88 protein-coding genes, 1 pseudogene, 2 riboswitches and 3 other annotated features are annotated in these 91,562 nt (G+C 43.8%); of the genes and pseudogenes, 67 read left to right on the top strand and 22 right to left on the bottom strand.

Annotation, left to right across the window (positions count from 1 at the left end):
* Positions 1-54 precede the first annotated feature (54 nt).
* Positions 55-263: pseudogene (locus tag N693_RS19815) on the top strand (IS5/IS1182 family transposase); the annotation flags it as partial.
* A gap of 521 nt (positions 264-784) precedes the next feature.
* Here the strand turns inward: N693_RS19815 and N693_RS0100815 are convergent.
* Positions 785-3,205, bottom strand: a complete 2,421-nt coding sequence (locus N693_RS0100815) for an EAL domain-containing protein (RefSeq protein ID WP_025782902.1) — start codon at positions 3,203-3,205, stop codon at positions 785-787.
* 352 nt (positions 3,206-3,557) lie between these two features.
* On the opposite strand from N693_RS0100815, the gene N693_RS0100810 reads away from it, so the two are divergent.
* Together N693_RS0100810 and N693_RS0100805 are read left to right on the top strand one after the other, a co-directional pair.
* Positions 3,558-5,078 (top strand): succinate CoA transferase, encoded by a 1,521-nt coding sequence (locus N693_RS0100810; RefSeq protein ID WP_025782901.1) that lies wholly within the window; start codon positions 3,558-3,560, stop codon positions 5,076-5,078.
* Positions 5,075-5,692 (top strand): NAD(P)-dependent oxidoreductase, encoded by a 618-nt coding sequence (locus N693_RS0100805; protein WP_025782900.1) that lies wholly within the window; start codon positions 5,075-5,077, stop codon positions 5,690-5,692. Before N693_RS0100810 ends, N693_RS0100805 begins: the two co-directional genes overlap by 4 nt.
* A 62-nt stretch (positions 5,693-5,754) precedes the next feature.
* On the opposite strand, the gene mgtE is transcribed toward N693_RS0100805, so the two are convergent.
* Positions 5,755-7,137, bottom strand: coding sequence for a magnesium transporter (gene mgtE, locus N693_RS0100800; RefSeq protein WP_025782899.1), 1,383 nt, complete (start codon positions 7,135-7,137; stop codon positions 5,755-5,757).
* Positions 7,138-7,550: 413 nt separating this feature from the next.
* On the opposite strand from mgtE, the gene N693_RS0100795 reads away from it, so the two are divergent.
* Genes N693_RS0100795 through N693_RS0100785 form a run of 3 tightly spaced genes read left to right on the top strand, consistent with a single transcriptional unit; the run spans position 7,551 to position 9,832 of the window.
* Positions 7,551-8,387 (top strand): transporter substrate-binding domain-containing protein, encoded by an 837-nt coding sequence (locus N693_RS0100795; protein ID WP_025782898.1) that lies wholly within the window; start codon positions 7,551-7,553, stop codon positions 8,385-8,387.
* Between the two features lie 39 nt (positions 8,388-8,426).
* Positions 8,427-9,092, top strand: a complete 666-nt coding sequence (locus N693_RS0100790; protein WP_025782897.1) for an amino acid ABC transporter permease — start codon at positions 8,427-8,429, stop codon at positions 9,090-9,092.
* Between the two features lie 14 nt (positions 9,093-9,106).
* Positions 9,107-9,832 carry an amino acid ABC transporter ATP-binding protein gene (locus N693_RS0100785; RefSeq protein ID WP_025782896.1) on the top strand — a complete coding sequence of 242 codons (726 nt, stop codon included), beginning with the start codon at positions 9,107-9,109 and terminating at the stop codon, positions 9,830-9,832.
* 39 nt (positions 9,833-9,871) lie between these two features.
* Here N693_RS0100785 and rluF read toward each other — a convergent pair whose 3' ends face one another.
* Positions 9,872-10,576 carry a 23S rRNA pseudouridine(2604) synthase RluF gene (rluF, locus tag N693_RS0100780; RefSeq protein ID WP_025782895.1) on the bottom strand — a complete coding sequence of 235 codons (705 nt, stop codon included), beginning with the start codon at positions 10,574-10,576 and terminating at the stop codon, positions 9,872-9,874.
* Between the two features lie 214 nt (positions 10,577-10,790).
* Positions 10,791-11,030: a binding site (T-box leader), on the top strand.
* Positions 11,031-11,105: 75 nt separating this feature from the next.
* Here rluF and N693_RS0100775 point away from each other — a divergent pair.
* The 11 genes from N693_RS0100775 to N693_RS0100725 all read left to right on the top strand — a co-directional run bounded on the left by N693_RS0100775 (position 11,106) and on the right by N693_RS0100725 (position 21,658).
* Entirely contained in the window at positions 11,106-12,482 is a 1,377-nt protein-coding gene (locus tag N693_RS0100775) for an anthranilate synthase component I family protein (protein WP_051508658.1), read from the top strand.
* A 54-nt stretch (positions 12,483-12,536) separates the two neighbouring features.
* The gene (gene trpD, locus N693_RS0100770) at positions 12,537-13,568 is read left to right on the top strand and encodes an anthranilate phosphoribosyltransferase (protein WP_025782893.1); all 1,032 of its coding nucleotides are present in this window, start codon (positions 12,537-12,539) and stop codon (positions 13,566-13,568) included.
* Complete coding sequence (gene trpC / locus N693_RS0100765) at positions 13,565-14,356, top strand: indole-3-glycerol phosphate synthase TrpC (protein ID WP_025782892.1); 792 nt, start codon at positions 13,565-13,567, stop codon at positions 14,354-14,356. The genes trpD and trpC overlap by 4 nt, the downstream gene beginning before the upstream one ends.
* Complete coding sequence (locus tag N693_RS0100760) at positions 14,353-14,970, top strand: phosphoribosylanthranilate isomerase (RefSeq protein ID WP_025782891.1); 618 nt, start codon at positions 14,353-14,355, stop codon at positions 14,968-14,970. Before trpC ends, N693_RS0100760 begins: the two co-directional genes overlap by 4 nt.
* A 2-nt stretch (positions 14,971-14,972) precedes the next feature.
* Positions 14,973-16,169 carry a tryptophan synthase subunit beta gene (gene trpB / locus N693_RS0100755; protein ID WP_371257541.1) on the top strand — a complete coding sequence of 399 codons (1,197 nt, stop codon included), beginning with the start codon at positions 14,973-14,975 and terminating at the stop codon, positions 16,167-16,169.
* Positions 16,166-16,948, top strand: coding sequence for a tryptophan synthase subunit alpha (gene trpA, locus N693_RS0100750; RefSeq protein ID WP_025782889.1), 783 nt, complete (start codon positions 16,166-16,168; stop codon positions 16,946-16,948). The genes trpB and trpA overlap by 4 nt, the downstream gene beginning before the upstream one ends.
* Positions 16,949-17,047: 99 nt before the next feature.
* A complete protein-coding gene (locus tag N693_RS0100745) occupies positions 17,048-18,004 on the top strand; it encodes a DUF4003 family protein (protein ID WP_025782888.1) in 957 nt (318 codons plus the stop codon).
* A 142-nt stretch (positions 18,005-18,146) separates the two neighbouring features.
* Positions 18,147-19,067: an LD-carboxypeptidase gene (locus tag N693_RS0100740; RefSeq protein WP_025782887.1), complete on the top strand. Its 921-nt coding sequence runs from the start codon at positions 18,147-18,149 to the stop codon at positions 19,065-19,067.
* Between the two features lie 34 nt (positions 19,068-19,101).
* A complete protein-coding gene (locus tag N693_RS0100735) occupies positions 19,102-20,046 on the top strand; it encodes a C40 family peptidase (RefSeq protein ID WP_025782886.1) in 945 nt (314 codons plus the stop codon).
* Between the two features lie 66 nt (positions 20,047-20,112).
* Complete coding sequence (locus N693_RS0100730; RefSeq protein ID WP_025782885.1) at positions 20,113-20,589, top strand: acyl-CoA thioesterase; 477 nt, start codon at positions 20,113-20,115, stop codon at positions 20,587-20,589.
* A 118-nt stretch (positions 20,590-20,707) separates the two neighbouring features.
* Positions 20,708-21,658 carry a hypothetical protein gene (locus N693_RS0100725; RefSeq protein ID WP_025782884.1) on the top strand — a complete coding sequence of 317 codons (951 nt, stop codon included), beginning with the start codon at positions 20,708-20,710 and terminating at the stop codon, positions 21,656-21,658.
* A 10-nt stretch (positions 21,659-21,668) separates the two neighbouring features.
* Here the strand turns inward: N693_RS0100725 and N693_RS0100720 are convergent, their stop codons facing one another.
* The 4 genes from N693_RS0100720 to N693_RS0100700 form a co-directional block, all read right to left on the bottom strand.
* The gene (locus tag N693_RS0100720) at positions 21,669-22,070 is read right to left on the bottom strand and encodes a VOC family protein (protein WP_371257540.1); all 402 of its coding nucleotides are present in this window, start codon (positions 22,068-22,070) and stop codon (positions 21,669-21,671) included.
* Positions 22,071-22,385: 315 nt separating this feature from the next.
* A complete protein-coding gene (mscL, locus tag N693_RS0100710) occupies positions 22,386-22,814 on the bottom strand; it encodes a large conductance mechanosensitive channel protein MscL (protein WP_025782882.1) in 429 nt (142 codons plus the stop codon).
* 44 nt (positions 22,815-22,858) lie between these two features.
* Complete coding sequence (locus N693_RS0100705; RefSeq protein ID WP_025782881.1) at positions 22,859-23,188, bottom strand: MGMT family protein; 330 nt, start codon at positions 23,186-23,188, stop codon at positions 22,859-22,861.
* Positions 23,189-23,218: 30 nt separating this feature from the next.
* On the bottom strand, positions 23,219-23,878 hold the full coding sequence (locus N693_RS0100700) for a phosphatase PAP2 family protein (protein ID WP_025782880.1): 660 nt from the start codon (positions 23,876-23,878) through the stop codon (positions 23,219-23,221).
* 103 nt (positions 23,879-23,981) lie between these two features.
* On the opposite strand from N693_RS0100700, the gene N693_RS0100695 reads away from it, so the two are divergent.
* The 10 genes from N693_RS0100695 to N693_RS0100650 all read left to right on the top strand — a co-directional run bounded on the left by N693_RS0100695 (position 23,982) and on the right by N693_RS0100650 (position 33,425).
* A complete protein-coding gene (locus N693_RS0100695) occupies positions 23,982-24,548 on the top strand; it encodes a glycerol-3-phosphate acyltransferase (RefSeq protein ID WP_051508657.1) in 567 nt (188 codons plus the stop codon).
* The gene (locus tag N693_RS0100690; protein WP_025782878.1) at positions 24,545-26,155 is read left to right on the top strand and encodes an aminotransferase class V-fold PLP-dependent enzyme; all 1,611 of its coding nucleotides are present in this window, start codon (positions 24,545-24,547) and stop codon (positions 26,153-26,155) included. Before N693_RS0100695 ends, N693_RS0100690 begins: the two co-directional genes overlap by 4 nt.
* Before the next feature lie 15 nt (positions 26,156-26,170).
* On the top strand, positions 26,171-26,497 hold the full coding sequence (gene ytxJ / locus N693_RS0100685) for a bacillithiol system redox-active protein YtxJ (protein WP_037592462.1): 327 nt from the start codon (positions 26,171-26,173) through the stop codon (positions 26,495-26,497).
* Positions 26,498-26,591: 94 nt separating this feature from the next.
* Positions 26,592-27,332 (top strand): 3-oxoacyl-ACP reductase FabG, encoded by a 741-nt coding sequence (gene fabG / locus N693_RS0100680; protein WP_025782876.1) that lies wholly within the window; start codon positions 26,592-26,594, stop codon positions 27,330-27,332.
* A gap of 150 nt (positions 27,333-27,482) precedes the next feature.
* A complete protein-coding gene (locus N693_RS0100675) occupies positions 27,483-28,535 on the top strand; it encodes a fatty acid desaturase (RefSeq protein ID WP_025782875.1) in 1,053 nt (350 codons plus the stop codon).
* Between the two features lie 91 nt (positions 28,536-28,626).
* Complete coding sequence (locus tag N693_RS0100670) at positions 28,627-29,760, top strand: sensor histidine kinase (protein WP_025782874.1); 1,134 nt, start codon at positions 28,627-28,629, stop codon at positions 29,758-29,760.
* 7 nt (positions 29,761-29,767) lie between these two features.
* Positions 29,768-30,385, top strand: coding sequence for a response regulator transcription factor (locus N693_RS0100665; RefSeq protein ID WP_025782873.1), 618 nt, complete (start codon positions 29,768-29,770; stop codon positions 30,383-30,385).
* A 29-nt stretch (positions 30,386-30,414) separates the two neighbouring features.
* The gene (locus N693_RS0100660; RefSeq protein WP_025782872.1) at positions 30,415-31,758 is read left to right on the top strand and encodes a D-serine ammonia-lyase; all 1,344 of its coding nucleotides are present in this window, start codon (positions 30,415-30,417) and stop codon (positions 31,756-31,758) included.
* 209 nt (positions 31,759-31,967) lie between these two features.
* Positions 31,968-32,801: a dimethylarginine dimethylaminohydrolase family protein gene (locus N693_RS0100655; protein ID WP_037592476.1), complete on the top strand. Its 834-nt coding sequence runs from the start codon at positions 31,968-31,970 to the stop codon at positions 32,799-32,801.
* 81 nt (positions 32,802-32,882) lie between these two features.
* The gene (locus N693_RS0100650) at positions 32,883-33,425 is read left to right on the top strand and encodes a histidine phosphatase family protein (RefSeq protein WP_025782870.1); all 543 of its coding nucleotides are present in this window, start codon (positions 32,883-32,885) and stop codon (positions 33,423-33,425) included.
* A 614-nt stretch (positions 33,426-34,039) separates the two neighbouring features.
* On the opposite strand, the gene thiW is transcribed toward N693_RS0100650, so the two are convergent.
* Genes thiW through tenA form a run of 5 tightly spaced genes read right to left on the bottom strand, consistent with a single transcriptional unit; the run spans position 34,040 to position 37,502 of the window.
* Positions 34,040-34,534: an energy coupling factor transporter S component ThiW gene (gene thiW / locus N693_RS0100645; RefSeq protein WP_025782869.1), complete on the bottom strand. Its 495-nt coding sequence runs from the start codon at positions 34,532-34,534 to the stop codon at positions 34,040-34,042.
* Positions 34,534-35,187, bottom strand: coding sequence for a thiamine phosphate synthase (gene thiE / locus N693_RS0100640; RefSeq protein WP_025782868.1), 654 nt, complete (start codon positions 35,185-35,187; stop codon positions 34,534-34,536). Before thiE ends, thiW begins: the two co-directional genes overlap by 1 nt.
* Positions 35,174-36,013 (bottom strand): bifunctional hydroxymethylpyrimidine kinase/phosphomethylpyrimidine kinase, encoded by an 840-nt coding sequence (thiD, locus tag N693_RS0100635; RefSeq protein ID WP_025782867.1) that lies wholly within the window; start codon positions 36,011-36,013, stop codon positions 35,174-35,176. The genes thiE and thiD overlap by 14 nt, the downstream gene beginning before the upstream one ends.
* Positions 36,010-36,816, bottom strand: coding sequence for a hydroxyethylthiazole kinase (gene thiM, locus N693_RS0100630; protein ID WP_025782866.1), 807 nt, complete (start codon positions 36,814-36,816; stop codon positions 36,010-36,012). Before thiM ends, thiD begins: the two co-directional genes overlap by 4 nt.
* The gene (gene tenA / locus N693_RS0100625; protein ID WP_025782865.1) at positions 36,816-37,502 is read right to left on the bottom strand and encodes a thiaminase II; all 687 of its coding nucleotides are present in this window, start codon (positions 37,500-37,502) and stop codon (positions 36,816-36,818) included. The genes thiM and tenA overlap by 1 nt, the downstream gene beginning before the upstream one ends.
* A gap of 117 nt (positions 37,503-37,619) precedes the next feature.
* A riboswitch (TPP riboswitch) is annotated at positions 37,620-37,727 on the bottom strand.
* Between the two features lie 91 nt (positions 37,728-37,818).
* Here tenA and N693_RS0100620 point away from each other — a divergent pair.
* Both N693_RS0100620 and wrbA read left to right on the top strand, forming a co-directional pair.
* A complete protein-coding gene (locus tag N693_RS0100620) occupies positions 37,819-39,018 on the top strand; it encodes a DUF3238 domain-containing protein (protein WP_025782864.1) in 1,200 nt (399 codons plus the stop codon).
* A 66-nt stretch (positions 39,019-39,084) separates the two neighbouring features.
* Positions 39,085-39,696 (top strand): NAD(P)H:quinone oxidoreductase, encoded by a 612-nt coding sequence (wrbA, locus tag N693_RS0100615; RefSeq protein WP_037592459.1) that lies wholly within the window; start codon positions 39,085-39,087, stop codon positions 39,694-39,696.
* A 58-nt stretch (positions 39,697-39,754) separates the two neighbouring features.
* Here wrbA and N693_RS0100610 read toward each other — a convergent pair whose 3' ends face one another.
* The 5 genes from N693_RS0100610 to N693_RS0100590 all read right to left on the bottom strand — a co-directional run bounded on the left by N693_RS0100610 (position 39,755) and on the right by N693_RS0100590 (position 45,151).
* Positions 39,755-40,174, bottom strand: a complete 420-nt coding sequence (locus N693_RS0100610) for a universal stress protein (RefSeq protein WP_025782862.1) — start codon at positions 40,172-40,174, stop codon at positions 39,755-39,757.
* Between the two features lie 26 nt (positions 40,175-40,200).
* Positions 40,201-41,631 carry a SulP family inorganic anion transporter gene (locus tag N693_RS0100605; RefSeq protein ID WP_025782861.1) on the bottom strand — a complete coding sequence of 477 codons (1,431 nt, stop codon included), beginning with the start codon at positions 41,629-41,631 and terminating at the stop codon, positions 40,201-40,203.
* Between the two features lie 136 nt (positions 41,632-41,767).
* Positions 41,768-43,180, bottom strand: a complete 1,413-nt coding sequence (locus N693_RS0100600; protein ID WP_025782860.1) for a cell wall metabolism sensor histidine kinase WalK — start codon at positions 43,178-43,180, stop codon at positions 41,768-41,770.
* Positions 43,177-43,872, bottom strand: coding sequence for a response regulator transcription factor (locus tag N693_RS0100595; protein WP_025782859.1), 696 nt, complete (start codon positions 43,870-43,872; stop codon positions 43,177-43,179). Before N693_RS0100595 ends, N693_RS0100600 begins: the two co-directional genes overlap by 4 nt.
* Before the next feature lie 121 nt (positions 43,873-43,993).
* Positions 43,994-45,151, bottom strand: coding sequence for a S1C family serine protease (locus N693_RS0100590; RefSeq protein ID WP_025782858.1), 1,158 nt, complete (start codon positions 45,149-45,151; stop codon positions 43,994-43,996).
* Positions 45,152-45,445: 294 nt separating this feature from the next.
* Here N693_RS0100590 and adh point away from each other — a divergent pair, with 294 nt between their 5' ends.
* Complete coding sequence (adh, locus tag N693_RS0100585; RefSeq protein WP_025782857.1) at positions 45,446-46,987, top strand: aldehyde dehydrogenase; 1,542 nt, start codon at positions 45,446-45,448, stop codon at positions 46,985-46,987.
* A 24-nt stretch (positions 46,988-47,011) separates the two neighbouring features.
* Positions 47,012-47,368, top strand: a complete 357-nt coding sequence (locus N693_RS0100580) for a DUF779 domain-containing protein (RefSeq protein WP_025782856.1) — start codon at positions 47,012-47,014, stop codon at positions 47,366-47,368.
* Positions 47,369-47,419: 51 nt separating this feature from the next.
* On the opposite strand, the gene N693_RS0100575 is transcribed toward N693_RS0100580, so the two are convergent.
* A complete protein-coding gene (locus N693_RS0100575; protein ID WP_025782855.1) occupies positions 47,420-47,812 on the bottom strand; it encodes a thiol-disulfide oxidoreductase DCC family protein in 393 nt (130 codons plus the stop codon).
* Between the two features lie 220 nt (positions 47,813-48,032).
* Here N693_RS0100575 and N693_RS0100570 point away from each other — a divergent pair, with 220 nt between their 5' ends.
* A complete protein-coding gene (locus N693_RS0100570; RefSeq protein ID WP_025782854.1) occupies positions 48,033-48,212 on the top strand; it encodes a hypothetical protein in 180 nt (59 codons plus the stop codon).
* A 119-nt stretch (positions 48,213-48,331) separates the two neighbouring features.
* Here the strand turns inward: N693_RS0100570 and N693_RS0100565 are convergent, their stop codons facing one another.
* The gene (locus N693_RS0100565) at positions 48,332-49,267 is read right to left on the bottom strand and encodes a nuclease-related domain-containing protein (protein ID WP_025782853.1); all 936 of its coding nucleotides are present in this window, start codon (positions 49,265-49,267) and stop codon (positions 48,332-48,334) included.
* 263 nt (positions 49,268-49,530) lie between these two features.
* Between N693_RS0100565 and N693_RS20090 the strand changes: the two genes are divergently transcribed.
* Positions 49,531-49,704, top strand: coding sequence for a hypothetical protein (locus N693_RS20090; RefSeq protein WP_156028837.1), 174 nt, complete (start codon positions 49,531-49,533; stop codon positions 49,702-49,704).
* Positions 49,705-49,847: 143 nt separating this feature from the next.
* Positions 49,848-50,174 (top strand): hypothetical protein, encoded by a 327-nt coding sequence (locus tag N693_RS0100555; protein ID WP_025782852.1) that lies wholly within the window; start codon positions 49,848-49,850, stop codon positions 50,172-50,174.
* A gap of 64 nt (positions 50,175-50,238) precedes the next feature.
* Here N693_RS0100555 and metH read toward each other — a convergent pair whose 3' ends face one another.
* On the bottom strand, positions 50,239-53,688 hold the full coding sequence (gene metH / locus N693_RS0100550; RefSeq protein ID WP_025782851.1) for a methionine synthase: 3,450 nt from the start codon (positions 53,686-53,688) through the stop codon (positions 50,239-50,241).
* Positions 53,672-55,528, bottom strand: a complete 1,857-nt coding sequence (locus N693_RS0100545; protein WP_025782850.1) for a bifunctional homocysteine S-methyltransferase/methylenetetrahydrofolate reductase — start codon at positions 55,526-55,528, stop codon at positions 53,672-53,674. The genes metH and N693_RS0100545 overlap by 17 nt, the downstream gene beginning before the upstream one ends.
* A gap of 101 nt (positions 55,529-55,629) precedes the next feature.
* Positions 55,630-55,734: riboswitch (SAM riboswitch) on the bottom strand.
* Positions 55,735-55,873: 139 nt separating this feature from the next.
* Between N693_RS0100545 and N693_RS0100540 the strand changes: the two genes are divergently transcribed.
* From N693_RS0100540 to N693_RS0100530, 3 genes are all read left to right on the top strand, one after another.
* Positions 55,874-56,059, top strand: a complete 186-nt coding sequence (locus N693_RS0100540) for a hypothetical protein (RefSeq protein ID WP_025782849.1) — start codon at positions 55,874-55,876, stop codon at positions 56,057-56,059.
* A 124-nt stretch (positions 56,060-56,183) separates the two neighbouring features.
* Positions 56,184-56,792 carry a biotin transporter BioY gene (locus N693_RS0100535; protein ID WP_025782848.1) on the top strand — a complete coding sequence of 203 codons (609 nt, stop codon included), beginning with the start codon at positions 56,184-56,186 and terminating at the stop codon, positions 56,790-56,792.
* Between the two features lie 130 nt (positions 56,793-56,922).
* Entirely contained in the window at positions 56,923-58,611 is a 1,689-nt protein-coding gene (locus N693_RS0100530; RefSeq protein WP_025782847.1) for a hypothetical protein, read from the top strand.
* Between the two features lie 87 nt (positions 58,612-58,698).
* Here N693_RS0100530 and N693_RS0100525 read toward each other — a convergent pair whose 3' ends face one another.
* Positions 58,699-59,286: a GNAT family N-acetyltransferase gene (locus N693_RS0100525; protein WP_025782846.1), complete on the bottom strand. Its 588-nt coding sequence runs from the start codon at positions 59,284-59,286 to the stop codon at positions 58,699-58,701.
* Positions 59,287-59,562: 276 nt separating this feature from the next.
* Between N693_RS0100525 and N693_RS0100520 the strand changes: the two genes are divergently transcribed.
* From N693_RS0100520 to tuf, 30 genes are all read left to right on the top strand, one after another.
* Positions 59,563-60,033: a CtsR family transcriptional regulator gene (locus tag N693_RS0100520; RefSeq protein WP_025782845.1), complete on the top strand. Its 471-nt coding sequence runs from the start codon at positions 59,563-59,565 to the stop codon at positions 60,031-60,033.
* Between the two features lie 30 nt (positions 60,034-60,063).
* The gene (locus tag N693_RS0100515; protein ID WP_025782844.1) at positions 60,064-60,621 is read left to right on the top strand and encodes a UvrB/UvrC motif-containing protein; all 558 of its coding nucleotides are present in this window, start codon (positions 60,064-60,066) and stop codon (positions 60,619-60,621) included.
* Entirely contained in the window at positions 60,611-61,663 is a 1,053-nt protein-coding gene (locus tag N693_RS18730; protein ID WP_037592456.1) for a protein arginine kinase, read from the top strand. Before N693_RS0100515 ends, N693_RS18730 begins: the two co-directional genes overlap by 11 nt.
* 185 nt (positions 61,664-61,848) lie before the next feature.
* Positions 61,849-64,296, top strand: a complete 2,448-nt coding sequence (locus N693_RS0100505) for an ATP-dependent Clp protease ATP-binding subunit (protein WP_025782843.1) — start codon at positions 61,849-61,851, stop codon at positions 64,294-64,296.
* A gap of 82 nt (positions 64,297-64,378) precedes the next feature.
* Positions 64,379-65,752 (top strand): DNA repair protein RadA, encoded by a 1,374-nt coding sequence (gene radA / locus N693_RS0100500; RefSeq protein ID WP_025782842.1) that lies wholly within the window; start codon positions 64,379-64,381, stop codon positions 65,750-65,752.
* 135 nt (positions 65,753-65,887) lie between these two features.
* Positions 65,888-66,988 (top strand): PIN/TRAM domain-containing protein, encoded by a 1,101-nt coding sequence (locus tag N693_RS0100495; protein ID WP_025782841.1) that lies wholly within the window; start codon positions 65,888-65,890, stop codon positions 66,986-66,988.
* A 26-nt stretch (positions 66,989-67,014) separates the two neighbouring features.
* Positions 67,015-67,707 (top strand): 2-C-methyl-D-erythritol 4-phosphate cytidylyltransferase, encoded by a 693-nt coding sequence (gene ispD / locus N693_RS0100490; RefSeq protein WP_025782840.1) that lies wholly within the window; start codon positions 67,015-67,017, stop codon positions 67,705-67,707.
* Positions 67,707-68,183 (top strand): 2-C-methyl-D-erythritol 2,4-cyclodiphosphate synthase, encoded by a 477-nt coding sequence (gene ispF, locus N693_RS0100485; RefSeq protein ID WP_025782839.1) that lies wholly within the window; start codon positions 67,707-67,709, stop codon positions 68,181-68,183. The genes ispD and ispF overlap by 1 nt, the downstream gene beginning before the upstream one ends.
* Positions 68,184-68,248: 65 nt before the next feature.
* A complete protein-coding gene (gene gltX, locus N693_RS0100480) occupies positions 68,249-69,709 on the top strand; it encodes a glutamate--tRNA ligase (protein WP_025782838.1) in 1,461 nt (486 codons plus the stop codon).
* 65 nt (positions 69,710-69,774) lie between these two features.
* Positions 69,775-70,000 (top strand) — a binding site (T-box leader).
* Positions 69,996-70,712, top strand: a complete 717-nt coding sequence (cysE, locus tag N693_RS0100475; RefSeq protein ID WP_253271137.1) for a serine O-acetyltransferase — start codon at positions 69,996-69,998, stop codon at positions 70,710-70,712. Its footprint overlaps the feature before it by 5 nt.
* Positions 70,709-72,109, top strand: coding sequence for a cysteine--tRNA ligase (gene cysS, locus N693_RS0100470; RefSeq protein ID WP_025782836.1), 1,401 nt, complete (start codon positions 70,709-70,711; stop codon positions 72,107-72,109). Before cysE ends, cysS begins: the two co-directional genes overlap by 4 nt.
* Entirely contained in the window at positions 72,106-72,534 is a 429-nt protein-coding gene (locus tag N693_RS0100465; protein ID WP_025782835.1) for a Mini-ribonuclease 3, read from the top strand. The genes cysS and N693_RS0100465 overlap by 4 nt, the downstream gene beginning before the upstream one ends.
* Before the next feature lie 10 nt (positions 72,535-72,544).
* On the top strand, positions 72,545-73,282 hold the full coding sequence (gene rlmB / locus N693_RS0100460) for a 23S rRNA (guanosine(2251)-2'-O)-methyltransferase RlmB (RefSeq protein ID WP_037592465.1): 738 nt from the start codon (positions 72,545-72,547) through the stop codon (positions 73,280-73,282).
* Positions 73,279-73,794: an NYN domain-containing protein gene (locus tag N693_RS0100455; protein ID WP_025782833.1), complete on the top strand. Its 516-nt coding sequence runs from the start codon at positions 73,279-73,281 to the stop codon at positions 73,792-73,794. The genes rlmB and N693_RS0100455 overlap by 4 nt, the downstream gene beginning before the upstream one ends.
* Positions 73,795-73,863: 69 nt before the next feature.
* Positions 73,864-74,514, top strand: a complete 651-nt coding sequence (gene sigH, locus N693_RS0100450; RefSeq protein WP_025782832.1) for an RNA polymerase sporulation sigma factor SigH — start codon at positions 73,864-73,866, stop codon at positions 74,512-74,514.
* A 96-nt stretch (positions 74,515-74,610) separates the two neighbouring features.
* A complete protein-coding gene (gene rpmG / locus N693_RS19810; RefSeq protein ID WP_081759986.1) occupies positions 74,611-74,760 on the top strand; it encodes a 50S ribosomal protein L33 in 150 nt (49 codons plus the stop codon).
* Positions 74,761-74,814: 54 nt separating this feature from the next.
* A complete protein-coding gene (gene secE / locus N693_RS0100445) occupies positions 74,815-75,000 on the top strand; it encodes a preprotein translocase subunit SecE (RefSeq protein ID WP_025782831.1) in 186 nt (61 codons plus the stop codon).
* Positions 75,001-75,109: 109 nt separating this feature from the next.
* Entirely contained in the window at positions 75,110-75,646 is a 537-nt protein-coding gene (nusG, locus tag N693_RS0100440) for a transcription termination/antitermination protein NusG (protein WP_025782830.1), read from the top strand.
* Positions 75,647-75,821: 175 nt separating this feature from the next.
* Positions 75,822-76,247, top strand: a complete 426-nt coding sequence (gene rplK / locus N693_RS0100435) for a 50S ribosomal protein L11 (protein WP_025782829.1) — start codon at positions 75,822-75,824, stop codon at positions 76,245-76,247.
* A gap of 119 nt (positions 76,248-76,366) precedes the next feature.
* Positions 76,367-77,065, top strand: a complete 699-nt coding sequence (rplA, locus tag N693_RS0100430) for a 50S ribosomal protein L1 (protein ID WP_025782828.1) — start codon at positions 76,367-76,369, stop codon at positions 77,063-77,065.
* Positions 77,066-77,107: 42 nt separating this feature from the next.
* Positions 77,108-77,258: a sequence feature (ribosomal protein L10 leader region), on the top strand.
* Between the two features lie 35 nt (positions 77,259-77,293).
* On the top strand, positions 77,294-77,794 hold the full coding sequence (rplJ, locus tag N693_RS0100425) for a 50S ribosomal protein L10 (RefSeq protein ID WP_025782827.1): 501 nt from the start codon (positions 77,294-77,296) through the stop codon (positions 77,792-77,794).
* Positions 77,795-77,855: 61 nt separating this feature from the next.
* Entirely contained in the window at positions 77,856-78,218 is a 363-nt protein-coding gene (gene rplL / locus N693_RS0100420; protein WP_025782826.1) for a 50S ribosomal protein L7/L12, read from the top strand.
* Positions 78,219-78,315: 97 nt separating this feature from the next.
* Positions 78,316-78,918: a class I SAM-dependent methyltransferase gene (locus N693_RS0100415; protein WP_025782825.1), complete on the top strand. Its 603-nt coding sequence runs from the start codon at positions 78,316-78,318 to the stop codon at positions 78,916-78,918.
* Between the two features lie 302 nt (positions 78,919-79,220).
* Entirely contained in the window at positions 79,221-82,763 is a 3,543-nt protein-coding gene (gene rpoB, locus N693_RS0100410; RefSeq protein WP_172643559.1) for a DNA-directed RNA polymerase subunit beta, read from the top strand.
* A 100-nt stretch (positions 82,764-82,863) separates the two neighbouring features.
* On the top strand, positions 82,864-86,463 hold the full coding sequence (gene rpoC / locus N693_RS0100405) for a DNA-directed RNA polymerase subunit beta' (RefSeq protein ID WP_025782823.1): 3,600 nt from the start codon (positions 82,864-82,866) through the stop codon (positions 86,461-86,463).
* 123 nt (positions 86,464-86,586) lie between these two features.
* Entirely contained in the window at positions 86,587-86,835 is a 249-nt protein-coding gene (locus N693_RS0100400) for a ribosomal L7Ae/L30e/S12e/Gadd45 family protein (protein WP_025782822.1), read from the top strand.
* A gap of 100 nt (positions 86,836-86,935) precedes the next feature.
* Entirely contained in the window at positions 86,936-87,355 is a 420-nt protein-coding gene (rpsL, locus tag N693_RS0100395) for a 30S ribosomal protein S12 (RefSeq protein ID WP_025782821.1), read from the top strand.
* A gap of 35 nt (positions 87,356-87,390) precedes the next feature.
* Positions 87,391-87,861: a 30S ribosomal protein S7 gene (gene rpsG, locus N693_RS0100390; RefSeq protein WP_025782820.1), complete on the top strand. Its 471-nt coding sequence runs from the start codon at positions 87,391-87,393 to the stop codon at positions 87,859-87,861.
* Positions 87,862-87,912: 51 nt separating this feature from the next.
* Positions 87,913-89,991, top strand: a complete 2,079-nt coding sequence (gene fusA, locus N693_RS0100385) for an elongation factor G (RefSeq protein ID WP_025782819.1) — start codon at positions 87,913-87,915, stop codon at positions 89,989-89,991.
* Positions 89,992-90,112: 121 nt separating this feature from the next.
* On the top strand, positions 90,113-91,300 hold the full coding sequence (tuf, locus tag N693_RS0100380) for an elongation factor Tu (protein WP_025782818.1): 1,188 nt from the start codon (positions 90,113-90,115) through the stop codon (positions 91,298-91,300).
* Positions 91,301-91,562: the final 262 nt, after the last annotated feature.

Genomic DNA, 91,562 nt, shown 5'->3' with positions numbered 1-91,562 from the left:
CTCTCCGCTACAATCAACAGGTTCTCCCATCTATCAAACAAGACGATGGTAATGATGATGATGGTGAATCAAGGTGATGAACAGGAACAGATGGAAATGCTTACAATCGAACAATTAGTTCCGCAAGACCATATCTGGTCTGAAAATTAGAGACAGCAATTGATTTCTCCTTCATTTATCCTTTGGTTGCAGATCTATATTCCCTATACAAGAGACCCATCATAGATTCTGTTGTACTCAATAAAATGTCAATCATTCAATACCCTAAGCCCTCTTAGGGTTGTCCATCGCACACCATACTTCTCCTTGGCATCGACAAAGAAGGGTTTAACTGCCTTTTTACATTTCCATAGACTTCTTTGATTTCATATCGGTGTCTCAAGTATTATGTTTCATCTGATTAGTGTTGTCGCTGGACATGGATACCCCAATTGCATTCTTTGCTTGAATGATATGAATGTGTCATAGGACATTCAGTTGATTGAAGTGTAGGACGGCGACTCCTGGGGATCAGTGCAGCGCGAAGACCCCACAGGAAAAGCCGTAACGAAGAACGGCTTTTGCGAGCATAAGTGAAACGTTGGGAGCACATCTTTGCTTTCGAAGCGACGAGGAGGCTGAGGGCAAGCCCCCGGAAAGCGCCCGTCCGGAACGGAGATCAACGGCCTGTTATCCTTCATTTTCAGAGTCAACGATGTAAAAAGACAAAAAGGATGGAAATCGATTTGATTTCCATCCCTTTTGTCTACAGTCTGACGCCAGCCCACATGTAGAGGCTGGCTTTTTAAGCAGTGACCTTTTGTAGAAGATCCTCAATTTCAAGCTTCGGTAAAGGTCGGGAATAGAGAAATCCTTGAACCTCATCACAGCGAAGCGTACTTAAAAATGTGGCTTGCTCATCTGTTTCAACGCCTTCAGCGATGACGTCGATGCTTAGATTTTTCGCAAGTTCAATAATGGTTTTAATAATCGCAGTGTTGCTACTGCTGAGATCTTGCAAGAAGATTTGATCGATCTTTAAATGGGTAATTGGAAATTTACTTAAATAACTTAAAGATGAATACCCTGTCCCAAAATCATCAATACTGACATGGATCCCCTCGGTATGCAGCCGCTGCAAAATCTTTTGTGAGTAGTCCACATCCGTTGTCATGCTTTCAGTGATTTCAATGTTCAAATATTTAGGATCCAATCCAGTCTTTTTTAGAACTCTGAGAACATTGTTGATAAAAGTAGGTTGTTTGAACTGGCGAATTGAAACGTTCACACTCATTCGTATGTTTGGGAATCCCTGTTCTTGCCACTGCTTAGCTTGAGCACATGCAGTTTCCAACACCCATAATCCAATAGGTAGAATTAGGCCGCTTTCTTCTGCAATAGGGATGAATTGTCCAGGGGAGATTAATCCTTTCTGGGAGTGATTCCATCGCGCTAACGCTTCAACACCCGTCATGGTTCCCGTTTTCATATCATATTGGGGTTGATAATGGAGTTCCATTTCATTTCGACTGATTGCTTGGCGTAAATCCATCTCAAGTAATGTTTTTTCAATCATGTCATTATTCAATTCTTGGGTAAAAAAACGATGGGTGCTCTTTCCTTGCTCCTTTGCAAGAAATAATGCTGTATCTGCATTTCGCAGTAGAGTGTCATAATCCTCACCGTCAAACGGAAAACGACTAATTCCAATGCTCGGTGTGATGTACACTTCAATCGATTTAAATGTATAGGAATTCGAAATCTCTTCGACGATACGAAGAGAGATCTCGTTGACTAAGTCTTGATCAGTCTCTCTAATCATGAGGACAAATTCATCGCCGGCAAGACGACAGGCTAAGTCATTTGGACCCAGACAAAGGGAAAGTCGTTCGGCAACTGCTTTCAGCACTTCATCACCAATGAAGTGACCTAGGGAATCGTTAATGTTTTTGAAACGATCCAAATCTAAATACAGAATGGAAAAGTCATCATCAGCCACTTTAATGGCTTCGTTGACCTGAGACTTAAACAATCTGCGATTCGGAAGGCCGGTCAAAGCATCGTAGAAAGCCATATGCTCAACAAGTTTCTCCGCTTTTTTCCGCTCTGTAATCTCAACACATGTCCCAACGACTTCGATTACCGCTCCATCTACACGTACGGGAGACAAATAAATGATAAATGAATGGTTTAAGTAATCTAGCTCGAATTGGCAAGGGTTCCCGTTTAGAGCTGCATACGCATAGGGACGAAGTTGTTGAAGTACTTCTTTGCCAAAAGGATTGGATTCGCCTCTAGCATTTATCAAATTGCTCGTTAGCCCTAATTTTTCACAAATTTGTCCTTCCAATAGAGTAATGAAAATCCGGCCATTATCATCAGCTTCATATTTGAAGATTGCATTCTGCAAGTTCTTAACTGTCGTCCGAAAATCATTTTTCAGTGCGGATTCCAGCGCTTGCTCCGCCTCGATCCGCGCAGTGATGTCAGATCGGATAGAGATATATTCATAGGGTTTTCCATTATCGTTTGAAAAAGGAACGATGGTTGTGTTCATCCAGTAAAAGGAACCATCCTTAGCTCTATTTTTTACTTCACCACGCCAAACTTCACCACCTTGAATCGTTTTCCACATGTTTTGAAAGAATTCTTTAGGGTGATAGTCTGAATTAATGATTCGGTGTGTCTTTCCTAACAACTCTTCTTCTGCGTACTTGGAGAGTTCACAAAATTTAGGGTTTACATACTTGATGACACCCGCAGCATCAGTAACAGCAATGACGGAGGCATGATCCAATGCAGACTCTAAATTATGTAACACTTTCAATGTCTCATCATATTTTTGGGAAGTCAGGTGTTCTTCTGTGATGTCCGAATCAATGGAAATATAGTGGGTTGTCACTTGGTCTTCGTTGATGACGGGTACTACTATAGCTCGGATCCAATAAGGAGTTAAGTCCTTTGCAAAACCCTTTACAATCAGCTGCTTAATGAGTTCTTCATCATCTGAACGATTCATCTCTTCAAATACCATTTGAGGATCATGGCTCGGAGAAAGTATCTGATACGTGTTTCCTATTAGCTCCTCTGCACTAAATTGAGTCAGTTCGCAAAAATGTTTGTTGACGTACGTAATTTTACCGTTCGTATCTGTTATGGACACACAGAATCTTTCATCGAGAAGTCGTGTTAGTGAAGGTATATTTTGAGCATCTGTTAACACCATAGTCACGGAATCCTTTCTTGTACTAGGTGAATTTCACTTAGGACGGGTAATGGTTTTTTGATGATTAGCTATATGTTAATAATTGAGTAAAAGTGCCTAGTACTTATGATTCGATTATAACACTGCACCTTTAGACCTTCTAGCCGTTTAAGGATAAACTTGTCTGTTACATTGGAATATACAAATATTTCTCGTTTTTTAGACACATCTTTAGACAGGTTGCAGTGAATTGTTGGCGAAGGTATCATATAAGATGAACAGATATGCAAGGATTATATCGGCTTACATAAAACTATTTACACTGAAAGATCAGAAAATCATTTAAGACTATTACATTAAGGAGCTGTCGGAAATGGATGGACAGTTGGAAAGAATTAGACGTGAATCATTAAAACAGAAAGTGGTATCGGCAGAAGAGGCTGCATCTTGGATTCAGGACGGAATGACACTTGGCCTAAGCGGTTTTACACGTGCAGGCGACGCAAAAGCAATTCCTGAAGCACTCGTAAAGAGAGCTCAAACAGAGACTTTTAAAGTAAATGTATTTACTGGGGCTTCGCTAGGACATGATATCGATAAACTCTTTACAGAAGCGGGAATTGTGAATAAGAGGTTGCCGTTTCAGGCAGATGCTACGATGCGTAAAGGTATTAATAATGGAGATTTGTTATTTGTCGATCATCATTTGTCTAATACGTCTGAACTGATCCGGGGCGGTGTGTTACCTCAAGTAGATATTGCTGTTCTGGAAGCGGTTGCAATTGCGGAGGATGGATCGATTATACCTTCGACTTCTATTGGGAATTCTTTGATTTTTGCAGAACATGCGAAGTCCATAATAGTAGAGATCAACGTTGCCCATTCTGAAGAGTGGGAAGGCGTGCATGACATTTACGATCCAGGTGTATTAGGAGATCGTGAACCGATTCCTTTGACTCATCCAGATGAGCGGATTGGAACTTATGGAATTCCTATTGATCCTGACAAAATAATCGGGATTGTGTTAACGAAAGAATATGATTCGTTTTCGACAATCGATGAACCAGACGAAGAAACAGAAGTGATGGCTGGACATTTGCTTCAATTTTTACGATCTGAGATTGCTGCAGGCAGATTGACGAAAGAATTAGCCCCTTTGCAATCAGGAATTGGTTCGCAAGCGAATGCGGTTCTTCATGGTTTGTTAGATTCTGAATTTGAAAATTTAGAGGTCTATTCCGAGGTACTACAGGACTCTGTGTTTGAACTCATTGATGCGGGAAAAGTGAAATCAGCATCATGCACGTCGATTACTGTAACTGAAGAACGCATGGACATTTTAAGAAATAACCTTCCTTTTTATAAAGAGAAAATTATTATGCGTCCTCAAGAAATTTCGAATCATCCAGAACTTATTCGTCGACTCGGCACGATTTCCATTAACACAGCACTCGAATTCGATATATATGGAAATGTTAACTCTACGCATGTTACAGGGACTAAAATGATGAATGGAATTGGTGGGTCAGGAGATTTTGCTCGTAATGCCCGTTTGGCCATTTTTGTGACAAAGTCTCTTGCTAAAAAGGGCGCGATTTCAAGTTGTGTGCCATTTGTTTCCCATGTCGATCATACGGAGCACGACGTGGATATCCTAGTCACTGAACAAGGGTACGCAGATTTACGAGGACTTGCGCCGAAAGAACGGGTGGAATTGATAATTAACCGATGTGCACACCCTTCGTATCGCGAGGAATTATGGGCGTACTATGAAGAAGCGGCACTTCGTGGTGGACACACCCCTCATATTCTCGAGAAAGCGTTAAGCTGGCACATTCGTTTAGCGGAAACAGGAACTATGCGCGAGTTGAAGGAAGAAGTAAAGCAATCATGAAAATTTCCCTGTTTGGTGGTACTGGACGTGTAGGTTCGCTTTTGCTCCAAAGATTGCTAGAGAACGGACATCACGTAACTGCCCTGGCTCGAAATCCTGAGAAGTTGTCAGCTCATCCTAACCTGACCGTCATTCAAGGAGATGCCAAGGAACAATCTGCTATTGCTATGACGATCCTCGGTAGTGAGGCGGTGGTGAGCGCACTTGGAACAGATAAAACAACGACTTTGAGCGAAGCGACTCCTCACATGATTGAGGCTATGAGAAATGAAGAAATAAAGAGGATTCTAACGATTGGTACAGCTGGCATTTTGCAAAGCCGGATGGACCCCGAGCGACTTCGTTATGAAGCAGGAGATTCCAATCGAAAACTGACAACAGCTGCAGAAGAGCATCATGCTGCGTATCGAGCGCTGTCAGCATCCGACTTGGACTGGACCATCGTTTGCCCAACCTATTTACCAGATGGAGAAATTACAGGAACCTACCGGACGTTAGACAACTGGTTGCCTGTAGATGGGAAACAAATTTCTTCCGGAGACACTGCCCACTTCGCTGAGCATGAGTTGGTTGCATGCAATCATCTTCATGCTCGAGTAGGAATTGCATACTAAGGTTCTTATACAGTCAAAAGCCCGCGTCTCCCATAAATAAGGGGAGGCGCGGGCTTTTGTCGTTAACTCAATTGTGATAGGAACATTGTTGCGATGCCGAAGTAAATAAGTAATGATAATATATCATTTAATGTAGTAATAAGAGGTCCTGATGCGACGGCAGGATCAACATGGAATCTATTAAGAAGGAGTGGAACTATTGTGCCGGCGATGGTCCCGATGATGAGTGTCGAAAGAAGGGAAACACCGACAACAAAACCAAGGACCATACTTCCTTGCCAAAAGAAGGCGATGATTGCAATGAGCAAGCCGCATGTGATCCCGATGACAACTCCTACAACAATTTCCCGCATCACTAACTTAAGTGTTTTTTTCCATGTCATTTCTTCAGATGCCAACCCACGTACGACCACAGCTAACGACTGAGTCCCCGTATTACCCGTCATTCCAGCAATCATAGGCATGAAAAAGGCTAGGGCGACAACTGCATTCAATGTCTCTTCAAACTTCGAAATGATACTGCCAGATACCAGTCCTATGAATAAAAGCAAAATTAGCCATGGCAATCTGCGACGAGCGGCAACAAAGGGTTTCGTACGGAAATCTATGGACTTACCAGAAGCCAGCAGCATTTCAATGTCTTCGTCTGCTTCACGGACAATGATGTCGAGCACTTGATCACCAGAGATGGTTCCAACTAATACATGATCACCTGTTGTAACAGGGATAGCATCGAAATCGTATCTTCCAATCAGTTTGGCAACGTCTTCTTGTTTAGTGAGCACGTCGACTTGGATGGGCTCTGTCCTCATAATATTGGCTATGCACTGATCATCATCAGCAAGCAGTAAATCTCTGAATGTGACTATCCCGATCAGTCGCTGGTCTTCATCCACTACGTATAAGTAATTGATAAAGTGAGCTAGGTTTTCGAACGTTTTAAGTTTTTTCTCAGCATCGATAACAGAGAGTTGCGGAGAGATAGGTATGTAACGGTTAGTCATGACGCGACCAGCCGTTTTAGGTGGATAGTCCATAATTTGGAGAATGGACTCCAATTCTTCGCGCCGCATTTTAGCAATTAAATCATCAATTTTGCCTTTAGATAGCCCAGTCAGTAAAAAGGCTAAATCGTTATTTTGCATCCTATGTAAAATTTCAGTAGAGCGATCAGGTCCAATCCTTTCTAATACAGAGAGTTGTTCATCTTTACTAAGATAGCGTAGCAATTCGGTTAGTTCTTGAATAGAGAGCCATTCCAAAAATAATGATTTTCGTTTCCTAGGAAGTTCCTTATACTGGGAGGCGATTTCGTACTTTTCTAATGCATGAATGATTTCATGAAACGTATCTTTCTTTCCTTCGTTAAGAACCCGGATTATGGCTCTCTCCAATTGTACTTTGTCTATAGTCTCTTTCTTTTTTTCTTTAAGTAACAACGCCACGCCAATCACCTCGTATTTGCTCATTCAATTATTCAGACTTAATAATGCTTATGCCCGTTCTAGGTGAAAAGGAAACAATTAAGCTACTAACTAAACAGTTGTTTATTCAAATTTCAGAATAAATATTCATTTATCAGTCAATTTATGTTTTAATAGAACAACCTACATTTTAAAAGGAGAGGATCATGTAACGTGAATGAGTAATCGATTACTAGATAACTATCACCTCTGTATTTAATTTGTGAATATAAGGAAGGGAGCGGAAAGGAGAGAACCTACGAAATTAGAAACTAATGTTACAGTTTCATTACGGATTTTTCAATTTTCATGTTTAAATGAATTCTACTAGGGAAAGTGCAATAGAGAGCACAAAAAATAGCCAATAGGCTAACACAAAAGGGGAGTTTCATAGAATGGGAAAATTGAAGTTGATGTTCTTGATGCTTGCTGCATCTGTTCTACTGCTTGCAGCCTGTGGTAAAGATGACGATGACAAGTCGTCTGGAAATGCTGGCGGATCTGGGGATGCCGGCTATGATTTAGTTAAAAAGGGGAAATTCACATTTGCAGCAAGCGGTGTATACAAACCGTTTAGTTTTGAGGAAGGTGGAGAACTAACAGGTTTTGATATTGAAATTGGAAATGCACTTGCTGAAAAAATGGAACTTGAACCGAACCCAGTAACAAATCCATTTGAAACAATCTTACAGGGGTTAGTTGGTAAGAAGTTTGATGCAATTATCGGTTCGATGGCATACACGAAAGAACGGGCAAAACAAGCAGATTTTACAGATCCTTACTACTATTCAGGCGGAATGATTTTTGTTGCGAAAGATAATGACGAGGTCAAAGGTCCGGATGATCTTGAGGGTAAGAAAATTGGTGTCGTTGCGCAATCCACGTACGAAGCACCTGCAAAAGAATTATCCGATAACGTTCAGTACTATAGTAGTGACGTAGTAGCGCTTAAGGATTTGACAGTAAAAGGTCGTCTAGATGCTGTTATTACTGCTGATATCGTTGGGTATGAAGCAATCGATAATGGATTTGAAGTGAAGGAAGTCGGAAAACCGATGTGGGTGGAACAACCATCGATTGCTGTAAATAAGGACAATCCTGAATTGACTAAAGCATTGGATGAAGCACTTCAAGCACTTATTGATGATGGAACGTACAAAGAGATTTCAGATAAGTGGTTTGGTCGTGACCTTCTTGACATTGACTTGGAAGGTGTCGAGTTATTAGAATGAGTGAACTCCCCACCTATTTAATGGAAAGTTGGTGTGCCGGTGCCTGAGTTATTCGTAACCTTCTATGAAGTATTCATGCAAACCTATAAAGGTTTTTTAGAAGCAGGGCTTTTGACCATCGAAATTACAGCGATTGCAGTAGTGATAGGAACAATTCTTGGGATCATTTTCGCACTAATGAAGATTTCCCACTCAAAAATATTGCAGACCATCGCAAACTTATATATCACCTTGATTCGAGGAACTCCATTAATTGTACAGATCATGTTCCTCTATTTCGGAATCACCTCAATCATCGTACTGGAAAACTTCTGGGCGGGAGCAATTGCCTTAGGCGTCCATAATGGTGCGTATATTGCGGAAATCTTCCGTGGATCGATTCAAGGGATTGACCGAGGTCAGCGAGAAGCGAGTCTTGCATTAGGGATGAATCGCTCTCAGACAATGAGACGTATTGTATTTCCACAAGCATTGCGACGCGCAATTCCACCACTAGGTAACCAGTTCATCATTACTTTGAAAGACTCTTCGCTAGTCTACGTAATCGGTGTATCTGAATTGTTCGGTGTTGCCAATCGTGTCGCAGCCTCTAACTTCAAGCAATTTGAAACGTTTCTCGTAGTCGGTCTTTACTATCTTATTCTTGTCCTGATTTTCACTGCGTTACTGAAGTGGTATGAGAACAAATTGGATGTGGATAAATAATGGGGGCAGATACGATGATCAAAGCAGAAAACGTGCATAAATCATTTGGAAAACTTGAAGTGCTAAAAGGAATCGATATGGAAGTTCACCCAGGCGAAGTTGTTGTCCTCGTAGGTGTCAGTGGCTCGGGGAAAAGTACATTCCTTCGATGTCTTAATTTCTTGGAATTGACCAATGAAGGCGTCATTACGATTGACGGAAAAAGAGTTAATCAGAAAAAAGATGATCTCGCTAAAGTCCGGGCTGAAGTGGGAATGGTATTTCAGCATTTCAACTTATTCCCTCATAAGACGGTGCTTGAAAATGTGATGGAAGCGCCTATCATGGTCAAAAAGGTAGCCAAATCCACTGCTAAAACAACAGCCCTTGAAATTCTGGGGAAAGTAGGTCTGTCCGATAAGGCAGATGTCTATCCCAATAAGCTATCTGGTGGTCAAAAGCAGCGTGTTGCGATTGCCCGCGCACTCGCAATGGAGCCGAAAGCATTGCTGTTTGACGAGCCGACGTCTGCACTGGACCCTGAGTTGGTAGGGGAAGTCCTGCAAGTAATGAAAGATTTAGCAGATGAAGGAATGACGATGGTTGTCGTTACCCATGAGATGAAGTTCGCCAAAGAAGTTGCAGACCGCGTCATTATGCTGAACGAAGGAATCATCATCGAAGACGCAGACCCTGACACATTCTTCAACCACTCTACAAATGAACGAACTCGACAATTTTTAGAGATGGTAAACGTTTAGTGAAATAAAAACCTCAATCCCGACTGGGATTGAGGTTTTTCATCGTTTGGGGGTATAGTTCAGTTCTTTGAAAAGGTCTTTTCGCTCCGAGTCTGTTAAATCACGCCACTGACCCACTGGCAGATTACCGAGTGTCAGGTTCATAATACGCATTCTACGCAAGCTAACGACATTATAGCCAAGTGCTGTACACATACGGCGAATTTGGCGATTCAACCCTTGCGTGAGCGTAATGTTGAATTTTCGTGACCCGAGTTTCCGTACTTTACAAGGCTTGGTTACTGTATCGAGAATGGGTACTCCTTGTTCCATCTCGCGCATGAATTGATCTGTAATCGGACGATCCACTGTTACGATGTACTCTTTTTCGTGACCGTGTTCTTCACGCAAAATTTCATTCACAATGTCGCCGTCATTCGTAAGGAGCAATAAGCCGTCTGAATCTTTATCTAGCCGGCCAATGTGGAAAATGCGTAAGGGATGGTTTACGAAGTCTACGACATTTCCTTTGACATGCCTTTCCGTGGTACTTGTGATTCCGACAGGCTTGTTCAACATCAGATAGACGAGTTGTTCTTCAACTGATACCGGTTTACCATCTACTTCAACGAGATCTCCGTCCTCGACCTTACTGCCCAGTTCAGCGGTTTTCCCATTAATGACGACACGTCCTGCCTCTATCCATTTGTCAGCACCGCGCCGTGAAGTAATTCCTACTTCACTTAGAAATTTGTTAATACGCATGAGGTCCCACCTTGTCTGATTACTGTTTTTCTTATTGTAGCTCCTTTTCAGTTGCCAATCAAAGCTTCAAAAACAAAATATAGTTTTCAGAAAATATAATGATTGACATAAGGAATGATAGGTTGTAAGATAGGATACAACTTTCAGATGGGTAGTTGGTGTCGGGAGCGACGCCGCCCACGGAGAGATGAGACGAGAAGAGAAGAGCATAGCTGAGAAATCATTGAAATAAGAAGAGTAGCATCACATTAGACAGATTCAGAGAGTTGATGGTTGGTGAGAATCGACCTGTCTTGTGATGTGAATGGACTTATGAGAGCCTATTGAAAAACCTTCTAAAGGTTTTTTCAAGGACGCCATTCCCGCGTTATGGGAAGTGCTGATTAAAGCACACGAAGTGGGGATACATCTGTATTCCAATTGAGGTGGCAACGCGGATTTTTCCGTCCTCTGCAACCGGACTTAACTGTCTGGATGCAGGGGGCTTTTTGTCGTTTTCGAGAACTTATACGAGATGGGAGAGAACCGAATGACAATTGAGAAAATAGGGTTACGAGTAACCGCTAAACGGTTTAATGGAGAAACCTTAACACCTACTTTGCTTTTTCGAAGACTCCGGGGCACACAAAAGTTTTTATTGGAAAGTTCGTCAGGGCATGCACAAAATGGCCGGTATTCCTTCATAGGAGCCAATCCTTTGAAAGCGTACAAAGGACATCGGGACGGTGTAGAAGAAACCAATTATATGGATGGCTCTTCGTTTGTGCATGAAGGAGAGTTGTTTACGCTATTGAAACGGCTAATGCCCAGGATAACGGAGGATAGTGAGTTCCCATTTACAGGCGGAGCGGTAGGCTATTTCGGGTATGACGCGGGAAGCAAAGAGAAGTACGAAACAAGCGGAGAATACCCGAGTGCAACCTTTAATATTTATGACACGATCGTCATATATGACCACCAGACAGAGGAAGTGACACTGCTGCATACAGAAATTCATCCTACTCATCAGGCACCTGATTTGGATGAACTTGCTGCAACGCTATTAACAGGTGTTGCAGATGTTGAAACAGAGGTGACGGTATCCGACTATCGAAGTGCTGTATCTCAACAGTCATTTGAATCGAACGTACAGCAAGTAATCAATGACATACAGGCAGGAAAAGCGGAGCAAGTCGTCCTATCACGAAAATTGGAAGCAGACATTCAGGGCGATCCCTTCCAACTGTATCGTTTGTTAAGGAAACGGAACCCTTCACCATATATGTATTACATGGAATTTGATGATTCGATCGTCATTGGTGCATCTCCAGAGAGTCTCGTACGTGTCCATGAGAATCGTGTCCAAACGAATCCCATTGCAGGAACACGTAAACGCGGGCTTACCGTGAAAGAAGACAATGAACTGGAACAATCATTGCGTGCAGATCCGAAAGAGTTAGCAGAGCATGACATGCTTGTAGAGTTAAGTACAAGTGAAATGAAGCAGTTCTGTATTCCAGCTAGTGTAGAGGTAACTGCGTACCAAGAAACGGTGAGATATGAGCATGTGATGCATCTTGTATCCGAAGTGGCAGGAGATCTTGCGCCAGGGGTGTATGCGCTGGATGCTTTAAGAACGAGTCTGCCAGCGGGAACGGTTACTGGAAGTCCAAAACTAGTAGCGATGAAGATGATTGATGAGATTGAGACAGAGCCAAGAGGGATTTACGGCGGAGCAATTGGATACATCGGCTTGAACGGTAATATCGATTTTGCCCTGACAATCCGTACAATGGTTGTGAAAGATGGTGTTGTAAGTGTCCAGTCAGGTGCAGGGATTGTTGAAGCTTCAACTCCACATGCTGAATTTATGGAAACAGTTAATAAAGCTAAATCGCTGACAGGTCTAATGCAAGAAAAACACTAGAATAGTTAGGTCGAAAAAAGAGACGAGAACAGTAGAGAAGAGGAGAGATTAGTTATGAAGAGCTACATACAAGCCGTTCAAGCAAAGCGCAATTTTACGTTTCAGGAGATGGAAGGTGCGGCGGGTCTGTTGTTTAATGACGGCACAGATGAGAAGGAGATTGCCACTTTTCTTAAATCTCTCGCACAAAAGGGAGAAACTGCAGATGAAGTGGCGGCCTTAGCTTCTGTAATGTCTGTCAATGCAATTCGCCCAGAATTTCCTAATGGCTCATATATTGATAACTGCGGAACAGGAGGAGACGGTTCAAACAGTTTCAATATCAGTACAGCATCAGCGTTCGTCATGGCGGCATCCGGAGTCCGCGTTGCAAAACACGGGAACCGAAAGATCTCCAGTGCTGCTGGAAGCCATGATGTACTTGAAGAGCTGGGAATACGAAATGACCTTACAGTAGGAGAAACAACTGCCATGATGGAGCAGTGTGGCATTGCATTCCTATTCGCGCCGAACGTGCATCCGAAGATGAAACGGATTGGAGAGATACGCAAACAAATTGGCACTCCAACAATCTTTAACCTAGTCGGTCCATTGACAAACCCCATTCCGCTTTATGCACAATACACGGGCATTACTCGTAAGGAATTCGTTATGGAGTATGCATCTGTTCTAAATATGTTGGGGAGGAAGCGGGCTGTAGTTGTTGCGGGTGCAGGAGGTCCTGATGAAGCAACGCTTGCAGGCAGAAATACACTCGTCCTTGCAGATCGCGGCGACCTAATTCCGTTTACGTTAACAGCCGAAGATGTCGGGCTGCAGCCAGCTAGTCTGGAAGTAATCCGGGGTGGCGATGCAACGTGTAATGCTGCGATAATTCGTTCAATTATGGAGGGGCAGCGTGGGCCGCAGTTCGATACGGTTGCCCTCAACGCAGGCATTGGATTATTTACAGAAGGTATCGTTAAAACCGTTCAAGAGGGAGTTCGACTTGCAGAAGATAGCATTCTTACAGGAAGAGCTAAACTTAAATTGGAAGAAGTGGCTGCCTTTTGTGGACAGTGCTCTGATAGGGTGGTGGCGTTATGACCATTTTGGATGATATTTTGCGAAAGAAGGAACAAGAAGTTTCTCGATTGTTAGCAGAACCGATTGTTCGACCAACTCCAACAATCGTAGCTCGACCCTCGTTAATGGATACCATTAAAAACTCGAATCAGTTGCAAGTAATTGCGGAAATAAAACGGGCATCTCCCTCGAAAGGGCTTATTCAAGAAACCGTAAACCCTGTCCAACAAGCCCAGATATATGAGCAAGCAGGCGCTGCATGTGTTTCTGTTTTGACAGATACGCCATATTTCAAAGGGTCATTTGAAGATTTGAAGATGGTGGTGGAAGCAGTTCATATCCCGGTTCTTTGTAAAGATTTCATCATTCATCCCATTCAAATCGATTGTGCGCTAGCTGCAGGGGCATCCGTTATATTGCTAATTGTTGCAGCGCTGCCCGATGCGGAGTTGAAAGCGCTGCATGTCTATGCAACCTCACTTGGATTGGAAGTGTTGGTCGAAGTTCATGATGCAATCGAGTTAAATCGTGCTTTAGAAGCAGGTGCACAGCTGATTGGAGTAAATAATAGAGATTTACGGACGTTTCAAGTTGACCTTGATAAGACTGAGGAAATCGCTTCTCTGTTCCCGTTTGAATCAGGTCGAGTCCTCATCAGTGAAAGTGGAATCGGCGGGATAGCTGATGCAAAACGTGTGTCGAAAGTAGGTGCATCAGCTGTGTTGGTCGGTGAAACCCTTATGAGAAGTGAGTCGCCTGGTCAGGCAATTCGCTCCCTTCAAGTGGATCACGAGGTGAATGGGCAATGACAAAGGTAAAGATATGCGGACTCATGGAAGCGCAACATGTGAGGGTGGCAGTGGATGCAGGTGCTGATGCTATTGGTTTTGTTTTCGCCCCTTCGCGCAGACAAGTATCTATAGACAAGGCTGCAGAACTGGCAATTCACATCCCGCAATCCGTACTGAAAGTAGGCGTGTTTGTCAATGCTGAAAAGTCGGAGATTCAAGCGATTTATGAAGCAGTTCCACTAGACATTGTGCAATACCACGGAGATGAAACGCCGGAATTCATCGAAAAAGTTGGTCTTCCTGCCTTTAAGGCATTTTCAATTAAGGATTTTGACGATGTCCAGAAAGCGTCTGCCTTTAACGTAACTCCATTGTTTGACGCACCTGGCGTAGAATTTAAAGGCGGGAGCGGAAAAACTTTCAACTGGGATATCTTGAGTAAAGCAGGATTTCAGGAGCGTCCATTCATATTAGCGGGAGGCTTGAATGCTGAAAATGTAGGTGAAGCGATTCGGCAAGTAAATCCTGTAATGGTCGATGTTTCGAGTGGTGTTGAGATTGAGAAGAGAAAAGATGAGCAGCTAATCCGAGAATTTATCAAAACGGTTAAGCTGAAAAGTGAGGAGAGATGAGCATGATTCAGACAGTAGAGGGTAAAGGAAGGTATGGAAGATTTGGTGGACAGTACGTGCCTGAGACATTGATGGAAGCGTTGTCTGAACTGGAGGAAGCGCATGATTCTGCACTAGCAGACCCAGAGTTTATAGATCAATTGAATGGTTATTTGAAAGATTTCGTGGGAAGAGAAAATCCACTATATTTTGCTGAACGTCTTACAGAAGCTGCAGGCGGTGCGAAAATTTACTTGAAGCGTGAAGACTTGAACCATACAGGTGCCCATAAGATCAACAACGCACTCGGCCAAGCATTACTTGCGAAACGTATGGGGAAAAGAAAAATTGTGGCAGAGACGGGAGCAGGTCAGCACGGAGTTGCAACCGCTACAGCGTGTGCATTACTCGGATTGGAATGTGTAGTCTTCATGGGTAAAGAAGATATTCGTCGTCAGGAATTGAATGTATTTCGTATGGAGCTGCTCGGTACGCGAGTCGAGTCGGTCGACAAAGGTGCTGGCACGCTGAAAGATGCAGTTAATGAGGCTTTGCGATACTGGGTTGCACATGTGGAAGACACACATTATATTCTCGGCTCTGCACTTGGACCTAATCCATTCCCTAAAATTGTTCGGGATTTTCAGCAAGTGATCGGCCAAGAGACGAAACGTCAGATTGTAGAGAAAGAAGGGCGACTTCCTGATGCAGTTGTTGCCTGTATCGGTGGTGGGAGTAATGCAATCGGGATGTTCCATCCGTTTGTAGAAGATGAGAACGTCGCTTTGTATGGCGTAGAGGCAGCGGGCGGAGGGATTTCGACTGGAAAGCACGCAGCTGCCATTGCTGAAGCGAAAGAAGGTGTGTTGCACGGGGCTTATATGTACGTGCTACAAGATGAGGACGGATTCATCCAAGAAGCACATTCGATTTCTGCAGGGCTCGATTACCCTGCGGTCGGTCCAGAACATTGTCATCTCCATGATATCGGTCGGGTGCACTATACGTCTGCAACAGATGCAGATGCGCTTGAAGGCGTACAGTTGCTTGCTCAAAAAGAGGGGATCATTCCTGCACTCGAAAGTGCACATGCGATTCACTTTGCTTTCGATCTAGCACAAGAGATGCAGCCCGATGAAATTCTTGTTGTTTGTCTGTCAGGTAGAGGAGATAAAGACATGCAGACGGTGCGGGATGCGTTAGGAGGTGGCGTCCAGTGAGTAATTTTTCATTGACGGCGTCAATCCTTAAACGGAATGAAGAAGGTCAGTCGGCGTTCATCCCTTACATGATGGCGGGGGACGGCGGATTGGATGTACTACACGAACGCATTTCTTTCCTCGAAGAAGCAGGAGCCGATGCAATTGAAATCGGCATCCCTTTTTCTGATCCAGTTGCAGATGGAGAAGTGATCCAGGAAGCTGGGAGTCGGGCGATAAAAAGAGGTGTTACGTTACGGAAAGTGATGAGTGAATTGCAAGCACAGTTACATTCGATTCCTCTTGTTGTCATGACATATTTAAATCCGGTTCTAGCATATGGGGTATTAGAATTTGTTGAGGACTGTGATCTAGCAGGGGTTAAAGGATTAATCATCCCGGATCTGCCGCATGAGGAACGTGGATTGCTATCAAACGCACTCATTGGTAAAGATATTGCACTCGTGCCCCTGATTTCGTTGACGAGTTCTCCAGAGCGTATTGAAAAAATTGCACGGAATGCAGAAGGCTTTGTCTATGCGGTGACAGTGAATGGGATTACAGGTGTTAGGAGCAGCTTTCGTTCGGATTTGATGGATCATTTATCGGACTTGAGGAGTGTATCGAATGTGCCTGTGCTTGCTGGTTTTGGAATCTCCACGTCTAAGCAAGTTCGTCATTTCAGTGCGATTACAGATGGTGTGATTGTTGGAAGTGCAATCGTTACGGCGTTTCATGAAGAAAATTTAGAGAAGATACAAACCCTCATAAAAGCGGGTCGAACAGCGGTTAGCCAGTAACATAACCCTGTTACCGCATAAGTAAATTTAGTCAATTGTGCATGAACTTGAAACTTTTTCCTCTAGAAAACGTACAAATGATGAAAGGAGGTATGCGGGATGGATTGGGAAACCGTTAAATCAGAAATGGAATGGACACATAAAAAAGTGACATCTTTAGCAGGTTGGTCTGTGGATGAAAAAACAGTTCTCACGATTGCAGTGTACTATGTGCTCTCGCAAAAAGACTTTAATCCAGAAAGTTTTTTACGCACGATGGATGCATTAAAAAATCGGAGTGGATGGTTATCGCCAGTCAAAGGGGATTTTTTACCGATGCTCACTTCTTTTTTGGACAGTCCCACGCTTTCAGCGGACGACGCAGTACAGCTATTGTTTACGAAGCAACAGACCGTTCGAAAGACGGGGTTTAAAAATACCGTGCATTCCTATTTAGCAGCTATGCTAATGACATCTGATCCCGCAACCTTCAAAGCCGAAGCAAAACAAGCGAAGCGGTTATATGATGCCATGAAAAAACAGCATTTTCTACTGACTTCAGACGAGGATTATTCATATGCGATGCTGTTAGGCAAAGCAAACAACGATCCAGTTGAACAAGCCGCACTCATGCGTCGTTATTTTGACGAATTGAACAAAGTTGGGTTTAAGTCAGGTAATGAACTCCAATGGCTAACCCAAGTATTAACAATGGATTGTTGTTCATATAAAAATGAGAGAGTGATTCGTGCAGAGCAACTGTTGTCCCATATTCGTAAGCGTGTCAATTTAAAACCGATGCACTACCCAGTCATAGGATTTTTAGCCATTCTGGGGTGTGAGGACAACCTAGTTGAAGAGCTGATTGGATTCTCGAACTTCATCGCTAAAGGAGAGTTGTTTAAGTGGCATAAAACGTTGGCATTTTCATTTGCTTCTGGATATTTTTTGCAGCAAGTGATGGAAGATAATGAAGTCCATGGTTTTTCAAAAGAATTGAGTGTTCTTATCCAGCAAGCCATCATGGCTGAAACCATCGCAACGATTGCCTCCAGAACCACATCAGCACTCTCATGATTTACTACATAGCTAACAGACCCAGTAGCTTAATTTACTGGGTTTTTTGCTTACGATTTATGTGGAAATCGGTCTCATACTTCACTCGGTACATTGTGTGATAGACTTAAGGAAATAGCAGAAATTATGAGGAGGAAACCTGTTGAAATTAGCACCTAAACGATTGAAGGTCGGAGATACGATAGGCATCGTTGCACCAGCAAGTCCGCCCAATCAGGAAAGTTTAACCCGTTCATTTGCATTTTTAGAAAGTTTGGGATTGAAATGGAAACTAGGGAGCCGCGTGAAAGACGTCAATGGATATCTTGCAGGAACAGATGACGGCCGTCTGGCGGATTTAGAAGAGATGTTCGCTGATCCGGAAATCGCAGGTATTATCTGTGCAGGTGGAGGCTACGGATCTGCGCGTTTCGCAGATCGAATGGATTACCAACTCATTCAAGAGAATCCTAAAGTGTTTTGGGGTTTCAGCGACATTACCTTCCTTCATACAGCAATCGCAAACTATACGGATCTTATAACGTTTCACGGACCGATGCTTGCCTCATGTGTAGGAAAAGAGACGTTTCACGACCTATCCGCAAAAATGTTCCGACAGCTTTTTGAACCGATGGAATTGCATTACTCTGAAGCGATTAGTCCGCTAGAAACACTGTCTCCTGGTGTTGCATCTGGTGAGTTGACAGGTGGGAACTTATCGTTACTTGCTAGTAGCATAGGAACGAAGTTTGAGATTCATACAAAAGGTAAACTGCTCCTTATTGAAGATGTGGGAGAAGAACCATACCGTGTCGATAACTTGTTGAACCAGCTACGACTTGCGGGTAAGTTTTCGGATGCAGCAGGTATCGTCATTGGAGACTTTGCAAAAGCGGAACCGAAAAAGGAAATCTCTTTAACGCTTGATGAGGTATTACGCCACTATACAGCGGATCTTGGGAAGCCAGTTGTGAGTGGTTTTAAGATTGGACATTGTGAACCGCATTTTGCAGTCCCACTTGGCTCGAACGCCCGACTGGACGCGGATCAGAAAACATTGACGATTTTACCGGGCGTCGAGTGAGAAGCAGTTCAAATAGGAAAGGGGATCGATGACAATGGAGCAGATGCAGTCAATGTATTCATGTGCAGTACCGGTCGCTACAATCTGGACATCGCCTGAATCTTATAGAGAACTGGATGAAGCAGGCATAGCGAATCCGCTAAGTATGAACAGATGGATTGCAGCGATGACGTTAGAAGAACGTTTTGCGTTGTGTAAAGAGAAGCGAATTCAAAGTCAGCTAGTTTACGGAGAGCCGGTGATTGTGGAATCTGTCCGAAACGGCTGGGCTAGCATCATTGCGGTTTGGCAGCGTTCTACGAAAGATGATCGTGGGTATCCGGGGTGGGTTCCACTCGCACAACTGAAGGAATCGCAACCATTGAACGATCCCGAAGGAGTTGTACGGGTGGATATACCAAAATGCCAGCTGTGGCATTTGGATGGTACTCCGGCACAATTAGTAGTCCCGTTCAATGCGATATTACCAATGATCAAGGAAGACGGTGACTGGGTTTTCGTTGAGACTCCTGACGGCGACCGACTTGTGCGGAAGCAAGACGTTTGTGTGGCCACGTCTGTTCATCATTTAAAAAAATACGCGGCAGCATCAGCGGCGGAACGGGCTGTGGAGTTTCTCGATTTGCCGTATTTCTGGGGTGGTATGTCTTCGTATGGGTATGATTGCTCCGGATTGACATATAACATGTTTAAAGCATGCGGGCTGTTCATCCCAAGAGATGCGAGTGATCAAGCGGTTGAAGGGGAAGGAATTCCATTAGGTGACCCGAATGCATGGAAGCGCGGAGACCTATTGTTTTTTGCAGATGAAGAATCGGGCTATGTAGACCACGTTGGATTTTACTATGGAGAGGGACAGATGATTCACGCGACATCGAGCAAAAAGGGTGCCATAGAATTGTGTGTGCTCTCAGAAACGTCCTATGCTAAACGACTATGTGCAGTTCGCCGATATAGTGAAGAATCAGGAATCCTGTGAGTGACCCTGCATACGTGTATAATAAATGCGTACTCACCGACAGCGGTCAAGGAAAGGAAGATAGAAATGATCGAATCACGAAAAATGAGCGAATCGAGAACAATTCAGACAAAGCTGGTACTTCCTCCAGACGCCAATCATATGGAAACAATTTTTGGTGGTAAAGTTCTCGCATATATAGATGAAATCGCAGCAATTTCGGCGATGAAACATTCACAAACGCCAGTCGTAACAGCATCAATAGACTCAGTGGACTTTTTGTCTTCTGCGGTCGTTGGAGATGTATTAGAGCTAGAAGCAAATATCACTTCAACGGGTCGTACGTCAATGGAAGTATTCGTTATGGTGCATTCATCTAACTTATTGACGAACGAACGCAAACTTACAACAGAATCTTTTTTGACAATGGTGGCAATCGGACCTGATAATCGCCCAACACCTGTACCTAGCGTGATTCCAGAAAGCGAAGGTGAAAAACGATTGTTTGAAACTGCTCCAGCACGACGTCTTCACCGAAAACAACGAATTCAAATGACACACTAACGAGTGCGACCGCTATTTTCCAGCGGTCGTTTTTTAATGTCTTCTAATAGGACTCCCATCTCCAATGAAACCTTCTTCCATGAGAATCCGTATATACAGAAAAAGGGGGATTTTGACAATGAAAGAAACGATGCAAGAGCGTCAAATGGCGCTTACCCTATTAAAAAACGAATCGAATCGGATCAGCAGAAGACTGACGGATGCTGAACAACGATTGCGAAAGGCGACTACAGAACGGAATAGACTGGAACAGCAGCTAACAAAAGAGCAGCGGGATGTCATGAGACTTGGCAAGTTTTCGTTTTTAAATAAACTTAAAGAACTAATGGGATCATTGGATCAGCAAATGGAAAAGGAAATTGCAGAGGCTGCAGCAGCAGAAGTGTCTTTTAATGAGGCTCAAAAACATGTAGATGATTTAACAGAGGAAGTGGCTTTGTTGAAAGAAGCATCCCTCAATCCTGATTATGTGCATCTTCAAGAAGATTGGGATGAATTCCTGCAAGAAAAAGAATTGTGGATTCGCCAGAATGACTCTGCATCCCAAGCGACTTTGCAAAAAATTGCAGATGACAGAGTCCGGGTGCGTGCAATGATCCGCGAGGTAAAAGAAGCACGCGAAGCTGGAGAAAAAGCAGTACGTGCACTCGATAAAGCAATCGATAAACTGAACAATGCAGAAGGCCTGTCGATGTGGGATACGTTTCTTGGTGGTGGACTACTCGTCTCTGCTTTAAAGTACTCGGAAGTGAATAGTTCCGATGACCTTGTTCATCAAGCGCAGCGGGCATTGCGTCACTATGAAACAGAACTATCGGACGTCCAAGAAGCGGCGACTGCATCTTTCCAAGTGAATAAAAACGATATCTTCACATTTACAGACCTGTTTTTTGATAATATCTTTTCCGATTTTGCAGTTCATTCACGCATATCAGAAGGAAAAAGCAAGTTGAATGGTGTTCTCCAAGACGTTCGACATACCCAAGCCCAACTGAACCGAAAGCTGGAGGAGGCAGAGGCTGAACTCGATTCCCTTAATGCGGAGGAAAAGAGTATTCTATTGTCGTAAAACAGCTGGACTAGCAAGAAGGTTTCACGTATTCCAGAAATTCAATACGATTGCCAAAAGGATCGTGGGTGAAAAAGCGAGCGCGTCCTGCAATTGGTGGTTCTTCACTAATTAGGTAGCCTGCATCTTCTAACTGCCGTTTTAGAACAATAAGGCTGTCTACCGTAAAACCTGGATGTGCTTTTTTTGCTGGGACGAAATCAGGCTGAATGCCAATATGAACTTCTTGTGCGCCGCATTGAAACCAACACCCACCACGGGCTTTCAAATTTTCTGGTTTCTCAATTTCCTGCATACCTAGCAGCATTCCGTAAAATGCTCGTGCTTGTTCTTCTGAACCTGGTGGTGCTGCAATTTGAATATGGTCGATTCCTTTGAAAAGGGGTTTCATCGTCATCACATCTCCTTTCATTCACTATACCGTCCCGCACACAGGTTGAATAGTTGGATTATTCTATGACTTGTATTCGGTTTATCTAATGACTGAGCTTATATATAAAAAACCACTTCATATAGGAAGTGGTTAGAGAAATTATTAATGATTTTTGTATGATAGCGCTACTCCTGCAACACTTCCAACTAGAACAAACGCAAACAGTGCAAACATAATATAAATGAACCACATGAAGAAGCCCCTCCTTTACCATGTCATGCCATTACTGTACCATGCTAGGTGGTTTCCGGCAATGTCATTTTACCTAGGAAGATGTGGGATTCCTGTTTCATATTACTTAGTGGAATCATCAGGTGGTAAATACTTGTCAACAGTTGCTGATTGCTGAGCCTGTAGTAAATCACGAATCTCTTTCAGCAGTTCCTCTTTTGCATCAATGGATGGTGTTTCTGCAGGTTGTTCGACTTCCTTCTTCTTAAACTTCGCGAGTAATCGAATGACCATGAAGATTGAAAAGGAAATGATTAGGAAGTCGATAATGGATTGGATGAATACTCCATATGTAATGATCGTTTTTGTTCCTGGGACAGGATATGCTTTTTTAGATAAATCGATGCCACCAGAAATTAGTCCGATTAAAGGAGTAATAATGTTTTCGACAAGTGATGTAACAATCTTTCCGAACGCAGCACCAATGACGACTGCTATAGCTAAGTCAAAAATGTTCCCTTTGAACGCAAATTCTTTAAAGTCTTTCCACATAATAGATACACCCTTCTCTATTAAAAATTATAGCTTACGTAATTTTATTCCTCCTCACCATCAAAGCCAAACCACCTATAGACTGCTAAATCGATGGTGCCATTAGCAAGAAAATGAACACCTTCGGACTCCAATAGCTGGCGCTGTCGATTTCCTTTTTCCTCTGCATTAGTAGGAGTCGAAATCCCACCTTTTGCATTGATGACCCGGTGCCATGGAAGGTTATGACTTGCACTCATGGAGTGGAGCACGCGTACAACTTGACGCGCTCCCCGACGATTTCCTGCAGCCGCTGCTACTTGTCCGTATGTCATGACGTAGCCTGGAGGAATGGATTGGATGGCTTGTATCGTTTTTTCAGTGAATGGATTCACGGATTGTCCTCCTTGTATGCATCATGATGATCAGCGAATGGAAAAGTGGGAGTTAGTTCGTCTTTTATTCATAAATATGGCGTAGACACTTGTTGCAATCAGTAACCAAAATGTACTTGCAGAAATTCCACCGACGATATCGCTTGGGAAATGGACACCGAGATATATGCGGCTAATACAAATCATTCCAATCATGAACATGGCACTCATAACGTACAGAATACGACCTGGCTTTCTCGCATTTCTCCAAAGAATGAATGCAAGAATGATATATAAGCTTGTAGCCATCATCGTATGTCCACTAGGGAAAGAGTAGCCGCTGATTTCAATTAGTCGATTCAGGTCTGGACGTGCGCGTTGGAAGAATAGCTTCAGCACCAAGTTCAGAGCAGCCGTCCCCCCAATCACGATTAGAAACAGGATTGTTTGTGCTTTTTGTCGAAAGTAGAGCAATAAACCTAACGTAATAGCAGAGATAGCTATTACAGCTTTTGTTGAGCCGATTGTAGTAAATACTTTCATCACTTCAGTTAGCCAAGGGGCTTCTGCGCCTTGAACGAAATGAATAATTGTTGTATCAAATTGAACAATGCTTCCATTTCCAATGGAAGAAGCAACATATCCAAAAACCACAGCAAGAATGAGACAGGAAACGAGGGCCGTTATCAATCGACCCGATAATTCACGCATTGATTTCAAACCTTTCTATACTAAGTAGACTCTCACCAATTTTCACTAAGCTGATTATGAATTGCAAGCAATATAGTTAAACTTCTAGAAATGGAGTATTGAAATGATTTTTTTACTAACACTGATGTCTTATCTACTAGGGAATTTTCTACCGGCATTGCAAATGGGAAAACGTTCAGGTAAGACCGTTTTAGCTGAAGGGAGTGGAAATCCGGGAGCAAGAAATACAGGGAGGGTATTCGGTAAAAAAGCATTCTTGCTCGTCTTCTTACTTGATGCGGGTAAAGGGGCATTAGCCGTTTTTATAGCATTTTGGATTGATGGTCGCGCTGATATCGAATTGCTGGCTTTAGCGGCTGTTATGCTTGGTCATTGTTATCCAATTGTTCATCGTTTTAAAGGGGGCAAAGGAGCTGCAACGTTCATCGGTGGCCTGCTTGTCTTTAATCCGATATGGATCCTCGCTATTTTGTTAGGTTTCGCTGTTTTGTATCCGGCAATCAAGAAATTTACAGCAGCTAGTGTGCTCGCCACGATAACGATAGTCCCTTATAGCATTTGGGTAAATGACGCGAAGGTAACTCTGCTCGCATTACTCGTAGTTGGACTGTTGCTATGGACACATCGAGCCGATCTTCAAATCTCAATAGGAAGGAATAAAACAAGATGACCTACTTTTACAGATTGGCAAGGACCAAACAGGATGAAGAACAAATCCATAAGCTGAATTATGAAACGTTTGTTGAAGAAATTCCTCAGCATCTTCCAAATGAAGATAGACGATTGACGGATCAATTTCATAACTCAAATACATATTTACTATGCATGAAAGACTCAAAAGTAATTGGAATGATTGCTGTACGCTCAACCCGGCCATTCTCCCTGGACAAGAAAATTGGTCCCGTGGAGGAGAAACTTTCAACCCCCCCTAGATATCCGGTGGAAATCAGATTACTTTCCATAGAAGCACAATATCGAACGGGACGACCTTTCCTTGGCATGTTGCAAGCACTGGTGAATTGGTGTTTAAAAGCAGGGTATGATGCTGCCGTCATTTCTGGAACTGTTCGAGAGTTGAAGTTGTATCAGCAACTTGGGTTTGTGCCATTTGCAGAGCCTACCGGAACGGCAGAGGCAACTTATATTCCTATGATACTCACTCAGGAAACATACGAAACGAGTGTCGCTGGAAGAATTTCAAAGCCGATGCTGAACTTTTTACCAGGGCCAACTACGACGTCAGAAGCTGTACAAAAATCGTTATGTAAGGATTCGATTTCTCACCGTTCGCCGGCATACTCTCGCTTGCTAAAGTCAGTCCAGGAACAGCTGAAGGCACTTACGGCAGCATGCCATGTCCAAATAATACAAGGGACGGGCACACTTGCAAATGACGTGGTTGCTGCCCAGCTCAAGCGTCTCCCTGGAAAAGGGCTCATTCTCAACAACGGGGAATTTGGTGCTCGCCTATGTGATCATGCCTCCCGATTCGGGTTGCAATTCGATTCTATAGTTAGGGCTTGGGGAGATTTGTTCGATCTTGAAGAAATCGAAGCAGTATTAGATTCCAATGCGTATAGCTGGATATGGTTTGTTCACTGTGAGACGTCCACCGGTTTACTAAACGACTTGGAAACCATTCGTGACTTGTGTTTAGCGCGTGGCGTTCGCATTGCAGTCGATTGTGCAAGTTCACTGGGGACTGTTCCAATTAACTTGGAAGGGGTCGATTTTGCGTCATCCGTTAGTGGAAAAGGTCTCGGTAGTTTTTCAGGATTAGCACTTGTATTTCACGAACAGGACATACAACCCGATCCGGAAATACCACGCTACCTGGATCTTGGTAATTATAGCGCTACAGAAGGAATACCTTATACACAATCCTCAAACCTTCTTCATGCGCTTGAGAAAGCCGTTCTCGCTCTAACTAGTGACCAGGAAAACCATTTTGCTACCATTCGTAAACGTTCCGACACTCTTCGAACATCGATTGAACGGATGGGCTACCAAATCCTTGGACAAGGAATGTCTGCTAGCCCAGGAATTTTAACGCTCATCTTAAATGAGGAAGAGACCGCACATCAGTTAGGAGAAGACTTGTTTTTAAATGGCTATAGAACGCACTATGAGAGTAAGTACTTGCGAGAACGAAACTGGCTACAGCTGGCTGCGATGAATGAAATGAGTGACGATGAAATCAACCGATTTTTAGAAGTATTGAAGCGTTTGACGTCGTTTAATCGGGAACAATCAGGGGAATTAAGCATATATAACTAAAAGGAGAGGATCTACATGCAAGAACTTCATACAACCGAAGAATGGAATGGGATAGTAGAACAGTCTAGTAATGCGCCTGTACTTATCGTTAAGCACAGTATGACGTGCCCAATTAGTGCAGCAGGCTATCAGGAGTTTCAAAACTTTGAGACCGAGATTCCAAAATACTGTGTGATTGTTCAAACAAGTAAGGATGTCTCGCGGAAAATTGCGGAGGATACAGGTGTGAAACACGAGTCCCCTCAAGCAATACTCATAAAGAACGGGAAGGCTGTTTGGTATGCATCGCATTATAATATCCAGCAATCGGCTTTGAAAAACGCAGTCCATGCAAATAGATAAAACGAACAGGCACTCGCAAGTAGCGGTGCCTGTTTTGTTCAACTATGGTAAAATGTGAGTAATTAGAGAGTCTAAAAGGAAGAAGGCGTTGTGATTGCGAATATCAGGAAAAACCGCTGTAATCACTGGTGGAGCAAAAGGAATAGGTGCGACAGCCGCTCGCATTTTTTGTGAGCAAGGTGCTCAAGTTATCATCATCGACTTTGATGAACAGGCTGGTGAAGCGATAGCTCAACAGCTTCATGCTGAAGGAAATGATGCAGCTTTTTTTAAGGCGGATGTAGCAAATGAGCAAGAGGTAAATAATGCGGCAGCTGCCATTATCGAGCAGTTCGGAAAGGTCGACATTCTTGTCAACAATGCAGGGATTACAATGGACGCAATGACGTTGAAAATGGAAGCAAGTGCGTTTCGTCGTGTTCTTGACGTGAACGTTACAGGAGTGTTCAATTGTACGAAAGCTTTTTTACCAAGTATGATCGAAGCAGGTACTGGACGCATTATAAGCACGTCATCGATTGCGGGTACGGGTGGAAACGTAGGGCAAGCCAATTATGCTGCATCAAAAGCAGCAATCATCGGAATGACGAAAACTTGGGCTAAAGAATTCGGTCCTAAGGGCATCACTGTGAATGCCGTGGCACCAGGTTTTATTGAGACAGAGATGATAGAAACAATTCCTGAAAAGATTATTGCTCAGATTCGTCAGATGACGCCTTTTCCACGCTTTGGCACATCAGAAGACATAGCGAATGCGTACTTGTTTTTGGCTTCCGATGAAGCATCGTTCATCAACGGAACAGTTCTTGAGGTTGATGGTGGGATGCTTAAATAATTTGTGTATTCTTGTGAAAACATTCACAAAATATGACACTTAACATATGAATACTCATGACATTCATGCCTATTGTAGTGGGATGTTTCCTTGTACGATTAACGTACTAAGTAACGGCCGAGCAATCGGACCGCTTATCGGGAGGCTGTCATGAGTAAAGAAAAAACAAAACAGCTACACAAAAATGTTGCTCCATTTGCAAAGTCAGATTTGAAGAAAAGTATTATTCAACTTGTCAATACCGTACCACCGCTACTTATTCTATGGTTTGCAGCGTATCAAGCGTTGTCTGTATCCATATGGCTAACACTAGCGATTTGTGTGGTAGCATCAGGATTTGTCGTTCGGACATTCATTATTTTCCATGATTGCACACATGGCTCTTTCTTTAAAAACAAAAAAGCAAATGATATTGTAGGAACGATTACAGGAGTTCTCACGTTGTTCGCATATGAAAAGTGGAAACGTGAGCATGCGATACACCATGCAACAAGCTCTAATCTCGACAAGCGCGGCGTGGGTGATATCTGGGTCATGACGATTCAAGAATATCAAGAAGCGTCCTCTTGGCAACGTTTGGCATATCGTTGTTACCGGAATCCACTAGTTATGTTTGGATTTGGACCGTTGTATCTCGTCCTGATTTCCAGCAGATTCAATAGAAAAGATGCTCGTAAAAAAGAACGCATGAACACGTATCTCATCAATGTTTGTCTCGTTGTACTCTATACAGGTATGATTTTACTTGTTGGTTGGAAAGCGTTTGTTATCGTTCAAGGCGCTACAATGTTCACGGCAGGTGCACTTGGCATTTGGTTATTCTACATCCAGCACACGTTTGAAGATTCGTATTTCGAAGAAGAGACTGAATGGGATTATGTGAAAGCAGCAGTTGAAGGTAGCTCGTATTACAAACTACCGAAAGTCCTTCAGTGGGCAACCGGCAACATCGGTTTCCACCACGTGCATCACTTAGCTCCAAGAGTTCCGAACTATAATTTAGAGATGGCTCATGAATTGACGCCACCACTTCAAAAAGCGACGACAATCGATATGAAAAAGAGTTTGGAATCACTGCGTTATAAACTGTATGACCCAGAGCACAAAACATTTGTAACCTTCCGAGGGATTCAAAAAGCAGCGAAATTAAAAAATGTTTCCATTGAGTTGAAACCTAAGAAAACTACGTTTGACACGAAATAATGCAGACCACTGGCCATCTCATCAAGAGATGGCTTTTTTACTTTTTAACCGGTACACTAAAGATAAATGGAATGGAATGGGAGGGATACAGATGAATAGTTGGTATAATTTGTTTCCTCGATATCCATGGTTAAGCATCTACATCTGGGTCATTTTCTGTGTACTGCCCTTTTTCTTTATCTTCAGAACGTCGGAACCCATTAATATTGCAATAGGTATTTCCATGGTGTTTTTATATTTACTATGTTATCGTTTTTCGTTTAAATCTCAGAGCGGACTTGTTTACATGTGGCTTGCGTTTGAAATGGCGATAAACATTGGGCTGACGTTGTTGTTCGGTTACGTGTACCTAGCTTTATTTACAGCTTTTTTCATCGGCAACATCAGACGGCCTGTTGGTTTTTTCATAATGTATGGCATTCATATTGCGCTGACAATCAGTGCAATCGTTGCAGGATTCTTCATCGAGATAGAATTGTTTTTACCGCAAGTCCACTTTCTAATTCTGACGCTAATTGGTGTTGTTCTACTTCCTTTCAACTTGTACAATCGTAACAAGCAAGAGAAATTGGAAGGTCAGTTAGTATATGCACAAGAACGTATATCTGAATTGACTGTGGTAGCAGAGCGACAACGAATTGCACGAGATCTCCATGACACGCTAGGTCAAAAACTATCGCTCATTGGACTTAAAAGTGATTTGGTAGGAAAACTGATTACACGTGATCCTGAACGTGCTGCACGAGAGTTACAGGACATTCGTCAAACTGCGAGTATTGCACTCAATGAGGTACGGGAACTCGTTTCTAATATGCGAGCAGTGCGTCTTTCCGAAGAATTAACTAGAGTTCATCAAGTACTGCGTGCGGCTGAAATTGAACTCACTGTCGTAGGAGAGGCTACCTATCAAGAAATCACCCCGATAGTGGAAAATGTATTAAGTATGTGTTTGAAAGAAGCTGTAACGAATGTAGTCAAACATAGCTTTGCGTCTAGTTGTACGATTACATTTCATCCCGTTGCGGAGGATTTTTCAATTACAGTAGCAGATAATGGAATCGGATTATTAGAAGGCGCAGATGCTCTACCTGGAAACGGTCTAAACGGGATGCGAGAGCGATTGGACTTTGTGAATGGAACGCTTCATATCCAAAAGGAACAAGAAGGTGGAACTGCATTGACGTTCGAGATCCCATCTATTTTAAGACATATCGTAAAGGAGTGAGAGGTACATGATACGGATTGTGTTAGCTGAGGACCAAGGCATGTTACTTGGAGCACTCGGCTCGTTGCTCAGTTTAGAAGATGATATGGAAGTTGTTGGGCAAGCTAGAAACGGAGATGAGGCAGTAAATCTTGTTCAAGAATTACACCCGGATATTTGTATAATGGATATCGAAATGCCGGTGCTAACGGGTCTGGAGGCTGCCGAAAATTTACGTGCTGAACCGTGTAAAATTGTTATTCTGACTACATTTGCTAGAGCTGGCTATTTTGAGAGAGCACGAAAAGCCGGTGTTCGGGGCTATTTACTAAAAGATAGCCCAATAGAAGAACTGGTTAGCTCGATTCGAACAATCATGGCAGGACGTCGCATTTACGCACCTGAACTTGTTGACATTGCCTATGGTGATGATCGAGAAATCGAAAGTCCGTTGACTGAACGAGAAGCAGAAGTACTGGAATTGATAGCTGACGGAAAAACAACGAAACAAATTGCGAATGTCTTACACTTAACGCCGGGTACTGTGAGGAATTACATCTCCATTATTTTAGACAAAATGTCTGCAGGCAGTCGAATTGAAGCTGTAAAGCGTTTCAAAGAAAAAGGTTGGTCCAAAGGACAATAATACACGTAACCATTTATAGGAGGGTTTTCATGCAGGAAATAGAGAGATTGATGACTGATTTTCCACTAATTAGTCAGATGGCAAACAAAGAAGAGGTCCTATGGAAGAATCCTCATCTTACAACTACAGCGGCAGCACTCAAGACCTCGGATTTGACGTCGGCCGATGTGAAAGAGGCATCGAATCGACTGAAACGATTTGCACCATTTTTTGCAGATGTCTTTCCAGAAACGAAAGCCAACGGGGGACTTATTGAATCTCCCTTAACCGAGATTCCAGTCATGAAGGAGCGTCTGATTGGTGAGACTGGCATCCATTTTGGAGGCACCTTACTCATCAAACAAGACAATGCGTTACCTGTATCTGGATCTATTAAAGCACGAGGTGGGTTTCATGAGGTGTTAAAACATGCTGAAAAGTTAGCAGTAGAACACCATCTTCTTAAGACAGAGCAAGATTATCGTCAGTTTTCAGAGCCACAATTCAAAGAGTTGTTCGCTGCCCATAAAATTGCGGTAGGTTCGACGGGTAACCTTGGATTGAGCATTGGGATCTTGAGTGCTGCACTTGGATTCAAAGTGACTGTTCACATGTCAGCTGATGCAAAACTTTGGAAAAAAGAATTACTCAGAAGCAAAGGAGTTACTGTCATTGAATACGAGGATGACTACAGTAAAGCCGTAGAAGAAGGGCGTCGTGAAGCTGAACAGGATCCAATGTGCCATTTTGTAGACGATGAAAATTCACGTGCCCTATTTCTCGGTTATGCAGTTGCAGGTGAACGGATTGCTGCACAGCTTGCAGAACAAGAAATCGTGGTAGATGAGGCGCATCCTCTGTTCGTCTATTTGCCATGTGGCGTAGGTGGTGGACCAGGTGGTGTCGCATTTGGTTTAAAGTTGATGTTTGGAGATGCTGTTCACTGCTATTTTGCAGAGCCTGTCAGCGCACCATGCATGTTACTTGGAATGATGACAGAGTTACACGACAAAATTAGTGTACAAGAAATAGGACTAGACAACAAAACAGTTGCAGATGGACTAGCAGTAGGTAGACCGTCAGGCTTTGTTGGAAATGTCATGAAACCTTTTCTTGAAGGGATTTACACCGTGCAAGACAATACATTATTTGGATTGCTCCGCATGCTTGCAGATGCAGAATCGATTTATGCAGAGCCATCTGCACTTGCAGGAATGATGGGTGCACTTCACACTGTATCTTCAGGTGTAGCGGATGCGAAATCGAGTGGAGCGCGGCATCTTGTCTGGTCTACTGGTGGTGGAATGGTACCTGAAGACGTGATGGAAGATTATTATAAAGAAGGCGGAAATGTCGAATTATTTCCCGGGAAATCGACAAAAAGTGCAGAATAACTCATCGACAGTTAACGTTCAATTGAAACGTTAACTGTTTTTTTATACATCAAAACGGATGGATATTAGAGCCTCATATTCGTTTGAAAGTTCATGCCAAGGGGAATAAATAGTGAAGATACTTAACAATTTTAACTGGAGGATGAACAATTATGAACTCCCCTGTTACTCAAGCGATGGATAACCAAAAAGATCAACCTCATTCTACAATGCCTGCTGCAAAGTGCGTAACAGAATACGATACTTTACGTCGGGTCGTTTTGTGTGAACCTAAATATATGGCGATTAAAGATATTATCAATGATGTGCAAAAGAAATATAAAGATGAAAATATCGATCGTAAGAAAGCGATGCAGCAACATGAAGAGTTTGAAGCAAAGCTGAAAGAGCACAATGTAGAAGTCATTAAACTACCTTCTTCAGAGCGATATCCGGAGCAAGTATTCACCAGGGATATTGGATTTACACTTGGTGATCGGCTATTTCTTGCTGATATGGCAAGTGATATTCGTAAAGGAGAAGAAGCAGCTCTTCAAAATTGGCTTTTACAAGAAAACATTCCTTTCCGAGTTTCAGAAAGCAGGGTGGAAGGCGGAGATGTGATTGTAGACCGCAATCGTGTGTTTGTAGGGATTAGCAGCCGGACGAGTGAAGAGTCTGTGCTGCATTTAGAACAAAGCCTCCCGGATCACGAAGTCATCCGAGTACCGTTCAATGAAAAATATTTGCATCTCGATTGTGTATTTAACGTGATTTCTCCCGAGATCGGACTATACTTTCCCGAAGCATTCGATGTGGAAACGCGCAAGAACCTAGAGTCGATGTACAATCTTATCGAAGTTAACAAAGAAGAACAATTTACGATGGGCACGAATGTATTGTCAATTGGAGGAGGGCGCCTGTTCAGTCTGCCACAGAATCCCCAGGTCAATGAGGCGATGCGTAGTAAAGGTTTCGATGTAATTGAAATCGACTTCTCTGAAATTATTAAATCGGGTGGCTCATTCCGTTGCTGTTCAATGCCAGTAGTACGAAACGATTAATTGGAAAAGCCGTTACTTATTTTTGAGGAGCGGCTTTTTACAATTGTTCCAATTGGGATTCAACGACGAGGAGGGTATTCAATGGAAAAAGTAATTTATCTTGTAAATCATGGAGAGGCAGAAGGAAATACAGCTCAGGATTCATTAACAGCTGAAGGCATTCTACACGTATCTGAACTTGCACAGTTTTTAGAACGTTATCCAATTGAGCGGATTATTACAAGTCCTTTGATGCGGGCAAGGCAGACAGCAAACGAAATTGGAGACAAACTTGGTATTCATACTGAGGAGGATAGCAGATTAGCTGAGCGACAAATGAACTCACAAGTATTTGATGATTGGTTGTTGAGAGTGGAAGATACATTTTTAGATTTGAATCTCTCATATGAAGATGGTGAGACATCGAACGAGGCGATACATCGAGCGTGTGAAGTCATCGACGAACTACCAGACACTAACCATACCGTACTAGTTACGCATAGCTTATTACTTGTGTTGCTCATGCGCTGTTTTAATGAGCGCGTTGGGTTTGAAGAGTGGCAAGCAGTTAAGCATCCAGATGTCTATGAATTGAGATTGACTGAAGCTGGTGCACAGATCACCCATTTGTGGGAACATGTCTGAACAAGAAGAGAGCGTCCAATAATTTTTTTGGATGCTCTCTTCTTGTTTGTTTATATTGGGGGAAGATGCTGTGCATTTTAAATATGTCATTGAAGCAACAGAAGTGCTCATAAAAGTGGGAAAGTGCTCATAAAGCATGGGAAGTGCTCATAAAAGTGGGAAAGCGCTCATAAAGCAAGGGAAGTGCTCATAAAAGTGGGAAAGTGCTCATAAAGCATGAGAGGTGATCATAAAAGTGGGAAAGTGCTCATAAAGCATGGGAAGTGATCATAAAAGTGGAAAAGTGCTCATAAAGCATGGAAAGTGATCATAAAAGTGGGAAAGTGCTCATAAAGCATGGGAAGTGCTCATAAAAGTGGGAAAGCGCTCATAAAAGCATGAGAGGTGCTCATAAAAGTGGGGAAAGTGCTCATAAAGCAAGGGAAGTGATCATAAAAGCAGGGAAAGTGCTCATAAAGCATGAGAGGTGCTCATAAAAGTGGAAAAGTGCTCATAAAGCATGAGAAATGATCATAAACCTAGTCCACATAAACATCCACAAATAAATCACAACCATCTAAAACAAAAAACTGCTGGACAGCAATGCCAATAGCCCACAGTCCAGCAGGATTTAATCACAAATGTTGCAGTCGTCTTCCTATTGGATGATGCAGCAAACGTGCCGCAAGAACCCCTCCAATAATTGCCCCGCTCACGCTGGAAACGAGGAAAGGGGGAAGGAAGAAGAAAGATCCCACGGACGTTCCCATCAAAATAGCAGCATATGGTACTGCAAACAGAGAAGCGATGAGACCGGTTCCGATCATCTCTCCTAGCCCGGCTGTCCAAACTCTACCAGTTTTCTGAAACAGAATGCCGGCAAAGGCTGCACCTATCATCCCGCCTGGAAATGCGAGCAATGATCCTGTTCCTGTTAAAATTCGGATAACCGCAGTCACAAAAGCAATCATAATTGCAGGAACGGGTCCGAGAAATACAGCGGCAGCCACGTTAACGGCATGCTGAATCGGATATGCTCGCGCAATTCCAGCAGGGAAGGAAACAAATACTGAACCTGCAACTGCAATTGAAACGAGTAACCCCATGACTGCTAGTTTCCGTGTACTCATTAGATACTCACCCCGACTTGCTGAACTGCCTCAACGATCGAACGAGCAGCCGCTTCTGGATTCTTTGCATTCGCAATTGCTGAAATGACGGAAACACCCGACGCTCCGCTTTTCATCACAACGTCCAAATTGGTTGGGGTAATTCCACCAATGCCTACAATCGGAAGTTCGGGAAAGATGGCAGCCACTTCTGAAATTCTTGAAGTACCTGCCACTGACTTCGCATCTGATTTAGAAACGGTTTGATAAACGGGCCCCATCCCAATGTAGTCTGCACCAGCAGCAAGAGCGATAGTTGCTTCTACAACGGAATGTACCGAAACCCCTAACAGTTTCCCTTTACCGATTTTACTGCTTACCACAGATGCAGATAAGTCGTCTTGACCGACATGTACACCATCAGCGTCAATCAGAACTGCAAGCTCCACATCATCATTCACAATAAATGGGACGCCAAATGCCTTACATAATTGCTGGCAACTTTTTGCGAATGCCAGTTTTTCAATCCCTTGCAACGCATCCGGCCCTTTTTCGCGTAACTGAAAGCACGTAATCCCTCCGTGCAACGCTTGTTCCAGAACTTTTAAGGGATTCCCATTGGGAACGTTTACCGAACCCATAATAAAATAAACACGTAAGTCAACGTCTCTCAATAAGTTCCACCTCCTTAGTCTTCAACTGACCACTCTTCCGGAATGCTGCGTGGTTGGTAGGTCCATGACCATGACCAATCTCGATTCCATCCTCAATCGCTAGTTGTATGAAGTGCTTAGCTGTCACAACCGCTTCTTCCAATGAATGAGCCTTCGCTAACTCAGCAGTAATCGCCGCTGCAAATGTGCAACCCGTTCCGTGTGTATGCTGCGTCACAATCCGCTTGGATCGTATTAAAAAGTGCTCTCCACTTGCAGTCATGAACAAATCTTCCGCATAAGGAACGTCATCACGATGCCCCCCTTTTAATAGAACTGCAGAAGCGCCCATGGACAATAACGTGTTCGTGGCAATTTCCATATCACCTTCTGAACGAATTGTTTGACCCGTCAATACTTCTGCTTCTGGAATGTTCGGCGTAATGAGTGTTGCTACAGGGAGTAAGTGATTTCTTAATGCTACAACGGCTTCGTTCTGTAACAAAGAAGCTCCGCCTTTTGCGATCATGACAGGGTCGATGACCAAAGGAATTGTTGGATAACCCTTTAATTCACTCGCGATTGTCTCAATAATTTCAGCAGAGAATAACATTCCGGTCTTAATCGCCTTTACCGGAAAATCAGCGAGTACCGCTTGTATTTGAGCTGCAACAATCCCTGCATCAACTGGCTGTACAGCGTGCACACCAAGTGTGTTTTGCGCGGTAATCGCAGTCAGGGCTGACGTACCAAAGACTCCGAGTTCCTGAAATGTTTTCAAATCCGCTTGAACTCCAGCACCGCCACCGCTATCAGAACCGGCAATCGTTAACGCTACTGATATCACGAAATCGCCTCCTGTTCGTACTGGAATTGATCATCCGTAACATCTTGAGATTCTATGGAATGAAGTGTATTTAAGAAATTCATAGCAAAATCGCCAGGGCCAAATGACTGTTCAGCTGCGATTTCTCCAGACTTTTTATAGAACGCAAGACTTTCAGCTACCGTTTGAAGTCCCTCATCACTATTAGTTGCTAAAAATGCTCCAGCCACTGCACTGAGGAGACACCCTGAACCGGTTACAAGCGTCATCAGTTCATGTCCGCCAGATATCCGAATCACTCGTTCTCCGTCAGTAACCAAATCCGTTTCACCTGTGACAGCGACTAAACAGTTATTCTGTCGGGCAACTTGCCTGGCTGCATCTGTAATATCAACGTCACCACTTCCGGCGTCAACGCCTTTGGCATTCCATGCAACACCAGCAATCGCTGCAATTTCGCCTGCATTTCCTCGGATCAGTGTAAAATCCAACGTGTCTAATAAATGCTCCACAGTTTGCTTACGGAACCCAGTGGCACCCGCACCTACAGGGTCAAGAATGAGAGGATGTCCATGTTGTACAGCACTCTTTCCAGCAGCAATCATCGAATCGACAGTTGTCGAATCCAGTGTTCCTATATTCAGTAGGGTACAAGAAGAAACTGCAGCGATATCCGCAGCCTCTTCCATAGAATCCGCCATAATTGGAGAAGCTCCGAGAGCCAACAAGCCATTCGCCTGGAAGTTCGCCACCACAATATTCGTGATGCAGTGTACTAATGGATTGGTCCGTCTCAGGTCTGTGAGAATGGTATGCTGTCGCATCAAAGCTTTACCTCCGTTTTAGAATCGGCTTCCCATTGCTGTTGGGTCCAAGCCATTTCCCAGAATTGCAATTCGTAATGGCTGCTTTTCACGAAGTGTGCTTTTAGTTCTTCACGTTTTTCTAATGAAACAGAATCCGCCAGCTCATTCATTCGGTTAATTTGTTCACGGGTCGCTTGTTCAAACCATTCGGATCCGTATGTCGCGATCCACTTATCGTAAATGGGATGATTGGGCGTAGCGTTTTTCAATCGTTCACCAATTTCGTAATACAACCAATAGCAAGGGAGTAGTGCTGCTAGCGTATCCGCCAGGTTCCCATGCATCGCTGTACGGTATAGATGAGAAGTGTAGGCATAAGCTGTCGGCGCTGCCTCAAAAGAATTGAGGACTTCATCAGTAACGTCGAGTAATTCAAAGAATCCTTCGTGCAGCGAAATCTCAGCCCCGCATGTTTCTTCCGCATGCTGTGCAAAGCGTTGAGTCGTCGCTAAATCCTTTGCTTGCACAGCAGCCAGTGCATGGACTTTTGCAAAATGCTTCAAGTAATACGAATCTTGAAGAACGTAAAATCTGAAAATGTCTTCAGGTAGTGTCCCAGCTGCCAAGTGTTGAACAAACGGATGGTTAAAACTAGCCTCCCAGCTTTCGTTACAAACCGCACGAACCTCTTCACAAAATGTCATTTAAAACCGCCCCTTTCGATGAATGAACCGAAAAAAAGCCGCCCCTATCGACTCATCAGTCGAAGGAACGGCTCGCGTAATAGGAAATTTTAAGGAATCTACAAAGAAATAGACTCGTCCATGTGCGATCCACTTCCCTCCGCTGGTATGAGCCAGATCAGGTTCCAAGGGTCCGCATATCTATACGCGTCTCAGTCTTTTGCAAAGACTCCCCCAGTGGGCAATCGTTTTCAGTTTTCTTCCTCACTATATCATAGTTTTAAAAATTGGCAATAAGGGCAAAATACAACTACTACGTGAAAAGGAGGCCATGTACATGCCGGAACGCTTTGAAATCACATCTGTCACCCATGAAGCTGGTCGAATTGCATTTGAATGGGACGACGCAGGTGGAATGTACCACGTGTATAAAGACGGCGAGCACATTTATGAAGGTACATCCCCTGATTTTCAAGATACTGATCTTTTAGCGGACACGTTTTATAAATATACAATCGAACGATATGTGAATGACGAAGTGAAGGATGTGATCGTCATGCAGACATCCACATTTTCCTTGGAGAAAAACAAAAGCAATCCCCTTCAGTCACTTGTCACGACGACAATCATCGCTAAAACTCAAATCGCGTTGTCGTGGGAACGTTTGAGTGACACAGAGACGTATATCATTTATCGCAATGGGGAACAGCTAGACCAGGTGGATTCTAATCGATTTATCGACAGGGACTTTACGATGGATGAACCAATTACGTACGCAATCTATTGTGAGCGGGCCATTGTTCAATCTGAAGAGACCTTCAACAATGCAAGATCCTTCATCGCCAAAGCCTTCGGATTGTTCTTACCTAAGGACAAGGAAAAACCAGTCTACATTGAAGGGTTTACGATGATGAAATCTATTGATAGCCCCTCTGCGTTATTGACTTCAATTTATGATTATCAAAAACCAGCTACTGTTAACCAATGGAATTTCCGATATACAACGTTTCTTGAGGACAACTTAGTTGAAAACCCGAATGTACTTTCTCCTAATCGGTATTTTGAAGGCGATGATCGACAATTTGACCCGGAGTCCGATGCCTTTCGAACTTTTGTAGACATTGAAATCCATACGAACAACCCGGAGGATCCCCTTACGTTCACAAAAAGAGTAGGTGAAAGTGTTGCCTATGGAATGGATAAGAAAATTCGCGACCGCGAAACGGCATCTGATGAAGAGATTATTTTGAAAAAGTTTGATTTTGGAAGAGATGAAACGAGATTTAACTTAGAACACGCAGTGGGCAATCCATTGACGACAGCTCCAGATATAAACTATGAAGTTCAGGCGGTCCTAAGAAGGAATGGAACGTATGACCTCACTGGTTTCCATGACCAGTGTCCGAATCATGAAATCTATTTAAGAAAAGGGGAAACCAGTCGGTGGATTCCTGTTCATCAAAGCAGAAGTGAAGGACTTGCTTATATGAGTGGAGTTACGGCTTATCAGTATTGGCGTTTTTCCAATATCAATTAACTACACTAGAGCGCAGACAACAATTATGACAGCATCAATTTATTCAAAATAAAAGGAGAGATAAATATGACAAAAACAGCAATCGTATATTACAGTTCAACGGGCACGAATCATCAGCTAGCTGAATGGGCTGCTGCAGCCGCTAAGGAAGCAGGATCTGAAGTGAAGTTGTTAAAAGTGAAAGAAACGGCACCAGCAGCTGCAATCGAATCGAATCCAGCGTGGAAAAAGCATCATGACGCAACACAAGATATTCCCGAAGTGAAACCAGAAGACTTGGAATGGGCGGATGCAATCATTTTTAGCATTCCAACACGCTTTGGTAATATTCCTGGACAAGTGCAAAGCTTCATCGACACTGTTGGAGGGTTATGGGCACAAGGCAAACTCGCCAACAAGGCAGTGAGCGCGATGTCATCCGCACAAAACGAACACGGTGGGCAAGAGGCAACGATTTTATCACTCTATACGACGATGTACCATTGGGGAGCAATTGTTGTAGCGCCTGGATATACAGATCCTGTGTTATTTGCAGCGGGAGGTAACCCTTACGGAACAAGTGTCGCGGTTGGCCCGGACGGTGAAATGAAGACAGACCGTAAAGCCATTCAAGCAGCTGTAAATCACCAAGCAAAGAGAACAGTGACCGTAGCAAAAGCACTTCAGCATATGGAGTGATCTAGATAGTTCTGCAAAATAACAAAACCGTCACCCGCGCGATTGGGTGACGGTTTTGTTATTTTACGAGTAAAACAGGACAACTCAGGCGCTTCATCACTTTGTGACTGACACTTCCAAGAATCATTTCCTGGAAAGAATTGAGCCCGCGACTACCAATGATGACGAGGTCAAACAACTCTGTATGCGCATAGTCGATTAGCACAGGTGCTGGATCTCCATGAAGGATTTGGACTTCGTAAGGTACATCGTATTCCCGCAAAACCATTTCGATAGGTTTGAGTTGCTTTCTACGTGTCAGTTCTAGCGAATCCTTACTCTTTGCGTGCAGCACGGATTCCTTTGCTTTGTCAAAATCCGCGACGAACACGATAGTAATTATGGAGTCATCCGAACAGTTAGCAAGTCGTGCAGCTTCTCTAGCTGCACGAATGGAGTTATCAGATCCATCTGCAGCGAGCATAATTTTCTGATACATCGTTGCCACCTCATTTATCAATAGAGTCAGGTCATAAGCTCATTGAGCAGACGCCTGCTGGATTCCCCTAATCCGGTAATCGTTACATTCACACCACGACTACGATAGGATTCAGTTACTTTTGTGACGGCAACAGCTGCGGAATCATCCCATACTTGTGAATCCGTAAATTCGAGGATAATCCGTTCGACCGCTTCATCTACACTAAATGATTCATGGAACTTCTCAACCGATGCAAAGAATAACTGCCCTTTTACAGCATAGCGGATCGTGTCATCCTCAACAATGCGGTCTACCTGTATTTTAGAGATTTTAGCAACAAAGAGAACGGCGCTCAACACGACTCCTGCAATAACACCCTTAGACAAATCATTCGTTGCGACAACAATAATAACGGTTGTCAGCATAACGAGCGCATCCCCTTTAGGCGCTTTTCGAATATAGGAGAACGAACTCCAGTCAAATGTCCCTATTGAAACCATAATCATAATACCCACAAGAACAGGCATCGGGATTTGAACGACCAAGTCACCCAGCACGATAATTAGAAACATGAGGAACGCACCTGCTACAAATGTGGACAGTCGTGTTCTACCTCCAGATTTAACGTTAATAACGGACTGACCGATCATTGCGCATCCAGCCATACCTCCAAAAAAGCCATTAATGACATTGGCAATTCCTTGCCCTCGGGATTCCCTATTCTTTTCACTATCTGTTGCAGTCATGTCGTCTACGATCGTTGCAGTGAGCAATGTTTCAAGCAGGCCGACAATTGCCAATGCAATAGAATAAGGTAATATGATCATCAAGGTTTCAAACGTAAATGGTACGTCTGGGATTAGAAAGTTCGGTAACGATTTTGTAATCGCACCGAGGTCTCCAACAGTTCGTAAGTCGGCGCCTGAGTAAATCGCGACGATACTAAGTGCGACAATAGCGATGAGGGGTGCAGGGATCGCTGTGAAAAATCTTGGTAAAATATAAACGATGAGCAACGTCACTGCTACGAAAACATATGTCATCGTTGAGATTCCTAGAAAGTGAGGAACTTGCGCCATGAAAATTAGAATTGCCAAGGCATTCACAAATCCAATCATGACAGCATTCGGAATGAACTTCATCAGCTTTGCCACTTTGAAAATCCCGAAAATCACTTGGATAACCCCTGTGAGAATTGTCGCAGCGAGTAAGTAATCAAGACCATACTCGCGAATGAGTGGGGTCATGAGCAAAGCCATCGAGCCAGTTGCTGCGGAAATCATTCCTGGGCGTCCGCCTGTAAAAGAAATTACGACAGCAATGATGAAGGAAGCATATAAACCAACCATCGGGTCAACACCTGCGATGATTGAAAAAGCGATGGCTTCAGGAATTAGCGCGAGGGCTACGACAATGCCCGCGAGGACGTCCGCTCGAACATTCGAGAACCAATGCTTTTTTAAGTATGATGCCATTTTTGTAGACTCCCTTATAAAAAAAGTTGCAGATTCGTTACGGTGTACTGCATCTCTATAGTGTATCACGGGGAGTCACGACAATAAATGGCTGTTGAAGACTATGTTTAAAGAACCTCAATAACTCACTTCAGAACTATCTAGGTTCTTTAGGAAGACGAATTGTAAATTTCGCTCCGTGACCTTTCTTACTTGTGACCTCAATAGTTCCTCCATGTAACGTTACGAGCTGGCGCACAATGGAAAGACCAAGGCCGAATTCTCCGTATGGATTGGATGTCCGTGAGTCAATCGCTTTATAAAAACGGCTCCAAATCTTTTCGACTTCTTCCGAATCCATTCCGATGCCGGTATCTTGAATTTCTAAAATGACGTGATGACTATCTGTTTTCGCTAATAACGAAATTTCTCCTTTTTCCGTGAACTGGATACTATTTTTTGTAATGTTCAACAAGATTTGAGTGAGACGATCGTAATCGGCGAAGACGGTCAATGTTTCAGGTGCTTGCACATCGATTGTTGTCCCACGTTGTTCAGCTGCCGGTTCCAACTGCTCACGAATCACTTCGAATAATTCCAAAACCCGAATTGGTTGTTTGATCAATGTAATTTGGTTCGATCTGATTTTTTCATAGTCAAGATTTTCATTAACGAGGCGTAACAACCGCTTTGTTTCCCCACTTGCGAGTTGTAGTGCTTTGTCTTTTTCACTTTCAGAAATCAAATCACTCCGCAATCCTTCAATCGTTCCACGAATTGTCGTTAGAGGCGTACGGAGTTCGTGGGAGACATCTGCCATGAACTGGCGTCTACGATTTTCCAGATTCTCAATTTCTTCATGGGAAGTATAGAGGTCACTCACCATCGTATTAAAATCGGTTGCCAGTGCGTCAATTTCATCCCGCCCGCTTTCAGGAATTCTGATAGTATAATCACCTGTAGAGACCGCCGCAGTAGCTAAACGAAGTCGCTTAATACGTCGTCCATGATAGATGGACAGCAATCCGCTTAGAATGACAGCAACCGCTAATGCAGCGAGGGCGGCGTAGAACAAATATCGATTCATCTGTGAAATGATGGCTCGAGGCCCTTCAATAGGGGAGGTGAGTAGAACACCTCCGACAAACTGAGGTCCTTGGAAGTAAGGGAGTAACACAAAAGTGACGGCCTGATCGAAACGGCGTTGCTCTTGGCGTACCGTAACAGTTTTTCCACTTTGAAGCTGCGCCCACTCTGATTCATTAAGTTCAATTAGCGGAGTTTTGAGCCCGGTCGAGTAGATAATTTTCGAGTCTTCATCGAACAAACTATACTCGATGTCCCTGCTATTCAGCACCTGACCAAAGGATTGAAGAGTTTGTTGGGAAGGCTTCGGACTGTGATCGATATCTGTTAGAAGGGCACTTCCATATTGTGTGAGCTCATCAGTTTTCGTATCGTACACATATTGCTCGAAGAAATGGGAAAACAGCAGCCCGACTAGAAGGACTGCGGCAACAATTACACTCACGTGGCTGACTAATTGCTGAGTAAAGTAGTTCACTTTCATGAGGATGCCTCATCCGATTCGTCAAACTTATAGCCGACTCCCCAAACGGTATGGAGCACTGCTGTTCCGATTCCTGAAATTTTCGTTCGTAGCCGTTTAATATGAACATCCACCGTCCGGTCATCTCCGTAAAAATCGAATCCCCAGACACGGTCAAGCAGCTGGTCCCGTGAGAAAACCTGTTTTGGATGGCGGATGAAAAAGACCAGTAAGTCATATTCTTTTGGCGTTAGGTTCTCGATAGAGACACCATCTACGAACACTTCACGAGCGTTTTCATCCACACGGAAATGGACCGTTTCAAGCATGGGGTTCGTTCCCTTTTCTTTTGTAGGTCGTCTGCGTGTCACGGCTTTAATGCGTGCCATTAAAGCAAGTGGGCTGAATGGTTTCGTTACGTAATCGTCTGCACCCATTTCCAGACCGAGCACCTGATCGGACTCGCCATCTTTTGCGGTGAGCATAATGATTGGGACGTCGTTTCCTGCTTTTCGAAGGGTTCTACAAATCGACACGCCATCCATCGAAGGAAGCATCCAGTCGATGATGAGGCAATCCCACGAATCTTGTTGGGCTCGTTCTAAGCCCACTTTTCCGTCCAAGACGAACTCGCCATCAATGCCTTCCTTTTCAAAAAATAAACCAATCATCTGTGACACACTTTCATTATCTTCAATGACAAGAATCTTCAACGAAGTCCGCCTCCTTTGCTTTAAAGCTATCGGTAAATTCCTATTCATGCAACTCATTTGTCCAATACGAAAAAGCTGCCCAGAACCCAACTAGTAGGTATCTGGACAGCTGTTCTGCAACTTACTTCTCGACATCTGCATTACTCGAGAGTGTCACATTCACAACTTGTTGTTTGCCTTCTCGATAGATGGTAAATTTCGCTTGGTCTCCAACTTTTAGATCAGTGTAGAGGATTTTCCGTAAAGCGGTTGAAGAGTCGATTGCTTGTCCATTCACTTTAGTGATGACATCTTGTTCTTTGAACCCTGCTTTTCCGGCAGGTGAATTTGGGTCCACACTACCGACCATGACTCCACCTTTCACACTATCTGGGATATCCTGTACATACATTTCAGGGACCTCTGCAAGGTCGACGAGACCAATTCCGATATATGGACGTGTGATTTTGCCGTCCTTCATTAGTTTTTCAGCAAGTGGCTTTACATCATTGCTCGGGATGGCGAACCCTAATCCTTCGACGCCGTTTTGAGCGATTTTCAAGCTGTTAATCCCGACCAATTCACCGGATCCGTTTACTAGCGCACCACCACTGTTACCAGGGTTAATGGCTGCATCTGTCTGGATGACATTCATTTCCCACTTCCCAGCAGATGTGTCGACGTCGATTGAACGAGCCGGTGCACTTACAATCCCTTGTGTAACAGTACCTGAAAAGTCGAGGCCGAGTGGATTACCGATTGCAATAACCGCATCACCAGCACGAAGTTTCGAAGAATCTCCGAATGATAATGTGCCTTCTGCATATTTTTTATCCATTTTAATAACTGCTAAATCCGTGAGAGGGTCAGTGCCGACTAGGACAGCTTCCGTTTCTTCACCACTTGCTGTTGTGATCCCGATTTTGGTCGCGTCCTCAATCACATGATTATTTGTAATAATATATGCATCGGAGCCTTCCGTTTTGAAGACGACCCCTGAACCCGTTCCAACATTTTGAGATTCGGATGTACCGGCAAACCGATTGCCAGCGGACTGATAATTATCGATTCCGACAATCGCTTTAGAAGCATCTTCTACCATATCGGATAGAGAGTTTTGTGGTTGTGCTCCAGTATTTTGCACGTCGTAGGAAGAAGACGTTTCAGGTTGTGTAGCTGATTGAAGACTGCTGTCCTCCTTCAGGATGTCCGTATTAGCCACTGCCCCGAGTGTTAATGCCGAGCCAAGCACTCCTGCGCCTACTGTAGATAATAGCCATTTACTTTTTGATGTATTCATGGTCCCTCGCTCCTTTATCTATGGTTGATAAAGTAAGTGTAAATCGAACTTATGAACAAATTATTACCGAGACGTTAACAAGTTATTAATCGTAGTAGACTTAATTCTATAGTAAAATAAAATTGAAATAATCGAACTAGTCAGATATAGTTATAGTGAAATGGAAATTTTTTTATTTTCAAATGAAAGCGCATACATCATTCATGCTCGAGGACAACCCGACATAGAGTGTACATGTGTGCACTGTACATGCACCGATTTTCTACAAAACTTGCAGAAATGGGAGGAATGGAAATGGTACAACAAGTTGAGAATCTAGTTTACGCAAACCCGAACACAGAAGGCGCAAAGGTGAATTTCAAGGAAAGATACGATAATTTCATAAATGGTAAATGGACAGCCCCTGTCAATGGAGAATACTTTGACAACCCGACTCCTGTAACGGGGAAGGTGTTTACACAAGTGGCACGCTCCACTGCGGAGGATATTGAACTAGCTCTAGATGCAGCACATGCTGCAAAGGATGCATGGGGGACGACGTCGGTAACTGAACGCTCTAACATTCTTTTGAAGATTGCAGACCGGATTGAAGAAAACCTTGAGATGCTTGCGGTAGCAGAAACGTGGGAGAACGGGAAAGCAATTCGGGAAACGTTGAATGCGGATTTACCTTTAGCGATTGATCATTTCCGATATTTCGCTTCTGCGATCCGTGCTCAAGAAGGTGGCGTCAGCCAAATTGATAATGATACGGTTGCTTATCATTTCCATGAGCCGATTGGTGTTGTTGGACAGATTATTCCATGGAACTTCCCGATCCTTATGGCGGTTTGGAAACTCGCTCCTGCACTCGCTGCGGGGAATTGCGTGATCCTTAAGCCAGCAGAGCAAACTCCGGCATCGATTCTTGTGCTCGTTGAATTGATTGAAGACTTATTGCCGGCGGGCGTATTGAACGTCGTGAACGGATTTGGTCTTGAAGCAGGAAAGCCTCTCGCATCCAATCCGCGGATTGGAAAAATCGCGTTTACTGGGGAGACGACGACGGGTCGAATGATCATGCAGTATGCTTCCCAAAACCTTATTCCAGCCACACTAGAACTTGGTGGCAAGTCACCGAATATCTTCTTTGAAGATGTGATGGCTGAAGACGACGACTTCCTCGACAAAGCAGTAGAAGGATTTGTCATGTTTGCATTGAACCAGGGAGAAGTATGTACATGCCCGTCTCGTGCACTTATCCAAGAGTCAATTTACGATGAATTCATGGAGAAAGCATTGGCGCGCGTTGAAGCCATCAAAATCGGGAATCCTCTCGATCCGACAGTCATGATGGGGGCACAAGCTTCTACGGAACAACTTGAGAAGATTTTGTCGTACCTAGACATCGGAAAGCAGGAAGGGGCTGAGTGTCTAGCAGGTGGTGAGCAAAACAAGCTGGAAGGCGAGTTGGCGGAAGGCTATTACGTGAAGCCGACTGTCTTCAAAGGCCACAATAAGATGCGCATTTTCCAAGAAGAAATCTTTGGGCCGGTTGTTGCAGTTACAACGTTCAAGACAAAAGAAGAAGCACTCGAAATCGCGAACGACACATTATATGGACTCGGTTCAGGCGTTTGGACACGTGATATGAATACAGCGTACCGTTTTGGACGGGGTATCGAAGCGGGTCGCGTTTGGACGAATTGCTACCATGCTTACCCTGCGCACGCTGCGTTTGGCGGCTATAAAGCATCTGGAATCGGACGTGAAAACCACTTGATGATGCTAGAACATTATCAGCAGACGAAAAATATGCTCGTTAGCTACAGCGAACAAAAGCAAGGATTCTTTTAAGCGAAATAGAGAGGTGAGTAGCAGATGACAGAGCGGGTTATTGCGACGGAAGCAACGCTAGCGCTGATCAAGCAACTCGAACAGAAACACGGTCCGTTAATGTTTCACCAATCAGGTGGATGCTGTGACGGCTCATCACCTATGTGTTATCCGGAAGGTGATTTAATATTAGGGGATCAAGATGTGCTTCTCGGGCTTATTGGAGGCGTTCCATTCTATATGTTACGTAACCAATTTGAGTACTGGAAGCACACCCAACTGATCATTGACGTCGTGGATGGAAGAGGCGGTATGTTTTCACTTGAAGGAGTCGAAGGCAAACGGTTTCTCACCCGTTCGCGCGCATTTACAACTGATGAGGTTGAACAGCTCCAAACATAATAAAGACGGCACCCGGTTAATGGGCGCCGTCTTTGTTTTATTAAAGGGGGATTATAGAAAACGTTTTCGATCCGCAGCCGTCGGAAGCATACAGGCCTCTTCTTTTTTTCCAAACCACTTATAGCGATTACGTGCAAAAAAGTCATAGAACGCATCTCGAATAGGAGGGGGCACGATGATGAACAGAAACGCGAGGTGCCACAGTCCATCAAGCTTTTTGGCAATACGGAGGGCAGCACCTGATTTCGTATAGGCTATGCCCTTTTCAATGAGAACTAAACTGTCTACTTCATCTGGAATCCCGAAGTCTTTAGAGAGTTGCTGTCCAGTTTCACTTTGAAGGGAAGCAAACTGAAAAAACTCATACGGATCACGTTTTATAATGAATTGAACACTTGCATCGCAAAAGTTGCATTCGCCATCGAATAACACCGTTCGTTTCATGGACGAACCTCCTTAAAATGCTTGGTAAACATACTATAACCGAAAACAAAACGGCTGAAACAATACAGAGCTATTGTACTACACATATAATAGACAGAATACTCTTTACATTCGTTTGGTAGCATGCTAGACTATATGTGAGAAAATGTTGTTTTTTGGCTGCTCAGCGCTTCACCGTTTAGTGTCCCGCCTGTGATTACAATAAGGGAAGGTGATCAAAGTGGAACGTCAAAACATTCATCCAGACGAAATGAACTTGCGTAACGACGTGGATTACATCGCTATGCTGCAAATGATCGGAGAAGGTGCACCAGACTTTAGTAGATTTCTTGACCATCGTCCTGAATCTCCTTCAGAAATAGGGTTCGACGAGCACGAACTTCCTAGAGATTATCAGTAAAAACCTTCCGGCTGGAAGGTTTTTTGTTTGGCTGAAGAATTTCACGAGAAGTTTTGCATATGGTTCAAAACGGCAAGCACCTCTTGTTCAAATAGAGGTGGGCATTGCCAGCAGAGTACCTAACGGAAATAACGACGGTTTTTGCTGCCACCAACTATTTGAAACTCCATCTTTTTCAAAATCCGATAGGCCATGTGCCGATTAGTTAGATGAAGAAAGTCACGGCACTGCTGATTAGACATCGTCCCACCAAATAACAGGAACCAGTCACGTATTGCTTGGGCGCCAGCCTTTGTGCTTTTTTCTTCACAAACAGAGCAGTACCAATTCAAGCGATTTTTCAACATAGTTGGAGCAGCACACGTCTCACAAAAAACACCGCTCCTAAAGTCTTGATCAGTCAAGGAATAACTTTCGCAAATAGGTTGTGGAAAGAAGTCATGGTGACCTTTCAGGAGTTGGTCATTCAGTAAGGAGAACTGGTCGGGAAGTAGTGCAGACGTTGAAGATGCCAAACGCCGGAGATATGAGGGGATTCCGGATGGATACAGAAAAGGAACTTCAGCGTTTTCTGCAGAAACGGTGTGTTTGGGATGAGCTAGCACAATAGCACCTTTCACAGGTAAGTGGATGCTTCGGCAGACTAGCCAATCCTGCAATAATTCAATTTTTCGCTCGAGCTGAGATACCGGACTTTCAAAACTATTGGTTTGTCCATTCTCCAATGTCCGAATAAGCTGAGGAGGATTATTTCTCAAAGTCAGCGCGCCAGCAATGTTTTTCACTTCGAGCACGACCGCATGTGACGAAGTAACAAACAGTGTGTCCACTTGAAAACGAGTACTAGAGTTCAAAGATAGATCATGGAAAATCGCATGAGGAAAGGAAAAAATATAATGCTCAAAGACTCGATCCAAAACCAGTTCACCCGCATAGCCCGCTTGAACTGCAGATAATCTTGACTGCAGCGCATGTTCTTTTGGATGATTTGGCATAATTCTTCGTACTGCAGCCGATAAGGAATCTAGTATTAAAGGAGGCTTCCGAGGCTTCATAAGTACGATAATCACCTCATTTCTAATAGTGTCAATCTCCATTATTATACCATTAGGTGTCGGACAAGTCTGATATTTATATCACAATTACTATTAAATTAAATTCGGCAATCCAGAATTGAATGTGCGCGCCGGAAGAAATCGGCACGAACGGAGTGCGATTGCGCGCGAACGAGAGTCAAAAGCGAGCGCCAAAAGAAATCTGCGCGAACGGAGTGCACTTACGCGCGGAAGCTATCAGAATGCGAGCGGAGGAGGGGAGAATGCGCGCGACCGAGAGCCCAATGTGCGCGCCGGAAGAAATCCGCGCGAACGGAGAGCAAGTGTGCGCGGAAGCCATCGGAATGCGAGCGGAAGAGAGGAGAATGCGCGCGAACGAGAGTCAAAAGCGAGCGCCCGAAGAAATCTGCGCGAAAGGAGAGCCCTTGCGCGCGTAAGCCATCGGAATACGAGCGGAAGAGAGAGAATGCGCGCGACCGAGAGCCAAAAGCGGGCGCCGGAAGAAATCCGCATTCTGGGAAGTCATTTGCCCGTGTCTTACTCGGTAATTTGCATGTAATGGAGGGAGGAGGTGATGAAGATGATGCATCAGAATCAAAAATGCTGCATGAAGCCACAACCAATGCCACCAATGCAACCTTGTAACAATCAGGCACAACCGGTTATCTGCCCGACGCAATATCGTTACCACGATACGTTCATGCCACAGGAGTTACCTGTAGTTCATCCGTTCGTCAACGTAAACCGCCAACATACCGTTCAAATCCCTCGCCATTATTACACAGAAGTGAATGAAACAATGATGGGGCAGACGGTTCAAGCAAGGCCTGGTTACGGACCAGGAATGGGGCAATGGGGTTCTCAACGACCTCCGATGGGACCTGGACCAATGCCTTGGGGAAGATGATAATGTAAGAAAAGATCCTGCGGGTAAGAGTGATTTCACTCTACTGCAGGATCTTTTGTGTCCGTTAGTCAATATTGAAGTAACGTGCATCCGCATGAGCAAAGACGATTGCGGACACAGAAGCTTCCGGCTCCATCATGAACTCTTCTGTTAAGTGAACACCAATCTCTTCTGGCTTCAACAAACCGAATAGCTTCGCCTGATCTTCTAAATTGGGACATGCAGGATACCCGAAAGAGAATCGCTGTCCTTGGTATTTCGCTGCAAATCGGTCTTTCATCGTAAAATCAGTGGCATCTGGGAATCCCCATTGGTCGCGGATCTCTTGGTGTACGCGTTCCGCAAAGCCTTCTGCGAGTTCAAGCGCAGTCGCTTGGAACGCATGACTTTCGAGAAATTTCCCCTCTGCTTTCAATCGTTCCGCTTCTGCCCGGACTCCATGACCTGCCGTTACTTGCATAAACGCCACATAATCCATCTCGCCACTATCTACAGTCTTTAAATAGTCAGCGAGGCAAAGAAACGGATCTCGTCGTTGGCGTGGAAATGTAAATCGCTCAATTTCAGTTTTTCCATCTTGTGGATCATAAATGATTACATCATCGCCATCCGCTTGAGCAGGGAAAAACTGATACAGACCCGATGCACCAAGTTTTCCGGATTCTAAAAATCCAGTTACCATTTCGTGCAGTTCAACTGCGCGTGGTTCTTGTTTTTGCAATGTTGAGTCCGTAAATCCGCGGAGCCCTAAATGATGTCCGATCAATGTCCTCATGTTGACGTAAGGGGTGAGGTGGGAAATTGAGTAATCCCGTAGCACCCGTTTCCTACAATCATTCGGAACAAAAACAGGAGCATCCGCCCGAACCGTCTTCACGGGACGGGGGGCAACTGCAATAGCAACTCCACCTTTTTCTGATGCTTTAGCTGCTTTAATGGCATCATTCGCCACTCGCTTTTCCAGTTGCTGATCCAGTTCGAGAAGCAAAGCATCTTTTTCATCACTCTGTAGTCGATTCGCGAGATCCAATCCTTGCATTGCATCTTTTGCATAGATGACAGGACCATCGTATTCAGGTGCAATTTTTGTATCCGTAAAACGCCGTGTGAGTGCAGCTCCACCAACCATTACAGGCAAATCGATTCCTGCAGATTTAAAGTCTTGTGCAGTCAAAACCATTTGCTGCGCAGATTTCACGAGCAACCCGGAAAGCCCGATAATATCTGGTTTTTCTTTCCGAATGACTTCAATCAGTTGCGCAGGTGTCACTTTAATTCCAATGTCTACAACTTTGAAACCATTATTGCTCAAGATGATTTCAACGAGATTTTTCCCGATATCGTGAACGTCACCTTTTACAGTGGCGAGGACAATTTTCCCTTTGCCGTTATCGTCCTCTTTTTTCTCCATGAACTGTTCCAAATAGGACACCGAGGCTTTCATGACTTCTGCGCTCTGGAGCACTTCAGCAACAATAAGCTGATTCGTATTGAACAGTCGACCGACTTCTGCCATTCCTGTCATAAGTGGGCCATTAATAATGTCGAGAGGTTCATCATACTGACCCAGCGCTGTATCTAAATCCGGAATGAGTCCTTCTTTTGTTCCTTCAACGACATAATAGGCAAGACGTTCAGGAACGGTTTTCGGGATATCATCTTCTGTTTTTTCTTTCTTCTTACCGCGATAAAATTCAGTGAAGGCTGCAAGCGTTTCGTCGGTTGTTGTAAATAACAATGCATTTGCCATATCGTTTTCCGCTTGAGGGATTGATGCATACCGCTCTAGCTTTTCAGTATTCACAATTGCATAGTCCAGCCCAGCTTGCGTACAGTGGTACAAATACACAGCGTTCAATACTTCGCGTCCTACAGGTGGAAGTCCGAACGAAACGTTACTGACACCAAGAACTGTGAGCGCGCGCGGAAGGTGTTCTTTAATCAGACGGATACCTTCAATTGTTTCAACAGCGGAGCCAATGTACTGCGCATCTCCCGTTCCAACTGGGAATACAAGAGGGTCGAAAATGATATCTTCAGGGGCAAGACCCCATTTGTTCGTCAGCAAGTCATAGGATCGTTTTGCAATCTCGAGTTTCCGTTCCCGCGTAACGGCCATTCCGATTTCATCAATCGTACCTACAACAACTGCAGCCCCGTACTTCTTCACAATCGGCATTACAGCGTCGAATCGTTCTTCGCCATCTTCTAAATTTATGGAGTTAATAATCGCTTTTCCTTGGGAGTATTTCAACGCTTCTTCAATTACGTTTTCGTCTGTCGAGTCAATGACAAGTGGCGCTTTAATCTTTTTCACAACTTCTTTCATGAAGTCGGTCATATCAGTCAGTTCATCCCGATCAGGATTGGCGAGACAAACGTCAATGACATGGGCACCGTTTTTCACTTGTGCCCGGGCGATTTCAGCTGCTTCTTCCACCTTACCATCGACAATGAGCTGTTTAAATTTACGCGAACCTATGACGTTGGTACGCTCTCCAATCAAAATTGGGCGCATGCTCGGATCGTACAAAAGTGGTTCGATTCCAGAGACGGTATGTCCGTGCGTTTTATCAGGGAGTGGACGGGGAGTTTTGCCTTCCACTGCGCGGCAAATCGCTTGAATATGTGCAGGTGTCGTCCCGCAACAGCCGCCAACAATATTCAACCAACCTTTCTCCGCAAAACCTTCTAATTTTTTCGAGAGCGAATCAGGCGATTCATGATAATGGCCTTCTTCGTCAGGCAACCCTGCGTTTGGATAACAACTGACGAATCCTGTCGCGAGTTCTGATAGCGAACGTAAATGATCCGTCATGAATTCGGGTCCCGTCGCACAGTTAAGTCCGACAGAAAGGGGGGTAATATGCTCTATAGAAACGTAAAATGCTTCAATACTTTGTCCAGCTAATGTCGTACCCATCGGTTCAATCGTTCCGGATATCATCACTGGGAGTTCCCGTCCAGTTTCTTCAAAGGCTCGACGGATCCCAATCGTTCCAGCTTTGACATTCAACATGTCTTGACTGGTTTCCATTAAGAGAAGATCCGAGCCTCCGTCGATTAACCCTTTCGCCTGAACGTAGAAATCGTTTGCCAACTGGTCAAACGTAATCCCACCTGTCACGGACAGCGTCTTAGTCGTTGGCCCCATGGCGCCCGCAACGAATCGAGGACGTTCAGGTGTCGAAAACTCATCTGCTGCAGCACGCGCAAGTTCTGCGCCGCGACGGTTAATCACATCCGCTTCACTACCTAAATCATAATCGTCTAACACGACAGGCGTACCACCGAACGTATTCGTACAGATGATATCAGCACCAGCCTCTAAGTATTCTCTATGAATTCGGGTCAACACATCGGGTTTTGTCAGATTCAAATACTCGTTGCAACCTTCATACTCCTCACCGCCAAAATCATCTGCAGTTAAATTAGCATTTTGCAGCATCGTTCCCATAGCTCCGTCCATCACGAGAATACGTTTCTGCAGTTCATCGTTAATTTGTTGTGGCATGGTGCACCTCTCTTTCTCTTGTAGCGTCGATCTTGTTGATATAGTGCACGAGTTCGACGGTCATGTCATAACGTAAAAATGGAGTAATTAAGTAAATTCCATTAAACAAAGAAGCTGCTGTATCGATGAGTTCTCTAGCAATTTGTATCCCTTCAGCAGTCGCTGCTTCTCGATCATCACCGCATGCTCTCATGCGCTCAAGAACTTCATCAGACAATTTGATGCCTGGTACTTCATGATGCAGGAATTCAGCGTTACGAATATTTGTCAACGGCATGATTCCTATGAAAATCGGAGTATCTAAATGTTTGACGGCTTCATAGATTTCAATAATTTTTTCTTTCGTATAGACAGGTTGTGTGATGAAGTAATCAGCGCCACATTCGATTTTTTTCTCAAGACGTTTAACAGCACGCTCAACGACCCGGACATTCGGGTTAAACGCGCCCGCTACAGAAAAGTTCGCCTTTTTACGTAAAGGACGACCGGAGAATGAAATCCCTTCATTCAGCTTTTTAATGAGTTGGAAGAGTTCTAGGCTAGAAACATCGTAAACGTCTGTTGCCCCTGGAAAGTCTCCAATCTTGGTTGGGTCGCCTGTCACAGCTAAAATATCATGTATGCCAAGTGCGTCCAGCCCCATTAAATGAGATTGCAGACCAATTAAATTATGATCCCTGCAAGTGACATGGACGAGAGGACGGACGTCATCTTGATGTTTTACAAGGGAGGCCATAGCTAGATTACTAATCCTTGGGGAAGCGAGAGAATTATCGGCCATCGTCACAGCGTGTGCTCCAGCTGCTGTAAGTTGACGAGCCCCTTCGAAATAGTTTTCGGTTTCCAAGTGGCGTGGCGTATCCAGCTCAACAAGAATCGTACGCTCACGCTGTACCTTTAAGTGTATTGGCTCATAGCGAGTCGGTTCCGCGTCTCGAATAACAATTGGCTTATGTGGGATAACTGCCTTTTCTGTAATGGGTGCAAGATTGGCTAATTGAGATTTCACAGCGACAATGTGCGCAGGAGTCGTTCCACAACACCCACCGATTAGCCGAACTCCTTCATCTCGCAATAGCCTTGCAGCACGACCGTAATAATCCGTTTCAGAGACATAGACAATTCGTCCGTCTTCAACGTCTAGTAAACTCGCATTTGGATACGCAGATAAAAATGCCTTCTCAGGGAGTTCGACCCCTTCAAATGCTTGAATCGTATGGTACGGGCCGAGTCGGCAGTTCACACCTACGACATCCGCTCCAAGTGATTCTAACTGATGTAAGGCGTCATTCAATCTCACCCCATTCTGTAAGACACCGGGTTCATGCATGGATACTTGTGCAATCAATGGAACATCTGTCTGTTGACGAAGGTGCTTAACTACTGCAGATAGCTCTTCAAAGTCATAATAAGTTTCCAGTAATAATCCGTCTGGATCACCGGCAAGCAAAGGTTCCGCTTGCTGCTGAACAATTGACAGGACTTCATCTATGGTTGCATCGCTTTTACGGATACTTCGAATGCCACCGATTGTACCAAGCACATATTGACCACCTGAAGATGCAGCACGCTTGGCGATCGCAATTCCAGCTTCGTTAAATTCTTTTACACGATGCTCCAGTCCATAGCGAGCCAGTTTGTAGGAGTTGGCGCTGTACGTGTTGGTTTGAATGATGTCTGCGCCTGCTTGTATATATTGTTCATGTATTCCTTGAATAACATCCGGCTTTTCTATATTTAATTGTTCATAGCAAAAGTCGAGTCCCTCCGCATAGAGTAACGTCCCCATTGCACCATCCGCTGTAAGAACTTCTGTTTTTAATCGCTCAAGTAATTTCATTTCCCTATCATCCTTTCTTACGGCAGAGCGTTGAAGCAGAGAATAATAAAAAAGCCTTCTAAACGAACGAAGAAGGCTTTGTCATCTAAATGATTGTCTCCTCCTCATCTGCCGGACTACAAACATCCGCTGGAAGTAGCACCTGACCGTATGGCTGGTTGCTGAAGCATCGACGGGCCAGATCCCTACGCTTCTCTTGATAAGAATGACTATTAAGTTGTGTGAATAATTTAACATATCATATCGTTGTTTGAGAGTTCCGTCAATAGACAATATGTGAAGTGACCTGGGAGTTCCCTAGTGTATGTGGTAAACTATACGTACATGTAAGGAAAGGGGATTGCTATGAGGGCGTTCAAATTTGTTATCCCGATGGTGTTATTAGTCGGTGGAGTTGCCTGGGTTATGCTCAACAAAAACTTTACAGACGTGCCCGTCATGTCTCGTTTTTATATTACACTTGGCGCAATGGTTTTGAGTGGTGTCATTTCCTTTTTCCTATTCCCTAAAGATGAAGGGAAAAGACGATAAACTGACAGAGAATGACTGTCAGTTTTATTATTGCTTGGATTTATGTTAACCTTAAAATGTATTAGGTTGACACATTACGCTCTTCCTTTTATTCTATAACTATACAGTAAAAGGGGTGTTATAAATGGGAACAACAGCAACTATGAAACCAAACCGTTCGAAGACGATGGTCGGAACGCTTGGGCTTGTCTACTCAGCAATGTTTGCCGCATTGATGATGATTGGAGCAAATATTACATACTTTTTACCGGCTTTATCAGTAAGTGGCGTGCCAATTACACTGCAAACTTTCTTTGCTGTATTAGCAGGACTATTACTCGGAAGCCGATATGGGGCGGTCTCAATGACGGTCTACATGGCAATAGGTCTTGCAGGTGCACCCGTATTTGCGAAATTTAGTGGAGGCGTAAGTGCAATTGTTAGTCCAACGTTCGGCTTTATTTTATCGTTTATCGTTGTTGCGTATGCCGTTGGGAAAATTGTTGAAAAGAATAGTTCTGTTACGGGATACGTCGTTGCAGCACTTGTAGGATGTGTCGTCAATTACTTAATAGGAACAAACTGGATGTTTGTCGCGTACAAGCTATGGGCAGCAGCTCCGGACGCATTTACTTACAAAATGGCGTGGATTTGGATGTTACCACCGTTACCTAAAGATATCATCCTCTCCGTATTGGCTGGATTGTTTGGCCACCGAATGGCACGTATTCTAAGAACACGTCGCTCTATTTAACAAATTAAACCGACTTCTCTCTATAAGGGAGGTCGGTTTTTCTGTATCCAAACTGAAATCGCTGAAACATTTTCGTTGCGTTATCCGTATACAAGAGTAAGTACACGACAAACGGAAGGAAGGCTTACTTATGATTCACTTACTCTTATTTTCTCTCATTGCAGGCATCGTTGCGGCACTGCTGGCCGTGCCTTTGCATAGGCAAGTTCTCACGGAAGAAAAAGAAAACAGTTCCAGCTTTAGAGCGATCCTTCTGATCATTGCAACTGTGGTGATCGCGGTTGGTATTTCTATTTTTTATTACGCAACAAATTTAGACCAGCATTGGTCCTCACTATGGGTTCTGCTACTCGCTGCAGCGTTACTTGGAACTATATTAGATGGTGGAGTGTACCGGAAAGTAAAGATTGTTGTGGCAGGACTCTCGCTCATAGCAGGTATTTACATTTTATCCGCCCCATTATTAAATGCGAACACAAAATACAAAGCAGTTGAAATGGATCAACAAGTAGAAATCGAAGCATTTGACGAAACTCAGACACCGGCGAGCGTGCCACCTAAATTTGCACGCAACAAAATGAAAAAAGCATTCGGGCAAGTACCGAATACAAGTTATTACGACTTAGGTCATCTGCAAATCCAAAAGGTGAAAGATGAGTATGTATATATTGCGCCAGTCGAATTTTCAGGATTTTTTAAATGGTGGAATGGAAAAACGACACCAGGCTATTTCCGCATGAGTGCCACGGACTCTGCTGATAATCCGAAATTTGTATCGTCCGAAATGACGTATACAGAGACGTCTTACTTTAACAAACAAGTGGACCGTCATATGCGTTTACAATTTCCTGAACTGATTTTTTATGGAGATGTTCAATTGGAAATCGACGATGAAGGTAATCCCCATTACATCCGTTCTTACGGAGAATTTATCACTGCCCGCAATGGATTTGACGTAAAAGGAATTGTCATGACAGATCCAATGACCGGGGCAGTTGAGAAGTTTGCACTTGCGGATATCCCAGACTATATCGATGGTGCTGTCTCCCCGGAAGTCGTCAGTTTGCAAAATAGCTATTTCGGAAAGTATGTTCATGGTTTCTGGAACTCAATTGTCGGTAAAAAAGATGTCAAACTTCCTTCCGATGAAGGAACGGAGGCAAATGTCAGTCCGATTTTCGATGAAAATGGACATATGTATTACTTCACTGACTTTACAAGTCCGAAAGAAGGCGTCGATTCGATGCTAGGGTATGCATTGACAGACGGGCGTACAGGTATTGCAACGTACTACACCGGGGACCTTGAAGAGTCCTACATGGATTCGCAAGGAGCCTTGCAAATTATCGAAAAGAAATTCATCGAGAAAAAGTGGTCTGGCGAAATGCCTGTCCTTTATAACTTTTATGGTGAAGCGAGTTGGCTGACACCCGTGTTAGATTCGAATGGTTTCTTGCAAAACTACTTCATCGTGTCTGCTGCAAATCCGGAAATATCAGTATCTGGGAACTCCCCGAATGATGCATTGAAACTGTATAAAACCGCATTACAACGAGGGGGCAGTTCTGTGAATGGCAGCTCAGAAGCAGAAGAAGCGAAGGCCGCAATCACTGTAAAACGAGTCTACAAAGAACGAACTGGTGACTTTACCTTAGTTTCTGTAAAATCGGAAGACGGACGGAACTTCCTAGTGTCGTCTGAAACGATTCCTGAAGCGGTGTACATTCAAGAAGGTGACAAATTATCGATTACGTATGTAGAAACAGGGGAACTCTTTCTTCCTGTCAAGGAACTCACAAATGTCTCGTTAACGGAATAACGAAACGCATTTAAAATCCATAACAAAAGCGGAAGCCGTTTAGAGGGCTTCCGCTTTTTCGTTGTTTTACTGAAGGACGACTGTCAATTAAGCACTAACTGTAGCAAAAGGTTTTAAGATATTTGTTTTACCTTCTGTACGGAATGTCAATACTTTATCAATCGGGTCGTATGATTCACCGTAAAATTCATCATCCTTATACGTATGGATTTCTTCATACGTCATCTTCATGGCATCATATACCGTTTCTTCTTCCGCATCTTCAGGAGACCAGTAAAGGATTTCGAGGTCGGTTTGTTCTCCAGTTGCGAGTGAGCGGCGGCTATAACCGATGCGAGAAGCATGATGGAAATTCTCGCGTGCGTAAAATCGCAAGCGTTTTTCCGTATCTGTATCTTCATAATTGACCGGTTCAACTTCCAACAAAATTGGCTTACCTTTTTCCTTAAGTTGTGTCAGTAGCTTTTTGCCAAGGCCTTCACCGCGTGAAGCTGACGAAACAAACAAATAATCGACAAACACAAATGATTCTGTTTCAACATACATGAGCACGTGCTTCGAACCTTCGTCTTTACGATAAACATTGTGTTTATCCTTTAACAACGCGTCCATATGCTCTTTTGATTTCATTTCTTCGATTGGGAAATACTCACTTAATTTCTCGTACCAGTTCATTGATTCAATCTCCTCCGTCGGTATGGGTGTACCCGGAGCTTTTTGTTTGGGGGTCAAACGTAGAGAGGAAAAAAGAGGTCAGAAAAAAATCCTCGAATTAATTCTATACCTCCATTATAAACATACTAAACATAAAACGTTCAACTATTTTACTTTTTTCTCCCCTAATTCGAGGTTTTGCAAATTTCTTGCGTGCCTATTGATTAATACGGTACAATTAAGTCAAAGATAGTCAAAGTCAACATAAAGACTGTGCCAATTAAAAGAGGTGAGAGGATGCGTAATATTTCCGACATCATAGAAGGGTATTTAAAATCGATTATCGAACATGAAGATAATGGAATCGTGGAAATCAAGCGCAATGAAGTGGCGGAAAAGTTCCAATGTGTTCCTTCGCAGATTAATTACGTCATTAAAACACGATTTACATTGGAACGGGGTTACGCGGTCGAGTCTAAACGTGGTGGCGGTGGGTATATCCGTATTTATCGGGTTCAAACGAATTCACGCAAAGACCTATTGGATCACGTATTAGAAAGTGTGCAACAAGGCGCTTCGTACACAATGGCAGAAGACGTAGTCTATCGGTTAATAGCGGAACAAGTGGTTTCTAAAAAGGAAGCCCGTCTAATGCTTGCAGCTGTCGAGCCTGCTGTCCTAAACTATCCGTTACCTGAACGGGATATAATCCGTGCTCGGATTTTACAGGCCATGTTATTCTCGCTCCTATACGAACAATCGGAGTGACTAGTTATCTAAACGATGGGGTGGTAAAACATGCTTTGTGAAAACTGTAAAGAACGTCAAGCTACCGTTATCTTAATGCAAGATACGCCAAATGGATCGATTGAAAGGAATTTGTGTGAGAAGTGCGCATTTAACTTACAGACGTTTTCAATCAGCCCGAATCAGGAGCCGATGTCCATTCAACAATTTTTGTCACAGTGGTTGAGTGGAAGTGAAACGCTACAACAGCAAACACGAGAAGTTCAGACAATGCCGGAGTGTCCAGAGTGCGGACTAACCTTCCACCGTTTTCTAGAAATCGGGAAGTTCGGATGTCCGACATGTTATGAAACATTCCGTGAGCGTCTCCCGAAAGTCTTTGGCAAATTGCATAACGGAAATACAATCCATAAAGGTAAAATTCCTGCGTCTTTCAATGAAAAGATGACCATTAAAAAGAAAATCGAGGAACTTCGTTCGAGTATGCAAGAAGCGATACAAGAAGAACAGTTCGAACACGCTGCTGTGTTACGCGATGAAATAAAAGACTGGAAACAAAAACTCGCTGCAGAAACAGAAGAGGAAGGAGGGAGTGAGCATGGGGAATAATCGATTTATGCAAAACGCTGTCACAGGCTGGATGGTCCCTCATGGTGAGCATTCCGATATCGTGATGTCGACTCGAATTCGCCTTGCTCGAAACCTTCGTGAATTTCGTTTCCCAATCGCGTTCTCTGATGAGCAAGCAGAAGAGGTCGGTCGAATTGTTTCCGAAGCATTGCTTAGTACAGATGAAAAAGGGTATTCCTATACGAGGATGAACGAATTAGCCCCGCTCGACCGGCAAGCGCTAGTAGAAAAGCATTTAATCAGTCACCAACTTGCGGAAGCAGAGCAGTTCGGAGCGGTATTTCTGTCAGAAGATGAAACAATCAGCATTATGGTCAATGAAGAAGACCATTTGCGTATCCAGTGCATCTATCCGGGGTTGCAGCTCGAAAATGCCTATCAAAAGGCGGATGAAACTGATCGTACACTTGAAAAAAAATTACCTTATGCATTTGATGAAGAGTTTGGATATCTCACGAGTTGTCCGTCGAATACAGGAACCGGAATGCGTGCTTCTGTCATGTTACATTTACCGGCGCTCACGATGACCCGACAAATCAACCGCATTATACCTGCTGTTTCGAGATTAGGAATGGTTGTGAGAGGCAGCTACGGTGAAGGAAGCGAAGCACCGGGGAATGTTTATCAGGTTTCTAATCAGCTAACTCTTGGTAAATCAGAAAAGGAGATTCTTGCAGAACTTGCAAACATTGTTTCTCGACTGATTGCCCACGAGCGGAGATCTCGTGAATTACTCCTTGAAAAGTCCCGAATTGCTCTTGAAAATCGTGTGTTCCGTTCACTTGGTACAATTTCTTATGCACGACTACTTCCTGCAGCAGAAGCAGCGCGATGTCTTTCGGACGTTCGTCTAGGCATCGATCTCGAGTTAATTGAAGATGTGGATATGACCATATTGAACGAACTGATGATTTTCATGCAGTCAGGTTTTCTCCAACATTATGAAGGAGAAGCATTGACATCTGAAGAATTAGACATTAGTCGAGCTAAACTTTTCCGGGAGCGACTCCAAAAAAGTTAATCAGAAGATAATGAACAAAAATACTAGTTTTGAGCGTCTCTTTTGCGTCCTAGTAACTCATTCGATATAATGGTCAAATATGGTCAAAGTCAATTCACCCGGAAACCGATTGTTTAATGGTCCGGAAGAATATAGATAGAAGTAGTACGAAGAAAATTATTCTCTGCAGAAGGAGAGGAATGTTAATGATGTTTAATCGATTTACACAACGTGCACAAAAAGTCCTCCAACTCGCTCAAGAAGAAGCCATTCGCATGAAACATGAAGCAATTGGAACAGAACATATTCTACTTGGATTAATCCGTGAAGGTGGCGGCATTGCAGCAAAAGCATTGGAAGCAATTGGAGTCAGTTTCGAAACGATTGAAACAGGTGTGGAAACACTCGTTGGAACGGGAAGTAAAGACGTAGGACCAATCGTGCACTACACACCACGAGCGAAGAAAGTCATTGAGCTTTCTGTAGATGAATCCCGTAAACTGGGTCACTCGTATATTGGGACAGAACATATTCTTCTTGCATTGATTCGCGAAGGAGAAGGTGTGGCAGCGCGTGTTCTTAATAATGCAGGTGTTAGTTTGAACAAAGCCCGTCAGCAAGTATTGCAGCTTCTTGGTAGTAACGATACTGCGAATGCGAGTGGTCAAAATGCTTCAGCAACAGCGGCTACACCGACTTTGGATGGATTGGCACGTGACCTTACCGAGATTGCCCGAGAAGGGACGCTCGATCCGGTCATCGGCCGTGGTAAAGAGATTACACGCGTTATTGAAGTTTTAGCGCGTCGTACGAAGAATAATCCGGTTCTAATCGGTGAGCCAGGCGTTGGTAAAACGGCGATTGCTGAAGGGCTTGCACTTCAAGTCGTTAACAATGAAGTCCCTGAAATCCTGCGTGATAAGCGTGTCATGACGTTAGATATGGGGACTGTCGTTGCGGGTACTAAATACCGTGGCGAGTTTGAAGACCGTATGAAGAAAGTGATGGAAGAAATTCGCCAAGCAGGCAACATCATTTTATTCATCGATGAGTTGCACACGCTCATTGGTGCTGGTGGAGCAGAAGGCGCAATCGATGCATCGAACATTTTAAAACCGTCACTTGCTCGTGGTGAGTTGCAATGCATCGGCGCAACGACACTCGATGAGTACCGGAAGTACATTGAAAAAGATGCTGCACTTGAGCGTCGTTTCCAGCCAATTCAAGTGGATGAACCATCCGTTGAAGAGACGGTTCAAATTATTACGGGACTGCGTGATCGTTATGAAGCGCACCACCGGGTGAAAATTACGAATGAAGCAATTGAAGCGGCAGCAAAAATGTCGGATCGCTATATTTCAGACCGCTTCTTACCTGACAAAGCGATCGATTTAATCGACGAAGCAGGTTCGAAAGTTCGATTACGTTCTTATACAACGCCACCTAACTTAAGGGAGCTTGAAAATAAGCTCGAAGCAATCCGTTCTGAAAAGAATGCTGCAGTGCAAAGCCAGGAATTTGAAAAAGCAGCATCATATCGTGATAAAGAGCAGAAGATGAAAGAAGAGCTCGAGAAAACGAAAACGGAATGGAAAGAAAAACAAGGCAAAACAGAATCTGAAGTCACAGTTAATGACATAGCTGAAGTAGTGGCGATGTGGACAGGAATTCCAGTTGCACGTATTGCAGAAACGGAATCTTCGAAGCTGTTGAACATGGAGGAAGAGTTGCATAAGCGTGTGATTGGTCAAAAAGAAGCAGTCGCGGCTATTTCCCGGGCAATACGTCGTGCACGTGCAGGGTTGAAAGATCCGAAACGTCCGATTGGCTCGTTCATCTTCCTTGGACCTACTGGTGTCGGTAAAACAGAACTAGCGAGAGCACTCGCTGAAACAATGTTTGGCGATGAAGACTCGATGATTCGGATCGACATGTCCGAGTACATGGAAAAACATACAACATCACGTTTAGTCGGATCACCTCCAGGTTATGTTGGATACGAAGAAGGCGGACAGTTAACGGAAAAGGTACGCCGCAAACCATATTCCGTCATCTTGCTTGACGAAATTGAAAAAGCGCATCCAGATGTATTTAACATCCTTCTACAAGTGCTTGAAGATGGCCGATTAACCGATTCCAAAGGGCGTACAGTCGATTTCCGGAACACAGTGATCATCATGACGTCCAACGTCGGTGCACAGGAGTTAAGGAAGAACAAATATGTCGGATTTAATCTTCAAGATGGCGAGCAAGATTACGAAGACATGAAGAAAAAGATGTTGGAAGAGCTTAAAAAAGCATTCCGTCCCGAATTCCTTAACCGTGTAGATGAAATGATTGTCTTCCATTCACTTGAAAAAGAACAATTACAAGAGATTGTTTCATTGATGGTAGACGAATTGAGTAAACGTCTTGCTGAACAAGATATCGAACTTGTGTTAACTCACGAAGCGAAGTTGAAGATTGCGGATGAAGGATATGACCCTGAATACGGAGCACGTCCACTCCGACGTGCACTTCAAAAGCACGTGGAAGACCGCCTCTCAGAGGAGCTACTAAAAGGAACTGCACTCGCTGGAAGAAAAGTGAAGGTCGACTATGTAGACGGTGACTTTACTGTAGAAACGCAACAAGAAGAAATGGTGAAAAATTAATAAGAGGTAGAGGAATAGGATAGTTCATCCCTAGTATCAAAAAAAGGGAGGGGCTGTCCTCTTCGTCGTTTGGAGGATGTATATGGCGAAAAAGAAAACGAAATTTATTTGCAAATCATGCGGATATGAGTCGCCGAAGTGGATGGGAAGGTGTCCAGGGTGCGGTGAATGGAACACGATGGATGAAGAAACTGAGATTGTACAAAAAGGACCTCGAGGGGCATTTCAACATTCTGATGCTGTGAAGCAGAAAGCGATGCCTATTAATGCCGTCGCAATAGAGGATGAACCAAGAATCCGTACAGAAATGGAAGAACTGAATCGTGTGTTAGGTGGTGGAATTGTTCCGGGGTCGCTTGTCTTGATTGGTGGGGATCCGGGGATCGGGAAGTCCACATTGTTGCTTCAAGTGTCTGCACTATTAGCGAACCAACAGGAGCGCGTATTATACATTTCAGGGGAGGAGTCGATTCGTCAAACCAAGCTCCGTGCACAACGGCTAGGTGTGTTGTCTGATGAACTATATATTTACGCAGAAACGGATCTTGCGCTTATTCACGATACGATTGATAATGTTAAGCCGAAGTTTGTCATTGTGGATTCAATCCAAACCATTCATCACCCGGAAGTGGCTTCTGCTCCGGGAAGTGTTTCGCAAGTTAGAGAATGTACAGCAGAACTAATGAAAATAGCGAAAACACAAGGTATCGCAATCTTCCTAGTCGGTCATGTTACGAAAGATGGTCAAATTGCGGGTCCGCGTCTACTTGAGCACATGGTGGATACCGTCCTATATTTTGAAGGGGAGCGTCATCATACATACCGAATTTTGCGCAGTGTGAAAAATCGTTTCGGTTCTACAAATGAAATAGCGATTTTTGAAATGCTACAAGCCGGTTTGAAAGAAGTCTTGAACCCTTCGGAAATGTTCATACAGGAACGTTCTCAGAGCGGTGCAGGGTCAACCATTGTCGCTTCGATGGAAGGAACACGCCCTATTCTTGTGGAGATTCAGGCACTTGTCACGCCATCTAGTTTCAATTATCCAAAACGCATGGCGACGGGACTAGACCAAAATCGAGTATCACTTTTGATGGCGGTATTGGAAAAACGGATGGGAATGCTATTACAAGCACAAGATGCGTATATTAAGGTGGCGGGTGGCGTGAAACTCGACGAACCTGCCATTGACCTTGCTGTCCTTATGAGTATCGTTTCCAGCTATCGTGACGTCGCAGTACGTGCTTCTGACTGTTATATGGGAGAAGTAGGACTAACTGGCGAAGTTCGAAGGGTTTCCAGAATTGAACAACGGGTTGGGGAAGCGGCGAAGCTTGGATTTGAACGAGCGGTCATTCCGGCCTCTAACATCGGAGGATGGGACTATCCTGAAGGTATTCAAGTCGTTGGAGTTGAAACTGTACGGGATGCACTCGATCTCTGTTTGCCGCAGTGATAAAGAAGGATAGGAACTTTTGAGCGTTTTCAGGAGTCCTGTACTATAGGTTCAGGATTCCTTGCTTTTGAGGTTCAAAAAAGCAATCAATAGGGAATACATGTATAATAGGACTACTAAAAGGAGGTGGATTGAATGCTGAAAAGAGTTGTGCAAATTATGTTCTTATTGGTTGGTGGAACACTTGGTGTATTGTTTCTTCCGTACTTATTCCAATTATCTTCTTTCACAGCAACCCCGTTCATTAATAACCCATATGTCGCAGCCATTTTAGGAGCGCTATTCCTCTTTGTGTTCAGCACATTTTTGACGGATCCGATTGTCAATTTCATTAAATGGTTAGAAGATTTACTCATGAAAGCACCGATTTTAGATTTACTATTCGGCTCAATTGGTCTGATTATCGGTTTGTTCGTCGCATTTTTAGCTGGTTGGGGTCTGAGTAATATACAAATTCCAGTTGTGACATCTGTGCTTCCAATCCTATTATCAGCACTGTTTGGGTATTTAGGATTTCAAGTTGGGTTTAAAAAACGAGATGAGTTTTTAACTGCGATTTTCTCGATACGCAACGTTGGACGGAAAAAAGAGCCTGAAACCGAATCGGGTGTTTCTACAGATCCAGTATACAAGGTGCTTGATACAAGTGTCATCATCGATGGCCGTATTGCGGATATTGTTGACACAGGCTTCTTGGAGGGTGTATTGGTCGTGTCTCAGTTTGTTTTAACTGAGCTCCAGCACATTGCGGATTCTGCAGATACGTTGAAGCGGACAAAAGGAAGACGTGGATTGGATGTGCTTCGCCGTTTGCAAGAAGGTGATGGAAAGAAAATCCTAATTACGGATGAAGACTTTCCGAATGTAGCTGAAGTCGATTTGAAATTAGTAAAGCTTGCTAAAAAGATGAATGGACTCGTCGTGACAAACGATTTCAATTTGAACAAAGTTGCAGATTTACACGGAGTTTCTGTGTTGAATATTAATGACCTTGCGAATGCTGTCAAACCTGTTGTTATCCCTGGTGAAGAAATGCATGTCGTGGTCATTAAAGACGGAAAAGAACATAATCAAGGAGTTGCTTATCTAGATGATGGTACGATGATTGTCATTGAAGATGGGCGTAACTTTATCGGCACAGCTATTGAAGTCGTGGTTACAAGTGTGTTGCAAACTTCTGCAGGTCGCATGATCTTCGCGAAACCTAAAAATGGTAAACAAACCAAAGCCTACTGAACGACGACCAGTGGAAAGGAGTCAGGATGGACTATACAGTAATGATGCCTGCTGCCGGAAGTGGAACGCGGATGGGAGCGGGGCATAACAAACTTTTCCTTGAACTTGAAGGGAAATCGATTTTGGCCCACACGTTGGCGGTGTTTCAGCAGGATCCTTGGTGTACTGGAATCATTTTAGCGGTCAAAGAAACTGAACGCGCCACAATTGAAACGATTATCCAACAAGAGCAAATTACAAAAATAAGTGCGTTGCCTGAAGGTGGAACCGAACGCCAACATAGCGTAAAAGCATGTCTTAAATCCCATCAATCCGATGGGATTGTCCTCGTTCATGATGCAGCGCGTCCTTTCATCAAACAAGATGTCATCCATGAACTAGTGATTAGTGCATCACGGCATGGAGGCGCGGTAGCTGGTGTGAAGGCGAAAGATACGATGAAGTACGTAAATAATGGAATCATTGAAGAAACGGCAGATCGCGAACGCTTATGGGTCATTCAAACTCCACAAGCGTTTCGTTATGAAGTTTTGAAAGACGCTTCTCAAAAGGCCGAACAAGAAAGCTTTTTAGGGACAGACGAAGCGATGCTTGCAGAGCATGCAGGCTATGAAGTTCGAATCGTTGAAAGTACGTACGATAATATTAAAATGACTACACCAGAGGATCTTGCTTATGGTGGATACTTGTTGAAAAAAAGGCTTGAGGAGACGGTATGATGATAAGAATTGGACAAGGTTTTGATGTACATGAATTTGCAGAGGGACGCCCACTGATTATCGGAGGGGTTACGATTCCTCATACTAAAGGGTTAATCGGACACTCAGATGCAGATGTCCTATTGCACACCATTACAGATGCAGCGCTAGGAGCGATTGGTAAAGGGGATATCGGTCATCACTTTCCAGATACAGATGCCGCTTTTAAAGATGCTGATTCAGCAGTTCTACTTCAAGAAGTCTGGAAGTTGGTAGAAGAAGAAGGCTATACCCTCGGTAACGTGGATTGTACGATTATGGCGCAGCAACCTAAAATGGCTCCGCATATTGAAACCATCAAAAATCGCGTAGCCTCTTTGCTGAATGCAGATCCTAGTCAAGTGAACGTCAAAGCGACTACAACAGAAAAATTAGGGTTTGTCGGAAGAGAAGAAGGAATTGCATCTCTTGCGACGATTCTTTTGGTGAAAGCTTAAGTTTTTGGTAAACTAGTCTATACAAGTAATTATTATTTGAACTAACAGAACGGAGATGTCTAGTCATGACAGCAGAAGTACGTGTGCGCTATGCGCCGAGCCCAACAGGCCATTTACATATCGGAGGAGCTCGTACCGCATTATTCAACTACTTGTTCGCTCGCCATCACGGTGGGAAATTCATAGTACGGATTGAGGATACTGACACAGCTCGTAATATTGAAGCCGGAGAATTATCACAGCTTGATAATCTAAAGTGGCTTGGCATCGAGCATGATGAGTCGGTTGATATTGGAGGACCCTATAGCCCGTATCGTCAAATGGAGCGTCTGGATACGTACAAAAAGTATTCAGAAGAAATGCTTGAAAAAGGTGCAGCATATAAGTGTTTCTGTACAACTGAAGAACTCGAGGCGGAGCGTGAACAACAAAAAGCGGCAGGTATTGCAGCACCCATGTACAAAGGAACTTGTCGTCACTTGAGCGCAGATGAAGTTGCACAAAAAGAAGCGGCTGGTATGCCTTATACCATTCGTATGCGTGTTCCGGAAAACGTAACATATACAATAGACGACCTTGTTCGTGGTAGTGTCCAATTCGAATCCAAGGACATTGGTGACTGGGTGCTTGTAAAAGCAAACGGCATTCCAACGTATAACTTCGCAGTTGTCATTGACGACTATATGATGAAAATGTCTCACGTCTTCCGCGGAGAAGAGCATTTGACGAATACGCCAAAACAGCTCATGGTGTTTGAGACATTTGGATGGGAAGCACCACGATATGGTCATATGACGCTCATCGTCAATGAAGATCGTAAAAAGTTGTCCAAGCGTGATGAGTCCATCATTCAATTCATTTCACAATATAAAGATCTTGGATTCTTACCGGAAGCCATGTTCAATTTCTTTGCGCTACTTGGATGGTCTCCTGTTGGAGAAGAAGAGTTGTTCACGAAAGAGGAGCTCATCGAACAGTTTGATGAGAGTCGTCTATCGAAATCACCTTCTATGTTCGATAAGCAGAAATTGACGTGGATGAATAACCAATATATTAAAAAGCTAAGCCTTGACGAAGTTGTGGCATTGACTTTACCACACCTAGTGAAAGCGGGGCGTGTAAGTGAAGAAATGACAGCGGAAGAAAGTGCATGGATTCATGACTTAATCGCACTTTATCATAGCCAGTTAAGTTATGGTGCTGAAATTGTTGAGCTATCTGCCCAATTCTTTAGTGACACAGTTGAGTATGATGAACAATCAAAAGAAATCTTGGCTGGGGAACAAATTCCTGAAGTAATGGCCTCTTTCAAGCAACAGCTTGAGAACCTTGAGACATTCGATGCTCCGTCGATTAAGGGGGCGATTAAAGCGGTTCAAAAAGAAACAGGTCATAAAGGGAAAAACTTGTTCATGCCAATACGTGTGGTCGCAACTGGTCAAGCGCACGGTCCCGAATTACCGGAATCGATTGCATTGCTTGGTCGGGAAAAGACACTTGCACGTGTTGAGAAGTTTGTTCAGTAAGCCTTTGTTGACAAGCGGAAACTGCCGTGTACAATAAGAGTAATCTAAGAACGTATCGCTTATAAATTAAAGTGTTGAAGAGGAGAAGTATGTAAAACACACCCTTCAGAGAAGATCTCCAATGGCTGAAAGAGATCTGGGTCATCCGTTTTACAGAAATGCACCTTTGAGCGCCAGGCTGAAATTCAGTAAGCCGGACGTATCGTCTGCGTTACAGACGTCGAGTGAAAAGGAAGTTGCTTGTTCCTTTTCAAAAAAAGAGTGGAACCACGCAATATCGGCGTCTCTGTCATTAGACAGAGGCGTATTTTTTTTACAGAAAAGGGGGACCGACATGTTTTCCAGAATGAAAGAAGACATTCGTTGCATCTTTGACCAAGACCCCGCTGCTCGGAGTACGATCGAGGTCGTGCTGACCTACTCAGGATTACATGCCATATGGTCACATCGTATCGCACATGCTCTGTTTAAAAGGAATATGCACTTCGCAGCCAGGGTGCTTTCCCAAATGAGCCGCTTCTTTACGGGGATTGAAATCCATCCTGGGGCTAAGATTGGGAAACGACTATTCATCGACCATGGTATGGGCATTGTGATTGGTGAAACATGTGAAATAGGCGATGATGTCACTATCTATCAAGGTGTCACGTTAGGTGGAACGGGTAAGGAAAAAGGGAAAAGACACCCGACCCTCCATGACAAAGTCCTAGTCGCCACGGGCGCTAAAGTGCTTGGAAATATTATTATTGGTGAAAACAGTAAAGTTGGAGCCGGTTCTGTCGTGTTAAAAGATGTGCCGGCAGAATCGACAGTTGTTGGGATTCCAGGGAAAGTTGTAATTTCCAACGGCGTCCGCGTAAAAGATCGACTGAATCATACTTTGCCTGACCCTGTCTCTGAATTGTGTTCCTCCATGGAAGACAGGATTTCGCAATTAGAACAGCAACTAATTGAGTTGAAAATAGAAAAACAAATTCGTGATGAAAAGGATGAGGATCGATGACAATCCAACTATACAATACGTTGACACGTAAGAAAGAACCGTTTGTTCCAATCACTGAAGGAGAAGTGAAAATGTACGTGTGTGGTCCGACTGTCTACAACTACATTCATATCGGGAATGCCCGTCCGGTCATCGCCTTTGATACGGTCCGCAGGTATTTGGAATATCGTGGTTATAACGTGAAGTTCGTTTCTAATTTTACAGATGTGGACGACAAAATTATTAAAGCGGCAAATGAGCTTGGTGAAGAAGTACCGGAGTTAACTGAACGATTTATCCAAGCGTATTTTGAAGATGTGGGCGCACTGGGTTGTAAGAAAGCGGATATGCACCCCCGAGTAACCGATCACATCCAAGATGTAATTGACTTCGTTTCGCTATTAATCGAAAAAGAATATGCGTATGAGTCAGAAGGAGACGTCTATTTCCGTACTCGAAAGTTTGATGGATATGGAAAGTTATCGCATCAGTCGATTGACGAATTGAAAGTCGGTGCTCGTATTCAAGCGAGTGAACGCAAACATGATGCTCTTGACTTTGTCTTATGGAAATCCGCAAAACCTGGTGAGATCTCATGGAGCAGCCCTTGGGGAGAAGGTCGTCCAGGCTGGCATATCGAGTGTTCGGTAATGGCAAGACAGCTTCTCGGTGATACGATTGATATTCACGCTGGTGGGCAAGACTTGACGTTCCCTCATCACGAAAACGAAATTGCTCAGTCTGAAGCACTGACAGGCAAAACGTTTGCACGCTATTGGATGCACAACGGCTATATAAATATTGATAATGAAAAAATGTCTAAATCACTTGGGAATTTTGTAACAGTTCACGACATCATTCAACAGATTGACCCGCAAGTGCTGCGATTCTTTATGCTCTCTGTTCACTATCGTTCCCCAGTGAACTTCTCTCAAGATCTTGTGGAGAGTGCTGCGAATGGATTGGATCGCATACGAACTGCTTATCAAAACGTTGAACACCGTCTAGACGTATCTGCGGATAACGGGGACCAACAGGATATTTGGCTCCATAAAATCCAAGAACTGCAGAATGCTTTTGAAGAAGCGATGGATGATGACTTCAATACAGCTAATGGTGTTGCTGTAATTTTTGAATTAGCAAGCTTAGCGAACGTATATCTACTCGAAAAGAACACCGAAAAAGTAGTGCTGGAAGCATTTTTAAATACATTCAATCAGTTGATGGGCGTCCTTGGACTGCCTTTCAAGGAGAAGGATGAATTGCATGATGATGCAATCGATCAGTTGATTGAAGAACGTTTAGAAGCGCGCAAAAATCGTGACTTCGCTCGTGCAGATGCAATTCGCGATGAATTGAAAGAGCAGGGCATCCTGTTGGAAGATACTGCACAAGGTGTCCGGTGGAAACGATCATGAATGACTACAGTCTACGTCCAGCAGACGTTCGTCAGCTAAAAGCACTATCTCTTGCTTATATGGGAGATGCGGTCTATGAGCAGGCGGTGCGAGAGCACCTCCTGCGCTCAGGTCGTGTTAAACCAAATATCCTTCACAAGGAAGCAACTCAATTTGTTTCTGCGAAAGCACAGGCAGCTATCTTGCGAGCGATGATAGACGAAAACTTTTTGACTGAAGAAGAGATGGCAGTCATGAGACGAGGTAGAAACGCAAAATCCGGATCCGTGCCAAAAAATACAGATGTTCTTACGTACAATCACAGTTCTGCGTTTGAAGCTGTCGTCGGTTATTTATATTTGTTGGAAGAAAGAGAAAGAACGGCAGAATTCATTTGCAAGGCTATTGAATTTGTTGAAGGAGGAGAAGACCGTGTCAGAAACTGAAACAACTGAAATGATCGGAGGCAAAAATCCGGTTGTAGAAGCATTACGTTCAGGACGAGAGTTGAATAAGATCTGGATTGCTGAAGGTTTGAACAAACAAAGTATCGGAGAGATTACAACGCTTGCTAAAAAGGCGGGTGTAGTTGTACAAGCTGTCCCTAAAAAGAAACTTGACCAATTGTTAGATGTGAATCATCAAGGAATTGTCGCATCTGTAGCTGCGTATACGTATGCAGAGCTTGATGATATTTTTTCCATCGCAGAACAACGCGGAGAAGATCCATTCATTTTGTTGTTAGATGAACTAGAAGATCCCCATAATCTTGGTTCGATTCTACGTACCGCTGATGCTGTCGGTGCACACGGAATCATCATTCCGAAGAGGCGCTCAGTTGGTCTTACTGGTGTTGTTGCAAAAGCTTCGACAGGTGCGATTGAGCATGTTCCGGTCGTTCGTGTTGTGAATTTAGGGCAAACCGTGGATGAGTTGAAGAAGAAAGGCGTCTGGATTGCTGGAACAGATGCAAAAGGATCCGCGGATTATCGGACAATGGATGCGACTCTTCCACTTGCAGTCATTATTGGCAGCGAAGGAAAAGGGATGTCTCGTTTGCTGAAAGAAAAATGTGATTTTCTGTACCATTTGCCAATGCGTGGTCATGTCACATCACTTAACGCTTCTGTAGCGGCTTCGCTGCTTATGTACGAAGTGTTACGCAAGCGGTTACCGAGCTCGTCTACCCCATGAAAAAAGACATCCTGCTAGTCGATGGGTATAACATTATCGGTGCGTGGCCAGAATTGCGAGAGTTAAAAAGCCTTAAACTTGCAGAGGCGCGTGACCGTCTGATTGATCAACTAGCAGAATACCAAGCATTTAAAGGTTGGCGAGTGATTGTGGTGTTTGATGCATATCTTGTGCCGGGAATTGAAAACAAAGAGAAACGGTCCAGAGTCGAAGTTGTTTTTACAAGAGAAAATGAAACTGCTGACGAACGTATTGAAAAATTAGTTGCTGAACTATCAAAGCGGACCGTCCAACTTCATGTAGCAACTTCGGATCTTACCGAACAATGGATCATTTTTGGTCAAGGGGCACTAAGGATTTCTGCGCGGGAATTGGAGATTGAAATGCAGGAAATTGATAAAATTATTTCAGCAAAAGTACGTGAAATCCAAGAGGATCGTTCCTTTTCCAAGATACAATTATCACAGGAAGTGGCGGAAGTTTTCGAAAAATGGCGCAGGGGGAACAGGTGAGCGGTTGACGCAAAAAAATCCCTTGCGCTATAATTGACTAACTAGTATGATAAATCGGAGTGATGGGGAATGGCGGAAAAGACAGCTTATGCACCTAGAACAGTAGACTTCAGTACCTTTTCCGATGAACAATTAATCGGGATTATTCAAGAAGGAAACACAGATGCACTCGACTTTCTCATTACTAAATATCAATCATTTGTTAGAATGAAAGCGCGTTCTTACTTCATGATGGGCGGAGACAAAGAAGATATAATCCAAGAAGGTATGATTGGATTATATAAGGCGATTCGTGACTTCCGTGAAGATCGCCTTAGCTCGTTCAAAGGATTTGCAGAGCTGTGTATTAAACGGCAGATCATCACGGCTATAAAAACAGCTACTAGACAAAAACACATTCCTCTTAATTCATCCGTATCTTTGGACAAGCCTGTATATGACGAAGAATCGGATCGTACTTTAATGGATGTTCTGACAGGTTCAGTGAACGATGATCCTGAAGACTTAATGATTTACAAAGAGAATTTTGTTCAAATGGAAGTGGAGATGAACAAAGTCTTGAGCAGTCTTGAAAAAGAAGTGCTCGGTCTCTATCTGGATGGGCAGTCTTATCAAGAAATCTCGGAAGAACTAAATCGTCAAGTCAAATCGGTGGATAATGCACTACAGCGCATTAAACGCAAGCTTGAACGATATATGCAGGTTGATGTTGTTACGTAAAGCATCGCCAATTTTCTGACTATCCTTGCATTGACAGGGAATAGGTTAGGTGGTACTCTTTATCAAGACTATGGAAAGACTAGGTGTTCACTAGATATGTCTAAAAAAATTGTAGTAAGCTGTGAAAAATGCGGCTCCAGAAACTATTCACTTCCGGCAAGTAGTAATAAAACAACTGAACGGCTGGTTCTGAAGAAACACTGCAGTCATTGCAATGAGCATACGTTACACAGACAAACAGCGTGAGGGTCTGGCTAGACTTGAGGCCGTCATATCTACTATTCGGAGGTTTGTAAAAGAATGGGTAAGATAACAAGTTTCTTTAAAAATGTTGTCACGGAAATGCGGAAAGTCAGCTGGCCGAAACGTAAAGAACTGACTCGCTACACAATCGTGGTTATCAGTACAGTAGTCTTCATGGCCGTCTATTTTGGTCTCGTGGATCTTGGCTTGTCACGAGTAATGGAATGGTATGTTTCGTTATAATAGAGTACTTTGAATCGCATACTGAAAATATCCCGTCTAACTGAAAGAGCGGGTTTTTTCATTTGAACAAAAAAGGAGGGACGGACGAGCAGTCCTCATCGATATGGAAATGGAGAAAAATTGGTACGTCGTCCATACGTACTCAGGGTATGAAAACAAAGTGAAAGCAAATCTTGAAAAGCGCGTTGAAACAATGGGGATGCAAGATAAGATCTTCCGCGTAATTGTTCCAGAAGAAGAAGAAACAGATTTCAAAGAAGGTAAAAAGCGGACGGTAATGCGTAAAACCTTCCCTGGTTATGTTCTTGTAGAAATTATAATGACGGATGATTCGTGGTATGTTGTGCGGAACACTCCAGGCGTCACAGGATTCATCGGTTCATCAGGTGGTGGAGCAAAACCGACACCATTACTTCCTGAAGAAGTGACATTCATCTTGAAACAAATGGGTGTGAAGGATCGCAAATTGGAAGTCGATTTTGAAATTGGTGAAATGGTAGAGGTATTAGAAGGACCATTCGCTGGGTTCCAAGGTAAAGTTGAAGAAATCGAACTTGACCAAGGGAAAGTCAAAGTATCTGTAGACATGTTCGGTCGCGAAACGAATATGGAACTCGACTTTGAACAAGTTGAACGAACAAGCTAAAAAAATTAATTTGTTCCCTCTTGCAAAACCTGTGAAATAGTGATATTATTTCAAAGGTCAGACATAGAAATGTCTGAACGTCTTAACAAAATTCTACCGGCATTTGCCGGCAGGCACATATTGAGTGGGAGGGGCAACCCAAATACCACATCACGGACTTAAGGAGGTGTGTCTCGTGGCTAAAAAAGTAATCAAGCTTGTGAAATTGCAAATTCCAGCAGGAAAAGCAAATCCAGCACCGCCAGTCGGACCGGCGCTCGGTCAGGCAGGTGTCAATATCATGGGATTCTGTAAAGAATTCAATGCGCGTACATCTGACCAAGCAGGTCTTATTATTCCTGTTGAAATCACTGTATTCGAAGATCGTTCATTTACATTCATCACAAAAACTCCGCCAGCAGCGGTTTTGTTGAAGGTTGCAGCTAAAATCCAAAAGGGTTCAGGCGAACCAAACAAAAAGAAAGTTGCTGTCGTGAAACGTGATCAAGTTAAAGAAATCGCTGAACAAAAAATGCAAGATTTGAATGCTGCATCAGTTGAAGCAGCGATGGCAATGGTTGAAGGTACTGCTCGCAGTATGGGAATCACGATCGAAGACTGATCTGAAACCTAATTCTATTGTATGTTTTTATGGGGGTTGCGGTTGTTCTATAGAACACGGCAACCCTTAATCGTGGGAGGTTTATTCCGCTAAAACCACAATCGAGGAGGAAATATCTGATGGCTAAAAGAGGTAAGAAGTTCGTAGAAGCTGCAAAGCTTGTTGACCGCACAACGGCATACGACTTAACAGAAGCGATCGAACTCGCTAAAAAGACAAGCACAACAAACTTTGATGCAACAGTAGAAGTGGCTTTCCGTCTAGGAATCGACACACGTAAAAACGATCAGCAAATCCGTGGAGCAGTTGTACTGCCTAATGGAACTGGTAAAACACAACGTGTACTCGTTTTCGCTAAAGGTGAAAAGCTTAAAGAAGCTGAAGCAGCAGGCGCTGATTTTGTAGGCGATGCTGAATACATCACTAAAATCCAACAAGGATGGTTCGATTTCGATGTAATCGTAGCGACTCCTGATATGATGGGTGAAGTTGGTAAAATCGGACGTGTACTTGGACCAAAAGGTCTTATGCCGAACCCGAAAACTGGCACAGTGACATTCGACGTTACAAAAGCAGTTCAAGAAATCAAAGCAGGTAAGGTTGAATATCGTGCGGACAAAGCTGGAATCATCCACGCTCCAATCGGTAAAGTTTCTTTCGAAAACGAAAAACTTGCAGAAAACCTTGCAACTGTATTTGAAGTAATCCAGAAGGCTAAACCAGCTGCAGCAAAAGGTACTTACATGAAGTCTGTTAACTTAACAACTACAATGGGACCTGCTGTAAAGATCAACCCTTCTTCAGTAAATGTAAAATAATTAGTTGACATACGCCCTATCGTTTGGTAGGATAACGTTTGTTGCAATATACGATTTGTACCGCAGACAGCAGGAGTGGGCATCCACTTAATATTCCTGCCGAGGGACAAGACGCTCTTTTTAACAGTAAAAAGATGACGACTTTCCAACCCTCCGTCTGCTAGTCAGATCGGAGGGTTTTTTATGCATATGGTATAAATGCCCCTACACTAAACAGGAGGTGTCAAGATGAGCAAAGTATTAGAAGCGAAACAAGCAGTAGTAACTGAAATCGCAGAAAAGATGAAAGCATCTGCTTCAATGGTTGTTGTTGACTATCGTGGTCTTAACGTTGCGCAAGCAACTGAACTTCGTAAGCAACTTCGTGAAGCAGGCGTTGAATTCAAAGTCTACAAAAACTCGATGGCTCGCCGTGCGGCTGAAGCATCAGGTCTTGAAGGGCTGAACGAACATCTTACAGGACCGAACGCAATTGCGTTTTCAACTGAAGATGTAATCGCACCCGCAAAAATCATCAACAACTTCGCTAAAGACAACGAAGCTTTGGAAATCAAAGCGGGTGTCATCGAAGGTGCACTTGCTTCTGTTGAAGAAGTAAAAGCATTGGCGACTCTTCCTTCACGCGAAGGACTTCTCTCTATGCTACTCAGCGTGCTTCAAGCTCCAATGCGCAACTTCGCGTTGGCTACAAAAGCCGTTGCAGACCAAAAAGAAGAACAAGGCGCGTAATATCGCATCTTGACCCATTAGCGAGCTAACTCGCAAAACATACCCATTAGGAGGAACTATAATGACTAACGAACAAATCTTAGGCGCTATCAAAGAAATGACAGTTCTTGAACTTAACGACCTAGTAAAAGCAATCGAAGAAGAATTTGGCGTAACTGCTGCAGCTCCTGTAGCTATGGCTGGCGCAGGTGCTGGAGATGCAGCTGCTGAGCAGACTGAATTCGACGTAGTACTAGCTTCTGCTGGAGACCAAAAAATCAAAGTCATCAAAGTCGTTCGCGAAATCACTGGCCTAGGCTTGAAAGAAGCGAAAGAAGTTGTTGATAACGCACCTAAAGCTATCAAAGAAGGCGTAGAAAAAGCTGAAGCTGAAGAAATCAAAGCTAAGCTTGAAGAAGTAGGCGCTTCTGTAGAAGTTAAGTAATTAGTGAACTACGAAGAAAAACCTCGTCTTTGTCGACGGGTTTTTCTTCGTTTTTTTTATACCCGGATTTAATAAGTGAACAGTAGGGGGTATTCATATGGCTGAGCATTACTATTCGAAAAATCCCAATGTGAAAAGCGAGCCGAAGCAATGGACAACGAATTTGCGCGGAACAAGCTTTGTTTTTGTAACTGATGCAGGCGTATTTAGTAAAGGGGAAGTGGACTTTGGTTCACGTCTACTCATTGATGCATTCTGTGCTCCGGAAATTGAGGGAGATATTCTTGATGTGGGGTGTGGATACGGACCAGTAGGAATTTCTATAGCTTCATTGTTAAAAGACCGGACGATCCAGATGGTGGACGTGAACGAACGTGCATTAGCTCTATCCCGGACCAATTCCCAAAGAAATAATATTGAAAACGTTGAGATTTATGCAAGTGATGCGTTAGATGACGTTGAAACAAAAGAGTTCGCTTCAATATTAACAAATCCTCCAATTCGAGCTGGGAAAGAAACTGTTTTTAAAATTTATGATCAAGCAAGTGAACACTTAGCTATTGGTGGCGAACTATGGGTGGTCATTCAGAAAAAGCAGGGGGCTCCATCGACTATTGCGAGATTAGAGGAGTTATTCGGTAATGCAGAAATTGTGGAGAAAAGCAAGGGGTATTACATCATCAAGTCAAAAAAACATTGACGCCGTGCAAGCGTTGTGATAGCATTATAAAATGCAACAATAAATATACTGCATTCGTGTGCCTTTTTATGCGTTTGCATAAGTAATGAAAATGTTAGGTATACTGACGTTGGATAAAAGATTGGTAAATCGAAAATGAGCTCTAGCCGGAACTCGTTTTCTTTTTGTTTTTTCGATATCATACACTATTTTTTTGATTTCGGAAAGACTTTTATGAGGTGTTTGGTTAGACTTGGCGCCAATTTCGAACCGGCCCGAAATTGCCAGGGGACCAAACTAGCTCTATTAATGTCTTATGAGGGGTGAAAGAGTTGACAAATCACTTAGTTCAGTATGGTCAACACCGTCAGCGCAGAAGTTTCGCGAGAATTAGCGAAGTACTTGATCTGCCGAATCTGATTGAAATTCAGACGGAATCTTATGAGTGGTTTTTGGAAGAGGGACTGCGGGAAATGTTCCACGATATTTCTCCAATCCAAGACTTTACCGGAAATCTGTCATTGGAATTTGTCGATTATCAGCTTGGCGAGCCTAAATATCCAGTGGATGAGTCAAAGGAACGCGACGTAACATACGCTGCGCCACTTCGGGTGAAAGTCCGTTTGCACAATAAAGAAACTGATGATGTCAAAGAGCAAGATGTCTTTATGGGGGACTTCCCGTTAATGACAGAAAATGGTACTTTTATAATCAATGGTGCTGAGCGGGTTATCGTTTCTCAGCTCGTCCGATCACCTAGCGTATATTTCAACGATAAGACAGACAAAAATGGTAAACGCGGATTTGGTGCAACAGTCATTCCTAACCGTGGCGCATGGCTCGAATACGAAACGGACGCAAAAGATGTTGTTCACGTTCGAATCGATCGCACTCGCAAACTGCCAATTACAGTCCTCTTACGTGCCCTTGGTTTTTCAAGTGATCAGGAGATTATCGATTTAATCGGTGATAATGAATACCTCCGAAACTCTCTTGAAAAAGATAATACGGAAAACTCGGAGAAAGCACTTCTCGAAATTTATGAGCGTTTACGTCCGGGTGAACCACCGACTTTAGATAGCGCGAAAAACTTGCTGTTCTCTCGCTTCTTTGATGCTAAACGTTATGACTTAGCAAATGTCGGTCGGTATAAAATGAACAAAAAACTACACCTTCAAAATCGTTTGTTCAACCAAACAATTGCAGAAACTCTTGCGGACCCTGAAACAGGAGAAATTCTCATTGAAAAAGGACAACTAATTGATCGTCGTATGTTGGATAAATTACTTCCTTATTTTGAACAAGGCGTTGGAGTAGAAGATTTGAAACAGATGGGTGGCGTGCTAGAAGACGACATTCGCATTCAATCTGTGAAAATCTACGCTCCAAAAGGCGAAGAAGGTCAAATCATTAATGTCATTTCTAATGGCGTAATTGACGATTCCATTAAACATGTTACACCTTCAGATATCATCGCTTCCATCAGCTTCTTCTTCAACTTGCTACACGGAGTGGGCGCCACAGATGACATCGACCATCTAGGGAACAGACGTCTCCGTTCTGTCGGGGAACTTCTGCAAAACCAATTCCGTATCGGTTTGTCTCGTATGGAACGTGTGGTCAAGGAGCGTATGTCTATTAATGACACGCAATCGATTGTACCTCAACAACTGATTAACATTAGACCTGTTATCGCGTCTATTAAAGAGTTCTTTGGTAGCTCTCAGTTATCCCAGTTCATGGACCAAACAAACCCTCTTGCAGAGTTGACGCATAAGCGTAGACTATCTGCACTTGGACCTGGTGGTTTAACACGTGAACGTGCTGGTATGGAAGTCCGTGACGTTCACTACTCCCATTACGGGCGTATGTGTCCTATCGAGACACCTGAGGGACCGAATATCGGGCTCATTAATACCCTTTCTACATTTGCAAAAGTAAATAAGTTCGGTTTTATTGAGACTCCTTATCGAAAAGTAGATCCGGATACTGGACGCGTGACATCACGTATCGATTATCTAACAGCTGACTTGGAAGATAACTATGTAGTTGCTCAAGCCAATGCGATTCTGAACGAAGACGGTTCTTTTGCTAACGAAGAAGTGGTAGGACGTTTCCAAGGTGATAACACTGTATTCAAGCGTGATCAGATTGATTACATGGATGTATCTCCGAAGCAGGTTGTTTCTGCGGCGACAGCATGTATCCCGTTCTTGGAAAATGATGACTCCAACCGCGCGCTCATGGGAGCGAACATGCAACGACAAGCAGTACCTCTTCTGAACCCGAAAGCACCTTTCGTAGGTACAGGAATGGAGCACGTATCAGCACGTGACTCAGGAGCTGCTGTTGTATCGAAGCATGAAGGAATCGTTGAACACGTGGAAGCGAAAGAAATCCGCGTTCGTCGTATCAACACGGTAGAAGGAAAAGAAGTTAAGGGTGACCTTGACGTCTATCGTCTATCGAACTTTATCCGTTCAAACCAAGGAACTTGTTACAACCAACGCCCAATCGTGAGTGTTGGGGATCGGGTTTCTAAGAAAGATATTCTCGCAGATGGCCCGTCAATGGAAAAAGGAGAAATGGCTCTTGGTCAGAATATCCTTATTGCTTTCATGACATGGGATGGTTACAACTACGAGGATGCGATCATCATGAGCGAACGTCTTGTTAAAGATGACGTCTTCACTTCTGTCCATATCGAAGAATATGAATCAGATGCTCGTGATACGAAACTTGGACCAGAAGAAATCACACGTGATATTCCAAACATCGGTGAAGATGCACTTCGCAACTTAGACGACCGTGGAATTATCCGTATTGGTGCTGAAGTTCATGATGGAGATATCTTGGTTGGTAAAGTGACGCCTAAGGGTGTAACGGAACTAACTGCAGAAGAACGTCTACTACATGCAATCTTTGGTGAGAAAGCGCGTGAAGTTCGTGATACATCACTTCGTGTACCTCACGGAGCGGGTGGTATCGTTCTTGATGTGAAAGTGTTTAATCGTGAAGATGGCGATGAACTCGCACCTGGCGTAAACCAACTAGTTCGTGTCTACATCGTTCAGAAACGTAAAATTTCTGTTGGAGATAAGATGGCCGGACGTCACGGTAACAAAGGGGTTATCTCACGGATTCTACCTGAATCTGATATGCCATTTATGCCTGATGGAACACCGGTAGATGTCATGCTTAACCCACTGGGTGTACCATCACGTATGAACATCGGACAGGTACTCGAGATGCACCTTGGAATGGCTGGCCGTGCGCTAGGCGTTCACATGGCTTCTCCTGTATTTGATGGTGCAAACGAACAAGATGTATGGGATACGATGGAAGAAGCGGGAATGGATCGTGACGGGAAGACTGTTCTTTATGACGGTCGTTCTGGTGAAGCGTTCGACAACCGTGTATCTGTCGGAATCATGTACATGATCAAACTTGCCCACATGGTTGATGACAAACTTCACGCCCGTTCTACGGGACCATATTCATTGGTTACGCAACAGCCACTCGGCGGTAAAGCCCAGTTCGGTGGACAGCGTTTCGGAGAGATGGAAGTTTGGGCACTCGAGGCTTATGGTGCGGCTTATACACTTCAAGAGATTTTGACAGTGAAGTCGGATGACGTCGTGGGTCGAGTGAAAACGTATGAAGCGATTGTTAAAGGCGACAGCGTTCCTCAACCAGGTGTACCAGAATCCTTTAAGGTTCTAATTAAAGAACTTCAAAGTCTAGGATTGGATGTTAAAATGCTATCCGAAGACTTCGAGGAAATTGAATTACGTGACTTAGAAGAAGACGATGATATGCAGCCAACGGATGCGTTAAACCTTATGAAGGAAGACCAACCAGTCTGATTCGTAAGCGAAAGTTAATAAATGGGGGCACTGTCCCCCTTTTTTAAATGGTATAACAGGGCCAGCAAGTCAGCGACTAGACAAGAGGGAGGTAGGCTCCTTGGTAGATGTTAATAATTTTGAGTATATGAAAATAGGGCTAGCTTCTCCTGATAAGATCCGTTCTTGGTCTTATGGTGAGGTAAAGAAGCCTGAAACAATCAATTATCGTACATTGAAGCCTGAAAAAGATGGGTTGTTCTGTGAACGTATTTTCGGACCTACAAAGGACTGGGAATGTCATTGTGGTAAGTATAAGCGTGTTCGTTATAAAGGTGTCGTTTGTGACCGCTGTGGCGTAGAAGTCACGCGTCAGAAAGTTCGCCGTGAACGTATGGGTCACATTGAACTTGCAGCACCAGTAACACACATTTGGTACTTCAAAGGGATTCCTAGCCGAATGGGACTTATCCTCGACATGACACCACGTGCGCTAGAAGAAGTAATCTATTTTGCTTCTTACGTAGTTGTCGATCCAGCGGATACGCCACTTGAGCGTAAACAACTACTCTCTGAAAAAGAGTATCGGTTGTATCGTGAAAAGTACGGCTCTAAGTTCCAAGCGCTTATGGGTGCTGAAGCTATTGAACAACTTTTATCTGCAATAGATTTAGACAAAGAAACAGAGAGCTTGAAGGAAGAGCTTAAGACAGTTCAAGGACAGCGTCGCACACGTGCGATCCGTCGTTTGGAAGTTGTGGAATCATTCCGTAACTCTGGAAATCATCCTGAATGGATGGTTCTTGAAGTACTTCCTGTTGTTCCGCCTGAGCTACGTCCGATGGTTCAATTAGATGGTGGTCGTTTCGCGACTTCCGATCTGAATGATCTATATCGCCGAGTGATTAACCGGAACAACCGTTTGAAGCGTCTATTGGATCTTGGTGCGCCAGGAATCATCGTTCAAAACGAGAAACGTATGCTTCAAGAAGCTGTCGATGCTCTCGTGGATAACGGTCGTCGTGGACGTCCTGTAACTGGACCGGGTAACCGTCCATTGAAATCTCTTTCTCACATGTTGAAAGGTAAGCAAGGACGTTTCCGTCAAAACTTACTTGGTAAACGTGTTGACTACTCAGGTCGTTCAGTTATCGTCGTAGGACCTAACTTGAAAATGTATCAGTGTGGACTTCCGAAAGAAATGGCGATTGAGTTGTTTAAACCATTCGTTATGAAAGAACTCGTTGAACGCGGTCTTGCGCACAACATTAAGAGCGCAAAACGTAAAATCGAGCGGTTGCATTCAGAAGTATGGGATGTCCTGGAAGAGGTAATTAAGGAGCACCCAGTTCTCTTGAACCGAGCACCTACTCTTCACCGTCTTGGAATCCAAGCGTTTGAACCGATGCTTGTAGAAGGTCGCGCTATTCAGCTTCACCCACTCGTATGTACAGCGTATAACGCCGACTTCGATGGTGACCAAATGGCTGTACACGTACCTCTATCAGCAGAAGCGCAAGCAGAAGCGCGTCTTCTTATGTTGGCTGCGCAAAACATCTTGAACCCTAAGGACGGTAAGCCAGTTGTAACACCTTCACAGGATATGGTACTTGGTAACTATTACTTAACTCTTGAGCGAAGTGGTGTTGTTGGAGAAGGTAAAACGTTTAGTAATGTGAACGAAGCACTTATCGCATATCAAAATGGACATGTGCACTTGCACTCTCGAATTGCGATTGCGGCTAGCTCTCTCAAAAACCCAACGTTTACAGAGGAACAGAATAGTCAATTGCTAATTACGACAGTAGGTAAAGTAATCTTTAACGAGATTCTTCCTGAATCTTTCCCGTATATCAATGAACCAACTACACATAATCTGCAAGTCGAAACACCTGCGAAATATTTTGTTCCAGGTACGACAGATATTCAAAAACACGTTCAAGCCGCAGAGATTGTTTCACCATTTAAGAAGAAAATCCTCGGGAATATTATTGCTGAGATCTTCCGTAGATTCCACATTACTGAAACTTCTAAAATGCTTGACCGTATGAAGAATCTTGGATTCAAATATTCTACGCGCGCCGGAATTACAATTGGTATCGCTGATATCGTGGTACTTCCAGACAAGCACGAAATTTTGCAAGACGCTCAAGCGAAAGTAGATAAAGTGACACAACAATTCCGTCGAGGTCTGATTACAGACGAAGAACGATATGATCGTGTCATTTCCTACTGGAGTCATGCGAAAGACGTTATCCAAGGCAAGCTGATGGACTCTCTAGAAGACACAAACCCGATCTTCATGATGAGTGACTCCGGAGCTCGTGGTAACGCATCAAACTTTACACAACTCGCAGGTATGCGCGGACTGATGGCCAACCCGGCAGGACGTATCATTGAATTGCCGATCAAGTCATCGTTCCGTGAAGGACTCACTGTTCTCGAGTACTTCATCTCAACACACGGTGCTCGTAAAGGACTTGCTGATACAGCCCTTAAAACGGCTGACTCAGGATATCTTACACGTCGTCTTGTTGATGTGGCACAAGATGTCATTGTTCGTGAAGACGACTGTGGAACGGATCGTGGTCTTGAAATTTCAGCACTTACTGAAGGCGTTGAAATGATCGAACCGCTTGAAGAGCGTATTGAAGGTCGTCACGCTAAGAAGAAAGTACTTCATCCTGAAACAGGGGAAGTCTTGGTGGAAAAAGATCAGCTTATTACAGCGGATATCTCTCAGGCAATCATCGGTGCAGGCATTACATCAATGTCGATCCGTTCGGCGTTCACATGTAATACTAAACATGGTGTGTGTAAGAAATGTTACGGCATTAACTTGGCAACTGGAGAAGAGGTTGAAGTTGGAGAAGCAGTTGGAATTATTGCAGCTCAGTCAATCGGTGAACCAGGTACACAGCTTACAATGCGTACGTTCCACACAGGTGGTGTAGCAGGAGACGATATTACACAAGGTCTTCCGCGTATCCAGGAGATCTTCGAATCACGTAATCCTAAAGGGCAAGCTGTTATTTCACAAATCAAAGGTACTGTTACAGATATCGATGAGATTCGTGAAGGACAGAAAGAAATCACAATTAAAGGTGACGTGGAAACACGTAAATACCTCGCTCCATACAATGGTCGTTTGAAAGTTGATGTTGGAGATGAGATCGAACGCGGTCAAGCATTGACTGAAGGTTCGATTGATCCTAAAGAATTGATCGTTGTTAAAGACGTTTCAACTGTTCAGGAATACCTTCTTAAAGAAGTACAGAAAGTATACCGGATGCAGGGTGTTGAAATCGGGGATAAGCACGTTGAAGTCATGGTTCGTCAAATGATGCGCAAAGTTCGCGTCATTGAAGCTGGTGACACAGATCTGCTACCAGGCTCACTACTCGACATCCATCAGTTTGCGGATGCCAATGGAAAAGTTCTTAAAGCTAACAAGCTTCCAGCGACAGCACGTCCTGTAATCCTTGGTATTACAAAGGCGTCACTAGAAACAGAATCATTCCTTTCTGCTGCATCGTTCCAAGAAACAACACGCGTATTGACGGATGCTGCTATCAAAGGCAAAACTGATGATCTTCTCGGCTTGAAAGAGAATGTTATCATCGGTAAGCTCATTCCAGCAGGAACTGGTATGCAACGTTATCGTGGGATTGAAATGGATCGTGACGAGGAAGTAGAAGAAGACGCAGTCCCAGCAGAGTAATGAAATTGAAAATGGGAGGGGATAACTCCTCCCGTTTTTCTTTTTATTGTTGACACGAACTCTTACAAATGGTACTATACAAAAGGTTGATAGTTGAATGTCTGTACTTTGGAGGATGTCATCATGTCTTATGATAAAGTCACTCAGGCAAAGAAGCTGATCATCGGTACAAAGCAAGCGGTGAAAACGATTCGTCTGAATAAGGCGCATGAAGTCTTCATTGCACAAGATGCAGAAGAGCGGGTAACCACCCCTGTAATTGAAGAAGCAGCTCGTCAAGGAGTTCCATTATCATATGTTGATTCTCGGGATGAACTTGGAAAAGCATGCGGCATTCAAGTAGCTGCATCAGTGGTCGTCATCACTGATTAACGGTTTTTGCGCAAAAAATGTGCAAAGCCTTTGTTTTTACCCAAAAAATGAACCACCTGGATGTGTGGTCTTAAAAAGAAGTTGGAAGGAGGAAAAACCGATGCCTACAATTAACCAATTGGTCCGCAAACCTCGCCAGTCGAATACTAGCGGTTCAAAAGCTCCGGCACTTGGAAAAACGTATAACAGTTTCAAAAAGTCAATGACGAATGTCAACTCGCCACAAAAACGAGGTGTCTGCACACGTGTGGGCACAATGACTCCGAAGAAGCCAAACTCGGCTCTTCGTAAATATGCTCGTGTACGTTTGACAAACACATTGGAAGTTAACGCTTATATCCCTGGTGAAGGTCACAACCTTCAAGAGCACAGTGTTGTTCTAATCCGTGGAGGTAAAGTAAAAGACTTACCGGGTGTACGTTACCACATCGTACGTGGAGCACTTGATACTGCTGGTGTAACTGGCCGTATGCAAAGTCGTTCACACTACGGTGCGAAAAAGCCAAAAGAGAAAAAATAATAAATTAGCAACTATTTTGAAAGGAGGAACACCCCATGCCTCGTAAAGGTCCAGTTGCAAAACGTGACGTTTTGCCAGATCCAATTTATAATTCGAAGCTTGTCAGCCGCCTCATCAACAAAATGATGGTAGACGGTAAGAAAGGTACTTCTCAGAAAATTTTATACGGTGCGTTCGAACTTGTTAAAGAACGTTCTGGAAATGATCCGATTGAAGTATTTGAAGCAGCACTTAACAACGTAATGCCAGTTCTTGAAGTTCGTGCACGCCGTGTAGGTGGAGCTAACTATCAAGTACCAGTAGAAGTTCGTCCAGAGCGACGTACGACTCTTGGTCTCCGTTACCTTGTGAACTATTCACGTACTCGTGGTGAAAAGACAATGGAAGAACGTCTTGCGAACGAAATTCTTGACGCATCAAACAACACAGGCGCATCTGTTAAGCGTCGTGAAGAAATGCACAAGATGGCAGAAGCGAACAAAGCATTCGCTCACTACCGCTGGTAAGATCCATTCGTTCATTAATTCGTTATTCCTATATGGAAGGAGCAATACAAAATGGGTAGAGAGTTCTCCTTAGAGAATACTCGTAACATTGGTATCATGGCTCACATCGATGCTGGTAAAACAACAACGACTGAGCGGATCCTTTATTACACAGGTCGTATCCACAAAATCGGAGAAACGCACGAAGGTGCATCTCAGATGGACTGGATGGAGCAGGAGCAAGAGCGTGGAATCACGATCACTTCAGCTGCGACAACTGCAAGTTGGAAAGGCCACCGTGTAAACATCATCGATACTCCAGGACACGTAGACTTCACTGTTGAAGTTGAACGTTCACTTCGTGTACTTGATGGTGCTGTAACGGTTCTTGATGCACAATCTGGTGTTGAACCACAGACAGAAACAGTTTGGCGTCAAGCGACAACATACGGCGTTCCACGTATCGTATTTGTCAACAAGATGGACAAAACTGGAGCTGACTTCCTTTACTCGGTTGGCACACTCCACGACCGTCTTCAAGCGAATGCTCACCCAATCCAATTACCAATTGGTGCGGAAGATGACTTCGAAGCAATCATCGACCTAGTCGAAATGAAAGCTAACTTCTATCCAGATGATACTGGTATGAACGTTGAAGTCGGAGAAATTCCTGAAGAATACCGCGCGGATGCAGAAAAAGCTCGCGAGCGTTTGGTTGAAGCTATCGTAGATTTCGATGAAGTTCTCATGGAAAAATACCTTGGCGGAGAAGAACTCTCAGTCGAAGAACTTAAAAATGCAATCCGTAAAGCAACATTGGCTGTAGAATTCTACCCAGTTGTTTGTGGTACTGCTTTCAAAAACAAAGGAGTTCAACTTGTACTAGATGCTGTCATCGACTACTTGCCAGCTCCAACTGATCTTCCACCAATGATGGGGATCAACCCTGAAACTGAACAAGAAGAAGAACGTAAAGCTAGCGATGAAGCACCATTCTCTGCACTTGCGTTCAAAGTTATGACTGACCCTTACGTCGGTAAACTTACATTCTTCCGTGTTTACTCAGGTGTCTTGCAGTCGGGTTCATATATCAAGAACTCTTCAAAAGACAAGCGTGAGCGCGTAGGTCGTATCCTACAAATGCATGCTAACCACCGTGAAGAAATTTCCGAAGTTCACGCAGGAGAAATTGCTGCTGCTGTTGGACTTAAAGATACAGGAACTGGCGATACACTTTGTGACGACAAAGCATTGATCATTCTTGAATCTATGGAATTCCCTGAGCCAGTTATCTCTGTTGCGATCGAGCCGAAAACAAAGGCAGACCAAGACAAAATGGGACAAGCTCTAGGTAAACTTCAAGAAGAAGATCCAACGTTCCGTGCACACACTGACCAGGAAACTGGTGAAGTCATTATCGCGGGTATGGGTGAGCTCCACTTGGATATCATCGTTGACCGTTTGAAGCGTGAATTCAAAGTGGAAGCAAACGTTGGTGCTCCTCAAGTATCTTATCGTGAAACGTTCCGCAAAGGTGCTGAAGTCGAAGGTAAATTCGTACGTCAGTCTGGTGGACGTGGACAATTCGGACACGTTTGGATCGAATTCGAACCAAACGAAGAGGGCGCAGGATTTGAATTCAAGAACAACATCGTTGGTGGTGTAGTTCCTCGTGAATACATTCCAGCAATCGAAGCAGGTGTGCGTGACTCCCTTAATAACGGTGTTCTTGCAGGTTATCCTTTGATCGACATTAAGGCTCGTCTATTCGACGGTTCTTACCATGATGTCGACTCAAACGAAATGGCCTTCAAAATCGCAGCATCTATGGCTTTGAAAAATGCAGTATCTAAATGTGATCCAGTACTACTCGAGCCAACAATGAAAGTTGAAGTCATCATCCCAGACGAATACATGGGAGATATTATGGGTGACATCACTTCTCGTCGTGGACGCGTAGAAGGAATGGACGCACGCGGTAATGCACAAGTCGTTCGTGCAATGGTTCCTTTGGCAGAAATGTTCGGTTATGCGACATCTCTACGTTCGAACACGCAAGGACGCGGCGTATTCTCAATGACTTTCGACCACTACGAAGAAGTGCCGAAGTCAATTGCTGAAGAAGTCATTAAGAAAAATAAAGGCCAATAATTGAAATTTGGCTTTAAATCAAGTATAACTACCTTGTAAGCTATGGAAACGGAGGTCGCGCGGCCTTCGCTCCATATCTATAAAACTAAAATCATACTCAATTTAGAGGAGGAACTCCAAAATGGCTAAAGAAAAATTCGATCGGTCCAAAACACACGCTAACGTTGGTACAATTGGTCACGTTGACCACGGTAAAACAACTTTGACTGCTGCAATCGCAACAGTACTTGCAAAGCGCGGTGGCGGTGAAGCACGTTCATACGCTGACGTTGATAACGCACCAGAAGAAAAAGAACGTGGTATCACAATCAATACTTCACACGTTGAATACGAAACAGCAACTCGTCACTACGCACACGTAGACTGCCCAGGTCACGCCGACTATGTTAAAAACATGATCACTGGCGCTGCTCAAATGGACGGCGGAATCCTAGTTGTATCTGCAGCTGACGGCCCAATGCCACAAACTCGTGAGCACATCCTTCTTTCACGTCAAGTAGGTGTACCTTACTTGGTAGTCTTCATGAACAAATGTGACATGGTAGACGACGAAGAACTTCTTGAGCTTGTTGAAATGGAAATTCGTGATCTTCTTTCTGAATACGACTTCCCTGGCGATGACATTCCTGTTATCAAAGGTTCAGCACTTAAAGCACTTGAAGGCGAAGAAGCATGGGAAGAAAAAATCGTTGAGCTTATGGACGCTGTTGATAGCTATATCCCAACTCCAGAGCGCGACACTGAAAAGCCATTCATGATGCCTGTTGAGGACGTATTCTCAATCACAGGACGTGGTACAGTTGCTACTGGCCGTGTTGAGCGTGGACAAGTTAAAGTCGGCGACACTGTTGACATCATCGGTTTGACTGAAGAGCCTAAATCTACAACTGTAACAGGTGTAGAAATGTTCCGTAAACTTCTTGACTATGCTGAAGCTGGCGACAACATCGGAGCATTGCTTCGTGGTGTAGCACGTGAAGACATCGAGCGTGGACAAGTACTTGCTAAGCCAGGTTCTATCACGCCACACACAAACTTCAAGTCTGAAGTTTATGTTCTATCAAAAGAAGAAGGTGGACGTCACACTCCATTCTTCTCAAACTACCGCCCACAGTTCTACTTCCGTACAACTGACGTAACTGGAATCATCTCACTTCCAGAAGGCGTAGAAATGGTTATGCCTGGCGATAACGTTGAAATGACAATCGAACTGATCTCTCCAATCGCGATTGAAGAAGGTACTAAATTCTCAATCCGTGAAGGTGGACGTACAGTTGGAGCTGGCGTTGTAGCAACAATCGAAAAGTAAAACCTTTAAACCCGCCCTTGTGGCGGGTTTTTTAATTCTCCTCACTCAATAGGAGGCACATAAGATTTTTTTCGCTAAGAATAATTTCTGAGACAAGCTAAATCGTGGAACGTGCTCATAAAGGTATAAGGATGCTCATAAACCAGAGAAAGAGCTCATAAAGCTCGGAGAATGCTCATAAACCGGAGGAAGTGCTCATAAAGCTCGGAGAATGCTCATAAACCAGAGAAAGTGCTCATAAAGCTCGGAGAATGCTCATAAA

Origin of the sequence: Sporosarcina sp. D27, from assembly GCF_000586555.1 — a bacterium.
Taxonomy (GTDB): Bacteria; Bacillota; Bacilli; order Bacillales_A; family Planococcaceae; genus Sporosarcina.
This window is presented reverse-complemented; position numbering and strand designations above follow the sequence as displayed.

Coding starts and splice junctions, on each gene's coding strand:
- N693_RS0100665 (WP_025782873.1), top strand. CDS start 29,768: ATGATACGGATTGTGTTAGCTGAGGACCAAGGCATGTTACTTGGAGCA.
- N693_RS18730 (WP_037592456.1), top strand. CDS start 60,611: ATGGGGAATAATCGATTTATGCAAAACGCTGTCACAGGCTGGATGGTC.
- N693_RS0100565 (WP_025782853.1), bottom strand. CDS start 49,267: ATGAAGCCTCGGAAGCCTCCTTTAATACTAGATTCCTTATCGGCTGCA.
- N693_RS0100655 (WP_037592476.1), top strand. CDS start 31,968: ATGCCTGCTGCAAAGTGCGTAACAGAATACGATACTTTACGTCGGGTC.
- metH (WP_025782851.1), bottom strand. CDS start 53,688: ATGCCACAACAAATTAACGATGAACTGCAGAAACGTATTCTCGTGATG.
- adh (WP_025782857.1), top strand. CDS start 45,446: ATGGTACAACAAGTTGAGAATCTAGTTTACGCAAACCCGAACACAGAA.
- gltX (WP_025782838.1), top strand. CDS start 68,249: ATGACAGCAGAAGTACGTGTGCGCTATGCGCCGAGCCCAACAGGCCAT.
- N693_RS0100530 (WP_025782847.1), top strand. CDS start 56,923: ATGATTCACTTACTCTTATTTTCTCTCATTGCAGGCATCGTTGCGGCA.
- N693_RS0100525 (WP_025782846.1), bottom strand. CDS start 59,286: ATGAACTGGTACGAGAAATTAAGTGAGTATTTCCCAATCGAAGAAATG.
- rpmG (WP_081759986.1), top strand. CDS start 74,611: ATGTCTAAAAAAATTGTAGTAAGCTGTGAAAAATGCGGCTCCAGAAAC.
- rplA (WP_025782828.1), top strand. CDS start 76,367: ATGGCTAAAAGAGGTAAGAAGTTCGTAGAAGCTGCAAAGCTTGTTGAC.
- radA (WP_025782842.1), top strand. CDS start 64,379: ATGGCGAAAAAGAAAACGAAATTTATTTGCAAATCATGCGGATATGAG.
- N693_RS0100795 (WP_025782898.1), top strand. CDS start 7,551: ATGGGAAAATTGAAGTTGATGTTCTTGATGCTTGCTGCATCTGTTCTA.
- mscL (WP_025782882.1), bottom strand. CDS start 22,814: ATGTGGAAAGACTTTAAAGAATTTGCGTTCAAAGGGAACATTTTTGAC.
- N693_RS0100660 (WP_025782872.1), top strand. CDS start 30,415: ATGCAGGAAATAGAGAGATTGATGACTGATTTTCCACTAATTAGTCAG.
- tenA (WP_025782865.1), bottom strand. CDS start 37,502: ATGACATTTTGTGAAGAGGTTCGTGCGGTTTGTAACGAAAGCTGGGAG.
- N693_RS0100690 (WP_025782878.1), top strand. CDS start 24,545: ATGACCTACTTTTACAGATTGGCAAGGACCAAACAGGATGAAGAACAA.
- N693_RS0100675 (WP_025782875.1), top strand. CDS start 27,483: ATGAGTAAAGAAAAAACAAAACAGCTACACAAAAATGTTGCTCCATTT.
- N693_RS0100540 (WP_025782849.1), top strand. CDS start 55,874: ATGAGGGCGTTCAAATTTGTTATCCCGATGGTGTTATTAGTCGGTGGA.
- N693_RS0100720 (WP_371257540.1), bottom strand. CDS start 22,070: ATGAAAGGAGATGTGATGACGATGAAACCCCTTTTCAAAGGAATCGAC.
- N693_RS0100535 (WP_025782848.1), top strand. CDS start 56,184: ATGGGAACAACAGCAACTATGAAACCAAACCGTTCGAAGACGATGGTC.
- N693_RS0100590 (WP_025782858.1), bottom strand. CDS start 45,151: ATGAATACATCAAAAAGTAAATGGCTATTATCTACAGTAGGCGCAGGA.
- N693_RS0100465 (WP_025782835.1), top strand. CDS start 72,106: ATGAATGACTACAGTCTACGTCCAGCAGACGTTCGTCAGCTAAAAGCA.
- N693_RS0100700 (WP_025782880.1), bottom strand. CDS start 23,878: ATGCGTGAATTATCGGGTCGATTGATAACGGCCCTCGTTTCCTGTCTC.
- ytxJ (WP_037592462.1), top strand. CDS start 26,171: ATGCAAGAACTTCATACAACCGAAGAATGGAATGGGATAGTAGAACAG.
- N693_RS0100600 (WP_025782860.1), bottom strand. CDS start 43,180: ATGAAAGTGAACTACTTTACTCAGCAATTAGTCAGCCACGTGAGTGTA.
- nusG (WP_025782830.1), top strand. CDS start 75,110: ATGGAGAAAAATTGGTACGTCGTCCATACGTACTCAGGGTATGAAAAC.
- tuf (WP_025782818.1), top strand. CDS start 90,113: ATGGCTAAAGAAAAATTCGATCGGTCCAAAACACACGCTAACGTTGGT.
- N693_RS0100745 (WP_025782888.1), top strand. CDS start 17,048: ATGGATTGGGAAACCGTTAAATCAGAAATGGAATGGACACATAAAAAA.
- N693_RS0100730 (WP_025782885.1), top strand. CDS start 20,113: ATGATCGAATCACGAAAAATGAGCGAATCGAGAACAATTCAGACAAAG.
- N693_RS0100725 (WP_025782884.1), top strand. CDS start 20,708: ATGAAAGAAACGATGCAAGAGCGTCAAATGGCGCTTACCCTATTAAAA.
- N693_RS0100785 (WP_025782896.1), top strand. CDS start 9,107: ATGATCAAAGCAGAAAACGTGCATAAATCATTTGGAAAACTTGAAGTG.
- N693_RS0100515 (WP_025782844.1), top strand. CDS start 60,064: ATGCTTTGTGAAAACTGTAAAGAACGTCAAGCTACCGTTATCTTAATG.
- N693_RS0100455 (WP_025782833.1), top strand. CDS start 73,279: ATGAAAAAAGACATCCTGCTAGTCGATGGGTATAACATTATCGGTGCG.
- N693_RS0100505 (WP_025782843.1), top strand. CDS start 61,849: ATGATGTTTAATCGATTTACACAACGTGCACAAAAAGTCCTCCAACTC.
- ispF (WP_025782839.1), top strand. CDS start 67,707: ATGATAAGAATTGGACAAGGTTTTGATGTACATGAATTTGCAGAGGGA.
- N693_RS0100605 (WP_025782861.1), bottom strand. CDS start 41,631: ATGGCATCATACTTAAAAAAGCATTGGTTCTCGAATGTTCGAGCGGAC.
- N693_RS0100495 (WP_025782841.1), top strand. CDS start 65,888: ATGCTGAAAAGAGTTGTGCAAATTATGTTCTTATTGGTTGGTGGAACA.
- thiW (WP_025782869.1), bottom strand. CDS start 34,534: ATGAGTACACGGAAACTAGCAGTCATGGGGTTACTCGTTTCAATTGCA.
- trpB (WP_371257541.1), top strand. CDS start 14,973: ATGATTCAGACAGTAGAGGGTAAAGGAAGGTATGGAAGATTTGGTGGA.
- ispD (WP_025782840.1), top strand. CDS start 67,015: ATGGACTATACAGTAATGATGCCTGCTGCCGGAAGTGGAACGCGGATG.
- N693_RS0100695 (WP_051508657.1), top strand. CDS start 23,982: ATGATTTTTTTACTAACACTGATGTCTTATCTACTAGGGAATTTTCTA.
- rluF (WP_025782895.1), bottom strand. CDS start 10,576: ATGCGTATTAACAAATTTCTAAGTGAAGTAGGAATTACTTCACGGCGC.
- N693_RS0100580 (WP_025782856.1), top strand. CDS start 47,012: ATGACAGAGCGGGTTATTGCGACGGAAGCAACGCTAGCGCTGATCAAG.
- sigH (WP_025782832.1), top strand. CDS start 73,864: ATGGCGGAAAAGACAGCTTATGCACCTAGAACAGTAGACTTCAGTACC.
- N693_RS0100760 (WP_025782891.1), top strand. CDS start 14,353: ATGACAAAGGTAAAGATATGCGGACTCATGGAAGCGCAACATGTGAGG.
- rpsG (WP_025782820.1), top strand. CDS start 87,391: ATGCCTCGTAAAGGTCCAGTTGCAAAACGTGACGTTTTGCCAGATCCA.
- N693_RS0100650 (WP_025782870.1), top strand. CDS start 32,883: ATGGAAAAAGTAATTTATCTTGTAAATCATGGAGAGGCAGAAGGAAAT.
- rplJ (WP_025782827.1), top strand. CDS start 77,294: ATGAGCAAAGTATTAGAAGCGAAACAAGCAGTAGTAACTGAAATCGCA.
- N693_RS0100775 (WP_051508658.1), top strand. CDS start 11,106: ATGACAATTGAGAAAATAGGGTTACGAGTAACCGCTAAACGGTTTAAT.
- secE (WP_025782831.1), top strand. CDS start 74,815: ATGGGTAAGATAACAAGTTTCTTTAAAAATGTTGTCACGGAAATGCGG.
- trpD (WP_025782893.1), top strand. CDS start 12,537: ATGAAGAGCTACATACAAGCCGTTCAAGCAAAGCGCAATTTTACGTTT.
- N693_RS0100520 (WP_025782845.1), top strand. CDS start 59,563: ATGCGTAATATTTCCGACATCATAGAAGGGTATTTAAAATCGATTATC.
- N693_RS0100545 (WP_025782850.1), bottom strand. CDS start 55,528: ATGAAATTACTTGAGCGATTAAAAACAGAAGTTCTTACAGCGGATGGT.
- rlmB (WP_037592465.1), top strand. CDS start 72,545: ATGATCGGAGGCAAAAATCCGGTTGTAGAAGCATTACGTTCAGGACGA.
- rplL (WP_025782826.1), top strand. CDS start 77,856: ATGACTAACGAACAAATCTTAGGCGCTATCAAAGAAATGACAGTTCTT.
- N693_RS0100815 (WP_025782902.1), bottom strand. CDS start 3,205: ATGGTGTTAACAGATGCTCAAAATATACCTTCACTAACACGACTTCTC.
- cysS (WP_025782836.1), top strand. CDS start 70,709: ATGACAATCCAACTATACAATACGTTGACACGTAAGAAAGAACCGTTT.
- N693_RS0100620 (WP_025782864.1), top strand. CDS start 37,819: ATGCCGGAACGCTTTGAAATCACATCTGTCACCCATGAAGCTGGTCGA.
- N693_RS0100415 (WP_025782825.1), top strand. CDS start 78,316: ATGGCTGAGCATTACTATTCGAAAAATCCCAATGTGAAAAGCGAGCCG.
- N693_RS0100575 (WP_025782855.1), bottom strand. CDS start 47,812: ATGAAACGAACGGTGTTATTCGATGGCGAATGCAACTTTTGCGATGCA.
- fusA (WP_025782819.1), top strand. CDS start 87,913: ATGGGTAGAGAGTTCTCCTTAGAGAATACTCGTAACATTGGTATCATG.
- trpC (WP_025782892.1), top strand. CDS start 13,565: ATGACCATTTTGGATGATATTTTGCGAAAGAAGGAACAAGAAGTTTCT.
- N693_RS0100670 (WP_025782874.1), top strand. CDS start 28,627: ATGAATAGTTGGTATAATTTGTTTCCTCGATATCCATGGTTAAGCATC.
- N693_RS20090 (WP_156028837.1), top strand. CDS start 49,531: ATGCGCGCGACCGAGAGCCCAATGTGCGCGCCGGAAGAAATCCGCGCG.
- N693_RS0100810 (WP_025782901.1), top strand. CDS start 3,558: ATGGATGGACAGTTGGAAAGAATTAGACGTGAATCATTAAAACAGAAA.
- thiM (WP_025782866.1), bottom strand. CDS start 36,816: ATGCGACAGCATACCATTCTCACAGACCTGAGACGGACCAATCCATTA.
- N693_RS0100610 (WP_025782862.1), bottom strand. CDS start 40,174: ATGTATCAGAAAATTATGCTCGCTGCAGATGGATCTGATAACTCCATT.
- N693_RS0100555 (WP_025782852.1), top strand. CDS start 49,848: ATGATGCATCAGAATCAAAAATGCTGCATGAAGCCACAACCAATGCCA.
- rpsL (WP_025782821.1), top strand. CDS start 86,936: ATGCCTACAATTAACCAATTGGTCCGCAAACCTCGCCAGTCGAATACT.
- N693_RS0100400 (WP_025782822.1), top strand. CDS start 86,587: ATGTCTTATGATAAAGTCACTCAGGCAAAGAAGCTGATCATCGGTACA.
- N693_RS0100805 (WP_025782900.1), top strand. CDS start 5,075: ATGAAAATTTCCCTGTTTGGTGGTACTGGACGTGTAGGTTCGCTTTTG.
- N693_RS0100735 (WP_025782886.1), top strand. CDS start 19,102: ATGGAGCAGATGCAGTCAATGTATTCATGTGCAGTACCGGTCGCTACA.
- wrbA (WP_037592459.1), top strand. CDS start 39,085: ATGACAAAAACAGCAATCGTATATTACAGTTCAACGGGCACGAATCAT.